The following is a 115,343-nucleotide window of genomic DNA, read 5'->3' on the forward strand; positions in this document are numbered from 1 at the left end:
CCCGACATCGCCTTGACGCGTGCGGTGCGGGCGGCAACAATCACGCGGCGGGGAAGGAGGGAGAACCCACCCCACCCCGCCAGGCCACCAGCAGGGCCCCGACCCGAGGCGCCCCACCCCACACCCCACCCCGCCCAACCACCCCAAAGAGCCAGAAACCCTAGGCGCCCCACCAATCCACCCGAGCACCCCCACCAACCCCAAGAACCAAAAACCTGAGGCACCCCACGCCCCATCCCCACCACACCCACCCACCCCCGGGCAGCACGAAACCGGCGAAACCAGCGGCTCCCCCAAGATCGATGGGATCACGCCCACCGACCCCACCACCACCCCGAACTCCCCTGCCTGTGGATAACTCGCCTTCCTTGCGGAAAATCCGATCTCTAGCCTCCGATCCCCCACCCCCCTTTCCGACCGTCTTCCGTCCTCACCTCCCACTCCCCGTGGCCCACGTCCCCGCCGCGTCCCGCCACATCCCGCGACGTCCCGCCACGCACACGAACGCGCGGGTGCCCCGGTACACCGGGACACCCGCGCGTTCGCGTTCGCTCAGCTCGCGCCGTGCACGACCCGATCGGCCCGTTCCTCGCTGGGCTGGATCTCACCGGACAGGATCTGCTCGGCGTAGTGGCAGGCCACCCGGTGGGTACCGCTCTTCAACGGGCGCAGTTCGGGCCGCTCGGTGTCGCACAGCTCCTCCTGGCGCCAGGGGCACCGGGTGTGGAACCGGCAGCCGGTCGGCGGGTTCGCCGGCGAGGGCAGGTCACCGGCGAGCAGGATCCGCTCACGGGAATCCTCGACCGTGGGGTCGGGAACCGGCACCGCCGACATCAGCGAACGGGTGTAGGGGTGCATCGGGGTCTCGTACATCTCGTCGCTGGTGGCCTCTTCCACCAGTGAACCCAGGTACATCACCCCTACGACGTCGCTGACGTGCCGCACGACCGCGAGGTCGTGGGCGATCACCAGGTACGTCAGCCCCATCTCCTCCTGGAGTTCCTCCAAGAGGTTGAGCACCTGCGCCTGGATGGACACGTCCAGGGCGGACACCGGTTCGTCGCAGATGATGAGGTCCGGTTGCAGGACCAGCGCGCGGGCGATGCCGATGCGCTGGCGCTGGCCGCCGGAGAACTCGTGCGGGTAGCGCTTGAGCGCCTTGGCGGACAGGCCCACCCGTTCCAGGGCGTCGACGATGCGGGTCTCCCGATCCTTCTGGATCAGTCGACGGCGGTCCTTGGCGGTGGTGCCTTCGGGGATCTCCTCGGGCCCGCCGATGCCGTGGGTCTCCAGCCCTTCCATGAGGATGGCGCCGATGGTCTGCCTCGGGTTGAGGCTGCCCAGCGGGTCCTGGAAGACCATTTGGAGGTTGGCGCGTTCGCGACGCATGGACTCGGGGTCGAGTCCGGCGAGGTCGCGCCCACCGAACCACACTTCGCCGTCGGTGATCTGGTTCAGGCGCAGGACGGCTCGCCCCAGGGTGGTCTTGCCGCATCCGGATTCGCCGACGAGGCCGTAGGTCTGGCCCTTCTCGATACTCAGCGAAACGCCGTCGACGGCTTGGACGTGCCCGATGGTGCGGTCGATGAGCACGCCGCGCTTGATCGGGAAGTGGACCTTGAGGTCCTTGATCTCCAGCAGGCTCATCCCCGCTCCTCCTCGTCTTCGCCGTCTCTGCCGTCTCCCACGTCTTCGCCGGCAACGGTCGCGGTGTCCAGGACGGCCCGGTCCACCACTTCCGCGTGCTCGATGGGATTGACGCAGCGGTGGACGTGCTCGCCACCGCCACCACCCCCGGCGCCGTCGGCCATGGTCACGAGAGGGGGCGGCCCCTGGAGGCACTCCATCGTGTAGTGGTCGCAGCGGGGCGCGAACGCGCAGCCGTCCGTCCAGGCGATGTTGTCGTTGACGGAACCGCGCACCGGGGTGAGCGGCTCCCCTCGTGGCGCGTCGAGCCTCGGGATGGACCCGAGCAGTCCCACGGTGTACGGGTGCGTGGGGTCGGCGAACAACGGTTCGCGTGGCGCGGTCTCCACCGCCCTCCCGGCGTACAGGACGTTGATGTCGTCGCACAGGCCGGCCACCACGCCCAGGTCGTGGGTGATCATGAGCAGGGCGGTGCCCTCCTCGGTGACCAGGTCCTTGAGCAACTCCAGGATCTGCGCCTGGATGGTGACGTCCAGGGCGGTGGTGGGTTCGTCGGCGATCATCAGGCGGGGCTTGCAGGCCACCGCCATGGCGATGAGCGCGCGCTGGCGCATTCCACCGGACAGTTGGTGCGGGTACTCGTTGAGCCGTCGAGTGGGATCGGGGATGCCCACCCGGTACAGCAGGTCGGCGGCCTCCTTGCGGGCGACGGCCCCGCGTATCCCCCGGTGTCGCTTGAGGATCTCGGTGACCTGCAGGCCGATGGGAACCACCGGGTTGAGCGAGCTGAGCGGGTCCTGGAAGATCATCGCCATCTGGGATCCGCGCAGGTCCCGCAGGCGGCGTTGGGAGAGGCGGAGCAGATCCACCTCACCGTCGGGCAGCTGCATGACGGCGCTGCCACCGACCTTGACCCCGCGGTCCGGGAGGAGCCCCATCAGGGCCAGGGAGGTGACGCTCTTGCCGCAACCGGACTCGCCGACCAGACCCGTGACTCGACCTTCCTCCAGGCTGAAGGAGACCCCGTCGACGGCGCGCGTTTCACCGGACCCGCGCCGGTGGAACACCACGGACAGCTCGTCCACCGCCAACAGCGGCGTGCTGGAACTCATGGTCACTTCCTCAACTTCGGGTCGAGCGCCTCACGCAGGGACTCTCCCAGGAGGGTGAAGCCGAGCGCGGTGATGATGATGCCCAGGGCCGGGTAGACGGCCAGGGCCGGAGCGCTGGACAGGAACCGTTGGGCCTCGGAGAGCATCGTGCCCCACTCCGGGAAGTTCGCGTCGGGGTTGCCCAGACCCAGGTAGGACAGGGCGGCCGCGTCGATGATGGCGGTCGCCAGGGTGAGCGTGGACTGGACGAGCACCGGCCCCATGGAGTTGGGCAGGATGTGCGTCAGGGCGATCTTGTGGCTGCGCACGCCCATGGCCTGCGCGGCCAGTACGTACTCGCGGTTGCCCTGGGAGATCATCGCGCCGCGCAGCAGCCGGGCGAAGATCGGGATTTGGGCGATACCGACCGCGAGCATGACGGTGGTCAGGCTGGGTCCGACGAGCGCGGCGACGGTGACGGCCAGCAGCAGGGACGGCAGCGCGAGCATCATGTCGATGACGCGCATGATGACGTTGTCGACCTGACGCCCCCACCGGCCACCGAGGACCGTGCAGCCGCCGGCGACGCCGCCGAGCAGGGCACCGAACAGGAAGCCGACGAAGGTGGCGACCACACCGACCATGAGGGTCTGGCGGGCTCCGATCACCATGCGGGAGAACATGTCGCGGCCGAGGTGGTCCAGGCCCAACCAGTTCTCGGCGCGTGGTCCGACGAACTCGTTGCGGTTGGGGAAGACCTCGCTGCCCCAGGCCTGTGAGGTCGGGCTGTAGGGGGCGATGAGCGGTGAGAACAGCGCCACCAGCAAGAACACGACGACGATGATCGCGCCACTGATCGCCATGGGGCTGCGCCGCATGCGTCCGAAGGCCTCGCGCCAGACCCCGGCACCGTGGCCGTCGTCGCCCCGGTCGCCCATGAGTTCGGCGAGCCGGTCGACCTTGGCGGCCTTGCGCTTGTGGAGGGGCGTCTTCTCTTCGGTCTCGGAAGGGCTTTGGGAGCTCGGTGTCGTAGGCATCACTGGGCCCGCACTCTCGGGTCGAGGAGGCTGTACGAGATGTCGACCAGGAGGTTGATGAACACGTACATGGTGGCGATGAGCAGGATGAACCCGGTCAGGACCGGATAGTCGCGTTCCTGGGTGGCGATGTACACGAACGAACCGATGCCCGGGAAGGCGAACACGCTCTCGGTGAGGACGGCGCCCGCGAAGAGGCTGCCGGTGAGCAGACCGACGGCGGTGACCACCGGCAGCAGGGCGTTGCGCAGCACGTGGCGGGTGCGGACCGTGGTCCGGTGCAGACCCTTGGCGTTGGCCGTGCGCACGTAGTCCTCTTCCATCACCTCCAGGACGCTCGCCCTGGTCATACGGGTGATGACGGCCAACGGGATGGACGCCAGCGCCAGCCCCGGCAGGGCCAGGTGGGCGAGCGCGTCCCAGACCACGTCCCATTCACGGGTCATGACACCGTCCAGGACGACGAATCCGGTGATGTCGGTGCGGGTGAGCCCCGGGGAGAGCCGGAAGGCCGAGGGGAACCACCCCATGCCCTCGGCGAAGACCACCTTGAGGATGAACGCGAGGAAGAAGACCGGGGTGCAGATGCCCAGGAGGGAACCGCCGACGGCGGCGAAGTCCAGGATGGTGCCGCGGCGGCGCGCGGCGAGGTAACCGAGCGGAAGTCCGATGGTGACGGCGATGAGGATCGCGGTCACGCCCAGCTCGAACGTCGCCGGGAACCTGAGGAAGAACTCGTCCAGGACCGGACGTGAGGTCTGGAGCGATGTCCCGAGGTCGCCTTGGGCGATTCTGCGCAGGAAGGCCAGGTACTGAACCATGAGTGGTTCGTCCAGGCCGAGCGACCGCCGCAGCATCGCACGCTGTTCAGGGGTCGCGTCGTCGGGGAGGAGGGCGTACTCCGGCCCGCCCGGCAGCCGTTGGAGCCAGACGAACAGCAGGATCGACAGGCCACCCAGTGTCGGGATGAGCTGTAGGAGTCGCCTGACGATGAATCGCAGCACCTTCGCCGCCTTTCGCCAGTGGTGGAAGGTTCGGATGATCGGGGGATCGCCCCAGGGGAGGTGCGGCGACGGGGGGACACCGCCATGGGGCACCCGTGGTGCCGGGCCCGACCGGCGTGGCGGTCGGGCCCGGCGGAGGTACTACTTCCAGGAGGCTTCGCCGAAGTTCTCCTGCGTCAGCGGGCTGACGTTGGGCGGCTCGACGTCGGGCGAGAAGGCGATCGAGGGCGGGGAACTGGAGATGGGCAGCCCCGGCAGGGCGTCCATGACCATCTCGTTGAGCTCCTGGTAACCGGCGACGCGCTCTTCCTCGTCGGGGTTGGTGCTCACCTCGGTCATCTTGTCGAAGAGCTCTTCCTCGTCCATGCCCCACGCGTCGTTGTGGGTGGAGAACCAGGTGCCGATGAAGTTGTAGGCGTCGTTGTAGTCACCGGTCCAGCCGAGCAGGTACATCGGGCAGTTGCCGCTGTCGACCTGGCCGGAGTAGACGGACCACTCGTAGGGGGTGGCCTCCACGGTGACACCGACCTCCTGGAGGTCTTCGGTGATGACGTCGAAGATGTCCTTGGGGGCGGGCATGTACGGGCGGGTGACCTCGGTCGGGTAGCAGAACTCGACGTCGAAGCCGTCTTCGTACCCGGCGTCGGCGAGCATCTCGCGAGCCTTGTCCGGGTCGTAGTCGAAGGTCCGCACGTCCTCGGACCAACCGTCGAGGGTGTCCGGGTGGAACTGCGTGGCGACCTCGCCACCCTCGGGGAGGATGGTGTCGACGATGCGCTGGCGGTCCACCGCGTGGGAGAGGGCCTCACGGACCTCCATCTCGGCGAGCGCCTCGTGGCTCTCCTGCTGGTAGGCCATGTACAGGACGTTGAACACGTCACGGGTGGGCACCTGGAAACCGGCGTCCTCCAGCGGCGCGACGTCGGCCGGGGCGACCAGGTCGTAGCCCTGGATGTCACCGGCCTCCAGCGCCTGGCGGCGGGCGGTCTCGTCGGGGATGCTCCGCAGGATCATGGTCTCGAAGCCCGCCGGGTCGCCCCAGTAGTCGTCGTACCGGTTGAGGGTGACCTCGGCCTGGTCCTGGTTCCATTCCTCGACGGTGAACGGACCGGTGCCGGCGAGTGAGCCGGCGCTCTGGGCGAAGTCGGGGAGGCTCAGGTTGCCCTCTTCACCGGTGACCTCCTGGCCCTCCATGGTCTCCAGGGTGGTGGGGCTCATGATGCCGAAGGCGGCGAGGCTGAATCCACCGGGGAAGATCGAGGAGTACTCGGAGATCTCGATGACGGCGGTGAGCTCGTCCTCGGCGTCACAGGAGACGTAACGGGATTCTCCGGTGCTGTAGTCCTCGTCGGGCTCGGCGAATCCACCGAAGATCGACTGCCAGTAGTAGGACAGGTTGGAGCTCTGGTAGGCACCGGTCAGATTGTTCCAGCGATCGAAATTGGCGCAGACGACCTCGGCGTTGAATTCGTCGCCGTCGTGGAAGGTGACGTTGTCGCGGAGGTTGAAGGTCCAGACGGTGCCGTCCTCGGACTGATCCCAGGTCTCGGCGAGACCGCCGACGATTTCCGAACCACCGGATTCGTGGTCGAGAAGGGTTTCGAAGACCTGCCGGCTGTAACGGTAGGTCTCGCCGTCGTTGGTGAGGAAGGGATCCAGTGACGTGATGTCACCGGCGGCCCCGAAGACGAACGGCTGCTCGCCGTCGCCGGAGCCGCGGTCACTCTCCGCACAGGCTGTCGCCACCAGGGTGAGCGACGCCGCGACGGCCACGAGACCGAGCGGCTTTCGGGAAGACTTCGTGAACATGTGGTCCACCTCAGGGGGACGTGGGGTTGAGGCCCAGAACGATTGCTGTGGACCCTAAACCGGTTCACGAGCCCCTGGGAAGATAGACGGCTGGGTATTAATACAACCGTTTCAGATCTGTGCCGTGATCCATAGCTCGGTTTTTCGCGTCCAGGTGTTCAACTGTTCGGGATCTTAAAGGGTGCAACGGAAACCCGAATCCCATGACCCTGAGTACTCGCTTCAGTACATTCCCTCAAAGTTATCCGGTCATAGGATGATTTAACTTTTCCGACATGGTGTCCGTTTCGGACCAAGGACCCTTCGAGCGTCCTATGATCTGCGAATGGACACACCCCTGGACGACGCGTCCCTCACCGCGTTCCTCGAAGGTCAGGACAGCGCCTGGCTCACCGAACAGCTCATGCTGATCGCCGACGAGGACCCCATCACCCGCATCCGCCTGAGCGGTGCCGCCGGCGCGGAGAGCGCGGTCGAGGAGGCACGCGCCGTCGTGCTGTCCCTGGTCAACGCGCACCTGCCCGCCAAGAGCGAGGATGACGACGAGGAGGATGATCCCCTCCATCGCGCACTCGATCTCCTGGACGACCTCATCGACTACGGCTTCGAGGACGAGATCGGCGACGTCGCGGACGAGGCCCGGGAGGTGTACGTCGCCCGTCACGGCGAGGACGACGGCGAGCACTTGGCCCGACTGCACGTCCTGGCCGATGGCGAAGAGGACGACTGACCGGACATGGGGAAGGCCCGGCGGGGAACGGTTCGTTCAAAACCCGCCGGGCCCTTTGTCGAAGTGGAGTGGCCTGGTGCTACTCGTGGCACCAGCGACGCACGTTGGTGCTCCACAGCGCGATGTTGAGGACGATCGCGGAGAGCGCCGCCACGGTCCCCGCCAGCATCAGCGGGGTGTCGGCGAGCCAAGCCGCCAGGAACAGCGTGAACAGCGCGGTACCGAAGGCGAACAGTGAACCGATCTGGGAGGCCCGCCAGAGCACGTGACCGGCTCGACGGACCGGCAGTGCCAGCGCGACCAGGCCGAGGCCGACCAGGGCCGCCATCACGAGCAGCAGCCACAATTCGGTCGTCACGCTCGCGTGGACGCCTTCGGAAAGCATGCTCCCGACCAGGTAGGCGAGCAGGCCGTACAGGGCCGCGGCGACGAACATCAGGACACAGGTCTGACGCACGTCCAGCGGGGGACGCACTCCCGGGTGGGCCGGGGCCAGAAGGCTCTTCCGGGGCGGGGGCACCACGCTGAAGGGGCGGGACGCGGTGGCGGTGGGGGACGGTTGGGAGTCTTGCATGACGAACAGGGTCGCGTGCCGCGCCCCACTGCACAAGTGGAGTAATGCCACACAACGGACCGTGGCCGTGGCATGACGTAACGGAGCGGGACGGATCAGACCCCCGTGGCCCCCATCCGCTCCCCCACGTACTCCAGGGCCTGCGATGTCAGCGTGTCCAGGTCCTCGCGCACGTCGAGTTCCCGGCCGGCCTCGTCCGGGCCGAGCCGTTCCAGGGTCTGCATCTGGGAGAGCAGCAGCCCCGACGGCATGAAGTGGTCCTCTCGGGCGTCGAGCCTCTCCCAGATCACCTCCTGTGTTCCGTGCAGGTGGAGGAAGTGCACATCCGAGGCCCCGGCCCTCAGCAGGTCCCTGTAGTCGCGTTTGAGCGCCGAACAGGCCATCACGGTGGACTCGCCCAGGGCGTCGTTCGCACCGATCCAGCGGGCCAGTTCACGCAGCCATGGCCCACGGTCCTCGTCGGTCAGGGGCACCCCCGACTCCATCTTGCGGATGTTGGCCTCGGGGTGGAAGTCGTCGGCCTCGGCGAAGGGCAGCCCGAGACGGACCGCGACCCGCTGGGCCACACTCGTCTTGCCGCTACCGGACACACCCATGAAGACAAAGTGCATGGTCTCTCCGTCTCGTGGCCCGCCACTCGGCGGCACCACCAATAGTGTTATCAATCGTTCCCGTTAGGCTTCAGGCTGACCCCCGGCCCATAGCGGCCGAAGCAGCAGAACCGGGAAGTACGAGGAACCGCCGATGGGCACGACGCACCGCACGTTGCACAACCGGGTGCTGGCGGTGCTCGGCCCGGCGATCGCCGCGGGCGAGTACGCCTGCGGTCACACCTTCACGCTGAGCGGGTTGGAAGATGGATTCGGGGTCTCTCGGACGGTCGCCCGCGAGGCGGTGCGGGTCCTGGAGTCCATGGGCCTGGTGATCAGTCGCCCCCGCACCGGCATCCGGGTCCGGCCCCGGCGCGACTGGAGCGTGTTCGACCCGCAGCTGATCCGCTGGCGCCTGGCCGGAGACGCCCGCATGGACCAGCTGCGATCCCTGAACGAACTGCGAGCGGCCGTGGAACCGGGCGCCGCGGCCCTGGCCGCCGAACGCGGCCCCGCCGACGAGCGGGCCCGGCTGGTGGTGCTGGCCGAACAGATGACACTGACCGGTCGGGCCGGCAAGCTCGACACGTTCATGGACCTGGACGTCACGTTCCACCGGCGCATCCTGGAACTGTCCGGCAACGAGATGCTGGCCGGGCTCTCGGACGTGGTGACCGAGGTCCTGGTCGGCCGCACCTCCTACGACCTGATGCCGCACCAGCCGCGCCCGGAGGCGTTGCGCCTGCACACGGCGGTGGCGCAGGCCATCCGGGACGGGCTGCCGGACGTGGCGGAGGCGGCGATGCGGGCCATCGTCACCGAGGTCTCCGACGCGTTGAAGGACACCCGCCCCCCGCAGGGGTGAGCCGCGTTCGGGTCGCCCGGCGACCATGGCCCGTTCCACCTACAGGACCAGGGACAGACCGAAGGCGAGCCCGAAGCCGATGAAGCCGATCAGGGTCTCCATCACGGTCCAGGTCTTGAGCGTGGTCTTGACGTCCATGCCCAGGAAGCGGCCGACCAGCCAGAAGCCGGAGTCGTTGACGTGCGACAGGGCCGTGGCTCCGGAGGCGATGGCGATCACGATCAGGGCCAGGTCGATGGAGCTCAGCCCCGAGGTGGCCTGCACCGCCGGGGCGATGAGGCCCGCGGCGGTGGTGATGGCGACGGTGGCCGAGCCCTGGGCGACGCGCAGGGCCAGGGCGATGATGAACGCCGCGAGGATGACCGGCATGCCCGTGGAATCCAGGCTGTCGGCGAGGGCGTCACCGATACCGCTGGTGCGCAGGACCCCGCCGAACATGCCGCCGGCGCCGGTGATGAGGATGATCGCGCAGACCGGGCCGAGCGCCCCGCCCACGATCTCCTCCACCCTGGTACGCGTGAAGCGGCCCTTGCTGAGCACGACCATCGCGTAGACGACGGTGATGAGCAGGGCGATGGGGGTCTCACCGACCAGGCGCATGACCTGCACCCACGTGGCTTCCTCGGGCACCGCGCCGGTGGCGGCGACGGTGGTGATACCGGTGTTGGCGAAGATCAGCAGCATCGGCAGGAGGAGGACGCTGATGACGGTCATCAGGTGCGGCGGGTTCTCGTGCTTGACCTCACCGTCGGACATGATGTCGTCCGGGACGGGGAGCTCCCAGCGCTTGCCCGCCCACAGGCCGAACAGGTAGCTGGCCAGGTACCAGGTGGGGATGGCCAGAAGGGCACCGATGAGCAGGGTCAGCCCCATGTCGGCGCCGATCTCGACGGCGGCGGTGACCGGACCGGGGTGCGGCGGGACGAACGCGTGCATCACCGCGAAGGCGCCGGCGGTGGGCAGGGCGTAGAGCAGCACGGAGCCGCCCACGCGACGGGCGACGCTGAAGACGATCGGCAGCATCACGACGAGGCCGACGTCGAAGAAGATCGGGAAGCCGAACAGCAGTGAGGCCACGCCCAGCGCCAGCGGGGCCCGCTTCTCGCCGAACAGCTTGATGAGGGCACCGGCCAGGACGGCCGCGCCACCGGTGATCTCCAGCAGGCGGCCGATCATCACACCGAGGCCGACCAGGAGGGCGACGCTCGCGAGTGTTCCGCCGAAGCCGTCCAGGAGGGTGGGCACCACCCCGGCGACCGGGATGCCGGCGGCGAGCGCGGTGATCACGCTGACCAGCACGAGCGCGATGAAGGCGTGCAGTTTGAATCTGATGATCAGGAACAGCAGGAGCGCGATGGCGCCCGCCGCGATCCCGAGGAGGGGACCCGTGCCGTACACGGGTTCGAAGTTCTCCACGACGGAGCCTTCCACTGGGCGGGGTGGGACGTGGCGGACACCGAGTACCGCCTTGACCTGCTCTTGGACCAGGCTCCGAGAATGGTAATACCATTTGTGAGGTCCTGTGAACACACAGGTGAGGTTCTGTGACGGAGACGCAGGTCACAGGCCTGAAATCGGTGCTCGCGGGACGCGCCGGCCGGAACCGGCCCTGCTCACGGCAATGAAACGACACGCTCCGCCCGTAGGGTGATCGCGTGCCTGCGACCACAGAACCTCAGCTCCTGGACGACCGGATCCGACGCCAGGGGATCATCATCCTCAGCGTCTTCGCCTTCATCTGGGCTGTGGCGGGATGGGGGAACCTGAGTCAGGCCCCGCTCCTGGCCATGATCGTGTCCGCGTTGGTGTCCCTCCTGGTGATCCTCCAGGGGATTCGCTACGCGAGCCAGGGTCATCGACGACGCGAGCGCGTCCTTCCACGTTCGTGGAACCGCTGGGTGGGCGTGGTCAACATCACCCAGATCGTTCTGATCGCGGCGGCGGTGTTCGCCCTGGTGCGCACCGACCAGCTGATCTTCCTGCCGCCCACGATCGCGCTGATCGTGGGACTGCACTTCTTCCCCCTCGCCCCACTCTTCGATCAGAGGCAGTACCTCTGGACGGCGGCGGCCCTGTGCCTGCTGGCGATCGCCGGTTTCGTCGCCGTCCTCACCGGCGCGGCCCTGGAAATGGTCATCGCGGGCGTCTGCGTGAGCGCCGCCGTCGCCCTGTGGACGAGCGCGATCCTCATCGCCATCCGCAACTGACCCCTCAGCCGGCCACGCGCTCCCGCGACAGCGGGACACCCTCGCCCTCCAGGATTCGTCATTGATCCTGCTTTCTTAGTAATCGCAGCTTGGAATTCAGGGCGTGTGGGGCTCAGGAGACATTGCAGCGTCTGCTGAGCCCTTTTTCGTGTGCGCGACCGGAAAGGTCAGAGACTCGCCCATGGGTTGTCGTTCAAATCGGCGGCCAGGAAGAACCAGAAGAGCCCCGACATCCGCCGAAGCACGCATGCACCACGCGCTCACGGCCGGGCGTTTCCCCTACCGGCCTCCACCTCATCCCTACTTCCTCACCCTCCGTCATCTGGACAAGTTCCCACCCGAACCACCAGACCGGTATTTTCACGGCACCCACGAATAAAACCGAAAGCGAGCGCAGCCGCCACCAGAACCCTGGTATCCGTAAATTGACACCCCGCCCTTCCAGACTTCAACCTCTTGCCATGAACGCAGAGCTCCGCACCTCCCTCCACCTCGCTGTTTACGACCAGATGGCCGACTGGCAGTACGGCCACGCGGTCGCGCACGTGCGTTCGGGGTTGGGTCCACTCGGGCTCGGGAGCCGCGAAATCGTCACCGTGGGCCTGACCGGAGCGCCCGTGACCACCGCCGGCGGCCTCACCCTCCTCCCCGACATCACGTTGCCGCAGCTCATCCCCTCCGCGAGCGCGATGCTGGTGCTCCCCGGATCGGAAGCGTGGGACCACTCCCCCGAGGTCATGGCCCCCTTGGCCTCCGCCGCGGGCATCTTCCTGGACGCCGGGGTTCCGGTCGGGGCGATCGGATCGGCCACGGTCGGCCTCGCACGCGAGGGCCTCCTGGACTACCGGGACCACACCGGGGTGTGCCGACAGGATCTGGTCACGACCACCGGCTACGCGGGCGGTCACCGCTATCTGGCCCGGCTGGCCGTCACCGACGGTGACCTGGTCACCGCCGCCGCGACGGCACCGGTCGAGTTCGCCCGCGAGGTCATGGCCCGACTGGACGGCCACGGCCCCCGAACCTTGGACTCCTGGTATCGCCGCTACGCCCTGCACGACGGCGACACCTCCCTGAGCCTGGCGGATGAGGGCTGATCCACACCGGGCGGGTAGGCCACCGCGAAGGGTCGCCCAGTATCGTCATGGCCGTACCCGCCTCTTCCGCGTCGCCGCGGCCGCCTCAGCCACCCCGGGGGACCCTCATGATCGACCTGCGCTCGGACACCTTCACCCGACCCACGAAGGAAATGCGCCTGGCCATGGCCGAGGCGAAGGTCGGCGACGACGTGTGGGGCGAGGACCCCACCGTCCGCGAACTGGAGGAGGAGACGGCCGCCCTGCTCGGCAAGGAGGCCGCCCTCTACGTCACCTCCGGCCACATGGCCAACCAGCTGGGCCTGTGGGTGGCGGCCCGCAGCGGCGAGGAGGTGTGGGCGCACGAGAACCACCACCTCATCGGTGACGAACAGGGCGCGGCGGTCGTGTTGTCCCGGGTCCTGCCGAGGCTGTACTCGGGCGACCCGTTCCCCGCCCAAGAGCTCCTCGACGGGTGGATCACCGGGCTGGGCGACGTGCATCGCGCGGATCCCGCCCTGTTGTGGTTGGAGAACACCTTCTCCGGTCGGGTCGTCCCATTGGCCGAGCAGCGGCGCGTGACCGACTTCGCGCACGCCCACGGGTTGAGGGCGCACCTGGACGGCGCCCGGCTGTGGAACGCCGCCGCCCACCTGGAGGTGGGGCCGGCCGTGGTGGCCGAGGGCTTCGACACGGTTTCGGTGTGCTTCTCCAAGGGCCTGGGCGCACCGGTGGGTTCGGCGGTGGCCGGTGACGCGGACACGATTCGGCGGGCCCGGCGCGGTCGAAAGCTGCTCGGCGGCGGTATGCGTCAGGCGGGCGTCATCGCCGCGGGTGCCCTGTACGCGCTGCGCCATCACCGTGAACGCATGGTGGAGGACCACGAGCGGGCCGCTCGCCTGGCCGAACTCCTGAACGAGCTTCCCGGCCTGGACGCGGTGGCGCGAACCAACATGGTGCTGGTGACCACCCCCGAGGGCGAGGCCGGTCGGTACGTGGAGGCGTTCGCCGCGCAGGGGGTGCTCGCGACGGGCGGCGGTGACCGTATCCGGATGGTCGTGAGCCTGGAGATCACCGACAGCGACGTCGAGGACGCGGCGAAGGCGACCGCGAAGGCCGTCGCCCAACTCTGATCGGGCCCGGCCGCAGGTCAGCGGGGTGGAGCCTCGGTACACTTGCCCGGCTCCGCCGTGAACCCGGGGCCGGCAGGTGTCGAGCGTCACATCGCGTAGTAGCATCTGGCGTATGACATTGTCGTACTAGAGAGTGGTAGCACCGCAATGCCGGGAAGAATCCAGTCCATCGAACGCGCCGCCGCTATCCTGCGGCTGCTGGCCAGTGGCGCCCGGGGACTGAGCCTGGCCGAGATCTCCCGATCCCTCCAACTGCCCAAGGGCACGGCCCTGGGCATCCTTCGCACCTTGCAACACGTGGGGTTCGTGGAGCAGGACCCCGAGTCGAGTCGCTACCGCCTGGGCGGGGGCATGCTCAGCCTGGGCACCCGCTACCTGGACGGCAACGAACTGCGGACCCGGGCCCTGAACTGGGCCGACACCCTGGCCTCCCGAAGCGGGGAGAGCGTGCGCATCGGCACCCTGCACAAGCACCAGGTGCTCGTGGTGCACCACGTCTTCCGCCCCGACTCCTCCAGTCAGACCCTGGACGTGGGCACGTTGCTGCCGTTGCACGCGACGGCCCTGGGCAAGGTCCTGATGGCCTTCGACCCCTTGGCGGTCCCCGAGGACGTGGCCGCGGTGGAGACCGACTCCCCCGTGGAACTCACCGCCTTCACCCGCCATACGGTCACCACCATGGCCGACCTGGAAGCGGGTCTGGACGAGATCCGCGAACAGGGCTGGGGCTGGGAAGTGGAGGAACTCGTCGACGGCGAGGTGTCCATAGCCGCGCCCATCCGCGACCGGCGTGGAGTGACCGTCGGCGCGATCGGGGTGCGCGGCGCGGTCGAGCGCCTGCGCGACGAGGCCGGCCGCCCCGACATGGAGCAGGTCTCCTACATCCGCGACGCGGCTCGCGCGATCTCCCGCGACCTGGGCGTGACCCCGTACTGAGGCCCGCCACGAGCGCGCTTGCGACCCCGTCGGACGAACCCCGCTCACCGTGGTTTCCGGAGTGGGGTTCTTCTGATGTCCGCCTTCGCCTGAGATGGTGGGGGTCTAGGGCTTGTGACTCACGCGACACGATTGCGTCACGCGCTCTTGACATGGGAAGGAAACACAGTCGAAACTAACGCCTAATCATACGTCATTGTCGTACGCCATGCGGGGATGACCGCTGTAATGCATGTTCCGACCCCCCGTCCCCATCCACGTCCATCTGAAGGCGAGACCGATGAGCCAGCAGTACATCGCCGCGATCGACCAGGGCACCACGTCGAGCCGCTGCATCCTCTTCGACCAGGACGGGCGCATCGTCTCGGTCGATCAACGTGAGCACCGCCAGATCTTCCCCAAGCCGGGTTGGGTGGAACACGACGCCCTGGAGATCTGGACCAACGTCGAGTCCGTCGTCCAGAAGTCGCTGCAAAAGAGCGACATCACCCCCGACCAGATCGCCGCCATCGGTATCACCAACCAGCGCGAGACCACGCTGATCTGGGACAAGGAGACCGGTGAGCCGGTCTACAACGCGATCGTCTGGCAGGACACCCGCACCGACGAGATCGCCCGTGAACTCGGCGGTGAGGAGGGCCAGGACCGCTTCCGTCCCAAGTGCGGTCTGCCGCTGGCCACCTACTTCTCCGGCCCCAAGATCCGCTGGCTCCTCGACAACGTCGAGGGGGTCCGCGAGCGCGCCGACCGCGGTGAGCTGCTGTTCGGCACCATGGACACCTGGCTGATCTGGAAGCTGACCGGCAAGCACGTCACCGACGTCACCAACGCCAGCCGCACCATGCTGATGAACCTGGAGACCCTGGCCTGGGACGACGAGATCCTGGCGGCCATGGACATCCCGGCGAGCCTCCTGCCGGAGATCCGGTCCTCCTCCGAGGTCTACGGCGAGTCCACCGGCTACCTGGCCGGCACCCCGGTCGCCTCCTCACTGGGCGACCAGCACGCCGCGCTGTTCGGTCAGACCTGCTTCGACCCGGGCGACGTCAAGGGCACCTACGGCACCGGCACGTTCCTGGTCATGAACACCGGCACCAAGCCCATCAAGTCCGAGAACGGGCTGCTCACCACCCTCGGCTACAAGATCGGGGACACCCCGGCGGTGTACGCGCTGGAGGGCTCCATCGCGGTCACCGGCTCCCTGGTGCAGTGGCTGCGCGACAGCCTCGGCCTGATCTCCTCCGCTCCGGAGATCGAGACCCTGGCCCGCACCGTGGACGACAACGGCGGTTGCTACATCGTTCCGGCCTTCTCCGGCCTGTTCGCCCCGCACTGGCGCAGCGACGCCCGCGGCGTCATCGCCGGCCTGACCGGTTACGTGAACAAGGGTCACATCGCGCGCGCCGTCCTGGAGGCCTCGGCCTGGCAGACCCGCGAGGTCGTCGACGCCATGAACGCCGACTCGCAGATCGATCTGACCACCCTGAAGGTCGACGGCGGCATGACCGCGGACAACCTGCTCATGCAGATCCTGTCCGACGTGCTCGACGCCGAGGTGGTGCGTCCGATGGTCGCCGAGACCACGTGTCTGGGCGCGGCCTACGCGGCCGGTCTGGCCGTGGGTTACTGGCCCGACATCGAGACGCTGCGCGCCAACTGGCACAAGGCCGCCGAATGGAACCCGAAGATGGATTCGTCGGTTCGTGAACGCGAGTACCACAACTGGAACAAGGCCGTCGAGCGCACCCTGGGCTGGGTCGAGCACGAGAACGCCTGAAGCGTACGGGCGGACGTCAGCCGTCCCGCACCACACGCGTGACCGCGCCCCAAGGGGACAGAGCGAACTGGAACCCTTGGGGCGCGGATCCAGGGCACCGACCAGGTGCCCACTCCCCATTCAAATGTGACGGGTGTGTCCGATTATGCCCGTGTCGGCGCGAATCCGCTGCGGTTCATGCCACACGGGCCAGGTGACACCCGTGACCCGGCTGCCCCCGCCAAGGGGGCGGAGATCCCCATGGTCTATCTCGCAGAATTCATCGGAACCGCGATCCTCACCCTGCTCGGCTGTGGTGTCGTCGCGGGTGTCTCCCTAGCCCGGTCCAAGGCCCTCAACGCGGGCTGGATCGTCGTGACGTTCGGCTGGGGGATGGCGGTCACGATGGCCATCTACGTCGTCGGCACCACCAGCGGCGCCCACATCAACCCGGCGGTCACGCTGGGCATGGCCAGCATCGGCGACTTCGAGTGGGCGCTGGTGCCCGGTTACATCGCCGCCCAGATCGCGGGTGCCTTCGTCGGTGCCGTCCTGGTGTACCTGGCCTACCTCCCGCACTGGGAGCACACCGAGGACCAGGGCGCCAAGTTGGGCGTCTTCTCCACCGCTCCGGCGGTGCGCAAGCCGCTCCTCAACCTGGTCACGGAGATCATCGGTACCGCGCTGCTGCTGCTGGGCATCCTCGGCATCGGTGCCAACGCCGACGCGGTGTCCTCGGAGGGCGGTGTCATGCTGTCCGACCTGTTCGCCAACGGTCTGGCCCCGCTGATGGTGGGTCTGCTGGTGTTCGCGATCGGTATGTCCCTCGGTGGTCCCACCGGGTACGCCATCAACCCGGCCCGTGACCTGGGCCCGCGTATCGCGCACGCCCTGCTGCCCATTCCCGGCAAGGGCTCCTCGGACTGGGGGTACTCCTGGGTCCCGATCGTCGGTCCCATCATCGGTGCCGTGATCGGTTCCTGGATCTGGAAGCTGACCGGCTTCGGCGGCTGATCCCCACCGAGAACCCCGTACGAAACTCCATGGGGGGCGTCCGACGTCGATCGGGCGCCCCCGTCCTCATGGGTCCAGGTGCACCTCTTGGAGGTACTCCAGGGTCTCCGCCGGACGAAGGGCCATCAGCCGTAGGTGGTCCACCAGGTTCTGGTAGCGGACCACCTCGTCCGGCTCCTCCAGGTAGATGCCGTCGGTGGTGGTCTCCAGGAAGACGACCGTGGGGTCGATGGGGTCGGGGAACTCCAACACCACGCACGAGCCACCGCTTCCGGGGTTGAGCCGGTCCGCGCGGGTCAGCTGCACGGTGATGTTGGGGCGCCGCGCCATCTCCAGGAGGTGCTCGACCTGGACGCGTTTGGTCCGCGGGTGGTCCTTCAACCGCAGGAGGGAACCCTCGTCGAAGATCGCCCACAGCCGGGGAGGATCCTGGTCCTCCAGGATGCGCTGACGGGTCATGCGGGCGTCGATGGCCCGCCGGATCTCCTGGGGGCCGGCCAGGCAGGCCTGGGCGTTGACCTTCATGTACTCGGGCACCTGGAGGAGCCCGGGGATCATGAGGGGCTGCCAGGTGGTGATCGCACTCGCCTCGGTCTCGAAGCCGACGAAGCGCGCGGCCAGGACGTCGCGGTAGCGGGTCCACCAGCCGCGTTCCAGGGACTGGCGGCACAGGTCGAGGATCTCGTCGAACTCACGCCCGGGAGCGACCTCACAGACTTCCAGGACCGCCTTGACCTCGGCGACCGTGGGCCTCTTCTTCACCCCCGACTCGATGTTGGAGTAGGTGGACTTGGACAGACCGGCGTCGGCGGCGACCTCTTCGCCGGTCTTGCGCGCGGCGAGCCGAATCCGGCGGAGTTCGGCGGACAGGCGGCGTCGCCGGATGGTGGGAGAGTACCTAGTGGCCATGATGGGGCTCATCGTAGAACCGGGAACACCCGCCCTGTGGGGCAATCCGTGGAACCCGGAATCCAGGTCGTGATTCCGTCCCCGAAACCGGGATGTCGTCTTACGAGAGGTTGGATTCCAGAACCCGAACCCTCGAAGGCCTGACAGACGTCTAATGTGCGACAATGTCGCATACCGTGCACCACTGGCGACACTTCCACTCCACCGTGTCACATCAGCCTCTGGCGCAGCATCCCCCAGCACCGCCGAGATGGCGGACTTCAGAACAAGGGGCGGTCAACCTTGGGCATCGTTCGGCATTGTCGTATCATGCAGTCGACACCAGCCTGAATCGCGGAGTCCGTTCAGGTACGTGCACCAGCCACCCCTCCCCAACGGACGGAGCACCAGCCATGAAGGCCGACACCCACCGCGCCACACCCCTATACCGGACCCACACCCGTGAGGAACTCACCCGCGGCACCTTCGACCTCCTGGTCATCGGCGGCGGCATCCTCGGGACCTCCGTGGCGTGGACCGCCACCCAGGCCGGACTGCGTGTGGCCATGGTCGACGCCGGCGACTTCGCCGGCGCCACCTCCAGTGCCTCCTCCAAGCTCGTGCACGGCGGACTGCGCTACCTTCAGACCGGCAACGTGCGCCTGGTCGCCGAGAACCACCGCGAACGCCGCTCGCTGGCCTCCGACGTCGCCCCGCACCTGGTCAACCACCGCCCCTTCCTCGTGCCCATCTACAACGACGGCCCGCACGGCGCCGCGAAGATGGGTGCGGGCGTCTTCCTGTACTCGGCGCTGTCGGCCTTCGGCGACGGCATGGGCCGGCTGCTCTCCCCCAAGCAGGCCAAGCGCCTGGCCCCGGGTCTGCGCACCGACGGGCTCAAATCGGTGGCCGCCTACAGCGACCACCAGATGAACGACAGCCGCATGGCCGTCATGTCGGTGCGCGCGGCCGTGGACGCCGGTGCCGTGGTGCTCAACCACGCCGAGGTTCGGGGACTGCGCACCACCAGCGGTCGTGTCACCGGCGCCGAACTGCGCGATGGGGTCTCCGGCGAGGAGTTCGGCGTGGACGCGCGACTGGTGCTCAACGCCACCGGCCCGTGGGTGGACCACCTGCGTCGTATGGAGGACCCGAACGCGGCGCCCAGCGTGCGTCTGTCCAAGGGTGCCCACCTGGTGCTGAACACCCCGGACCCGTGGCGCGCGGCGCTGACCATCCCCGTGGACAAGTACCGGGTGTCCTTCGCGATCCCGTGGGAGGGCCACCTGCTGCTCGGGACCACGGACGAGGCCTACGAGGGCGACCCGGCCGACGTGGGCGTGGTCCCCTCCGATGTGGACCAGATCCTGAGCGAGGCGTCGATGGGCATCGACCCCTCCTACCTGGACCGTGATCGGATGACGTACTCGTTCGCCGGCCTGCGCGTGCTGCCGGGCGGCCCCGGAGACACCAGTTCCGCCAAGCGGGAGACCGTGGTCTCCCAGGGTCGTGGAGGGATGTTGTCGGTGGCCGGCGGCAAGTGGACCACCTACCGGCACATCGGTCGGACCGTGGTGGAGGCGCTGCGCAAGGTGTCGTCCGTGCCGCTGGGCGAGGGCATGGCCGACCCGCTGCGGACCGTTCCGCTGCCCGGTCTGGCCAGCCCCGACGCGGTCACCCAGCGGCTCATCATCGACCGTGAGCCGGGGGCACGCGTGGACCCGCTGGTCGCCCGACACCTGGCCACCCACTACGGGAGCCTGGCCATGGACATCGCGGCCCTGGTCCGCGACCGGCCGGAGCTGGGCGAGCGCATCCACCCGGACGGCCCGGACGTGTGGGCGCAGGTCGTCTTCGCCCGTGACCACGAGTGGGCGGTGACCGTCGACGACGCGCTGCGTCGCCGCACCACCGTGACCGTGCGCGGCCTGGACACCCCCGAGGTGCGCGAGCACACGGAGCGCCTCCTGGCCGGTTGATCCGAACGTCGAACGCCCCGACCGTCTTCCCCACGGCCGGGGCGTTCGTGTGTCCGGCGCCGTGCGCACGGCACGCGGACCCCGCGGACACAAAAAGAACACCCCCGGCGGGTGGTACCCGTCCGGGGGTGTTCGGCGACGTTCACGCCCCTGCTGAGCGGGGCGACGACGCTACGTCTGTGCGATCGTTAGATGGCGACGACGTTCTCGGCCTGCGGGCCACGGGTGCCCTCGACGATCTCGAACTCCACGCGCTGGTTCTCCTCCAGGTTACGGAAGCCCGAACCCTGGATGGCGCTGTAGTGAACGAAGGCGTCGGGGCCGCCGCCGTCGGGGGAGATGAAGCCGAAGCCCTTCTCGCCGTTGAACCACTTCACAGTTCCCTGAGCCATGTTCTCTCCTTCAGCTCGGTGTAACACGGACGCATACTCACGCCCGATAATTGCCGCGAGCCGACTCCATGAGAAACCGCCCGCCGGTCACAAACTCCGCGGGCAAGACACCAACTGCGAAATTCAACGACTAACAATCACCTTGAACGTACCACAGCCGGCGCCCCGAGTGAGGGTTTCGAGTGTGGCAACACACACGGCCCGCCGAGGAATACCGGCGGGCCGCATGGGGGTCCCGTGTTATTCAGGTGGCGATCACCGGAACGTCACATGATGCTCACAAAGAGGCCACAAGGGTGTCGTTGACGCACCTCAGGACAGGTGACGCCGACACCTTCCCCGGATCGAGGTCGGCGCCGCCGTGAACGGTGAACGTGTGCTCCTCCCCCGGCAACAAGGTCACCAGGGCGCTGTCCACGACGGCGTCCGGGGCGATCCTGTCGACGTTCAGGACCAGGTCCCGCAAGAGCACTCCGGCCCGCACCTTCACCCGCAAATCGGAACCAATGACCCGGGTTTCCACTTCGAATTCCGGTTTTCTGTACGCGATCTCGTGGTCTCGGGCGAAGAACCACCACGCGCGCTCCTCCGCCCCGTCGACGGTGATCACCTCACCGCCCGGCTCGCCGGACCGGGACACCTCCTCGGGCACCGGGACCCGCAGCGCGCCGCGCGGCGCCACCCGGACCGGGTGCGAGGAGGCCGCCAGTTCCGACCCCGTGGCGATGTCACGGCGCGTCACCGTCAGCTCCGTCACCCACTCGGTGTCGGTGTCGTTGCCCAGCACCACGGTCAGCCCGTCGTCGACGGGTTGGACCGTGGCGACCCGGTCGGCGTACACGCGGCGCAGCGCGTACCACAGGGGTTTGCGCCTGCCCGCGCCGTCCACCGCCGCCCATGAGGTGACCGGCCAGCAGTCGTTGATCTGCCAGACCACCGTGCCGGTGCAATACGGCCAGGTGGAACGGAAGTGCTCGATGCCCACGGTCAGCGCCCTGGCCTGGTTCACCTGGGTGAGGTAGTGCCAGTCGTCGTAGGACCACTCACGGTCGCCGAAGTGCAGAGCGAGCCCGCGAGCGAGCTTGCCATTGCCATCGATCGCCTTCTGGTGGTGCAGCACACCCGGTGAGGTGGGGGTGAGCGGGTCGTCCGACACGGCCGCGCGCAGGGTCGAGTGGTTCGCCGGCGCCTGGTATCCGAACTCGGCGGCGAACCGCGGCCTGCGGTCCCGGTACACCGTGTAGTCCAGCTCGTTCCACACGTCCCACAGGTGCATGGTGCCGTGGGCGGGGTCGTTGGGGTGCACATCCTCGCCTTCGGAGTACGGGCTGCCCGGCCAGTAGGGACGGGTGGGGTCGAGTTCGGCCACCACCCGAGGCAACAGGTCCAGGTAGTACCCGGCCCCCCAGGACCGCCCCGCCAACTTCTCCTTCCAGCCCCAGTCCTCGTGGCCCCAGATGTTCTCGTTGTTTCCGCACCACACCGCGAGCGAGGCGTGCGGGGACAGGCGGACGACCGCGTCTCGGGCCTCCGCCTCCACCTCCGACCGCAGGGGCTCGTCCTCCGGGTAGGCGGCGCAGGCGAACAGGAAGTCCTGCCAGACCAGGACGCCGCGCTCGGAGCACACGTCGTAGAAGTCGTCCGCCTCGTAGATCCCACCGCCCCACACCCGCAGCAGGTTCATCCCGGCCGCGCAGGCCTGGTCGATCGCCTCCGTGTAGCGGGCCCGGTCCAGCCGGGAGGGGAAAGTGTCGTCGGGGATCCAGTTGGCGCCCCTGACCAGGATGTCGCGACCGTTGACACGGACCGCGAAGGCCGCCCCGTGCTCGTCGGGGGCGCTGTGCACCGCCACGTCGCGAAACCCGATCCGACGTTCCCAGGTGTCCAGGACGCCACCGGGCGCGGACAGTTCCACCGACAGGTCGTACAGGGGTTGGCCGCCGTGGCCGCGTGGCCACCACAGGTCGGGGTCGTTCACCTCCAGGTCGAGGGCGACCTCGTCCTCCCCTGCCGGGATCGTGACGGTCCCGGTGACCCCGGCGACCGACGCGTTCACCGTCAACACGGTGTCGTGCCCCGCCTCGGTGCGCTCCACGTTCAACCGCAGGGAGACCCTTCCCCGGGAGCCGTCCGCGGAGACCGACACCAGCGGCCGCACCGACGCCAGACGCGCCGTCGACCAGGCGTGCAGGCGGATCGGCCGCCAGATCCCGGAGGTGACCACGGTCGGCCCCCAGTCCCAGCCGAAGTTGCAGGCCATCTTGCGGACGTACTGGTAGGGCTCGTCGTAGGCGGCGGGCAGCGGGCCCAAGCGGTCACGCTCGGCCTCGGCGCGCCGGTAGGGGGCGTCGAAACGCACCTCCAGCCCGGGGCTCGCCCCGGCCTCGCCCAGCGCCTCGGTGACGTCGAACCGGTACGACCGGTGCATGTTCGCGGTGCGCCCCACCTCGCGGTCGCCGACTCGGACGGTGGCGAAGGTGTCCAGTCCCTCGCACACCAGGTCGACGCGTTCGGCCGGCGTATCACCGGCCAGGGCGGCGACCTCCGCCGACAGGGAGCGGGTGTAGCTCCAGTCGGTGCGCCCGATCCAACCCAGACGGGTCTCGTTGTCGTCGAGGTAGGGGTCCTCGATCAGACCGTGGTCGAGCAGGTCGGTGTGGACGCAGCCCGGCACGGTCGCGGTGAGCCCCCCGGCCCCATGAAGCGTGGCGGCCGGTTCGGCGAGCGCGCCCTCATGGGGCGTCGCGGCCAGTGTCCAGCCATCGTGCAGGTCGAACCACGCGGTCATGCGTGCTCCTCTTCCCTCTGTGTGCCACCGTCCCCCGAAAGAGGGGAGGGTCAGCGCTGATCGATTCCGACGAAGTGCCCCTGCTCCGCCTCCACCAGTGGGGCGGAGTCGTCGCCCTCGGCGACCACGGGCAGTTCGACGTCCTCGGGTGGGTCCGCGGCCAGTTCGGCGTCCACCTCGGCCCAGGTGCGGTGCAGTTGGGGCACGCACGAGAGCAGGTGACGGCTGTAGGGGTGCAGTGGGTTGTCGAACACCCTCTTGGTCGGGCCCATCTCCGCGATGGCGCCCTTGTGCAGGATCACCGACCGGTCGCTGACGTAGTTGCCCAGCGACAGGTCGTGGGTGACGAAGAGGATCCCCAGGCCGCGTTCCTTGAGGTCGGCGAGCAGGTTCAGCACGTCGATGCGGGTGGAGGCGTCCAACATGCTGATGATCTCGTCGGCCACCAGCAGACGGATGTCCAACAGCAGCGCCCGCGCGATGAGCAGTCGCTGCAACTGCCCGCCGCTGAGCTGGTGCGGGTACTTGTTCAGGACGTTGTCGGGGTCCAGGCGGACCGTCCCGATCACGTCCAGGACCTTCGCGCGCCAGTCGGCGTCCGACACCCCGGGAAAGTAGGAGGAGCGGATCATCTCGAAGACCCGGTCCGCCTTGAAGATGGGGTTGAAGGAGCTGAAGGGGTCCTGGAAGACGCCCTGCACGTGGCGGTAGTACTCCTTCTTCTCGGCGAACCCCCTCAGGCGGGTCACGTCCTTGCCCTCGAAGGTGATGGTGCCCTGGCTGGGCTTGGTCAGGCCGAGCACCATCTTGCCGAGGGTGCTCTTGCCGCTGCCGGACTCACCGATCAGCGACACCACCTCACCGGGTTTCACCACCAGGTCGACGTCGCGCACCGCGCGCAGTGTCGAGCCGCCGAACGCGCCCACCCGGTACACCTTGTGCACATGGCTCAGTTCCAGCACGGCGCTACCTCCCCGTCTTCCAGCAGGCGGCCCAGTGGCCGGGTTCGATCTCCACCAGCGGCGGCACCTCGGAGCACTCCTCCGAGGCGATGGGACACCGGTCCTTGAACCGGCAACCGGTGGGCGGGTTCAGCAGACCGGGCGGGGTACCCGGGATACCCTCCAGACGGGTGTCCTCGGTGGTCGAACCCACCTCCGGCAGCGCGCCGATGAGCATCTTGGTGTACGGGTGCTGTGGGTCGTTGATGATGGTGGAGGCCGGGGCCTTCTCCGCGACGCGACCCGCGTACATCACCATGACCGTGTCGGCCATCTGGTAGACGAGCGAGATGTCGTGGGTCACGAAGATCATGCTCTTGATGAAGCCCCGGTCGCGGAACTCCACCATGGACTCCACCACCGAACGCTGGGTGGACACGTCCAGGGCCGAGGTGGCCTCGTCGGCGATGAGCAGGGACGGGTCGAGCAGGGTGGACATCACCATGACCACGCGCTGCTTCATGCCGCCGGAGAGCTCGATGGGGAACCGGTCGAGGACCTGGGGGTCCAGACCCACCAGTTCGAGGCGGCGGCGCAGCTCGTCGGCGACGGTGTCCGGTTTCACCCCTCGGGCCTTCAGGAGCTCGTTGATCATCCGCCCGATCTTGCGGGTGGGGTTGAGGGCGCTCATCGCGTACTGCGGGATGAGCGAGATCTCGTGGTAGCGGTAGGGGTTCATGGCGTCGTCGTCGGAGATGGGCAGCTTCTGGCCGTCCAGCTCGACGGTGCCGTCGACGTGCCGCATCCGGTTGTCCAACCGGATCAGGCTCTTGCCGAGGGTGGTCTTACCACAGCCGGACTCACCGGCCAGGCCCATGATCTCCCCGTCGGCGAGGTCGAAGCTCACCCCGTCGAGGGCGTGGACGTCCCCGCGCAGGGTTTGGTAGTAGACCTTCAGGTCGTTGACGCGGAGTGTCATCACAGCTCCCGCAGCTTGGGGTTGAAGACCTCGTCCAACCCGACGTTGAGGATGTACATCGAACCGACGATCGCGGTGATCCCGGCACCCGGTGGAATGAACCACCACCACATGCCGAGCTGCAGGGCGCTCCACTGCATGGCGCTCTCCAGCATCATGCCGAGGGAGACCCCGTTGGAGGGACCAAGGCCGATGAAGTCGAGTCCGGCGGCGATGAGGACGGCCCCACCGAACATGAGGATGAACGACATCACCAGGTAGGAGCTCATGTTGGGCGCCATCTCGGAGGTGATGATCCGCCAGGTGCGCCGTCCACTGAGCCGGGCCAGGTCCACGTAGTCGCGGTTGGCCAGGGTCAGCGCCTGGGAGCGGACCGCTCGCGCGGCCCAGGGCCAAGAGGTCAGGCCGATGAACAGGCCCTGCACGAAGAGACCCTTGACGTCCAGGTAGGCCACGGCCACGATCAGCACGACCAGGGCGGGCAGCACCAGCACGACGTTGGTGATCATGTTCAGGATCTCGTCGATGATCCCGCCCTTGTACCCGGCGATGAACCCGATCGTGGTGCCCAGGACGAAGGCGATGCCGCCGCCGAGGAAACCGATGACGAAGGTCGAACGCACGCCGTAGACGAACTGGGCCCACACGTCCTGACCGAACGTGGTGGTGCCGAACCAGTACTCGCCGTTGGGCGACTGCGTCTGCGGACCGACGTACTCGTTGGGACCGTGGTCGACGAACAAGGGCCCGACGAGGCCGAGCAGCAGGAAGCCGAGCACGATGCTCAGCCCGATGAGGAGCTTGGGGTTGCGCCGGGCGAAGTGCAGGGTCTCGGAGACCTTGCGCTCGGCGACCGGTTCGGGGGCGGTGCCGGAATCGGCCGACCCCGGCGCTCCGGGAACGTTGGTCATGACGCGCCTCCCGTCATCTGCACGCGCGTACGCGGGTCGACCAGGACGTAGATGATGTCGATGATGAAGTTGGCGATCAGCACGCCCACGACCACGAACAGGAAGACCCCCTGGAGCAGGAAGAAGTCGCGGCTGTTCAGGGAATCGAGGATCAGGCTGCCGAGGCCGGGGTAGTTGAAGACGATCTCGGTGAGCAGGGCGCCGGCGATGACCGTGCCCAGCTGCACGGCCAGACCGGTGATCTGCGGGAGCATCGCGTTGCGGAACGCGTAGCGGCGGATCAGTTTCCGGGGCGCGCCCAGGGACTTGAGGTAGTTGGAGTAGTCCGCTTCCAGCTCGTAGATGATGAGGTTGCGCATGCCGATGGCCCAGCCGCCCAACGCCACGACGAACATGGACAGGAACGGCAGCACCCAGTGGGTGATCAGGCTGGAGATGAACAGCCAGCTGAACTCCGGGCGCAGGGAGAAGCTGTAGCCGCCGGAGGTGGGGAAGACCCCGGCGACGATGCCCAGACTCCAGGCGAGCAACAGCGCGAGCCACATGTACGGGGTCGCGGTCAGGACGTAACCGACCGGCAGGAGCGTGTTGTCCAGGATCTTGCTACGGGCGGCGAAGGCCCCGAAGCGGTTGCCGATGATCCAGCTGAGGAGGATGGCGGGCAGCAGCAGCGCGAGTGTGTAGGGCACCGCGCGCATGATGACGTCGGTGACCTCCTGGGGGTACAGCATCACGCTGATGCCGAGGTCACCCCGGAACAGTCCGGCCCAGAAGGCGAAGTACTGCTCGTACAGGGGCTTGTCGAGGCCGAAGACCCCGTTGTAGTAATCGGTCATGCGGGCGAGCGCGTCGGGGTCGTCGACCGCCGCGCGGGTGAGCATGCTCCGGACGGGGTCGCCGGGCATGAAGCGGGGGATCATCCAGTTGATGGTGACCGCGACGATGAACGTCAGCAGGTAGACGAAGGACTTACGTCCGATGTAGCGCCACACACGTTCCTCCTGGTGATGGCGATGGGCGGTCGAGTACCCCCGTCGAGGTGCCGGGGCACCGCGACGGGGGCGGGTTCACGGAGCGCTCCCAGGGCGGAAGCGCTCCCAGGGGCCTACTCGGCGGCGGGTTCGATCGCCGCGAGGGTCTCGATGAAGCCCAGCTCGTACCAGCCCTCCCAGAGGACCGCGGGGGTGGCCAGGTCGCCGTCCTCACTGGGCCAGTTGGTCCAGTTCGCGTTGCTGACCTGCGCCCACTGGCCGTTGTACCAAAGCGGGATGGTGGGGAGTTCCTCCAGGTAGATCTCCTGGATCTGCGAGCTCACCTCGGCCATGCCCTCGGTGTCGTCCGCGGGGACGGCGGCGAGCTGCTGGGTGAGGTCCCACGCCTCCTCGTTCTCGTAACGGTGGAAGTTCACCGTCGTCTGCTCATCGCGGATGGGCATCTGGAAGAGGTATTCGTAGTAGGTCCACGGCGTGTTGCTCAGCTGCCGGGCGTTGTTGATGACCAGGTCGTACTCACCGCTGTTACGGTTCTGGTTCAGCAGGTCCTCGTCGGGGAACTCGGCCTCGATGTTGATGCCGACCTCCTGGGCGTCCTGGGCGATGAGGCGCGCGGCCTCCATCCAGTCGGTCCAGCCGGAGGGGACCGCCAGGGTCAGGGAGATGGGCTCACCGTCAGGGGTCTCGACGAAGCCGTCACCGTCCTCGTCCAGGTAGCCGGCGTCCTCCAGGAAGGCCACGGACTCGTCCTTGTCGTGGCTGAAGCCCGCCTCCTCGACCAGTTCGTGGTCGATGTAGTCGTCCCACTCGGGGAGCAGACCGGTGGGGCTGGCGGCCTCGACCAGGTTGGAGTAGGGACCCTCGATGATCTGATCGATGTTGATCGCGTGGGCCAGCGCCTGGCGGAAGGCCGCGTCGTCCAGCGGGGCGACGTCGTGGTTGGGGATCAGCCACGCGGTGTTGGCGCTGCGCATGTAGGGCGGGCCGTCGTAGTAGCTGGTGATCAGCTCGTTGCTCTCCAACACCTGGTCGATGCCGGGCAGGAAGTTGTTGGACAGGTCGACCTCGCCCTGGGTGAGCATGCCCAGGGTGACGTCGTTGGAGGCGTTGACGATGTCGACGACGTAGCGGGCGTCCATGGTGAGGTCGAGCGCGTCGGTGCCCCACCAGTCGTCGTTGCGCTCCCAGATCATGCGCTCGTCGTCGTGCGACTCGTAGCCGTAGGGGCCGGTGCCGACAGGGTTCTCGTTGGCGCCCTCGACGATCTGGGTCTCCTCCATGTCGGCCCAGATGTGGTCCGGGACGATCGGGTTGGAGTAGGCCCAGTTCATCCACTCCTGGGCACGGGGCTCGGAGAAGTTCACCGTGACGGTCTGCTCGTCGGTGGCCTCGACGGACTCGACGTAGTCCCAGACCGTGCTGTAGGGAACGCCGTCCACCTTGCCCAGTTCGAGGGTGGTGACGACGTCCTGGGCGACCAGGGGCTCACCGTCGTTCCAGGTGATCCCCTCGCGCAGGTTGATGACGTGGGTCTGCTCGTCGGGCCACTCGTCGCCCTCGGCGAGCCAGGGGACGTACTCCCCGGACTCGGGGTCGTAGTGGAAGAGCGACTCGTAGACCATGCCGATCGTGCCGACGGCGAAGTTGCCGCGCATCATGGGGTTCCAGCTGGTCGGCGGACTCCAGGCGGTACCCGTGGTGTACAGGGTCTCCTCCCGGGGATAGCTGCCACCGTTGGCGGACCCGCCTTCGTCCGAACAGCCGGTGGCGATGAGCGCCACCGCCGCAAGGGCGGCGGGAAGTCTCAGAGATTTCATCTCGACTCCTCCTTCGACCCGGTCGGCCCTTTTCAGGGGGGAAGCCGATTCCTGAGAGGAAGGCTGGGAGCGCTCCCAGTAGTGAGCGCGAAGGGCCGTTACTGAACCGGGTAAGTGAGGTCCACAACAGCATGCCCGGACGAAGCCCGTCAATCCCCGTCACTTCGGTGTTATCCGCTTGTAACAGGCATGTCGACCCGAAGACACACCGAGAAGACCGGCACTGAACCGGTTCCGTGCACGCCGTCGGGCCACCATCCTCGTTCAAGGGGTCAAGGGGCCCGTGCTCCCCCGGGGTTGGAGCTCGCCCAACGGGGTCTCCCGATCCTCGACGCGCTCCCCCGCCAGGAGTCGGTTGAGCATCTCGGCCACTATGCGACCGTGACCGAACACGTCACGGCTTATAGCGGTGAGCGAGGGGCGCACCAGACGACACAGCGCGGAGTCGTCCCAGGCCACGATGGACAGCTGCGAGGGCACCTTCACGCCCATCTCCGAGGCCACGCCCAGGCCCGCCAACGCCATCAGGTCGTTGTCGTAGACCAGCGCGGTGGGCGGCTCGGCGGCGGCGAGCAGTCGCCGCGTGGTGCGCCCGCCGGCCTCCCCGGTGTAGTCGGCGTGCACCGTGCGCGCCTCCTCCAGGCCCGCTCGGCGAGCGGCCTCCTGGAAGGCGAGGGTGCGGTCGCCCGTGTGCACGAAGTCCTCGGGGCCGGCCACCCGAACGATCCGGCGATGGCCCAGCGCGGCCAGGTAGTGCACGACCTCGCGCACCGAGGCGCCGTCGTCGGTGTACAGGCACGGCAGCCCGCCGGTGCCGCCCGGCCCGCCCAGGACGACCGCGGGCAGCGGCAGGACGCCCATGGCCTCGGGACGGGGATCATCCACCCGCAGGTCCACTATGACGACGCCGTCGACACGGCGTTCGGCGGCCCAGCGGCGGTAGACAGCGAGCTCGGAGCCGATGTCCTCGGCCACCTGGAGCATCAGGTCTATGCCGGCGGCCGCGAGCTCGGTCTCCACTCCCGAGACCAGTTGCATGAAGAACGGTTCGATCCCGAGGGATCGGGCGGGTCGGTCCACCACCATGCCGATCGCGCCGACCCGCCCTCCCGGGGCGAGTGCTCGGGCGGGGTTGCTGGGAGCCCAACCGAGGTCGCTGGCGATCGAGAGGATCCGTTCCCGCGTGGTCTCGGACACTCCTGGGCGGCCGTTGAGGGCGTAGGAAACCGCCCCTTTGGACACGCCCGCCGCCTTGGCGATGTCCATGATCGTCGGGCGCCTCATCACAGACCCCAAGCCGCCTCCCCATTACTTCACGTACTGAACCGGTTCAGTCACCGAGAGGGGATTGTAACCCACGCGCATACGGCGTGGTCCAGGGAGTTTCCCGACTGTGACGGATGTGACGGGTGGGACGGAGGGTTCGGGAGAGGCTCAGGGCTGGCATCCGGGGCACCAGTACAGGGTGCGTCCGGCCAGTTCCGAGGAGGCGATCGGCGAGGAGCACACCCGGCAGGGCTCACCGGTCCGGTAGCACACGTAGAGGGTGTCGGGCCGGGGCACGGGGTGGGCGTCGGGATCGGGACGGTCCTCGGGTCGGGTGGTGATGATGTAGCCGTCCCGCACCCCGTCACGCAGCAGGACGGACAGGTCCTCCCACAGGGTGTCCCACCGTTCCCGGCCCAGTTCCCTACCGGGGGTCAGGGGGTCGATCCCGGCACGGAACAGGGACTCGGCGCGGTAGATGTTGCCGACGCCCGCGATGACGTCCTGGCGCATCAGCAGCGCGGCGATGGTCGTACGCGAGCGCGAGATCATCCCCCAGGCCCGGTCGGGGTCGGCGTCGGGGCGCAGGGGGTCCGGACCCAGCCGGTTCTGGACGGCGTGCTTGTCGTCGGTGGTGATGACCTCGCAGGCCGAGGGGCCACGCAGGTCGGCCCAGCCACCGGTGTTGACCAGGCGGGCGCGGACGGCCCCCACCGGAGCGGGCGGAACGACGAAGCCGTCGGGGTCGCGCTCCAGTTCGAGCCGATCCGCGCCTGGGGCCCGTGGTGCGCCCAGGTGACGTTCACCGTCGACGTCCCCGAAGGTCCAGGCGCCGTAGAGGCCCAGGTGGACGCGGAGCCACTCGCCCGAGTCGAAGCCCAGGAAGAGGTGCTTTCCGTGGGCCTCGCTCTCGACCAGGACCCGCCCGTCGACGCGCGCGGCCCCGTCGGAGAACCTGCCCTGGGGGCTGGTGGCGCGCACGGCGCCGCCGCCGAAGACCTTGTCGAAGTGTGTGGCCAGCCGGTGCAGTGTGTGTCCCTCGGGCACCCGAGTCTCCCCTTCTTCGCCCGCGGCATCGCCTGGCCTGTCGGGCGAACCAGGGTGATTCGGGCATGTGCGCGTGGCCTCCCAGGATAGGTGGGGCACGGGCCGGGGCGGACCGGGATCCGGGCGGCGGGGGCCGGGGTCAGCAGGCGGAGAGGATCTCCTCGACCAGGGCGCGCGGGTCGGCCAGGCAACGCCAGGCGGGGACGACCACGACGAGGTCGTCGGTGGCCCCGTTGAGGGCCTCGCCGCGGGCCAGGAGCCGGCGTAGCGCGGGACCGTCGGGCTCGCGGTCGAGCAGGAGCACCACCCTGCGGGCTCCGTAGCGAACGAGCAGGTCGGCGGCATGACCGTGCAGTCGTGGCGCGACGGTGACGTCGGTGCCGGCGGCGCGCAGGGCGTCGACCAGGGCGGCGCCGGCCGGATCGACGGGTGTGGCCACGGTGCCGGTGGTCGTGGCCCCGGCGATCAGGTCGGCGAGGGGCCCGTCGCCCTGGGCCCAGTGGGATCGATCCCCCACCACCACGAGCCGACGTCGGGTCCGGGTGAGGATCGACGCCCACAGGTGGCTCATCCGGCGCACCCGGCGTTCGGCGATGGCGGACCCGCCGGTGGTGAGCATCGGGGACAGCAGGGTGACGTCGTTGGTACCGCCGCCCTCCGTCAGCAGGTCCGGGCCACCGACCCGGACGGGTCGGCGCAGGACGCGTTGGCGCAGCAGCCGGCGGACCAACGCCACCTGGGGTTGCAGGGGTGCGACCACGGCCAGGGTGTGCCCTTCGGGGAGTTCCCGATCGAGCTCGTCGACCACCACGGCGACCCGATAGGCCTCGTCACGGTTGATGTAGGAGGACCCCGGCGCGGCCTCGCACTCGCCGGTGACGTCACGCCAGTCGAAGACGGGACCTCGGGCGGGTTCGGGTTCGGTGATCACCGAGACCCGTCCCCCGTAGCAGTGGCGTGCGGCGACGGTGGCCAGGGCTTCGGGGGCACCCCGGTGCTCGTCCAGCCACAGCATGGGCGGAGCGGCCTTGTAGGCGGCGCGCAGGGCCGAGCCGGCACCGTAGCGCAGGGCTCGGTCGTCGAGAAGGTCGGGAACGAGCCCGGCGGTGGCCAGGGCCCGGCGTTCCTCCTCGGGTTCCAGGGCGGTGAGCGGCCCGGGGTGCGCGGGGTCGCCGAGGACGACGGCGCGGTCGGCCCGGTAGAGGACGGGCAGGAGTTCACCGACCCGGGTTCGTTCGGCTCCCGCCACGATCACCAGGTCGAACAGGCCAGCCTGCGGAGGCAGGGCACGGACCTGGTCGGTGCGGCAGACCCAGGCCGGTAGGGCTCCGAGGAGTCCGGTGAGTCCGGTGAGTCCGGTTCGGCCGCCGCCGTGGTGCCAGTTGAGGGTCTCCAGGCGGTTCTCGATGACGGCGCGACCGCGCCAGAGCCGGAGTTCGGTGTTCGCGGTGAGACGCTGCGCCCCGGCGCGCCGGTGGTCGTGGAGGGCGCGGGCGAGATCGTCGGTGAGTTCGGCCAGGGGCGCGCTGCGGGTACGGCGGTCCACGGCCTCGCGCCAGTCGCTTTCCAGGCGGGCCACGGCGCACAGTTGGGCCAGACTGTCGGGATCGGTGGTCACGCCGAGTTCGCGGCGGATCGCGGAGCGGTGGGACAGGCCGCCCAACCCGCCGGCGGCCGCGCGTTCGGCGCGGTGCAGCCAGTACTCGGGGCCGCCTCGTTCGGGGGTGAAGAAGGTGTCGGGGTCCCAGCCGCGGGCAATGCTGCGGCCTCGTTCCTCGGCCAGGTGGGCGAGGGCGTGGCCACCGGAGGCCATGGTGTCCATGGCCTCCCACACCTGGCGGACCCGGTTCCAGGCGTCGGTGAGGTCGTCGGAGCGGTCCGGGTCCTCGTCGTCGGGGGTCATCGTGACGGGGACGGCCCCCGTGTGCCGGCCCAGGACCCTGGTGAGCAGGCGTGCCTCGGCGGCGCGTCGTCCGTGGTCACCGGCCCGGATGACGGGGTGGCCGGGGTCGGTGTCGGCCCGGCGCAGGACCGCCTCGACATCGGCTTCGGTACACGCGCACACCAGGACGCGCTGCCCGGCGGTGACGGCGGTGCGAACCATGGCGTCCACGAGGTCGTAGGCACCGGACCCGGGCGGGGCGGCGACCACGGTGAGCTGCTCGCGCATGGCCGAACCCAGTGCCCGATATCGGGGCTGGGACAGGGCGGTGGCCGAGACCGGGACGGGCACGGTGGAAGCGGTGGCCTCGGCGGTGCCCTGGGCTCGCCGACCGGTGGCGCGACGCCGTCGACCCCGGGCCGGTCGGTCCCCGTCCGTTCCCTGGTCACGGGCGAGCTTGCCACCGAAGGGGCGTGCTCCGAGGAGGGACTCCAGGGCGGTGCCACCGATGGCGTCGGGGTCCAGACCGTCCCGGTCGGTGGGGTCGAGGTCGGCCAACAGACCCTCGACACTGCCGGGTTCGGGTTCCTCGATCTCGGGTCGGCCGCCCGGACCGGCGCGGAGGAGCACCGCGGTGTTGTGCGCGCCGACGTTCAACGTGCGGGGCAGACCGCGGGTGCCGAGCGGGGCGATGTCGTCGACGCGCTCGATCTCCAGGCGGGTGAGCAGGGTGCGCACCTTCGCGGCGAGGTCGGCGACGGCGGCCGGCCGGTGGACCGTGTCGGGCGCCCCGGCGCGCAACCTGGTGCGCAGTTCGAAGAGGTCCTCGGGGTCGGTGATGCCCAGGCGGGCCAGCAGGGCGATGTTGACGTCGGGTGGGCCGATGGCCCGGACCAGGGGCACGTCACCGGCCCCGAGCCGCTCGCCGCCCCCCCTGGTGTCGTACTCGTCGACGACCCGGACGTCCACGGTGAGCAGTGGCAACGTCACCCGCGCGTCGATCTCGTCCGCCGGTTCACCGGGCAGGACGACGAGGGGGTAGCCGTAGCGCAGGGCCTGACCATGGCGACCGGCGAGTCGTGTGACACGGGCGCTCTCGTGGTGCAAAGGCAGGGTGTCCCTGGCCCCGCTGAAGAGCAGTTCCGGACCGGCCGGCAAACAGGAGCAGGTGTCGGACTCCAGGTGTTCGGCGCGCACCACGTGGCCGTGGACCGCCTCCCGGTGCAGACAGGAGCGCAGGTAGGCCAGGAACGAGCGGACCTCGCCCTGGTCGACGGGGGGCTTCCAGCGCAGCGAGGCCGTTCCCACCCCGACGCCCTGGGCGCCCGTGTCGCCGACCGTTCCGCCCACGGTGGTGTGGGTACCGGCCGGTCCGCTCCGTGCCTCGTCTCGCAGTGACCTCACAGCGTCCCCCTGAGCATCCGACCCTCTTGTGATCAGATGATTACTCCCCGCCATCAGGTCCCATTGTGGTGCATTCCGCGCGCGTCCACCCTCGGAATGATCGAACCCGCGACGACTATCACTCAGGGTGACGCACCCGCTCGTTCAGGGCCGGGCTCGCCCTTCGCGGACACGGAGGGAGATCCACAGTTCCGTGCGGTGATCGGGGTCGTCGAGGTCGCCCGGGAGCAGCTCCCGGATGCGTTTCATCCGATAACGCAGGGTGTGCCGATGCACCCCCAGTCGTTCGGCCGCGGCGTCCCAGCGGCCCGAAGCGGCGAGGTAGGCACGGAGCGAGGCGAGCAGTTCGGCGGCGTTGCGCTGACGGTCGAGGGGGGCGAGGAGATCATCGGCCAGCCGGGTCCCGGCGGGGGTCTCCAGCAACCCGAGCAGACCGCCGGGCAGGTCGCCGGAGCGCACCGGACCGCGTCCCTCGTCCACCGACACGGCCAAGGCCCGTTCGGCCTGGGCGCGGGCCACGGCCAGTTCGGCGTAGGACACCGGCTCGCTCAGTCCCACGCCCCCGTCGAAGAGTTCGTCGAACACCTCGGGAAGCCGGTCGAGGATTTCGGCCGAGGCCAGCAGCAGTGTGCCGGTGGCCGGGCCGGCGGAGGGGACGTCCGCGGCGTCGGTGGTCAGGAGCCCGTCCGGGAGCGGCCCCTCCGGTGGCGGACCCTGCACGGCGACCGCCACCACCGGTTCGTCGGGCAGGGCGCGACGCAGGGCCGCCGCACCCGTGTGCGCGGGGTCCAGGGCCCCGTCGAACAGCGCGGCCACCACCCCCGGCGCGATCCCGGACCCGCCCTCCGTGGTCGGGCGTTCCAGTTCCAGGGACAGCAGCGACACCGCGGCGTTGACCAGGGTGCGGTCGTGCGAGCCGAACCCCCTGCGGGAGCCCACCGCGAGGAAGCCGCGCACCCGACGACCGATGGCCAGGGACTGCAGGGCCACGTGCTCGTCGTCGGAGACCACCGAGACTCCGGCGCGGGGACCCGCCCCGCGCAGCCGGGGCAGTTCGGCGGCCGACCGGCGAGCGTGCTCGGCGGCCCGGGCGGGGGCGGCGTGTCGAACCGAACCGTCGGGTTCCAACAGCAGCACCCACCCGTCGAGCTCGCGGGCCAACCGTTCGACGACGGCGCCCGCTCCGCGCAACGCGGCCCGGGCAAGTTCCCGCTGAGCACCGAAGGCCCTGGTCAGACCCTCATACTCCTCTTGGGTCAGCAGCCGCGATACCTCCTTGCCGACCGCGATGAAGGGTGTCTCCCGCGCCACCTCCACCAGGGTCACCCCGAACTCCTCGGCGGCCATGCGCAGCTCGTCGGGGGTGTGCTCGAAGACGACGTCGGCGCCGAACCCCAACCCGGCGATGTCGCGCTCGGCCAGGCGGCGCACGTAGTCGCGCAGGTCCCGTGGATCCTCCACCCAGCCCACCCCGGTGGTGAGCACCAACTCTCCCCCGGCCAGGTACGGGGTGGGGTCGGTGAGTTCGCTGACCGCGACCCACTCCACCCTGCGGTGCAGCCCTTCCTGCCCGGTGAGCAGGCGCAACCGCAGCTTGGGCGTGCGCAGCAGGGCTCCCAGTGTCGGTGGCATCGCGCCTCCCCCTCGTTCGACCACCCCGTCGATCCGCACCCCGCCGCAATGGCACAGGGCACCGCTTCGATTATCCACTGTGTCCATGTGTGTCGGGTTCCACCCGGCCTATGGTCTGTTCCATGGACCACCGGGGGTCGCCCGTTCGGGCGCCGTCAGGGTTCTGCCCCCAGGCGTCCGGACACGCCGAATCGAAGCGCAGGCGCGAAACCGACACCACTCGCTGTCAGGCGAGTCACCGGCGTCCACCCCGTAGAACCGACCCCCGCAAGGAGGCAGCCGTATGGCCACGACCGAGGTCGTCCAGTCCCGTCGGATCGTCACCGAGATCCCCGGCCCTGGATCCAGGGCCATCCAGGAGCGTCGCAGCGCCGCCGTCGCCCAGGGTGTGGGCAGCACCCTGCCCGTCTACGTCGAGCGCGCGGGCGGTGGGATCATCGAGGACGTGGACGGCAACGCGCTCATCGACTTCGGGTCGGGCATCGCCGTGACCAACGTCGGCAACGCGGACCCGCGCGTGGTCGAGCGGGCCGCCGAACAGATGGGCCGGTTCACCCACACCTGCTTCATGGTCAACCCGTACGAGGCCTACGTCGACGTGTGCGAGGCCCTCAACCGGGTCACCCCGGGTGACCACGAGAAGCGGTCCATCCTGCTGAACTCGGGCGCCGAGGCGGTGGAGAACGCCGTGAAGATCGCGCGCAGCGCCACCGGACGCCAGGCCGTCGTGGTGTTCGACCACGCCTACCACGGCCGCACCAACCTCACCATGGGCCTGACCGCCAAGAACATGCCGTACAAGCACGGGTTCGGTCCGTTCGCCGGCGAGATCCACCGGATGCCCATGGCCTACGCCTACCGTTGGCCGACCGGACCGGAGAACTGCGGTCCCGAGGCGGCCGCCGCCGCGATCGACCAGATCACCAAGCAGGTCGGCGCCGAGAACGTGGCCGCGATGGTCATCGAGCCCATCCAGGGCGAGGGCGGGTTCATCGAGCCGGCGCCCGGTTTCCTGCCCGCGCTTGTGGAGTACTGCCGCGCCAACGGGATCGTGTTCGTGGCCGACGAGGTGCAGACCGGTTTCGCCCGCACCGGGGACATGTTCGCCTGTGACCAGGAGGGGATCGTCCCGGACCTGATCACGACGGCCAAGGGCATCGCGGGCGGGCTGCCGCTGGCCGCGGTGACCGGTCGCGCCGAGCTGATGGACGCCGTGCACGGCGGTGGCCTGGGCGGCACCTACGGCGGCAACCCCGCGGCGTGCGCGGCCGCCCTGGCCTCACTGGAGGCGATCGAGTCGGGTGACCTGGTGGGGCGCGCCCGGGAGATCGGCGAGCTGATGCTGGGTCGGTTGAACACCCTGGCGCGCAAGTTCGACGTGGTGGGCGACGTGCGCGGTCGCGGCGCCATGATCGCGATCGAGCTGGTCAAGGACCGTAAGGAGCCGAACCCGGAGGCGGTGGCGAAGGTGCTGAAGCACTGCCACGCCCGCGGCCTGGTGCTGCTGAGCGCGGGCACCTACGGCAACGTGATCCGGATGCTGCCGCCCCTGGTGATCGGTGACGACCTGCTCCATGAGGGCCTGGACCTGCTGGAGGAGGCCCTGGCCGACCTGTAGGGATCGGCCGGGTCAGCCCTGGTCGCGGACCGAGTCCAGCGACAGCAGGGCGACGTGCAACGACAGGCACGTCTCCACCGATTCCAGGTCGACGTCCAGCACCGAGGAGATCCGCCGCAGCCGCTCGTAGAAGGCGGGCCGGGACAAATGCGCCCGGCTCGCCGCCAACGCCTTGTTGCGGCCCGCGCCGAGGTAGTGGCGGAGCATGTCGGTCAGGTCGTCGCCGCGACGGGCGTCGTGGTCCAACAGCGACCCCAGCTCGCGTTCCACGTAGGTCTGCAGACGCTCGTCGTCGCGGAACAGGTGCAGTAGCCCGCGCAGGTGCAGGTCGGGAAGTCGGTAGAAGGGGCGCCGCTCGCCCTGTTTGAGGGCCACGTCCCCCACCTGCCGAGCCTCCAGGAAGGATCGGCGCACCGTGCGGATGTCGTCGGTCTCCGATCCCACGGCCAACACCACGGCGTCGCCCAGTCTGGCGTGCACCCGGTCGGCCAGTCGGCTCAGGGTGGTGTCCAGCCGTTGGCCGGCGGGCAGGGCCAGCAGGATCCCCACCCGTAGGTCGTCCAGGGAGCCCACCAGCGCGGGCAACCGCAGCTCCCGACAGGCCCGGGCGGCGCCCTCGGCGGTCTCGGACAAGCGGGCCTGCGCGGCCAGCCCGGTCCCGCCCTCCCGCAGGCGCAGCACCAGCCCCACGAGTTCACGTCCGTTGAGCGGCACCCCCACGGCGCGGGCGCGTACCAGGGCCTCCTGCGGGTCGGAGTAGGAACGATCGATGATGCCGGCGATGATCGTGCGGTGGGTCTGGCGTTCCAGGCTCTCCTGGTGGCGTTCCAGTAGACGGCCCAGGGCCAGGGTGGTGGCGGCGCGTTCGATGAGCATGGTCTGGCGGGCCGTGGGGGTGGCGCCGACGATGAGGATCAATCGCCCCCAGTCCTGTCCGCGCGCGCCCACGGTGGTGACCAACCAACCGGTGGTGGGCGCGTGCACGGTGCGGTCGCCCGAACGGACCGACCGTGAGCGGCTCTCCCAGGAGGTGAGCAGGGTTCCGGGTTCCTCGCCGTTGAGGTCGCAGGCCAGGACCTGATGGGTGAGGTTCTCCAGGACGACCGGGCAACCGGAGAGCCGGCCGACCTCCCGCAGGATCTGGACGGCGTCGGCGCCCTCGACGGACAGCCGGGTGAAGACCGAGTGGAGCTTCTCGGACTCGCGCAGTTCCTCCACCTGTTCGTTTACCACCCGGATGTGCACGGCCTCGGTGATCTCGACGAACCGCGCCTCGCGGTCGAGCAGGACGACCGGGACACGGGCGTCCTCGGCCGCGTCGAGGAAGGCCTTGGGGAGTTCGGCGTGGTACTTGCGGCCGAGCTCGACGGCGAGGCCGCTCACCCCGGCGTCGGCGAGGTCCTCGATGTAGCGGCGCAGCGCGGCGGGGTCGTCGGGCATGGCGATGCCCGTGCTGAGGACGAGTTCACCACCGCGCAACAGGTGGGCCAGATCGGTGACCTCGGCGACGTGGACCCAGCGCACCGGAACGTCCAGGTACTCGGAGCCGGCGACCACTCGGGGGCGTGCGCGCTGTAAGGCCGGGAGCCTCAGTACTTCGGCGAGGGTGGGGAGCACCTCGTCAGTGTAGAACGTGGGCCACACCCAGGGCGGTTTACACTATGTAAAGCCGACCAGCATGATGTCAACATGCTGAGCCTGGTCAATTCCGTGGGCGCTGGGAAGACTGAGGGCATGTCGGAACTCCTTGCGCGCCACCGCGCGGTCATGCCCTCCTGGATGCCCCTGTACTACGAGAACCCGATGGAGATCGTCGGAGGTAAGGGCGCCCGTGTCACGGACGCCGAAGGCCGTACCTACCTGGACTTCTTCACCGGCATCGTGACGAACATGCTCGGCTACGACGTCCCCGAGGTCCGTGAGGCGGTCGAACGTCAGATCGCCAAGGGCGTCGTGCACACGTCCACGCTGTACCTCATCCGCTCCCAGGTGGAGCTGGCCGAGAAGATCTCCCGACTGTCCGGCATCCCCGACGCCAAGGTGTTCTTCACCAACTCCGGCACCGAGGCCAACGAGACCGCGTTGCTGCTGGCCACCCACGCACGCGGCAGCGACGAGGTGCTGGCCCTGCGCGGCAGCTACCACGGCCGGTCCTTCGGCACCGTGGCGGTCACCGGGAACAAGGCGTGGAAGAACTCCTCACTGTCCCCACTGAACGTGCACTACCTGCACGGCACCGACCACGCCTCCCCCGCCTTCCGACACCTGACGGAGCAGGAGTACATCGACGTGTGCGTGGCGGACCTGCGCGACGTCCTCGACACCACGGCGCCCAACGTGGCCTGCCTCATCGCCGAACCGATACAGGGGGTGGGCGGCTTCGCGATGCCACCGGACGGCCTGTACGCGGCGTACAAGGAGGTCCTGGACGAGCACGGCATCCTGTTCGTCTCCGACGAGGTACAGACCGGGTGGGGGCGCACCGGCACGAGCTTCTTCGGGATCGGGAACCACGGGGTGACCCCGGACGCGATGACGTTCGCCAAGGGCCTGGGCAACGGGTTCGCGGTGGGCGGCGTGGTGGCGCGCGGCGACCTCATGGACGGGCTCCCGGCACTGGGGGTGGCGACCTTCGGCGGCAACCCGGTGTCCATGGCCGCGGCCGGCGCCACCCTCGACCACGTGCTCGAACACGACCTGCAGGGCAACGCGCTGCGGCAGGGCGGCACCATCATCGACGGGCTGCGGGCCCTGCGCGAACTCGCCTGCGTGAAGGACGTGCGCGGCAAGGGGCTGATGTTCGCCATCGAGATGGTCGACCCGGCCACCGACGCGCCCTCCTCCGCCCTGGCCGGGCGGGTGCTGGAGGCCGCCCGCGAGCGCGGGCTACTGGTGGGCAAGGGCGGCGTGCACGGCAACGTACTGCGGATGGCCCCTCCGATGAACCTGTCCACCGAGGAGGCCGCCGAGGGACGCGACATCCTGCTGGACACCGTCCGCGCGGTAGCCGACCAGGCCTGACACGACCCCCGGGAGGAAGAGGAAGCATGAGCGAACACGTCACGCACTGGATCGGCGGGACCGCCCACGAGGGCCCCGCGAAGCGGACCGGGGACATCTACGACCCGGCGTCCGGACGGGTCCGCGGCACCGTGGACCTCGCCGGCCCCGAGGAGGTCGACGCCGCGGTGGCCGCCGCCAAGAAGGCGTTCCCCGGCTGGCGGGACACCTCGCTGTCCAAGCGCGTCCAGATCCTGTTCCGGTTCCGCGAGCTGCTGCGCGCCGGCTCCGACGAGCTGGCCCGGCTGGTGAGCGCCGAGCACGGCAAGGTCTTCTCCGACGCCCGGGGCGAGGTGGCCCGCGGACTGGAGGTCGTGGACTTCGCCTGTGGCATCCCCCACCTGCTCAAGGGCGGCTACTCCGAGAACGTGTCCACGGGTGTGGACTCCTACTCGATCCTGCAGCCCCTGGGCGTGGTCAGCGGCATCACCCCGTTCAACTTCCCCGCCATGGTGCCGATGTGGATGTTCCCGGTGGCGATCGCCTGTGGCAACACCTTCGTGCTCAAGCCCAGTGAGAAGGACCCGTCGGCGGGTTCCTTCCTGGCCCGGCTGTGGCGGGAGGCCGGGTTGCCCGACGGCGTGTTCAACGTGGTGCACGGCGACAAGGTCGCGGTGGACGCGATCCTGGAGCACCCGGACGTCGCCGCGGTCAGCTTCGTGGGCTCCACCCCGATCGCGCGGTACGTCTACCGAACCGCGGCCGAACACGGCAAGCGTGTGCAGGCGCTGGGCGGAGCGAAGAACCACATGGTGGTGCTGCCCGACGCCGACCTGGACCTGGCCGCGGACTCGGCGGTCTCCGCCGGGTTCGGTTCGGCGGGCGAACGGTGCATGGCCATCTCCGCGGTGGCGGTGGTGGACTCGGTCGCCGACGATCTGCTGGAGCGGATCAAGGAGCGTGTGGCCCGGCTACGGGTGGGGCCCGGCGACGACGAGCGCAGCGAGATGGGGCCGTTGGTGACCCGCGAACACCGGGACAAGGTCGCCTCGTACCTGGAGTCGGGGGTGCGCGAGGGCGCGACCCTGGCGATCGACGGTCGGGCGCACCCGGTCCCGGACGGTGACGAGGACGGCTTCTGGTTGGGTCCCTCCGTGCTGGACCACGTGGGGCCGCGGATGGCCTGCTATCGGGAGGAGATCTTCGGTCCGGTCCTGAGCGTCGTGCGCGTGGCCGACTACAACGAGGCCGTCGAGTTGGTCAACGACAACCCGTACGGCAACGGAACGGCGATCTTCACCAACGACGGCGGTGCCGCGCGGCGCTTCCAGAACGAGATCGAGGTCGGCATGGTGGGCATCAACGTGCCCATCCCGGTGCCCATGGCGTACTACTCGTTCGGGGGTTGGAAGCAGTCGCTCTTCGGTGACTCGCACGCCCATGGCACGGAGGGTGTTCACTTCTACACGCGAACGAAGGCCGTCACCGCCCGTTGGACCGATCCGAGCCGACGCCCCGAAGGAGGCGTCGACCTGGGCTTTCCCACCAATGGCTGACGAACTTCACCGAAATACGGCATGGATGTCTCTCACTGACCGTCGATGATGGGCCACACGGAGTATCGTTGACACCGACGCCCTACGGGGACGTGGCCGTCGGGCCACGTGTGTCACGAGAACCATCCTGGAGAAGGCGCGCTCAATTCCCCTCCTCCCCATGGAAGCGGGCGCGTCGACGGACGCGCTCCGGGTCCTACTTCTCCCCCTGGACCCGGGGCGCGACCGTCCGCTGACCACCCGAAGGCGGCACACCGATCAGTGTGCGGCGAACAACGGCTCGGGGACGGGCTGGTGCCCGATGATCCCCGCGCATTCGTCGCACCCGAACACCCGGGTCCCATCCGGCAGCTCACCGAGCTCCCGACGAGGCCGGGGCCACTTGACGTGGCAGACGACGCAGGCATCCCCCATGCACTGCGCCAGGCTCAGCCAGGTCGGGTCGTAGACGTAGCTGTCGGGTGCGGCGGCAGCCTGCATGACTGGTTCACACATCGTGCTCGTTCCGCGCAATGTCCCTGCTCCCCCCGTGGTTTAGGACAGTCTGGCGGGCCGATAGTTACCGGCTCTTAATTGAATCAGAAGCTCGCGGTGTCCGGAAGGGCCCGGACCGATCTAAATCACTCCGTGCAGGTAAATCATAACCCTAAGTGATCAACCCTGTGAAGCCCCAGGGCGAGGGCTGGACATTCATACGTTCTGCCCGAAATGTACGCCCGATCCCGTGGGGGACTCAGGCCTCCGCGCCCGGGGGACACCGAGAATCGGCGCGTCGCGCGGGCCGGATTGGTGACACGGGCCGCTTCCACACGCTCGGCCGAAACCCCGGCGGTGGCGACCTCGAACACCCGCCCCCCATGGGCACGGACCACCCCGAAAGTGCCCCGAGCGCACGCCCGGGAGGGAGAACCCCCTTGCCGGCAGACTGAACAACCGTTTAATGTATTGAACATGAGTTCAGCCCCGCGAGACGACCTCACCGCCCGAGCCCGCATCCGCGACGCGGCCCTGGCCCGCTTCGGCCGGGACGGCTTCGGTGTCTCCGTACGCGCCATCGCGGAGGAGGCCGGGGTCTCCCCCGGCCTGGTCATCCACCACTTCGGCAGCAAGGAGAAACTGCGCGCGGCCTGCGACGAGCACGTCCTGCGGCTCACGGCGGACACCAAGGGCGAGGTCGTCACACGGATGTCGGCGACCCACTTCCTCCAGCAGTTGGCCGAGGTGGACGGCCACGGAGACGTCTTCGCCTACCTGATGCGCTCGCTCCAGTCGGGAGGGCACGTCGCGTCGGCCCTGTTCGAGCGCATGGTCCAGGACGTGGAGATCTACCTGGCGGAGGGCGAGCGCGCGGGCACGATCAGGCCCAGTCGCGACCCGGCGGCCCGGGCGCGCTACGCCGCGTCCATGTCGCTGGGATCCCTGATGCTGCACACGACCATGCGCCCCCAGGACGCCGACCGGAACCCGTCCACCGTTCTGCGCGAGTGGATCGACGCCTACATGCTCCCGGCCCTGGAGCTGTACACCGAAGGACTGCTGCTGGACAGCACCTTCCTGGACGCCTTCGTCGCCCACCGCGACGACCCTCCCGCCAACGACCACTGAGCACCGAACCGAACCGGAGCAGCCCATGTCACCACGGAACGCGATCGAGGTCGGCGGCCTCGACAAATCCTTCGGCCGATTCAAGGCCCTCGACGAACTGGACCTGACGGTCCGCACCGGAGAGGTCGCCGGGTTCCTGGGACCGAACGGATCCGGCAAGTCCACCACCATCCGGGTCCTGCTGGGGCTGCTGCGCGCCGACTCCGGCAGTGTGCGCCTACTCGGCGGAGACCCCTGGAAGGAGGCCGTCCACCTGCACCGGCGGCTGGCCTACGTCCCCGGTGACGTGTCGCTGTGGCCCAACCTGACCGGCGGCCAGGCCATCGACCTGTTGGGGCGACTGCGCGGCGGTCTCGACGCCCGACGCAAGCGGGAGTTCCTGGAACGCTTCGAACTGGACCCGACGAAGAAGGCGCGCACCTACTCCAAGGGCAACCGGCAGAAGGTGGCCCTGGTGGCGGCGCTGGCGTCCACCGCGGAACTGCTGGTCCTGGACGAGCCCACCTCGGGCCTGGACCCGCTCATGGAGGCGGTGTTCACCGAGTGCGTGCGGGAGGTCAAGGAGACCGGTCGCACGGTCCTGCTGTCCAGCCACATCCTCTCCGAGGTGGAGAAGCTCTGCGACACGGTCACCATCATCCGTGCCGGTCGCACCGTGGAGTCGGGGACCCTGTCCGAGCTGCGTCACCTGACCCGATCGACGGTGCGGGCCGAGGTGGACGGCGACGCGACCGCGCTCAAGGACCTGACCGGCGTGCACGACCTGGCCGTCGACGGCGCCGCGGTCTCCTTCGCGGTGGAGCACGCCCACATGAGTACGGTGCTCCACGAACTCACGGCACTGGGCGTGCGCTCCCTGGTGAGCAACCCGCCGTCACTGGAGGAACTGTTCCTGCGCCACTACGGCACCGGCGCCGAGGGGAAACGGTCATGAGCGCGTTCACCGGAACCGGCACGCTGATCCGGTTCACCCTGCTCCGTGACCGCCTGCGCATGGCGATCTGGGTCGTGGCCCTGGCCGGACTGACCGCCGCCAGTGTCCCCGCCCTCGACGACATCTTCTCCGACCAGGCCGAACGTCAGGCGCGGGCCGCCCTGATGGACTCGCCCACCGGGATCGTGTTCGGCGGCCCCGGGTACGGCCTCGACGACTACACGCTCGGCCCGATGCTGGTCAACGAGCTGACCATGAGCCTGCTCATCGCGTTGGCGGTGATGAGCGTGCTGCACGTGGTCCGACACACCCGGGCCGAGGAGGAGAGCGGGCGCGCGGAACTGTTGCGCGCCGGGGTCCTGGGGGCGAGCGCGCAGACCGCGGCGGCCCTGATCACCCTGGCCCTGACCAACCTGCTCATCGGCGGGCTGATCACGGCCACCATGGTGGTCTTCGACCTGCCCGCCGCGGACTCGACCGTCTACGGGCTGGGGTTGGCGCTGGCCGGGATCTCGTTCGGGGCGATCGCGGCGGTGTGCGCCCAGGTGTCCGAACACGGTCGTTCCGCCTCGGGGCTCGCCTTCCTGATCATCGGGGTGCTCTTCCTGTTCCGTGCGGTGGGCGACATGGCCGAGGAGGGCGGCAACGCCCTGTCCTGGCTGTCACCGTTCGCGTGGGTGCAACAGACCCGGCCCTTCGACGAACCGCGCTGGGAACCACTGGCCCTGTACGGGGCGTTCGTCCTGGTGCTGTTCGTGGTGACCTACGCGCTGGCCCGCCGCCGTGACGTGGGCGCCGGGCTGGTCGCCGCCCGACCCGGACCACCCGACGCCGGAAGACTGCTGCGCGGGGTACTCACACTGCACGCGAACCAACAGCGCGGGGCGATCGTCGCCTGGGTGGTGGCGGTGCTCGCCTTCGGATACGCGTTCGGAAGCCTGGTCACCGAGGTCGAGGGCATGCTGGACTCCGCGCCCGACCTAGCGGCCATCCTGGGTGGCGACACCGACGACCTGGTCGACGGGTTCCTCGGGATGATCGCCGCCTACGTGATCATGGCGGCCGCCGCGTACGGGGTGCTGTCGGTCTCGCGAGCCCGGACCGAGGAGAACGCCGGCCGCGCGGAACTGCTGTTGTCGACCGCGGTGGGCCGGGTGCACTGGTGCGGCGCGGCACTGGTCGTCGCGGTCGTGTCCACCGTGTTGATCACGCTGTCCGGTGGGCTGGGTCTGGGCCTGGGCGCGGCGGTGGCGTTGGAGGACGCCCAGTGGACGTGGCGGATGGTGGAGTCGATGCTCGCCCAACTGCCCGCCGCGCTGGTGTTCGGGGCGATCGCGGCCTTGCTGCTGGGAGTCGCTCCACGGTTGCTGCCGCTGGTCTGGCTGTGGTTCGGGTACAGCCTGGTGGCCACGATGCTGGGCGCACTGTTCGAGTTCCCGGAGGAGGCCATGAAGCTGAGCGCGTTCGAGATCCTGGCCAGGCCTCCGATGGAGGGGTTCGAGACGGCGCCGTACCTGCTCTACCTGGGCGCGGTGCTGGTGGCCGGGGCGGTGTCCCTGGCCGGGTTCCGCGACCGCGACCTGGTCACCGCCTGACGGGCCCCGGACCGGACCGCCTTCGGGGTTCACTCCCCGGGGGCGGTCCACTCGCGCGCGGCGTCGCGCAGGCGGGTCAGCCGTTCCCAGTGCTGGGCGACGGTGTCCCGCCCCATGGGGGTGAGACCGATGGTGGTGCGGGGGCGGCCACCGGTGCTCTTGGTGACGGTCACGATGCCGCCCTTCTCCAGCTTGGACAGATGGCTGGAGAGGTTGCCCTTGGACAGCCCGGTGATGCGTTGAAGGAAGAGGAAGTCCGCGCTCTCACAGGACAGCAGCGCGCTGGTGATCGCCAGCCGCGAGGGTTCGTGCACCAGGCGGTCGATCTCCGCCATGTCCTCGAAGGGCGTGCCCATGGTCAGTCCGTCCCGTTCTCGCTCACCGGGGTGAGGGTCCGCACCAGCGTACGGTGATCCAGCAGCCCGTTCACCACGAAGACGAGCCCCGCCACCAACGGAACCATCACCGGGTACTCCCATTCGACCGGGTGGACGCCCGAAGGCGCGAGCGCACCCAGCGGAAGCAGGGTGAACACCAGGATGGCCCCGGCTCCGACCAGGTAGTGCCACCGGGCGCGCGGATCGGAGCAACCGACCGCGACCAGGCAGACGCCGATGAAGACGCCGAACACCCACCCGCCCTGGACACCCAGCACGTTGGTCACGCTCATCAGGGCGACGTACCCGAGGAGCAACCCGAACGGCAACAGTAGGAGCCACAGGACGCGCTTCGTGGTCCAGAGGGCACGCACCTTCCCGTACCGGCGCCGGTAATAGCGCTGGACGACGATGAACAGGCCGGCGAGCAGGAGTATCCCGACCGGGAACAGCACCGACCACGGGCCGCCCCGAGAGAGCGGAACGAAGGCCATCCAGAGCCCGAACAGGCCCAGCAGGACCGTGTACAGCCCTTGGTAACCGCTGAAGTCGGAGGTGACCGCGCGGATCCTCTCCAGGCGATCGATGTCGTGAGGGGTGTTCATTCGAACCTCCGGTTTGTACCGCAAACCTTTCTTCGACCATACGCGCACAGGGTTCGGTTTGCAATGCAAACCTCAGGGATGTTCCGTCTGGCAACGGGTATCCCGCATGGCGAGGACCCCGTACTTCCCCGGAAGGAACCGCCGTGACCGGCACCGACGCCCCATCTCCCACACCTCGAAGGAGGCGCCTCTTGATCGTGGTCGCGGTGGTGGCCCTGGTACTCGTGGTCCTGGTGGGGCTCATGTGGGTGATGCAGCGCTCGGTGATCTACGTGCCCCTGATCGGCGAACCCCCCACCGCCTCGGAGGTGATCGAGGGCGCCGAGGACGTGCGGCTCGACACCGAGGCCGGCCTCGAACTCGGCGGCTGGTTCGTCCCGCCCCAAGGCGAGGATCGCGAGGCCGCCGTGTTGGTGACCAACGGCAACGCGGGCAACCGCGAGAGCCGGGCGCCCCTGGCCCGAGCGCTGTCGGCGGAAGGGTTCTCGGTACTGCTGTTCGACTACCGCGGCTACGGCGGCAACGAGGGCTCCCCCTCCGAGAAGGGACTGATCGCCGACGCCCGGGCCGCCGCCGACCACTTGGCCGAACGAGGATTCGCCGCCGAGCGCACTCTCTACTTCGGCGAGAGCCTGGGCGCGGCCGTGGCCACCGGCCTGGCCGTGGAACGCCCGCCCGCGGCGCTGTTCCTACGCTCGCCGTTCAGTTCCCTGGCCGACCTGGGCGCCCACCACTACCCGTTCCTGCCGGTGCGGCTGATGCTGTGGGACCGCTACCCGGTGGCGGAGCAGGTAGCGCGGGTGGAGGTCCCCACGAGCGTGGTGATCGGCGACGTCGACGCGATCGTCCCGGCCGAACAGAGCCACGCGGTCGCGGGGGCGAGCGCGAACCTGTTCGAGGAGAGGGTCCTGTCCGGGGCCGGCCACAACGACGCCGAGCTGATCCACGGCCCCGAGGTGATCGAGACGTTCGTCCGCCTCGCCGACCACGCGCTCTGAGCGGCCTCGGACCCGCGCATCAGCCCGGCAGGTGGCTCAGGGCCCAGGCGGGGGCCAGGACCACGATGAGGAAGCGGGCCAGGCGGGTGACGAAGGTGACCACGCAGAACAGGACGAGGTTCATTCGGACCACCCCGGCGAGCACCGAGACCACCATGAACGGCGGGACGCTCGCGAAGGAGCTCAGGGCCAGCAGTCCGGCGCCCCAGATCGGGCGGTCCTCGGCCTTGGTCCGCCAGCCGGCCATCCGCGTCGCCCATTTGCCCGGGGTCGCGGCCTTGCGTTTGAGCCAGGGCGCGGTGATCGTCCCCTTGCCCACGTAGTAGTAGGGGATCTTGCCGAGGGTCTGCCCCACCGCGGCGGCCACCGCCATCGCCACGAGGGCGCCGTCGTCCAAGGTGGCGACGGCGCCCAGCAGGTACACCTCGATGTTGAGGATCGGGACCAACCCGCCCGCCGTGGCGACCACGAAGGCCAGGAGGGTCTCGCCCATGTCGGCGTTACTTCTCGGCGGCGGCGAGCTGTCCGCAGGCGCCGTCGATCTCCTGGCCACGGGTGTCACGGACGGTGACGGACACCCCGTGCGATTCCAGGCGCCGCACGAACTCGCGCTCGTCCTCGGGGCGCGAGGCGGTCCACTTCGATCCCGGGGTGGGGTTGAGCGGGATGAGGTTGACGTGCACCAGGTGCCCCTTGAGGAGCTTGCCGAGCAGATCGGCCCGCCAGGCCTGGTCGTTGATGTCCTTGATCAGGGCGTACTCGATGGACACGCGACGGCCGGTGGTGCCGGCGTAGCGCCAGGCCGCGTCGAGGACCTCGCCGACCTTCCAGCGGGTGTTGATCGGCACGAGCTCGTCGCGCAGCTCGTCGTCGGGGGCGTGCAGGGAGATCGCGAGGCGCACCTGCATCTTCTCGTCGATGAGCTTGTTGATCGCCGGGACCAGGCCCACCGTGGAGACGGTCACGCCGCGCTGGGAGATACCCATGCCGTTCGGGACCGGGTCCGTGATCTGACGGACGGACTGGAGCACCCGCTTGTAGTTGGCCATGGGCTCGCCCATCCCCATGAACACGATGTTGCTGATCCGCCCCGGACCGCCGGCGACCTCACCGCGGGCCAGGTCACGGCCGCTCGCGATCACCTGCTCGACGATCTCGCCGGTGGACAGGTTGCGGGTCAGGCCCGCCTGTCCGGTGGCGCAGAAGGGGCAGTTCATGCCGCATCCGGCCTGGGAGGAGATGCACAGGGTGACACGGTCCGGGTAGCGCATCATGACCGACTCGAACATGACCCCGTCGAAGGCCTTCCACAGGGTCTTGCGGGTCATCCCCTTGTCCGCGGACAAGTGTCGGACCGGAGTGAGCAGCGTGGGCAGCAGCGCCTCGCCGAGCTTCTCTCTGGAGGCCTCGGGCAGGTCGGTCATGTTGGCGGTGTCCGACTCCAGGGCGCCGTAGTAGTGCTTGGCGATCTGCTTGGCCCGGAAGGGCTTCTCGCCCAGCTCCTTGACGACGTCCTGGCGCTCCTCCAGGGACAGGTCGGCCAGGTGCCGGGGCGGCTTGGCGCGGCGGGGTGCGACGAAAGTGAGCTCGGCGGGCATAAGTATCCGTAACGAGTGGAGTCGGTGGACTGCGCCCGGCGCGGAAAAGGTGTGGCGCCGCGGGTCGTTATACGACTTATACGCGGCTGCGGCATTGCTCCGCCTGTCAGGGCACTACCGTCGAGTCTACGCGCAGTGTGGACAGCCCGGACGGGTGCAGGCCCCTTCGGTGACCACGACAACACGACTACCCCCTGGGTCGACACACACGTGGGAGAGCCGGTGACCGAGATCGACGTCCTGCTCGACGAGATCAGCCCGTACCAGAGCCGCCGCGTCGTCGTCGAATGCGACTCCCACACCACCGCCGCGTACCTGCTGGACGCTCGCGAGCGCATCCGTGTCCCGGTGTGGCTGGCCAACCACGAGAGCGCGCCGACCGAGGCGCAGCCCGGTGACCTGTACCAGGGGCGGGCCCCGCTGATGCCGGAGGCCTACACCAAGCACCCCCAGGGCCGCCCCCGTTTCGACCCGGACTCCTTGCGAGCGGTCTGGTTCGAGGAGGGCGACGGCGTGGCCCTGCTCGACGAGGAGGGGCTGCTGGCGGTCATCCCCGGTTGGGCGGACGCCGACAGCGGACTGCCCGGGTACGCGCGTGAGGCCATCGGGCGCAGCGCGTACGCGTGGGAGCTCGACTCGGTCAAGCGCCGGCTGTGGCCGCGGGTAGTGCACGCCGAGGCCTACTGGGACTGGCGTCGGGCCTCCGGTGCCTGGCGGAGCGTGCAGCGCACGGTGCTCGGCCATCTGAACCGACGGGTGGGCGAGGCCGGCCACTACTGGGACGTCTCCGACGGGCACCCGCCGTTGCTGCGGCTGTCGGAGCGACCGCCGACGAAGGAACGGCCGTTCACGGTCCTGTCGACGGTCGGCATGTGCGGTCAGCGGATGCCGACCCTGGACCGGTACATGGCCGACACCTCCCACCACGCCCGGGTGGAGCTGGCGCTGGCCACGACGTTGCCGGCGCACCACGCGGCACGTGTCTTCCGGTGGATCGGGGCGTTCCCCTGGCGGGCGGTCACCTGGTTCGGCACCGGCCACACGGTCAAGTGGTTGGACAACCCCGAGGACCAGGCGATGCGTCGGGGCGCGGGCGCCGTGCTGCTGTTGGAGGACCCGACCCCCTTGGTCACCGACCCCGACCGCCGGCCACCGGACACCTCGGGGCTGAACTTCCAGGGTGACCCGGTGAAGTGGCTGTGGATCGTGCCGATCACCCGCCCCGAGCACCTGTTCGCCAAGGAACACGACAGCGCCACCCTGGTGGAGAAGCTCGCGGCCGAGGGTCGCAGCTGGGTCCTGGGCTGAGGGACCTCGCCCACGCGCGCTAAAACCGGTTGACCGGTTCTGCCCGTTCCACGAGCATTCCCCGGTCGGGACGGTTCGAGGCGGGAACGGGTACGAGGCATGGACCAGACGCGGAACACCGGTACGGGGCCTCGGGCGGGGATCACGGCGCCGCTGCGGCACCCGAACTTCCGCGCGCTGGCGTTGGGCCGGGTCCTGATGATGTTCGGCAACGGCATGGCGAACGTGGCGTTGGCCTTCGCCGTGCTGGACGTGACCGGATCGCTCGCCCAGGTGGGTCTGGTGGTGGGCGCCCGGTCGGTGGCGAACGTGTCCCTGCTGCTGTTGGGCGGGGTCATCGCCGACCGGCTGCCGCGCGCCCTGGTGCTGCGAGGGGCCTGTGTGCTCGCGGCGCTCTCCCAGGGACTCCTCGCACTGGCCTTGCTCACCGGGTCCGCGACGTTACCGCTGATGATCGTGTTGAGCCTGGTGAACGGGGCCGCGGCCGCCGCCAACCTACCCGCGGCCGCGGCGCTCACCCCGCAGACCGTGCCGCACACACTGCTGCGTCAGGCCAACGCGCTGGTCGGGATCGCCAAACAGCTGGGCATGTTCGCGGGGATGTCGGTGGGCGGCGTCGCCGTGGGTCTGCTGGGTCCGGGGTGGGCGATCGGTGTGGACGCCGTGATGTTCGCCGCGGCCGGGGTGGCCTTCCTGTTCCTGCGAGTGCCGTCGACGACGCCGGCGGAGCGCGGCAACGTGCTCCGCGACCTGCTGGAGGGCTGGAGCGAGTTCGTGACCAGGCCCTGGGTGTGGATCATCGTGTTGCAGTTCATGGTGGTCAACGCCGGTTGGTCGGCGACCACCTCGGTGCTGGGCCCGGGGATCGCCGACGAGACGTTCGGGCGGACCACGTGGGGGCTGGTGATGGCGGCCAACAGCGTGGGGCTGTTGGTGGGCGGCGTCCTGGCCGCGCGTTGGCAGCCGCGAAGAGCGCTGTTCTACGGAACCGCTCTGGTCACCGTGCAGACCCTGCCGTTCTTCGTGCTGGCCGATCCGTCACCGATCGTGCCGTTACTGTTCGCGGCGATGTTCGTGGGCGGGGTCGCCGTCGAGCAGTTCAGCGTGGCCTGGGAGGTGTCGGTACAGGAGAACATCCCGCCGGACCGGCTCTCGCGGGTGTACTCCTATGACGCGTTGGGGTCGTTCGTGGCCATGCCGGTGGGGCAGATCGCCATCGGGCCGCTCGCCGAGTCGATCGGCGCGGACCGGTCCCTGCTGATCGTCGCCGTGCTGACGATCATGGCGACGTCGGCGGCGGTCGCCGCGCCGAGTGTGCGTTCACTGCGCCGCCGGTGACCTGTAGGGCGAGGCGGAACCGGTGCGATGGTCGCGGACCTGCCGGAACGCGTGGTACAGCCGGGCCATGTCCTCGTCGCTGAAGCGTTCGACGAAGCGGAGCAGGGTGACACCGGAGTCGGGGCCGGTACTGAGGACCTCGCCCATGACGCGCGCCGTGTACTCGGCGTGGGTCTCCCTGGGCCGGTAGGTCCAGGCCCGCCCCGTCTTCTCCCGTTCCAGCAATCCCTTCTGGTGCAGGATGTTGGCGACGGTCATGACGGTCGTGTAGGCGAGGTCGCGGTCGTAGACCATGCTCGACCGGATGTCGCGGACCGGCAGTGGCCCCTCCGCGCGCCACAGGGCGGACATGATCGCCGCCTCCAGTTCCCCCAGGCCCCTCATGGGTTCCCCCTCGCCCCCGTTGTTCCCGTTGTACGTAGGCGCATCGTAGGCAGGGTGATGGCGACACCGAGGAGGAATCGGGGAGAGCGCGTAGATCCGTGCATCCAGGGCCGCCGGCACCTGCGTTTCACGGTCGGGAGCACCGCTTCCACCGTCGGCTCGCGGGTCCCCTCGGACGAGCCCATGGAAACGTGTGTCGTGTCACATTCCCATCGGCCAGAGGCGGTCATGGCGTCACGAACCGAAAACCCCCACGGACATGGACAAACAGGACACTGTGATCACACAAGGCAAGGCCACGACCACGGAAAGCCAAGGTTCGTGTGAAAGATTGTTAGCTATCTCCCAGTTTCAACAACCACAGTGTTCCCGGCCGGGAGGTCGGTACAAGTAGCCTTGTACGCGACGAGTGCCGGCCTGGTCAGACACTCCGCATGGGGGCGACCCCATGTTTCTTCGAGCCCGCCTTGCCGGCAGCCACCCGTCTTTCCTGAACATTCACAAGCGAGCAGCGGAAGTGGGCGATCTCCGCCGTGTCGTCTGAGGCGTCTCAACCCCTGACAGATTTCGGCCCGAACGAGTGGCTGGTCGAGGAGCTTTACCAGAAGTACCTCACCGACCCGAATTCGGTTGACAAGGCTTGGTGGAACTTCTTCGCGGACTACAAGCCCGCGGACTCGGGCGGCGGGAAGGGTGGGGCCACTGCGACCGCTAAGGCGCAGACCGAGAAGGCCCCCGCAGCCCCCGCTCCGAAGAAGAAGCCCACTCCGGCCGCACCCAAGAACACCGACAGCGACGATGGGCTCCAGGTCAAGGAGGAGCGGCTGCGTGGCGCGGCCGCCCGTACCGCGACCAACATGGACTCCAGCCTGACCATGCCCACCGCGACGAGTGTGCGCGCGGTGCCGGTCAAGCTGCTGTTCGACAACCGCATCGTCATCAACAACCATCTCCGACGCAGCCGCGGTGGGAAGATCTCCTTCACCCACCTCATCGGCTACGCCATGGTCAAGGCGCTTGAGTCGATGCCGGAGATGAACCACTCCTACACGGAGGTCGACGGTAAGCCCGGCGTCGCCAAGCCCGAACACGTGAACTTCGGTCTGGCGATCGACCTCCCCAAGCCCGACGGCTCACGTCAGCTGGTCGTGCCCTCCGTCAAGAAGTCCGAAGAGATGGACTTCGCCGAGTTCTGGAGCGGCTACGAGGACCTGGTCCGCAAGGCCCGCAACAACAAGCTGGCCGTCCCGGACTTCCAGGGCACCACGATCAGCCTGACCAACCCGGGCGGCATCGGCACCGTGCACTCCGTGCCGCGCCTGATGCCCGGTCAGGGCACCATCCTCGCGGTGGGTGCCATGGAGTACCCGGCCGAGTTCCAGGGCGCCTCCCAGGACACCCTGAGCGAGCTGGGCATCAGCAAGGTCATGACGATCACGTCGACCTACGACCACCGGATCATCCAGGGTGCCCAGTCGGGTGAGTTCCTGCGTCGGATCCACCAGCTACTGCTGGGCGAGAACGGTTTCTACGACGAGATCTTCAACGCCCTGCGGATCCCCTACGAGCCGGTCCGCTGGGTCCAGGACATCCACGTCAACCCGGCCACCCAGCTCGACAAGACCACCCGGGTCCAGGAGCTGATCCACGCCTACCGTGTGCGCGGCCACCTCATGGCCGACACCAACCCGCTCACCCACGAGCAGCGCAAGCACCCGGACCTGGACGTGCTCGAACACGGCCTGACGCTCTGGGACCTGGACCGCGAGTTCCCCACCGGGGGCTTCGGCGGCAAGCAGGTCATGAAGCTTCGCGACGTCCTGGGCGTGCTGCGCGACACCTACTGCCGCACGGTGGGTATCGAGTACATGCACATCCAGAGCCCGGAGGAGCGGGAGTGGATCCAGTCGCACGTCGAGCGCGAGCACGAGAAGCTCGACCGTGACGAGCAGCTGCACATCCTGCACAGGCTCAACAGCGCGGAGGCCTTCGAGACCTTCCTCCAGACCAAGTACGTGGGTCAGAAGCGCTTCTCCCTCGAAGGTGGAGAGTCGCTGATCCCGCTGCTGGACGGTGTGATCTCCAAGGCCGCCAAGGCCGAGCTGGACGAGGCCGTCATCGGTATGGCCCACCGCGGTCGCCTGAACGTGCTGGCCAACATCTGTGGCAAGTCCTACGGGCAGATCTTCGGTGAGTTCGAGGGCAACCTCGACCCGCGCAGCGCGCACGGCTCCGGTGACGTCAAGTACCACCTGGGCACCGAGGGGGTCTTCGAGACCCGCGAGGGCGACAAGATCCAGATCACGCTGGCCGCCAACCCGTCCCACCTGGAGACGGTCGACCCGGTCGCCGAGGGCATCGTCCGCGCCAAGCAGGACGTGCTCGACAAGGGCCCGCACGGCTTCACCGTGCTGCCCATCCTCATCCACGGTGACGCGGCGTTCGCCGGGCAGGGCGTGGTCGCCGAGACCCTCAACCTGTCCCAGCTGCGCGGTTACCGGACCGGCGGCACGGTGCACGTCATCGTGAACAACCAGGTGGGCTTCACCACCTCGCCGTCCGACAGCCGCTCCAGCGTGTACGCCACCGACGTCGCGCGCATGGTGCAGGCGCCGATCTTCCACGTCAACGGGGACGACCCCGAGGCCGTGGTCCGGGTCGCGAACCTGGCCTTCGCCTACCGTCAGGCGTTCAACAAGGACGTCGTGATCGACCTGGTCTGCTACCGGCGTCGTGGGCACAACGAGGGCGACAACCCCGCGTTCACCCAGCCGCTGATGTACGACGTCATCGACGCCAAGCGTTCCACCCGCAAGCTGTTCACCGAGTCCCTGATCGGTCGCGGTGACATCACGGTGGAAGAGGCGGAGTCGGCGCTTCGCGACTACCAGAGCGAACTCGAACGCGCCTTCACCGAGACCCGTGAGGTCGAGAAGAGGCCGATCGAGCCGGGCTCCGTGGTCAAGCCCGAGGTGTTCACCGAGTCCCGTCTGGACCACTCCAAGGTGGAGACGGCGATCTCCTCGGAGACCGTCAAGCGGGTCATCGACACCCAGGTGAACCTGCCCGAGGACTTCAAGCCGCACCCGCGTCTGGCCCCGCAGCTGTCCCGTCGCGCGACCATGGTCGAGAACGACGCGATCGACTGGGCCACCGGTGAGCTGCTGGCCTTCGGGTCGCTGCTGCTGGACGACCACCCGGTCCGTCTGGTCGGTCAGGACAGTCGCCGCGGCACCTTCGGTCAGCGTCACGCCACGTTGATGGACCGCGACACCGGCGAGACCCACACGCCGCTGAAGAGCTTCGACAACGGCACCACGAAGTTCCTCGCCTACGACTCGCTGCTGAGCGAGTACGCGGCGCTGGGCTTCGAGTACGGCTACTCGCTGACCCGTCCGGGCTCCCTGGTGATGTGGGAGGCGCAGTTCGGTGACTTCGTCAACGGCGCGCAGACCATCATCGACGAGTACATCAGCGCGGGCGAGCAGAAGTGGGGCCAGCGCTCCAGCGTCACCATGCTGCTGCCGCACGGCTACGAGGGCCAGGGCCCGGACCACTCCTCGGCCCGCATCGAGCGGTTCCTCCAGTCGTGCGCGCAGGAGAACATGACCGTCGCGATGCCGAGCACCCCGGCGAGCTACTTCCACCTGCTGCGTTGGCAGGCCAAGTCGCCGCTGGAGCGCCCGCTCGTGGTGTTCACGCCCAAGTCGCTGCTGCGTCTGAAGACCGCGACCTCGGCCGCCCAGGACTTCACCTCGGGCTCCTTCCAGCCGCTGATCGGGGACGACTCGATCGCGCCGGAGAAGGTCCGTCGTGTGGTCATCTGCTCCGGCAAGATCTACTACGACCTGGACGCGGCTCGCCGCAAGAGCGGGGACAAGCACACCGCGATCATCCGCGCGGAGCGGCTGTACCCGCTGCCGATCGAGGAGATCCGCGAGCAGCTCAAGGCCTACCCGAACTCGGGCGAGGTCCTGTGGGTCCAGGAGGAGCCGGCGAACATGGGCCCGTGGCCCTTCGTCGCGCTGGTCTTCTCCGAGCAGCTCGACCGCCCGTTCACCCGGATCTCGCGTCCGGCCTCCTCCGCGCCCGCGGCCGGTTCGGCCAAGCGTCACGAGGCCGAGCAGCGTGCCCTGGTGGACACGGTCTTCCCACCCGCGGAATAGCGACGGAAGAACCATGTACTTCACCGATCGAGGAATCGAGGAGTTGGAGAACCGCCGCGGCGACGAGGAGGTCAGCTTCGCCTGGCTCGCCGAGCAGCTGCGGGTGTTCACCGACGTCAACCCCGAGTTCGAGACGCCCGTCGAACGGCTGGCCACCTGGTTGGCCCGGCTGGACGACGAGGAGGAGTAGCGACGAGGCATCGCGCTGAGCGATGTACCGGCCGAGGGGCCCGGGTCCACGTGGACCCGGGCCCCTCGCTTGTGTCCGGGGTCGATCCGGTGGGTGGGCCCGCGCACGCCGGGCTCGGGGTCGTCCCCGAGGTTCCCCCGATTCGACCCCCGAAATCCACGACATATCTTGAGTTCGCCGAAGACGCGACATATCGTGAAGACATCGAGAGCGAACGGAAGGGTTCACGATGGCAAGTTGGACCATCGACAGTCCGATGACGCACACCTTGGACGGCATCGTCGCCCTGAAGGTGCGAATCGTCGGCGGACAGGTCAACATCATTCCCACCGACGACCCGGTGACCTTCGAGATCACCGACATCGAGGGCGAGCCCCTGGAGGTCACCCAGGAAGCCGGGATCCTCACCATCCACTACCGGGACCTGACCGGTCAGGGGTTCCTCGACCGGCTCAAGCCCCTCCAGCTGACCGGCTACAAGAACATGCACTCGCGTCGGGTCACCGTGAACCTGAGGGTCCCCCGGGACTGCCCGGTGGAGGTGTCCACGGCCACCGCGCCCGTGGTGGCGGCCGGGCTCAGCGCCCGCACCAAGATCAGGACCGCCACCGGCGAGATCACCCTGGACGAGGTCTCGGGTGAGACCGACCTGAACACCGCCGACGGCAGCGCCTCGGTACGCGGGCCGGGCGGCACCCTGGGCTTCAACAGCGCCACCGGGCAGTTGGCCGTGGCCGGCGGCCGCCTCTCCGGGCTGCGGGCCAAGACCGTCTCCGGATCGGTCCTGGTCGACACCGACCTCTCGGCCTCGGCTCGTGTGCGGGTGACGACCGTGTCCGGCGAGGTGGCCCTGCGGGTCCCCGCGGAGAGCTCCGCCAACGTCGAGTTGCGCACCATGACCGGTGGGGTCGACTCCGACTTCGGATTGGACCGCAACACCGCGCCGGCCCGCAACACCCTGAGCGGGAAGATCGGCATGGGTGTGGACCCCGCCGCCATCAGTGTCAACACCGTGTCCGGTCGAACCGCGCTGCTGCGTCGTGCGCCCGAGGCTCCGGCCGCGATCCCAGAGGGGGCCTCATGAGCACCATCTTCGGCCACGGCAGACTGCGCCTGTACCTGCTCAAGCTGCTCGACGAGAGCCCGCGCCACGGCTACGAGATCATCAGCCTGCTGCGCGACCGTTTCCTTGGCGTGTACTCGCCCTCTCCCGGCACCATCTACCCTCGGCTCGCCCGGTTGGAGGAGGAGGGTCTGGTCACCCACACCGAGGAGGGCGGCCGCAAGGTGTACAGCCTCACCGACAAGGGACGTGAGGAGCTGCGCGCCCGCGAGAGCGACCTGGACGACCTGGAGCGGGAGATCACCGACTCGGTGCGCGACATCGCCCGCGCGGTCAAGCAGGACGTGCGCGCCACCATCAGCTCCCTGCGCGACGAACTGAAGTTCACCGCGGGCGGCACCCGCCGTGAGGGGGCCGAACGCGCCGAGGGGACCAAGGCCCCCGAGGACGAGGAGGACCAGGACCGTCGCGAGCGGGACCGCGCCCGGGACTGTGGGGACGGCGGAATGTGGGCCCGTGAGTGGGATCGGTTCGCCCAGGGCTTCGGCGGGGCGTTCGGTGCCGCCTGGGGTCGCACCGACTCCGAACGTCGTGGTGAGGGCTCGGGGGAAGGGTCCGAACACGACGACGCCCGGCGTGACGAGGCGGGGCGTAAGGAGACCGGGCACGAGGGGTCCGAGTTCGAACACGCCCTGAAGGACTTCTCCGTGCGCGTTCGGGACATGCTCCGGGGCGCCGGTCAGGTCGGCGGGTCCGCCGCGAACGACCTGCGACGCATCCTCGACGACACGGTCGAGGTGATCCGCCGCGACCTGGGCCGGTGGGGGCCGGCCGAGGGGGAACGCGAGGGGTCCGAACCGACGTCGGACAAGGGTGGGGAGTCCACCGAGGGACCCACCGGCCAAGGGTCCGAACCGGGGGACGCGGGCCCCTCGGAGGAGCCGAAGGCTCGACCGATGCCGCCCTCGGGCGGTGATTCCTGGTCCACCGCCACCGGCGAGGACCAGGAACGGCGCGACTGAGTCGACGCCGGAGGAGGCCCGGGAGACCACACGGGGGCGTGGTCTCCCGGGCCCCTCGTCGAATCATCCGATCCAGAAGGAAGAAGCGGTGCTGGTTCCGTACACGATCGAGCAGGACGCGGACGGCGTGTGGAGTGCCCACGCTCGTCTGCCTTCGGGGGCGGCCACTCGTGGCGAGGGTGACACCCCGGACGCCGCCCTGGCCGACCTGCGCCGGGCGTTCGACCTCCTGAAGGAGGAGTTCGACTCACCCGCGGAGCTGATGTGATCGTCCCGACGGCGCACGGTGTCAGAGCGTGGCCAGACCCACCAGGAGCGCCAGGCCGGCGAAGGCGACGAGGCCGGTCAGCGCCCATCTGGGCCAGGGCAGGCCACCCCTGGTGGTGGGCAGGTCCGACCATCTTCGGGCCCCGACCACGGCCGCGGCCACGGTCAGGAACACCCCGGCCGCCCACGCCCACGGGGAGACCAGGTGCCAGAAACCGGCGAGGTGGACGTACCCGAGCAGCGCGACCGTGAGCGTCCCGTAGGCGACCAGGCCCACCCGGTCCGTGGGTCGACGCGTCATCCGCCAGGGGCGGCGCCGGGCGGCGAAGCCCAGGAACAGGGCCCCGGGCAGCAGTGCCAGGATCGCCGTCACGGTGGCGTACAACCGCTCCCCCGCCACGTTGTCCGGACTGGGTTCGTCGACCCCGAGCAGTCGGATGCCGATGTCCTCGCTGTACCGGTGCGTGTTCGACAGGACCACGGCTCCCCGGTCACCGGAGTAGCCGATCCAGGCGGTGTGGCCGTTGGTGGTGGCGTTCCCTCCGTGCGCGGTGATCTCCCGACCGCCGAGGGTCTCCACGTACCAGCCCAGTCCCTGTTCCCGGCGGGCCACGTCGCCCGCGGCCACGGGTTCGGCCGCGCCGGCTCCCGGCGCCGAGTCGTCCATCATCGCCGCGAGGAGCAGCCCGAGGTCACCCGCCGTCGTGGTCACCCCACCCGAGGGACCGGACGCGACCGTGCGGTCCAGTTCGATGGGCCACCCACGGTCGGCGTCGTGCACGACGGGGTCGGAACCGGCCTGGTCGGACCACACTCGGGTGTGCTCCATGCCCAGGGGTTCCAGGAGGCGTTCGCGGACCAGGGCGGCGTAGTCGATCCCGGCGCGGGCCGCCAGCGCGTGCCCCAATAGACCGAAGCCGGTGTTGGAGTAGACGTTGCTTCCCCGTAGTTCGGGGTCGACGCGGGCCTGCGCGGCCACCTCCGCGAGGAAGTCGTCGACCGAACCCGCCGGGTCGGGGTGGCGTTTGGCGACGAACTGCCAGAGGGTCTGGGGCAGGGTCGTCTCCTCACGTGACAGCCCCGAGGTGTGGGTGGCCAGTTCCTCGACGGTGATGTCGGCGATGGCGGGATCGGCCGGGTCCAGTTCCGGCAGCAGTTCCCCCACCCTGGTGTCCAGATCGAGTTCGCCCTGGTCGATCATGTCGGCGAGCAGCATCCCGGGCAGCACCTTGGCCACCGACGCGGACCCGAAGGGGGTGTCCTCGTCCACCTGTTCTCCCTCGTCGCCGACCGAGCCCAGCCCCGCCGAGCGGACGTGGTACCCGCCCTCGGGGTCGGGTTCGACGAGGGCCACGGACAGCCCGTGGTAGCCGGTGGTGTCGCCGATCCCCTCCCGGACCGACGCCGCGACCTCACGGTCGCCCTCGACCCGGTCGTCGAGTTCGTAGGGCCGCGGGATCAGGGTCACCGCTCCAACGGCGGCGATCACCACGGCCAGGGCCATCGCGATCCGTCCACCGGTTCTTCGGGGCTCGCGCGTGGTCGGGGAGGTCGGTTCCATGAGGGGTGTCCCAGGGGTCTGAGGCCGTTCGAACGGCGTGGTTCCAGTCCTCGAAAACCTACGAGTGCGCCCCGTCACGGCGCACTACGCCGGTCCCCCCGAACCGGGGTGTCCGTACTCCCCCCTGGGTGGTGGCCTCGACCCCACCCCGGCACGAAAAAGGGCCCGAGCGATCGAGACGATCGCACGGGCCCTGGAACTCCATCAACGGCGGGCGACGCCGTCCGCACGGGCCTGAGCGGCGACCGCGGCGGAGACCGCCGGGACCACGCGCTCGTCGAACGTGCTGGGGATGACGTAGTCGGCGCTCAGGTCGTCACCGACGAGGTCGGCGATGGCCTTGGCGGCGGCCAGCTTCATGTTCTCGGTGATGTCGCGGGCCTGGACGTCGAGGGCGCCCCGGAACACGCCGGGGAAGGCCAGGACGTTGTTGATCTGGTTCGGGAAGTCGCTGCGCCCGGTGGCGACGACGCTCGCGTGCTTGCGGGCCACGTCCGGGTGGATCTCCGGGTTGGGGTTGGCCATGGCGAAGACGATGGCGTCGTCGGCCATGGTGGCCACGACCGACTCGGGGACCTCACCGGCGGACAGGCCGACGAACACGTCGGCGCCCTCCAGCGCGCTCTCGATGGAGCCCTTCAGACCGGCCTTGTTGCTGATGGCGGCCAGTTCCCGCTTGACCGAGGTCAGGCTCTCCCGGCCTTCGTGGATCATGCCCTTGGAGTCGGCGACGGCGATGTCGCCGATGCCTCCGTCGACGAGCATCTTGGTGACGGCGACGCCGGCGGCGCCCGCACCGGAGACGACGACCCGCAGGTCGGCCAGGGTACGGCCGGTGAGGCGGGCCGCGTTGTGCAGCGCGGCGACGGTCACGATGGCGGTACCGTGCTGGTCGTCGTGGAAGACCGGGATGTCCAGGCGCTCACGCAGCTTGTCCTCGATCTCGAAGCAGCGCGGAGCGGAGATGTCCTCCAGGTTGACGCCACCGAAGGACGGTGACATGCGCACGACGGTCTCGACGATCTCGTCGACGCCGGTGCAGTTGAGGGCGATCGGCACGGAGTCGACGTCGCCGAACTGCTTGAACAGCAGCGACTTGCCCTCCATGACCGGCAGCGAGGCCTCCGGCCCGATGTTGCCCAGGCCCAGGACCGCGGTGCCGTCGGTGACGACGGCGACCAGGTTGCTCTTCCAGGTGTAGGTCTCGACCAACTCGGCGTTCTCGGCGATCGCGTCGCAGACGCGGGCGACACCCGGTGTGTAGGCCAGGGAGAGTCCCTCGTGGTCGCTGACGTCCACGGAGGAGGTGACATGGAGCTTGCCACCGCGATGCATGGCGAAGGCCGGATCCTTGTCCAGCTCGGACGTGTCCTGGGTACGCGAAGTAAAGGTGGTCACTACTCAAACCCCTCGGTCTGCTTCTACGTCCGCGTCGGCCATGACGAGGACGATGGTCGACGGATCGCGCGCGAAGACGTAAGGGTGCTAGGGGAACCCTCCACGGCGCCGGTCGGCCATGACCGGTGGTGTTCGCCGGAAGGGACAGTCTTCGCCGGACTCTTATACGAGTACAGCGCGTCCGCATCTCACGGGGATGACCCGTTACGCAATCCTCTCACAACGGTGACCGCGGGAAAATCGCGGGGCGTCAGGATGGAGTGCTACCGACTTAAAGCACTATGCAGCATAATGTCCGTGTTGTCGTTCCAGGCCTGCGGAACGGATCCGCGAACAGGCCTCCGAGCAGGCATGATTCGTGCCCTTGAAGGAGACCTCACATGCCCCTGCGCAAGTCCCTCCCCTACTTCACCGCCCTCGCCGCAGTGGGTGTCCTGACCCTTTCCGCGTGTGGCGATGGTGACGGCGCCGAGGACGAAGCCGCCCCCGAAGCGCCGGAGGTCTCCGTCGACGAGGAACTCGCCGCGTTGCTCCCCGACGACATCGCCGAGGCCGGCGTCGTCAGCATCGGTGTCGAAGCCGAGTACGCGCCCGGCGAGTACCTGGACGAGGACGGCGAGACCGTCCTCGGCTTCAACGTGGACCTGGTGACGGCCGCCCTGAACAAGCTCGGCCTCGAAGTCGAGTGGGTCCCCGCCAACTTCGACTCCATCATCATCGGCGTCGACAGCGGCAACTACGACCTCGGCGCCTCCTCCTTCACCATCACGGAGGAGCGCATGGAGGCCGTCAACATGGTGAGCTACTTCTCCTCCGGGACGCAGTGGTTCGGCCTCGCCGGGAACCCCGAAGGGGTCGACCCCGACAACGCCTGCGGTATGCGCATCGCCGTGCAGACCGGCACCACGCACGACACCGACATCGAGGCCCGTAGCGACGCCTGCGTCGAGGCGGGCGAAGAGGCCATCACCATCGAGAAGTTCCAGAACCAGCCGCTGGCGACCTCCAGCGTGGTCTCCGGACTCAACGACGCGTCCCTGGCCGACCTGCCCACCTCCCTGTTCGCCCTGCAGGAGACCGGCGACCAGCTCGAATTCATCGACGAGCAGTACTCGGCCGCGCCCTACGGCGTCATCACCCCCAAGGACGACACCGAGATGGCCGATGCCCTGGCCGCCGGGTTCAACTCCATCATCGAGGACGGCACCTACGGGAACGTCCTGGAGGAGTGGGGCATCGAGGTCGGTGCCGTCGAGACCTCCGAGGTCAACCCCTCCGTCGACGAATAGCCCCACCGGGTCCCCCAGCGTCGCACCACCGCACGCCGAGCTCACCAGGGCCGGCGTGCGGCCGTTTCATCAGAACGTGTCCGGGCGCCCGTTCCGGTCACGACGACCGCCCGCCCTGTTCGCCCGCCACTAGCGAAAGTCTGATCCGTGACGTCACCGAGTGCATCGGCGGACGATCCGGGGTCGAAGGAACCGACCCCGGGCCGACCGGCCGACCCGATCTCCGCAGTCCCCGTCCGCTACCCGGAACGTTGGGTCGCCGCCGGGGTCGTGCTGGTCCTCGCCGCGATGTTCGTGAACATGCTGATCACGAACCCCGCGTTCAACTGGCCGTTCATGTTCGAGCACATGTTCTCGGACCCGGTCGTGAACGGTGTCTGGGTGACCCTCAGCGCCACCATCCTGTCCATGGTCATCGGCATCCTGCTGGGCGTCGTGCTGGCGGTGATGCGTCTGTCCGGGAACCCGGTCCTGGTGTCGGTCGCCTGGCTGTACACCTGGTTCTTCCGCGGTGTGCCCCGGTTGGTCCTGGCCGTGCTCTTCGGCAACATCGCCATCCTGTACTCGACCATCCACGTCGGGCTCCCCTTCGACAACTACTGGATGCCCATGCTGGGCCTGGAGGGCGACGCCCGGTTCTTCGAGATCGACGTCCGCACCCTCCTGAGCGGCTACATGGCCGGTCTGCTCGCCCTGGCGCTGTCCGAGGGCGCCTACATGGCCGAGATCATCCGCGCCGGCCTGCAGTCGGTGAACAAGGGCCAGACCGAGGCCGCCCAGGCCCTCGGTATGGGCCGAAGCAAGATCATGCGGCGCATCACGCTGCCGCAGGCGATGCGGGTGGTCATCCCGCCCACGGGCAACGAGACCATCGCCATGCTCAAGGACACCGCCCTGTTGGCGTACGTGCCGGTGACCATCGAGCTCTTCTACCAGCTCCAGGCCATCGGAACCCGCACCTACCAGATCTTCCCGATGCTGGTGGCGGCCTGCCTGTGGTACCTGGCGATCACCAGCGTCCTCATGGTCGGCCAGTACTTCATCGAGCGCAGGTTCAGCCGCAGTGAGCGCGGCGTCGAGAACCACATCGTCGGAGGGAGGCACTGATGGCCGAGGAGAACCGCATGCCCGCTGACGACGTGGCCGTAGAGACCGCCGACGCACCACCCTCCGACGCGCTCGTCGTCGCCGAGGACGTGCGCAAGAGCTTCGGTCGCCTGGAGGTCCTCAAGGGCATCGACCTGGAGGTCCGACGTGGCGAGGTGATGTGCGTGGTCGGCCCCTCGGGGTCGGGCAAGTCCACCTTCCTGCGCTGCGTCAACCACCTGGAGAAGCTCACCGCCGGCCGTCTGTGGGTCAATGGTGAGCTGATGGGATACCGGCAAAGGCGCGGGCGCCTCTACGAGCTGCGGGACAGCGAGATCGCGGCCCAGCGCAGCGACATCGGGATGGTCTTCCAGCGGTTCAACCTGTTCCCGCACCTGACCGTGCTCGGCAACGTCATCGAGGCGCCGACGCAGGTCAAGCGCACCCCGAAGGCCCAGGCCACCGAGCGGGCCATGGAACTGTTGGAGCGGGTGGGTCTGCCGGACAAGGCCAACGCCTACCCCGAACAGCTCTCCGGTGGCCAGCAGCAGCGTGTGGCGATCGCCCGCGCGCTGGCCATGGAACCGTCGTTGATGCTCTTCGACGAGCCCACCAGCGCGCTGGACCCGGAGCTGGTCGGCGAGGTCCTGGACGTCATGCGCGACCTGGCCAGGGGTGGCATGACCATGGTGGTCGTCACGCACGAGATGGGCTTCGCCCGCGAGGTGGGCGACTCGCTGGTCTTCATGGACGACGGCGCCGTGGTGGAGACGGGGACGCCCGCCGAGGTGCTCTCGAACCCACAACACGAACGCACCCGCGCGTTCCTGTCCAAGGTGATCCAGTAATCCACCCGCGGGGTCCGTACACCAGTGGTGTGCGGGCCCCGCGGCCCTTACCTCATCGAATCGGTTCCACACGCCCACGGCCGGAACCGGACCGTATCCACCCGAAACCGCACGTGGGTTCGGGGTGATCGGGAAACACCCCGCCTCACCCCTTGACCGGCCGGCCTCCCGGTCCCAGAGTCTTTTCCCAGGGGCACCCCGAACCTGTCCCGGGGAGAGGCATGGACTCGCGTACGGAAAAGACACGTCGGCTCTGGGAGCACCGCGCGGGCCGATACGACCTCGGAGGCCACTGCGAACACGTGGCCATCCGCGACACCAGGGAGCTCTTGTGCACCGGCGCGCGCGGGCGCACCCTGGAGGTGGCCGTGGGGACCGGGCGGAACCTGCGGTACTACCCGCCCCAGGTGGAACTCACCGGGTTGGACCTGAGCCCCGCGATGCTCGCCAAGGCCCGGGAGAAGGCCGATGGCCTGGAACGATCCATCACCCTGGTGGAGGGCGACGCGCAGGACATGACCTTCGCCGACCGTTCCTTCGAGACCGTGGTGTGCACGCTCTCCCTGTGCACCATCCCCGACCAGGAACGGGCCCTACGGGAGATGCACCGCGTCCTGGTACCCGGCGGCCGGCTGCTCCTGGTCGACCACATCGAGTACACGCGGATGCCATTGCTGCTGCGGGAGCGCCGACGCGAACACCCGCGCAGGCTCCCCCGGGAGGTCGCCGGGGAGGTCGGTTTCGAGGTGGGCCACCACGACCGGCTGTTCTTCGGACTGGTGGAACGCGTGGTGGCGCACCGACCGCACTGAGCGGTACGCGGGCACCTCAATCACCACGCGCCGATCATCGGCCCCACATTCCCCTTACGTCGGACGCATACCCTGGGAACATCCGCCGTCCCCGACTCGCCCGAGGTGGTCCGATGATCCGTCCCGCCCGCCCCGAAGACGTTCCCGTCATCAACCGGATGATCGGTGAACTCGCCGAATACGAAAAGGAACCCGAGGCGGCGGTGGCGACGGAGGACGACCTCCACCGGGCGCTGTTCGGCCCGGACGCGGCGGTGTACGCGCACCTCGTGGAGCACGAGAACGCCGACGGCACCGTCGTGTCGGCGGGGTTCGCCCTGTGGTTCCTCAACTACTCCACCTGGACCGGCAGGCACGGGATCTACCTGGAGGACCTGTACGTACGACCCGAGATGCGCGGCCACGGGTACGGCGGTGCCCTGTTGCGCAACCTCGCGAGGATCTGCGTGGAACGTGGTTACACACGCCTGGAGTGGTCGGTGTTGGACTGGAACACCCCCGCGATCGGGTTCTACGAGTCGTTGGGCTCCACACCCATGGACGAGTGGACGGTCCGTCGTCTGGACGGCGACGCGCTGGTCGCTGTGGGTTCCGCGCGGACCTGAGTCCGACCATTCGTCTCGGGTTCGGCCATCACCCGCCGGACACGATCTCACTTCCCTGCGTCAGTGGCAGGGTGAAACGAGATACATTGCATTCAAGCGGCAACCTCGCCCCCCGAAGGAGGGACGTGACCGAAGAAACCGCCGTGCCCACGGCCGACGCCACCGGTGTACGCGACGCCGTCACCGTCAACATGCCAGCCGACAGTGCCTATCTGTCGGTGCTGCGGACGGCCACGGCCGGCTTGGCCGCGCGACTCGACTTCACCCTCGACGAGATCGAGGACCTGAGGATCGGTGTCGACGAGGCCTGCGCGATGCTCCTCTCCCAGGCGCTGCCCGGCACGGAACTGACCACGGAATTCGAACTCACCCCGGATGGGATGCGCATCTCCGTCTCGGTGCTGACCGCGGACGGGCGCCTTCCGGCCCGCGACACCTTCGCGTGGACCGTCCTGTCCGCGTTGGCGGGGGACGTGGACGCGGGGGTCGGACCGGACGATCGCGTCTACATCGTCCTGTACAAACGTCGCGGCACGCTGGAGCCGGCGTGAGCGAAAGGGGGCCCGCTCTGACAGCGAAGACCGAGCACGCGGTGCCCGACCGGGCGCGCGCGAGAGCGTTGTTCGAGCGCCTTAACGAACTCGACGCGGACTCGCCCGAGCGGCGCTCCATACGTGACGAACTGGTGGAGCTCCACCTGCCGTTGGTGGAGTACCTGGCCCGCCGGTTCCGTAACCGTGGTGAGTGGTTGGACGACCTCACCCAGGTGGCCACGATCGGACTCATCAAGTCCATCGACAGATTCGATCTGGAGCGCGGGGTGGAGTTCTCCACCTACGCCACCCCGACGATCGTCGGTGAGATCAAGCGCCACTTCCGGGACAAGGGCTGGGCGGTCCGGGTTCCCCGTCGCCTCCAGGAGCTGAAGCTCTCGCTGACCAAGGCGGTCAGCGACCTCTCCCAGCGGGAGGGGCGCTCTCCCACCGTCGCGGAGTTGGCCCAGCACCTGCAGATGACCGAGGAGGAGGTGCTGGAGGGCCTGGAGTCCGCCAACGCCTACTCGACGGTGTCGCTCGACGCCCCCGACAGCGGTGACGAGGACGCACCCGCCGTCGCGGACTCGCTCGGCATCGTGGACGAGTCGCTGGAGGGCGTGGAGTACCGGGAGTCGTTGAAGCCGCTCTTGGAGCAGCTCCCGCCCAGGGAGAAGCGGATCCTGCTGCTGCGCTTCTTCGGCAACATGACCCAGTCACAGATCGCCCAGGAACTGGGGATCTCGCAGATGCACGTGTCCCGTCTGTTGGCGCGGACCCTGGCCCAGCTGCGCCAGGCACTCACCACCGACGATTAACGGTCGTTCGGGCGCCGGCGGGTTCCACCCGCCTCAGGCGCCCGAACACCACCTCGCCACTACTTGCGCCCGGTACGACCGGGCGGTGTCTGGTCGGGGTACAACGCGGCGGTCGTGGGCGGTGCCAGGACGGCGGCGGCCGCGATGACGGCCGTGCCGAGCATGACCCCGCCGATCACGTACTGCTCGCCGGTGAACATGTAGTACGCCACCACCGCCAGGAACAGCTGGGTGACCACCACCGGGGTGCGCGACCACTCGCGCAGCCGCAGCAGTCCGCGGGCGACGAAGATCAACAGACCACCGACGCCCAGGCCGATGACGGTGAGCGGGATCGCGGAGGAGGTCACGTCGGTGGCCTCACCGGCGATCGCCGTGTACAGGCTGTAGAGGCCGCCGACGGCCGCGACCAGCCCGATCAGGGCCTCCAGCGCGGCGGCGATGATGAGAGTGATGGGACGCGAAGACACGCGTCAAACCTATACGGGTCCACCGCCCTCCCCGGCCTCGCCCCTGGCACGGCCCTCCGTATCCTCGACCCCCTACACTGGCCGGGTGCGTGCCCTCTTCATCGTGAACCCCAAAGCGACCACGACCACCGATCGCACCCGCGAGGTGATCCTGGGCGCGTTGAGGTCGGAACTGGACGTCACCGTCGTGGAGACCTCCTACCGCGACCATGCCCAGAAGTTGGCGCGAGACGCCGCCGATGGCGGTTTCGGGCTGGTGCTGAGCCTGGGCGGCGACGGGACCGTCAACGAGGTCGTCAATGGGCTCCTGGCCGTACCCGAGCGGAAGCGCCCCAGTTACGCGGTCATCCCCGGGGGTAGCGCCAACGTGTTCATCCGCGCCTTGGGGGTCTCCGGAGACCCGGTGGAGGCGACCGGGCAGATCCTCGCCGCGATCCGTTCCGGCCGTGAGCGCGAGGTCAACCTGGGCCGGATCACCAGCCACCTGGACGACCGCTACTTCACGTTCTGTGCCGGTTTCGGGTGGGACGCCGACGTGGTGCAGCAGGTGGAGCACGAGCGAGAGAACGGCCGGAAGGCCACTCCCGCCTTGTACGCGGAGGTCGCGGTAAAGCTGTTCTTCGGTGGGGATATACGCGACCCGTCACTTACCGTGTCGACCGACGGAAGGTCGCTGGGGGACGTCTATTTCGCCCTGGTCACCAACACCACACCATGGACGTACGCGGGTTCCCTACCGCTTCAACCGACCCCGTCCTCCCGTTTCGAGCTGGGTCTGGACGCTTTCGCGCTGACCCGCTCCTCGTACTGGTTGACCGGCTGGGTGCTTTCGCAAATGTTCCTGCCCAAAGGTCTTCCCGGACGGGGCGAAGGCTACGTGACCTGGCACGACCAGGGTTCACTGCGGATCACGTCGAACCACCCGAGGGCCTTCCAAATCGACGGTGAATACCTGGGAGAGCGTGAAGAGGTCAACTTCCAGTCGGTACCGAAGGCATTACGAATCTTCTGTTAATTCCGGCGAATGAAGCCATTCCGACCGACTGTGACGCACCCGACACGTCGATCAGGACCTTTGACCTCGGGAACTCTTGCGTGCCTGTCGTGATCCTGTCACGCTCAAGATATCGCCGCGAGTTACGGGCGAGTTAATACGAGCCCTTCCCACATGACCGTGGGATGAAGGCCCGACCCTCCCGGCCGGAGACCCGTTTCCGCTGAGCCTCTCGCCGGGTGCCCTTGCACAGCGATCGTGAAAAGCTTCACAATCTGTGAGGAGTGGACCGCATGGACTGGCGCCATGACGCAGCCTGCCGTGACGAAGACCCCGAACTCTTCTTCCCCATCGGCGACTTCGGGCCCGCACTGATCCAGATCGAGGAGGCCAAATCCGTCTGTCAACGCTGTCCGGTGAGCTCCGCCTGCCTCAAGTGGGCACTGGAGAGCGGCCAGGACGGCGGGGTCTGGGGTGGCACCTCCGAGGAGGAACGCCGCCGGATGCGCAAGCGCAGTGGCTCCACGCAGCGCACCATGGCCCGTAGCCACTGAATCGCGTCCCTTCCCGGGACCTCCCCTTCGAACGACGAACGACGCCGAACGATCCCCCGCCGGCGCGGGCGGGGACCGGCGCGCCTCCGACGGGACCACACCCCCTGAGCCCGTACGGGAGCAGAACCCCACTCGCCTGCCCCGCCCCATCTCCCCCTGACCTCTAGGGGAGCGCGCCCTCGGGATGTTCCAGCGGCAGGCTGATCGCGATCTCAGTGCCGCCGCTCTCCTTCGGCTTGATCGCCAAGGTGCCACCGAGTTCGCCCACGATCAGGGTGCGCACGATCTGCAGACCCAGACTCGTGGCGCCCTCCAGGTCGAAGTCCTCCGGCAGGCCCCCACCGTCATCGGAGACGGCCAGCTCCAGGCTGCTCGGCCCGGGGAACCCGGGTCCGGTGTCGAAGCGCTGTACCCGCACCTCGATCTTGCCCGGCCCCTGCCCCAACCCGTGTTCCACCGCGTTCTGCACCAGTTCGGCCAGCACCATCGACAGTGGCGTCGCCACCAGTGCGTTCAACAGGCCGAACCCACCGATCCGGCGCGGGACCACCACCTCGCCGGTGGAGGACACCTCCGCCGCCATCTGCATGACCCGGTCGGCGATGTCGTCGAAGTCCACGACCTCGTCGGGTGTGTGCGAGAGCATCTCGTGCACGATCGCGATCGAGCCCACCCTGCCCACGGCCTCGTCCAGCGCGGCCCGCGCCTCCGGCACGTCCAGGCGCCTGGACTGCAGACGCAGCAGCGCCGCCACGGTCTGCAGGTTGTTCTTCACCCGGTGGTGGATCTCCCGGATGGTGGCGTCCTTGGTCATGAGCTCGCGCTCGCGCCGACGCAGCTCGGTGACGTCTCGGATCATCACCAGGGCCCCTATGCGCACCCCGTCGATGATCAGCGGAATGGCCCGCAGTTGGACGGTGACGCCGCGTGCCTCCACCTCTGCCTCCTGCGGCGCGCGTCCGCTGGCGGTGTAGGTGAGGTTCTCGTCGCGGGCCTCGCCCTGCGCGGCCAGTTCCAGGGTGGTGCGGTCCAGGCGGGCTCCGACCAGGTCGGCGGTCAGGCCCAGGCGTCGGTAGGCGGACAGCGCGTTGGGGCTGGCGTAGACCACCTCCCCGTTCTGGTCCAGTCGTAGCAGACCGTCGCCGACCCTCGGGGAGCGCACCATGAGCGGTCCCTGGTCGCTGAACGGAAAGGCTCCCTCGGCGATCATCTGTGCCAGGTCGCCGGCGCTCTGCAGGTAGGTGAGCTCCAGCCGGCTGGGCGTGCGCGCCGAACTGAGGTTGGTGCTGCGTTGGATGACGGCGATGAGGTTGCCCTGGCGACGGACCGGGATGGTCTCCTCGCGCACCGGTACCCCGCCGGACCAGTCGGGGTCGCCGTCCCGGCAGATCCTTCCCTCGCTCCAGGCCCGGTCGATGAGGGCGCGGCGGCCGACCACCCTGAGCCCGGAACGGGAGGTGACATCGGTCATATCGTCCCGCAGCACGGTCTCGACCAGGTCGTCTTGGAAGGCGGTCGGGCCGGTGGTGGGTCGCATCTGGGCGATCGCCACCCAGCCGTCGTCCTCGCGCAGACGCACCCACAGCACGAGGTCCGCGAAGGAGAGGTCGGCCAGGAGTTGCCAGTCCGAGACCAGGGAGTGGATCCACTCCAGGTCCGCCTGTTTGAGTGACGTGTGACGGCGAATGAGGTCGCTGAGGTGAGGCACTCACAAATCATCCCATGAAGCCGTGCATACTCAAGGGATACGCACTCGACCAATGGTCCACACCAATCGGCGGCCGGAAGGGTCGGCCACCGGCCATCACGGCACGGGATGTGCGTGGCGAACACTGGACGCGGCGGAGGAGACTGATGACGGTTCAGCGGGCATTGGAAGGCAACCCCCGGGTGCCCAAGTACTACCAGGTCAAGAAGCAGTTGCTGGAGCTGATCGAGGCGATGCCGGCGGGCAACCCCGTCCCTCCGGAGCGTGCCTTGGCCACCCAGTTCGGCACCTCTCGCACCACCGTGCGACAGGCCCTGACCGAGATGGTGGTCGAGGGTCGCCTGCTGCGCATCCAGGGCAAGGGCACATTCGTCGCCAAGCCGAAGGTCGCCCAGATCCTCCAGTTGACCAGCTACACCCAGGAGATGCGCGCCCACGGCCTGCACCCGGCCACCCGCATCCTGGACGTCAGCTACATCAACGCCGACGACCAGCTCGCCGAGCTCCTGGCGATCCGCTCCGGCGGTCGTGTGCTGCGGATCGAGCGGCTCCGTTTGGCCAACGGCGAACCCATGGCCGTGGAGACCGCCCATCTGGCCGCGCGGCGCTTCCCCGGACTGCGCAGGCAGCTCGACCGCTACGCCTCGCTCTACGAGGCTCTGGCGAGCGCGTACGAGGTGTCCCTCGCGGAAGCGGAGGCGTCCATCGAGACCGTGCTGGCGACGCCGAACGAGGCCCGGCTGCTCGGTGTGGACGTGGGCCTGCCACTGGTCCTGCACTGCCAGCACAGTTTCGACGGTGACGGCCACCCGGTGGAGTGGGTGCGCTCGCTCTACCGCGGTGACCGGTACAAGTTCGTCACACGCCTGCGTCCCCCGACGGACTGACCGCCCCCGGGCGGGCGCCGGAAGGGTCGCTGCCGCCCCGGAGCATGGTGGTGCCCTCACCCTGGTGCCCGGAAGGTCCGCCGCCTAGGTTCGTTCCAGGACCGGAAGCGACGGAGGGGAGTTCGATGGTGGGCGCTTACACGGGCAGGAGTGTCCTGGTCACCGGCGGAGCCGGCGGTATCGGCGCGGCATTGGTGCGTCGTGCCGCGTCCGACGGCGCCCGGGTCGTGATCGCCGACGTGGACACCGAAGCGGGAGCGGCGCTGGCGGAGGAGGTGGGGGCCCGTTTCCAACGCACCGACGTCCGCGACTTCGAGCAGGTCCGTACCGTGGTCGATCTCGCCACGAACGAACACGGCGGCCTGGACGTACTGCACCTGAACGCGGGGATCACCGGGCCGAGTGAGAGCTTCACCGACATGGGCGTCCCCTATTCGCTGGAGCACTACCGACAGGCCGTCGGGGTGAACCTGGACGGGGTCGTCCACGGGGTGCACGCGGCGCTGCCCTCGATGCGGCATCGGACCGGCGCCTCGATCATCGTCACCGTCAGTTTCGCCGGGTTGTCCCACTCACCTCACACCGAGGTCTACTCGGCGACCAAACACGCGGCCCTGGCCCTGGTCCGCTCCCTGTCGATGACCTTCGCCGACGACCCGGTCACCTTCAACGCCCTCTGCCCCGGGTTCGTCGACACCCCGCTCCTGGACCCGGTACGGGAACACCTGCCGAACATGGACATGGGCGCGCTGGGCAACCGGGTGTCGTCGGCCGAGAGCATCGCGGACCTGGCCGAACGGATCATCGCCGAGGGCGGGGACGGGGACGCTTGGATCGTCTCCGCCGACGTCGTGCCCACCCGTTACCCCTTCGAGGCCGAGCGGGAGCTCCTGGAAGGGACGCTGCGGGCCGCCGCCCGCCGCTGACGGGTCAGCCGCGGGCGAGCACTCGGCCCAGGGCGTCGACCACGCGGGGGTCGTACTCGCTTCCGGTGTCCATCCGCAGCCGTTCGATCACCGCGGTGCGGCGTTCGTCCTCGCGCGTGTCACCGACGAGGTCGTCGAAGGCGTTGGCGACCTTGATGATGCGGCTGCCCAGTGGGGGCACGCCCTCGTCGCCGTCACCGGCCAGCGGCTCGCACTGGCGGCGGACCAGTTCGGCGACGTTGTCCAGCACACCGGTCTCCCGGATGATCGCCGAACCCAACTCGGCGATGCGACGCTGCTCGCGTGGCGAGGACAGCACGGTGGCCCCTCCCGCGATGGGTTCGCGCAACGACAGCTGGCCGATGTCGTGCATCAGCGCCGCGTACTCCAACTCCAGCAGTTCGTGCTCGGCCAGACCGAGCTCGCAGGCGATGCCGTGGGCGAGTCGGCTCACCCTGCGGGAGTGTCCGTTCTCGACGTAGCCGCCCACCTCGGTGACCCGGGACAGCGCCCGCACGGTCTCCAGGTAGGTGCGGCGCACCTCGGCGTGCCTACGGAAGGCCACCTGGGAGACCAGCAGCGGGGCGCTGAACACCAGCAGGCCGACCAGGCCGGTGATGGTGCAGGCCAACGCTATGAGCACACCGCTGGAGGCGATCGCGACACCGGTGGCGACCTGGGCCCTGGCCTCGTCCTCGGCCGCGACCCACAGGCGGGTGCGCAGTCGTTCCGCCCGTAGCAGCGCGGAGATCGCCACGTCCACCAGCCAGGCCGCCAGGATCAGCCCGATCATGATCAGGGCGAGCAGGATCGACGGTTCGGTCAAGGACAGGTGGTCGGCCAACGGCCGGAAGGCCGCGGCCAGCAGCAGGGCGGTGAACACCCGGCGGGCGACCCCCTCCACCCGGGGACTGCGCCCGACGGCCACGTGCGGGAGTTCACCCAGGGCCACGCCCAAGGCCACCACCGCCACGACCTGACCGACGCCGTGGTGGACCGGCTCACCGCCCAGACTGATCAGGTACGCGTAGGCGATCGCGCCGGACAGCGCGATCGGCGCGGACTCCCGCTGCCCGGGCAGGTTGATCCTGGCCAGCTCGCCCGCGGCGATCACCAGGCAGAACGCCAGGGCGACCTCCGGGTCGACGACCCCGTTGACCGCGGTACCGACCAACGCGGTCAGGGACGCGGCGCCCACCCCCGCCACGAGCATGGCCCGTAGGGGGCGTGAGGTGCGCCAGAGCGGTTCGCGCCGACGCTGGTGCTCCAGGGCTCCGCCCTCGGGCCCACCGCCCTCCGGTCCCGCGGGTGCGGGTCCGTCCGACTGCTGTTGTGTCATCACCGGTCCTGACCACCCGTCACGGCTCCGGCCGAGGTGGACTCGGCGACCGTGGCCGTGCCACCACCCTTCTTCGCCGGGGCCGGTACGGGTGCGCCGGTGGCGGAAGTGGAGTCGGCCTTCTCGGTGGAACCGTAGCGGCCGCCCGGAGGTTCGGTGATGTCCGGGGTCTGCCAACCCTCGCGGCTGACCGCGCGGACCATGGCCTCGACCATCCGGGGGTCGAACTGGGTGCCCGCGCACCGACGGAGTTCGACGATGGCCTCCTCCACCGACCAGGCCTTGCGGTAGGACCGCGTGGAGGTCAGGCAGTCGAAGACGTCGGCGACGCTGATGATGCGGGCTGACTCGGGGATCTCCATCCCGACCAGACCCATCGGGTACCCGCGCCCGTCCAACCGTTCGTGGTGGTGGCGGATACCGGCGAGGGCCTCGTCGAGGAAGCTGATCTCCCGGACGATCTCGTAGCCGCGGGTCGGGTGCAGCTTGATCGCGGCGTACTCGTCGTCGGTGAGCTTGCCGGTCTTTTGGATCACCTTGGTCGGGACCCCGAGCTTGCCGATGTCGTGGAGCATCCCGGCGTACCGGATCTTCTGCACCCGCTCGGCGGACATGCCCAGTTCGGCGGCGATCATGGCCGACCCCTCGGCCACACGCATGCAGTGCCCGCGGGTGTAGTAGTCCTTGGTCTCCACCGCCTGGCACAGGGTGGCCAGGGTGGCCTCGTGCGCACGCGCCTCCGCGGTCTGCTGCCCGAAGGTCCATCGCGCGATGAACAGCGGCAACAGGATCAGCAGCGTCGCGACGACACCGACCGCGCCCCAGACCGCGGCGATCGCCAGGCCCAGCATCTGGTAACCGATGGAGGAGAGCTCCAGGGCGACCAGGGGGCGCCAGCGTTGGGGCCGACGACCCGAGACCTGTCGGGTGGCGCCCAGGCACCACATGAGGATGGCGATGAGCGCCGAGTTGAGCACGGTGTAGGTCAGGACCGCCGCGACGTACGGAAGCACGATCCCGGGGAAGTGCGACTGGGTCGGTATCCCGACGATCCCGCCGAGCAGAAGGTAGACGTGTCCGGTCGCGTAGCCCGCGATCGCGTACTGGGCTCCGTTGAAGGCCCGTTTGACCACGGCCTGTCGGCGAAGGGCCAGGGCGCACGAGAACCCGACGACGGCCGCGCCGACCGGACCGACCAGGACGACCGCGGCCAGTGCCACGGCCGAACTGGGCGAGATGCCGGCCTCTTTGACGTCGACGAGGACGTGTGTACTGATCGACTCCGCGACCACGAAGAGAACCACCATGAGCGCCAGAGTCCCCGTGTCGATCCCTTGATAGGGACCGATGAGCACAATGGCCACGGCGCAGACAACGATGATCCCTACGTAGACACGCGCGCCCCCTGGAAGAGCCCGCACCCCCGTTCACCCCCCACCGACGACGACCGGACTGTCATGGTTTCACCGGTTCTGTTCTACCACCAGGTCCATCCGGTAAAAGCGGAAGCCATGAAAATTCCGTACATCGCAGCCACGTACATGCCAGCGAACATCGCTGTCCCCTCTCCCCATGGCGACGCCCCGCTCATCCCCGAGCACGCCGCGCAAATTACCCTATTCGTTGGATAAGGCCTTCAGTTTAACGGGCCCCGAGACCCACATGATTACCCACAGCCCGAACTGGTCAGCCCGAAAGACCCTTTCGGAAGATCGACTTCCGAAGCGTGGAATTACTAATTCAATTAGCAATACAAGAAGACTACCCAGCGTAACCGTGTGCTTTTGTCCGGACACGGACGATCCACGTAGGGTTCGACCATCCGTGGACAGCCCACCCCAGACCCCATCAGTAATGACTACTCCCCGTAACCACTCGAAGTGCACTGATTCGGACCTCAGGAAAATCATTCCGACTCGATCACGACCGAAATAACCTCGAACCGATCGGGCGTGTCGACCACGCCTTGGGCCATCCGACAAGGCACCCGGTGACCAAAACCCCCACACCCAGGAGAGACAAGATGACACAACGGCACAAATGTATATGAACAGAACAAAATAGAGCAGAGATCATCGTTCTTCATCCGGGCATAAAAAATGGCGAAGGCTGGAATTCCAGCCTTCGCCGAGTAGCGGACCAGCCCTCAGGCGGGTGGGGTACCCGCGGCCCCCGCCTCCCGGGCCAACTGCTCCTCACGAGCGCGCGCCAACCGACCCAGCACCTTGTCCCTCAGGTCCAGCGGGACCGGATCGCAGCCGCAGTGCTTGGCCACGAGCTTCTTCACGGCATCTTCCAGGCCGTACTCGTCCAGGCACGGGTTGCATCCGCTCAAGTGCTCACGGACCTGTTCGCAGTCACCCTCGCCGAGCTCACCGTCGATGTAGACGTAGATCTGCTCCAGCATCTCACTGCACGGGGTGTCCTTCTCAGGTTTGTCGTGGCCGCCGCTCATCGTCGATCTCCTCGATCCGACCCGCTCTGTGTCCGCCCGCCGGCGGAAGAACCATTGGCGCCCACTCCGGCGGCCTCGGCCGCCCGCGTCGCCGGGAGGAACCCGCGGTCCACCGCGTACTCCTCAAGGTGGCCGCGCAGCTGGCGCCGCCCCCTGTGCAGACGCGACATGACCGTTCCGATGGGGGTCCCCATGATCTCGGCGACCTCCTTGTACGCGAACCCCTCGACGTCGGCGAGGTAGACCGCGATACGGAAGTCCTCCGGAAGGTCCTGCAGCGCGCGCTTGACGTCACTGTCGGGAAGGTGTTCGAGCGCCTCGGCCTCGGCGGACTTCAGCCCCGCGGCGGTGTGGGTCGCGGCCCGCGCGAGCTGCCAGTCCTCGACGTCCTCGGTACCGGCCTGCTTCGGCTCCCGCTGCTTCTTCCGATACGAGTTGATGAAGGTGTTCGTGAGGATGCGGTACAGCCACGCCTTGAGGTTGGTCCCCTCCTTGAACTGGTGGAAGGAACCGAACGCCTTCGCGAAGGTCTCCTGAACCAGATCCTCCGCGTCCGCCGGGTTACGGGTCATGCGCAGTGCCGCCGAGTAGAGCTGGTCGAGGAAGGGGAGCACGTCCCTCTCGAACCGCTCGTCCCGTTCCTCGGCTGTCTCCTGGCTCTGTTCCAAGCCCTTCGGCCTCCTCGCGCTGGTCCCTGGTGGGGTGTCCATATCCAAACGATACGGTCCCACACCCGGGTCCCTCGCATCGACGTGGCCTGACGTCGACACCACTTCCTCGCGCTCCAAGCACGCGCCGGCAGTCGGCATGGTTCTCGTGTTCCTCCCTCGCGAGTGACGAATACGGCGAACACCCCCGGGCACCCGCACTTTCCGGTCAGGTCTCGTTGACAACAACGGGCTCCGTCCACTGATTCCGCCGGGCCGACGACCGACGGCCCTCGAAAGTTCGACGATTGGCCCCGTCGGTAAAGGTGAGGCATGGCAGAGTGCGGGTAGGACACTTGAAGGATTGGGAGAGGAGTGCACGTGCGACCGTCCCCGACTCCGGCCTCCGATCGTCCCCGATCGCCCGCGGCGCAGTTCGCCACCACCGATCGACTGTCGGACTACTGGCGTTTCTACTGGGCCGTCGCCGAGGCGCAGATCAGCCGCTGGTTACCGGCTACGCCCTCCCGCCTGCTCGACCTTTCCGGTCCGGACTTCCAAGGCACCTCACGCGCCGTGGCCGCGGGGCACGACGTGGTCACCCTCCTGCCCTCCGTGGACGCGGCGATACGGTGGCCGCTCACCCTGGTCAACGGCCGGGCCGCGGTGGTGCCTCGGCCGGCCCGCCGGGGTCGGCTGCGCCACGTGGTCGGCGACTCCGCGTTCCTGCGTTCCTTCGCGGAGGGTTCCTTCGACGGGGTGATCGCCGACAACCGGGTCCTCTCCCGGCACCTGGCCACGGAGGGCTCCGTGGCCGAGGTCGCCCGGGTCCTACGACCAGGCGGGCGGGCCCTGCTGTGCGTGGACTCTGTGGTGCTGGGCATGGCCCTGCTGGCCGAACAGGACTACTGGCCCGAGCTCAGTCACGCGCCCAGCGCCGACGTGCTGTTGGTGCCCTGGCCGGACGGTTCCATCACCCGCTGCTTCACCGCCGAGCAGCTCACCGAACTGGTCACCGACTCCGGGATGGAACTGGAGTGGATCCGGCCGCGAACCGTGCTGTCCGCCTCCACCGTGGAGATGATGCTGGCCCGCGACCCCCGGTCCATGGGCCGTCTGGTGGAGATGGAGATGCACGCGGCCGAGTCCGACGACTACGTGGGCGTGCACCTGATCGCGAGTGTCGTCAAGCCTTCCTGAGCACCGGCCGCCTATACGCCGATGAGGGTGAGGGCGAGCACGACGTCGAAGAACAACAGACAGACACCCGCGCCGACGCCGGTGGCGAAGCTGATCGACACGTCATGGCGGCGTGCCCCGCGCACGGCGAGGAACGGCCAGGCGCAGAGCAGTACGCCGACCAGGTGGAGGATGGGCTGGTTCAACAGTGGAGCCAGCGGGAAGAAGTGCGCCCCCACCACCAGGCAGATCCAGGCGGAGGTGTACTCGGAACGGTCGACGAACCGTAGGACGATGGCGCCCACCAACGCGAGGGCGAACTCCAGTCCCACCACGATGAGGTACGTCCTCAGGTTGTCGCCGGCTGCGATGACGCCCTCGCTCCGGGAGTCCAGGACGCGCGTCACGCCGTACACCGTCAGGCCGAGCGCCAGGAGTGAACCCGCGCCCAGCGCCCAACGGACCCGGTCACCGGGCGGCCGTTCCTGCGCCCACCCGAACCACGCGAAGGAGAAGAGCCCGAAGACGGCCGTGGTCACCGCCAGGTCGAAATCGACGATCTCCAAGAGGACCTCCTGTGCAGCGGGGCTCTTGCGATCACCCTGTCACAGGGGCCGGTGGGCCGCCATAAACGGCGACCCACCGGCGCTTCCGTGTCAGTCAGTCGGCCAGGGGCAGGTAGACGCGGTTACCGCCCTCGGCGAACTCTTCGGACTTGTCGGCCATGCCCTTCTCGATGGCCTCGACGGTGTCCAGCCCGTTCTCCTCGGCGTACCTGCGCACGTCCTGGGAGATCTTCATCGAGCAGAACTTCGGACCGCACATGGAGCAGAAGTGCGCGGTCTTGGCGGGTTCGGCGGGCAGGGTCTGGTCGTGGAAGGACTGGGCGGTCTCGGGGTCCAGGGACAGATTGAACTGGTCCCGCCAACGGAACTCGAAGCGCGCCTTGGACAGTTCGTCGTCCCACTCCTGTGCCCCGGGGTGTCCCTTGGCGACGTCGGCGGCGTGCGCGGCGAGCTTGTAGGTGATGACCCCGGTCTTGACGTCGTCCCGGTCGGGCAACCCCAGGTGTTCCTTGGGGGTGACGTAGCAGAGCATCGCGGTGCCGTGCCATCCGATCTGCGCGGCGCCGATAGCGGAGGTGATGTGGTCGTATCCGGGAGCGACGTCGGTGGCCAGGGGGCCGAGCGTGTAGAACGGCGCCTCGCCGCACAGCTCCTCCTCCAGACGGACGTTCTCCGCGATCTTGTCCATGGGTACGTGCCCGGGTCCCTCGATCATCACCTGCACGTCGTGGGAGCGGGCGATGTGGGTGAGCTCGCCGAGGGTGCGCAGTTCGGCGAACTGGGCCTCGTCGTTGGCGTCGGCGATGGACCCGGGGCGCAGCCCGTCACCGAGGGAGAAGGTGATGTCGTACCGGCGGAAGATCTCACAGAGTTCCTCGTAGTGGGTGTAGAGGAAGCTCTCCTTGTGGTGGGCCAGGCACCAGGCGGCCATGATGGAGCCACCGCGCGAGACGATGCCGGTGACGCGGCGGGCGGCCAGGGGCACGTAGCGGAGCAGGACGCCCGCGTGGACGGTCATGTAGTCCACGCCCTGTTCGGCCTGTTCGATGATGGTGTCCCTGTAGATCTCCCAGCCGAGCCTGGTGGGATCCCCGTCGACCTTCTCCAGCGCCTGGTAGATGGGGACGGTGCCGATGGGCACCGGAGAGTTGCGGATGATGCGTTCGCGGGTCTGGTGGATGCGCTTGCCGGTGGACAGGTCCATCACGGTGTCGGCGCCCCAGCGGGTGGCCCACACCATCTTCTCCACCTCCTCCGGGACGGAGGAGGTGACGGCGGAGTTGCCGATGTTGGCGTTGATCTTGACCAGGAACCTCTTGCCGATGATGGTCGGCTCGGATTCGGGGTGGTTGCGGTTGACCGGGATGACGGCCCGGCCGATGGCGACCTCGTCGCGGACGAACTCGGGGGCGACCCCCTCCCGTGCGGCGACGAAGCGCATCTCGGGGGTGATGGTCCCGGCCTTGGCGTAGGTCATCTGGGTGACCGATCCGTCGATCGGATCCAGGGCCCAGTCGGCACGGGTGCGGGGCAGACCCCGGTGGACGTCGATGTCGGCGGTGTCGTCGGTGTAGGGGCCGGAGGTGTCGTACAGATCGAAGTGGCTGCCGTTGGTGAGTTCCACCCGACGTCGCGGAACGCGGAGCGTGGGACCCTCGGGGGTCTCGGTCTCGCGGTACACCTTGCGAGATCCCATGATGGGACCGGTCGTCACGCGGTGCGCGTCGTCGGTGGAGAGATCACGGCTGTCCATAGCCGTCATGGCAGGCCTCCCTACGTCGGAATTACCCGAACAGGTTCTGCGGTCGGCGACACCGATGAGTCGCCCTCTCAGCCCGCCATGGCGCGAGCTCCCGCGTTGCGTATTCACATGTCGGCACGGCGAACGTGCCCAGGGACGCGTCGATCACGTCGTCCCGGCCGGGGGGGGAAGGTACTCCCCCTGTGGCCCCGGACACCATACACAGGGCCGCCCCCGGCCTGTCCACCCTCGCCGAGGTCAGAAGAGTGTGTCCGCCTGTTCTTCGCCATCGTCCGGAAGGGGTTCCAGCAGGTCGGGGCGGTTGTTCTTGATGCTGTTGACGTCGGTGGAGACCTCGTCGACGGAGAACCGGTCCACCGGGGTCGCGTTCAGCAGGTGGGACAGGTCGTCGGGGCCGGAGGTCGGGTCGAGCCAGGTCGTCCAGTCGTCGGCGGGCATGATCACGGGCATGCGTTCGTGGATGTGCGCGAGTTCGGGGGCGGCCTCGGTGGTGATCACCGCGCACGACCACACCCAGGCGGCGGGGTCGTCCTCGGCGACCTCGGGGTCGCGCCAACGCTCGAAGATCCCGGCCATGGCCAGCGGTTCGTCGCCCTGGTAGTGGATGGAGAAGGGCTTCTTGGCCGCCTTGGCCTTGCGCTTGCGGTGCCCGGGGTCCGTGGCCGGCGAGGTACTGGCCTCGGCGGTGCCGTCCTTGTTGAGCAGTTGCCACTCGTAGTAGGCGTCGGCGGGCAACAGGCAGCGACGGTGGCGGAAGGCCGACCGGAACGCGGGTTTGTCGGCGACGGTCTCACCCCGGGCGTTGATCATCCGGTAGCCGATGTTGCGGTCCTTGGCCCAGGAGGGGACCAGGCCCCAGCGCAGGGTGTGCAGCGAACGCGGTCCCGGAGCGCCGGAGGCTCCGCCCTGCGGGGGTGGACCGAAGACCGCCTGGACGGGGCGGCCGGGTGAGATGTTGTAGTCGGGGTCGAGTTCCTCCAGTGGTGGCCACGCCCGTGGGTCGGGCTCCTCCCCCAGCGCCTGCTCCGGCAGGTCGAAGGCGAGTTGCAGCTGGTGCACGTTCCGTGACTGGGCATATCGACCGCACATGTGTCCGATTCTACGCCGCCGTCCCCCTCGCGTCCCCGTACCCGCCCCTGTTCCCGTCGGCCCCCACCGCGTCGGGGACGATATCGGCGCGGGTGAGGTGGACCAGGAGGGCACCGACCAGGCCGGCCGTCAGCGCCACCGTTCCGGCCACCGCGAGCAGCTCGCGCGGGTGGTCGGCGGCGAACAGCCCGGCGAGCAGGAACCCCACGACGAAGGAACCGTTGACCACCGTCCCCATGAGCGCGTGGGCGCGCCCCAGCAGGGGTTCGGGCGTACGTTGGTGGACCACCGAGCGGAGCAGGATGTTGTGCGCGGAGTTGCCCACGCCCGCCAGGACCACGCACATCAGTGCCACCGCCAGGAACGGGAGCCAGGCCCACAGGGCCAGCGCGGCGCCCACGACGGCGGCGGCCAGGGCGACCGTCCGCCCTGAGGGGGCCGGACGCAGCAGCGCCACGGCCAGTGCCCCCAGCAGCAGCCCCACGCCCCAACCGGCGGTGACCAGGCCGAACACCTGAGCCCCGTGGCCCATGACCTCGCGGACCACGAACACCATGCCGACGTTGATGGTGGAGGTGGCCACCACGGCCAGGACGAGCACCGGCAACAGGACCCGGAAGAGTCGGACCCCGAACAGGTGACGGGCTCCTTCCACCGCGCCGGACCACAACGGCCCCGACGGTTCGGTCACCGGTCTACGGATCCGCAGCGTCAGGTAGACCAGGGTCGCGAGCAGGAATCCCGCCGACGCGGTGAGCAGCGTGGCGGAGAATCCCGCGAACCCGACGAGCACCCCTCCCACCAGTGGCCCGAGGACCGTGGCGGAGGCGCGAGAACCCTCGAACAGGGCGTTGGCGTGTACCGGGGAGAGCTCCCCGGTCGCCCGGGGCAGGAGGGTGAGGATCGCCGGGTTGACGAAGGCCGCCATGGAGCTCACCACGAGCACGCACAGCACCAGCACCACGGGGTGGTCGTCGAAGCGGACCGCGGGCAGCAGGGCGACCGCTTGGACCAGGCAGGCCACGACCAGCACCCGCCCCGTGTCATGGCGATCGAGCACCGCGCCGGCCAAGGGGCCGAGGAGGATGAGCGGGGCGAGCTGGGCGGTCACCAGGGCGCTCACCCACAGGGCGTCACCGGTCTCCGACAGCCGGAAGACCGCGGCGACCAGCAGGACCTCGTCGCCCATCGACGCGGCCAGGATGGCGAGGAGCAGGACGAGGGCGCGCAGGCGGTGGATCTTCGGGGCCATCGGCATGGGGCCTTCCGAACGGGGACGGTGACCGGATCCTCGCCCGTGTCCGAGGCCGAAGTCCACCGGTTTTCCTCGCGGACCCGCCCCATGTCCCCGCCCGCGTGGCTCAGGCCCTCCCGGTCGGGTCGGGCGCGGCCACGCTCTCGATCACCGTGCCCTCTCCGGGATCGTTCGGCTCGTCCTCGGGTCGGGAGCGCAGCGCCTGGACCAGACCGGCGAGGATCGCGACCACGCCGAGCGGTCCCAGGGTCCAGGGGACCCACACGTCCAGCCCGCGCAGGATCAGCGAGCGGACCCGGGCCTGTTCGGCCAACGAGGACACCTGTCCCTCGGCGAGGACGAACTCGGCCTCCAACAACGAGACCTCCCCCGAACCGTTCTGCGGGCGCAGGGTCTCGGTACGTTCCTCGGTCATGTGGACGACCTTGCCGGTGATCGGCTCCACCCAGAAGGTCCGTTCGAACTCCAGCCAACGGGTGGCCGTCACAGTCCCCGCCGAGTCCCCGAACAGGGCCGCGGGCACGTCGCGGGCCGATTCGGGCACCTGGGTCTCGGACAGTTCCTGGACGTAGCGACGCACCGCCAGGCCGGCGACCTCGTCGTTCTCCTCGAAGACGACCGCGGGGGCGGCCCGCACCTCGGCGTCGTAGAAGGAGTGGTCGCCCTCGGGCACCCCGGCGGGCCAGTCCAGGATCAACCCGGCCTGGCGGACGGCACGATCTCCATCGACGTGCTCACCGCAACAGTTCACCGCGCGCCCGGTCTCCCGGTCCACGATGACGCGACGGCTCCAGTGGTCGATGACCTGGTCGGAGTCGGTCGTGTCGACGGTCATCTCCCAGGCCGACCAGTCCGACCCGTGGGCGGTGCCCTCGATCCGGGTGGTCCGGTCCAGGTCGGCGCCCTCCTGCCGAGTCCAGGTGGCGGTGTCCAGGTAGGTGGCGCCGGGGGCGTCCATCCGCAGCTGCCGGGTGACGTCCCCGGGCATGAGGGCGACCCGGTCCTGCACGTAGAACGGCAGCAGCAGCGCCATGGTCACCAGGAAGGCCCCCACCGCCACCAAGAGGGTGCCCTTGGGCAGGCGTCGGCCGGGTTCGGGGAGCAGTGGGGCGGGGCGCACTTGCGGCGCACGCCCCATCTGGGAGAACACGCTCACCTGTGGGCCTCCTCGACGTCGTGCGCGGGCCTGGCCCCGTCGGGTCCGGACCCATCACCGCCGGGGGCGCCCCGACCATCGCCGGATCCACCGCCCGGTCCGCCGTCCTCGTCCGGAGCCGTGGGCCCCTCGAAGGGTGGTGCGTCCGTAGGCCCGGACACGGCGTCCTCCGCCGACGGGGTGTCGGCGGGCGGCGGTTCCGTCGCCTCCCCGCGCTGGCCCAACGCCAGGACCAGACGGGCCATCGCGGGCAGACACAGAGCCTGCGGCACCCAGCCGCGCAGCGCGGTACCGAACGTCTCGGTGATGTCGTGGAAGGGCATGTACACGGACAGGTAGGTCCCGACCGCGGTCGTCAGGCCGGCCAGGGCCAGCGACACCGTGACCACCCAGGGTCCGGCCAGGTGCGGCAGCGCCCGGCCGCCCATCGAGGGCCTTCCGGGTTTGGCGTGGCGCAGGCGTTTGGGCGCCCGCCTGGCCAGCCACCAGATGACCAGCAGGATGGCGCCGACCACGGCCGCGCCGGCCCAACCGGCGATCCACACCCCGTAGGCCAACCCGAGCGGCAGGACCACCGGACGCGGCAGCCAACCGGGGCCGGCGGTGGGCAGGGCACGGCCGCCACGCGGCGGTTCGGTGGCCGAGCGCCGGCCACCGGGCAGCAGGCGGCGCGGCCACAGGGCCAACAGCACCAACAGTCCGGCGAGCGCGCCGCCGATGGCCAGGACCCGGTGGTAGACGGCGTCGGGGGTGTATTCGAGCGTGACCGTGCCCGCGGTGCCCTCGGGCAGCACCCAGGCCTGCTTCCACCCCTCCAGGCGCACCGGTTCCAGCGGCCCGTCGACGCCCTCGACCCGGGCCTCCCAGCCCTCGTTGAAGTTCTCGTTGACCACCAGCAGGCTGTCCTCGTCGACCGACACGTCGAAGCTGCGCTCGCCGGGTCCCCAGGAGTGCAGGGTGTCGACCTCCGCCGTGGTGACCTCGGGTGCGGGCGCGTCGGCCAGGTCGGCGGTCTCCACCAGGGCCGAACGGACCTGGTAGCGGTTGCCGGGATCGACCACGACCCGGTTCTCGCCCTCGATGAGGTCGAGGTCGGTGCAGGTCTCGTAGCTCAGCGGACGTCCGGTGAGCTGGTCGCCGAGGGTGCCCTCGCTGATCCGGGTCTCCACGCGCCGATCGTTGACCCTCAGGTTCGGGCCCAGGCCGCAGGTGGTGGAGGCGTCGATGTCGGCGTCGGGGATCGGCTCGACCGGTGCCACGCCGGGCAGGTCGATGGTGCCGATCTCCAGGGCCTGACCCTCGGGGCGTTCGAAGGTGACCTTCAGCGAGGAAGCCGTGAGTTCGGCGAAGTCCACGCGCCCACTGCCGTCCAGCCAACCCTCTCGGACGGTGTCGCCACCCTCGACGGTGACCTTGATCGGACGCATCACGGTGTCGGCCCGGGGGAACTCGACCTTCATGTGGTCCAGGGTGGTCCGACTGCCGAGGTCGATGTCGAGCGAGGGCCGCTTCTCCTCGGGGTCCGGATACCAGACGGTGCTCTCGTCGTCGTCCAGCGCTCCCCTGCCCATGGCGGCGGGGTGCTGTACCGCGGTGGAGGAGCCGGTGACGCGGGGGTATCCGCCGGCCCGGTTGGCGGCGTTCTCCGCCTCCCGGGGGTCGGTGAGGACCACTTCGCCGGAGATGCGGTGCGGGGAACCCGCCGACTCCTCCGCCAGGGTGAACGTGCGGTCCAGCCGGTCGGCGTCCTCTCCGCTCACCTCCAGGTCGGGGTTGCACACCCACGTGTGCGAACCCTCCATGCAGCCCGGAGCGGTACCGGTGGAGCCGGTGAAGAGCAGCGTCCCCGCCTCGGACGGACCGGGAACGTCCAGGGTGCGCGAGGTCTCCAGACCCGGGATCGAGATGGAACTGATCCCCACCCGGGTGCCGAAACGGTACTCGGGTTCCCAGGCGAGTTCGTCGATCCGGATCCGCAGGCTGGTGGTCTCCCCCGGCGGGGCGTTGAGCTCCTGGGGTTCGTCCGTCTCCGCGACGGCCACCTCGGACTCCCCGTTGTCGGTGATGAGGCCGACCCGGGAGGGCGGCGGTTCGCCGGGCAGTTGTTCGAAGGCGACGTTCAGCCCGTCGAGGTTGCGGGGCTCGGTGAACTCGACCTCCAACCACTGGCCCAGGGAACCCTCGAAGGCGCTGGAACGCCAGGCGGTGCCGAGGTCGTCGTCGAGGGCGGCGTGCGGCGCGTGGCCCGGGTCGCGGTCACCGGGGCGGGCCTCGACCCCCGCCTCGGAGGTGGACGCGGTGACCTCGGCGATGCCGATGTCGCGGGCGTGGGCGACGTACTCCTCCCAGGCCGGTTCCATGACGTCCGGGGCCGGTACGTCGCGCTCGTACTCCTGGTCCTCGGTCATGGTGGCCGAGAAGTTGCGGCGCACGTCGGAGTAGACGACCTCACGGCGGCGCACCGTGTCGGTGACGATCGTGTTCTCACCGTCGATGGCGTCGGCGCCGGGGTCGTCGCCGAGCAGGATCGGGCGGTCGTCGTCGACCAGACCCTGTTCGGCCAGGTGCAGGACGGACTCGGGACCACCGGTGACGCGCAGCGTGTCGGCGGAGGGCACGGTCCCGACCCGGGGAGCGGCGTCCTCCACCTCGTAGACGGTCAGCGACGGGTAGGGCTGGTCGAACCACTGGGACGCGGAACGGTGGTCGAGGGAACCGATGACCGGGCCGAACTCGGCGGCCTCGGTGATGCCGGGCGAGTTCTGGAGGGTCTGGTGGACGCGGGCCGGCCAGCCGCCGTTGTTGCCCACGCGCTGAAGGTCGTTCCGGACGAGGAGGTGGGTGACCCCGAGCCGGGCGAAGGTGTCGGACAGTCCCTGGGATCCCCGCCCGGAGGAGACCCTCTGGTCGATCTCGTGGGTGATGCGGGAGGCCCCGGACGAACCCCACGGGATGATCTGGTGGTTGGTCCACGCCCCCGACAGCAACGGCTGCATGGGTTCGTCGAGGGGACGCCCCCACTCGTACTCGCCGCGGGCGGAGCCGGGCAGCGCCATGGTCATGCCGCGTTCGTCGGAGCGCTCCTCCAGCCAGTCGACCGCCTCGTACCAGTAGTCGGGGATCTCCTCGAAGCCGCCCTTGGGCGCGATGCCGACCGTGGCGATGGGCACGAGCGTGACCAGGAAGACCGCGGCGGAGCCGCCCGCGACGGCACGGCGCACCTTCGCCGAGACCACCACGCCCGAGCGGTCGGCCCGGTCCCGGGCGACCACGACGGGCAGGTGGGCCAGCCCCAGGACGATGGGCAGCCGGATGAGCGCGTCGAACTTGTGGACGTTGCGGAACGGGGAGAGCGCGCCGTCGAACAGTTCCCGCATGGACGCGGCGAAGGGGCCGGTGAGGTCACCCGTGTAGCCGGCGACCACGATGGCCGTGCCGACCAGGAGGCTGCTGATGAGGAAGAGGCGCTCGGGGGTACGCCGGTTGATGAGTCCGGCCAGACCGAGCCCGGCGACCAGCGCGGTGACCGCCACCAGCCATGGGGTGAGCGAGAGCTCCGCCCCCGAGGGCAGGGCCGTGTTGCCCATGTCGGGCAGGAAACCCATCCAGTTCGAGGTGCCGCGCAGAGCGTTGAACAGCGAGGTGATGCCGGTGGTAACGCCGGCGTCCTCGGTGTAGGGCATGAACGAGTACACGTACCGCGACATGATGAGCAGCGGCACGATGTACCAGAACGAGGCCAGGACCAGGCCGAACGCCCACCACAGGATCAGCCGCCACTTGCGCCGGCCGTTGGCGCGGGTCAACAGGTACAGGCCTGGAACGACGAGGACGGCCAGTTCGGAGGCGGCGTTGGTACCGCCGCACATGAGGAACGCCAGCCCCGACAGCAACGCCATGCGCGCCGGTGGGTATCGGCGTTCGGCCCCCAGGATGAGCGGCAACAGGATCCACGGCATGAGCAGCATGGGCTGCAGCTCGGCCGAGTTGTACGACAACAGCGTGAGCACCCGCGGCGCCAGCGCGTAGGCGATGCCGGCGATGATGCGGGTGTTGACGGTCCCGAGCCCCAAGGCCTCGGCGACCTTGTAGGTGCCGAGGAACGCCGCGATGAGCAGCACCGCCATCCACGAGCGCTGGATGAGCCACTCGGGCATGCCGAGCACCTCGAACAGCAGGTGGAAGGGGCCGTTGGGGAAGAAGTACCCGAAGGCCTGGTTCTGGAGCTGCCCGAAGTAGGAGGCGTCCCACAGGTGCAGGGCGCGCTCCATGAACCCCAAGGGGTTGATCGTCAGGTCGATCTTGGTGTCGCTGACGATCCGGCCGGGGTCGATGCTCGCCGCCAGCGCGCCCAGGAGCACACACACCGCGAGGACCTTGAGGCGCGCCAGCAGCCTCTGGTCCAACCCGCCGGGGGCGGACGGTGTCGTGGAATCCTCCGGTTCGCGCCTGGCGGTGGATTCCGCCGAAGTCACATCTTCGCTTTCTTGCCTGCTGCCGGGTCAGGGGGTGTCAAGGGGGAATCGATACCGAGTTCCGCGGCGACGAGGCGGGTCATCCGCGCGCCGCTCGCGTCCCAGGTGAACCGGGACGCCCAGGCGCGACAGGCGCGGCGGACCTCCTCGGCGCGCCGGGGGTCGGACAGTTCCTTCAGGGCCCGTGAGACGACGTCCTCCAGGGTCTCGCCCTCTCGGACGAGCCATCCGGTTTCTCCGTCACGGACCGAATCGCGCAATCCGTCCACATCGTAGGCCACCGTGGGCACTCCGAGCCGTGCTGCCTCGACGACCGTCAGGCCCCATCCCTCGAACTCGGAGGCGGTGACGTGCAGGTGGCAGGACGACAGGACGGCTTCCTTGTCCTCTTCGGAGAGGAATCCGTGCAGGTCGACCCGGTCCCGCAGATCGTCGCGCCCGATCTGTTCGGCGAGGTGTTCCCCCTCGGGGCCGCGGCCGATGATGTGCACGCTCAACCCGGGGTGGTCGTCGGCCAGCGAGCGGGCCAGGTCGACCACGCGGGACACCCGCTTTTGCACCACCAGGCGACCGAGGCTGACCAGGGCGGGAGCGGTGCCGGGCTCGGGCGCGGGGGGCAGGGGGGCCGGGGCGGGCCCGCCGTTGTGGACGACCTCGATGGGCGCACGCCAGGTGAGCTTGTCGCGCATGGCGGCCCGGGAGGACTCCGAGACGGTGACGGTGGTGCAGTTCCGGTAGACCCGGGAGGCGACGGTGGACTCCACGAAGCGCCCGAACCAGGCCAGTGGCGCCGAGAAGTAGGCGTTGAACTGCAGGTCGTGGACGTGGTGCACGACGCTGACGACCTTCGTGCTCCGGCGCAGGACCAGCCGGGACAGGAAGGGGATGCCGTTCATGCAGTCGAAGGCCAGGTGGTACTCGCGCCGCCACAGGGCGAGCCAGGCCATCACGCGCGGGTAGACGGTGAACTTGCCGCCCATGCGGCGGATGACGATGCCGTCCTTGGTCTCGACCCGGGCCTGGTGGGGTTCGCGGCTGGTCAGGAAGGTGACGATGGCGCCACGTTCGGCCAGGTGGCGGCTGATCCGCCAGGCGTACTCCTCGGCGCCACCGGCGGTGGACTGCCAGGGGTCGCGCCAGTTGATCATGACGATCCGGACACCGTCGAGACGGGGACCGAGGTCGATGGGGGTCGGGGGGCCGTCGGTCGCGACCGGTTCGGCGGTCGCGGACCCTTCGGCCTCCGCCGGTGCGGGGGCGGGGATGGTGGTCGGACCCGTGGTGACCGTGACGACTCCGGGCTCCACCCGGCGGGGGACCTTCTGGAAGACCACACGCTCTCCTTCCGCGCGGTGCCCGACCCGGGCCTGCCTACGCCGAGCGAGCGAGATATCGCTCTGAGCGAACACTCGGGGGCGGGGAGTGCTGCTGAACAGGCCCAAGGACCGGACGTCAGTGGGGTGGGGCGACCATCGTGATCGCGAGGGGACGGCGGTGTGTCGGGTTCGGATCACCGGGGACCGGGGGCGTGGGGCGCCCCGCAGGTTGCGAGGCGCCCGCCGGACCTCGCGAACCCGAAGACCTAGCGGTCGCCGTAGTTGTAGAGGGTTTCGTTCACCGGTTCAGCGGTCGCGGTCGACTCGGTGGCGAGGTTGGTGGCCACCACGGTGGCACCTCCCGCCAGAGCCGCGCCGATCACGCAGGCGGCGATTACCTTGATCACTTGAGGATCTCCTTCCGCACGCTCCGAACCGTTCTGGCCCGGGGCGCTGGAAACCGAGACTAGAACCTGATCTAGCTACAGACCAGATGGTTGCCCCAACTGTAACTAACCCTCCGGTAACTTCCAACCCCGAAATGTGCACTTTGCACGCATCCATATGCTGGTCAGGGGCGGCCGAGTGGCCTGGATCACCTGGTGAGAACGGGATCGACGATGAAACCAGAACCCGTTTCAAAGTGACCGAAAAAGCGGCCCCGGCCCTCGCGGGACGGTCAGGCCCCGACCGCGGCCCCCTCGACCGGATCACCATGGCGGGGTTCTCTCCGGGCGACCGTGAACACCGCCCAGACGATGGTTCCCAGGCTGGTCAGAGCGCCGGCGACGACCGGAACGGACACACTCTCCGGTGTCGCCTCGACGTACTCGTCGTCGACCTCGAACAGGGCCATGTCGCCCCCCTCCACCACGGGGGACAGCCCATCGGTGTCGGAGAGGTCGTGGTCGACCGGAGCGGACACCGCCACGTACCGAACGCCCATCGACCCCAGGAGTTCGGGGAGTTCGGCGGGTTCGATCCGCGGCATAGCGGTCTCGGGGTCGAGGTCGAGTGATTCGGCGGCCTGCCGCGCCCGCAGGTCCTCCCCCGTCACCACCACGGTCCCACCGTCCGGAGTTCCGACCCTCAGGTCGTCGTTCCAGAGCGTGCGCCGATCGAACAGTCTGGTGGCCGGGTCCAACACCACCACCGGTTCCCCGGACCAGTCCGGTCCCCGGTAGGCGCTCCAGGGCAGCACCAGGACCGCGCCGGGGCTTTCGTCGGCGGCCACCGCGGCCTGTGCCCCACGCCAGGCCGGTGGGTACTCCACGGGCGCGAGCCCGCCGCCGGCACCCCACAACAGCCCGGGGAGCACCACCACCGGCGACAACCCCAGGACCACCACGGTCACCATCCGACCCATGCCGGGCACCGGCGGCCCTTCGACCGGTGTCGTCTCGGGCAGGGCTCGGAGCACCCACAGGACGATCGCGCCCAGCCCCAGGGACTGCAACAGGGCCAGCGGCGCGACGTACAGCTGCCCGTCGCGCAGCGGCCCGAAGCCGGGCCACAGGTCGATCAGCGCGGCCAGGGGCCCCGGGGCGAGCACACCCGCCAGGGCGATCAACAGGCCCAACGCCGCCGACACCGACAACCCCACCGCCACGACCGGACGCGCCCGTCGCCACCACCAGACCCAGCCGATGAGCGCGACCGTCACCACCAGGACCCTGAGAGCGGCCGTGACGGGCTCTCCGTATCCGGGAGGCACCGCCCCCGCGTTCCACACCCCGCCGAGCAGCAGGAGCGAACCGAACGCGCCGAACGGGGTGTCGGAGCGGGCCGCGAAGGCCGCCACTCCGGCCGGGTCGGTGGCGGCGCCGCTGAGGAGCGAGGGCACCAGCCAGGGCGACGACAGCAGGATCAGCGCCAGGATCAGCAGGCCCGCGTCCCGCCACCGGCGCAGCGAGGTCGGACCGGCGGTCAACGCGCTCAGCAGCACCGAGGAGAACCCACCGATCGCGGCGGGCACCAGGGCGCACACCATCCCGGCGAGACCTCGGGTGGGCCCAAGCGAGGTCATACGGACCACCCCCGCCAGGACCCAGGGCAACCCCGCGTATCCCAGCAGGACCGCCCACTGCCCCAACAGCAGACGCTCGGCCACGAACGGGTTCCACACGTAGGCGATTCCGGCGACCGCACCCGCGGCCAGGCCGGCCATGGGGACCGCCCCCTTCCCGTACACCAGGCCGGTGAGCAGCCGGAACGCGCCGGCCACTCCCAGGACGAACACCGCGGCCAGCACCAGGCTCTGCACCACATGGCCCGGCAGGACCGTGGACAGTGCCGCGACCACCGCGTCACTCGGGATCGCCCGGGGGAACCCGTCCGCGCCGGTGAGCACGGCCCGCAGGGACAGATCGGGCACGAAGACCATGTCGTATCGCAGGACATGGCCGGGCCCCAGCGCGGGCCCCAGGGCCAGGAACGCCACCAGCGCCCCCAGGCCCCAGTGCGCCCGGCGAAGGGCCATCAGTGGTCCACCAACGGAAGGCTCGCGGAGTAACCGCCCTCCACGTAGTCACGATAGGAACGCACCACGACCTCGTAGGGGCCCGACACCGTGACCCGCCACCGAGCCCGGTCCCCCGTCGAACCGAGCGTGCGCCAGCCCTCGCCGTCCCGCGGCCCGCGGTCGTCTCGCGGCGAACAGGTGGAACCCGGCGCGGGCGGCGGGCTCGACGGCGGCGGCGTGGGCGCGGGGGCCGGTTCCGGCTCGGGGCGCGGGGTGGGCGGTGGTTCGGAGGGGCTGGGCCGCGGTGGGTCCGGTTCCCCTCCCCCGACGTTCTGGTCGTCGTCGATGGTCGTGGTGGTGTCCCCGGCCACGGGCGGGGTGTCGCGGGAACGCCGGAAGGAGTCCCCCGGGGTGCACTCCAGGAGACGGACCCACACCTCGTAGTGGCTCGCGTCCTCGACCTCGTCCCAGACGAGCAGTGCCCCGTCGTCCCGCAGTCCCAGTCCGCTCGGGCCCGGCGGCGGGTCGTCGTCCCAGACCAGCCGGAGCGGTTCGGACTCCACTCCCTCGTCGCGGCCCTTGACGGGTCGCACGACGAACTCGTAGCGGGCACCGCTCAACAGCGACTCGACGGTGACGGAGCCTCGCTCGTCGTCGACGTCCACGTCGAAGGGGAGCACGAAGGGGTCGTCCGGGGCGGGTTCGATCCGGCGCTGCACCACGCGGTAGTCGGTGGCTCCGGGAACGTTCTCCCAGGACAGCAGGAGACCGTCGTCGGTTTCCTCGTACTCGGGTTCGGGCGCGGTCAGCGGCCCGGTGGACAGGTCCGGGAAGGGCCGGGGGAACTCGCCGCCCACACCCAGGGGCCTGGCCAGCGCGTCGGCGAAGGCCGCCGCGATCTTGAGTTCACCGCGAACGTTGGGGTGGGTGGCGTCCCAGTTGTCGAAGGCGGGGGTGTAGTCCCGGGCGGTCTGGGCGACCACCACGGGCGACTCGGCCGAGGTCAGCTGTTGGGCGAGGTCGACCAGGCCCATGTTGAACCGTTCGATCTCCCGGTTGACCCGGCCGTCGTCGTCGGTGCCCTCCACCTCGGGCAGTTCGCCGACCACGAAGCGGGCTTCACCGAGCACCACCCGCACGGTGGAGACGATCTCGGCGATGCCGTCCAGCGCGTGATCGGCCTCCCCTCCGTTGAGGATGTCCTCGGTCCCGGCCAGGAGAAGCAGGTAGTGGGGGTCGTACTCCGCGGCGACGCCGGCGACGTCGGTGGCGAGTTCCTGGGCTGTGGCGTCCCAACGGGCGGCGTGGTCGGTGTCGAAGTCGGGGTCGGCGTAGTCGTGGGCGCCGAAGTCCTCGTCGGCGAGGGAGTAGAGGTCGTCGTCGGGTCCGACCAGGTCGAAGTCGATCTCCTGGTCGGACAGGTGGGACCACAGGTGATAGCGCCAGGTGTGGTCCCCGCTGCTGCCCTGGGTCGCGGAGTCGCCGATCGGCATGATCCGCAGCTCCCCGTCGGGCGGGCCGGGCACGGCGACCGGTTCCTCGGCCCGCTCGTCGCCCTCCGCTCCGAGGCCGCCCGAACCGGTCTGCAGGAGCAACATGGTGACGGCCATGGCGGCGAGCATGACGCCGAGCAGCCCCAACGGGCCGGGTTCGAAGCGCGAACCTCCGCGCTCCCACAGGCCGCGGAATCGGCTCGTCGACGGGCCGGGGCGCAGGAGGTCTCGCCAGGTGGATCCACGCCAATACTCGCGGCTCGTCCACGTGGGAAGCCGGTCTCGCCAAGCGCTCGGGCGAGAACTCTCCGTCTCGCTCCCGGATGCCCGGCCCCGGGGGGTCCCGGGTGTCTCGGTCACGTCCTCTTCCTGGGGGGTGTCGTCGTCGCCCGGGTCCTGCACCGTGCCCCATCTCTCGCCGCGGCGCTTAGCGGTAGTTACAGGTTCCTATTCGACCCACGAGTGACATCCACCCTGCTGAGACAGGACCTCAGGCGTCACTCGCCAGACAAGACTAGAACTGGTTATATGGAGGCCGTCAACCTTCGGGCCCGTCTGGGTCACGGAGCGCCGAGCCGAAAGGCCTCCTCCTCGTGATCGGACTCCTGGTCGCGCTGTTCTCAGCGGTGGTCTACACGATCGGACTGACCGTGGAGCAGCGTGCGTTGCACGGCTCCGAGTCGATCTCGATCAACCGTCCGCTTCACCTCGCCAGGGTACTGCTGGGTAATCCGAAATGGGTTCTCGGTTGTGTGTTCGCCGCCCTGGGGAGCGTCGGCCTGATCGTCTCCCTCGGTCTGGCTCCGGTGTCGGTCTCCCAGCCCGCCTTCGCCGCCGGTGTGGCCACGACGCTGCTGGTCATCACACTGGTGCGCGGTGAGCGGATCACCCGAGGCGAGTACGTCGCGCTCGGCGTGATGCCGGTGGCCCTGGGCCTGCTGAGCCTGTCCACGGTGGACGGCGCGGAGACCGGGACGACCGCGGACACGCCCCTGTTGGTCGTGGTCAGCGTGGGCACCGTGTTGGCCTGCGTGGCCGTCATGAGCGTGGTCGGGGGACGAGGGAAGTACATCTCGGCCGCCGCCATGGGCGCCGCGGCCGGCCTCGCCCAGGGCAGCGCGGGGCTCCAGGGGAAGGGCCTCGGCGGCCTCCTCGCCGACCACGGGCTGTGGGCCGCGATCGGCCCCGCCCTGTTGTCGCCCTACCCGTACCTGTACGCGCTGGGCTGGGCCGTGGGCATCGTGCTCTTCCAGACCTCCCTGCAGCGCTCCCGGGCCTCCATCACCGCCCCGGTCGCCAACGTGGTGGGCAACGTGTTCACCGTGGTGGCGGGCACGCTCCTGTTCGGGGAGAGCCTGCCCGAGGACCCGCTCACCATGGCCCTGCGGGTGGGCGGGTTCGCCCTGACCCTGGTCGTGGTGGTGTTGGTGCGCGGCAACGTCGCCCAGGCGGAGGCCGACACCAGCCGGTTGCGCGGCGAGTCCACCCCCAACGCGTGAGGACGGTCGCCCCTACCACCCCCGGCCGGTGACCGGAGCCGGTGACCGGACGGCCGAGGACCCCGCCACGGACGGCGGGGCCCTCATCGCTTCGTCGCTCAGGCGGCGACGGAGACGGCCTGACGCAGACCGGGCGCGGCCACGTCGGCCCAGGCCCGAACGACGCTCTCCGGCTCGCCGGTCTCGTCGCTGGACAGGATCAGACCGGGCTCGGCGACCCAGGCGCCGAGGTCGGCCAGGAGGACGCGAAGGTCCTCCTCGATGCCGTGGCTGTTGCGCAGGTCCTCGACGACGGCGAGCGGGATGGCGACGGTGTGGCCCAGACCCAGCTCGGGCAGGCGGTCCAGGAAGACCTTGAGCAGGCCGGTGTAGGTGCCGTGCACCTGCGGCGAGGCGACGAGTAGCACGTCACCGGCACCGACCTTCTCCAGCGCCTCGGAGACCGCGGCGGAGGAGTCGTCGAGCAGGTCGGCACCGAGGTCGGCCAGGTCGATGACATCGGGCGTGGTGGTCACGCCGGCGCGGACGGCGACCTCGGTGGCGGCGCGCAGCGCGGCGGAGCGGACGGAGGAATGGGAACGGGGTGCGGCGACGAGCACGGTGAAGCGAGTCATGCGGAGAACTCCTGGGTTCGGTCTGAGCGAGCCGGGATCGACCGGAAGGGAACGCGGGGGGCGGTGATCGGAAGCGGGACACCGGAGTAGAACCGTGTTCCTCGCGAGTCGGCGCGCGGCGCGGGACCTGGTGGTCCGGCGTCGGGGTTCGCGTCCGCATCGCGTGGGAGTGCTCATTCGGACCGTGAAGATCCGTGGACCCATGGAGTGGGAGCCGAGCGTCCGGTGTCTGCGTAGGGGCACGAGGGCACGGGATACACCCGTGGCGCGGGGCACGGGCCCCGCAAGGCGCTAGCTACGACAGAGCGCGCTCGCCTGCTGTCGAAGGTCGACGTGCAGGCGCTGGACAAGCAGCTCACCGGCGGACATGTCTCCATCATGAGGCGAGTCGGCCACTATCGTCAATGCGTGCCGGTGCCTCTCCCGAGGGGACGCCGGGCCCCACTGGTACCGGTCCACCTCTCGGACGCTCGTCCCAGAATGCGGGATCACCCTGCGTTCCCTGGGAAGACGTCGCCTGGAGAAGGTGCGCACGACCCCCTGAAAACCTCGCGGTCACACGAATGTAATTTACGACACACAGCGCCCGTCGCACCCGTCGCGGCGGGACCCGCAGCAGGAGGAGAAGCCCCACCCATGGCCCACGTACCCCTGACCCTCACCGGCGCGCGCGTAGTGACGGCCCACGGCACCCACGACGGCTGGGTCCGGATCGAGAACGGTCGGGTGGCCGAGCTCGGCACCGGCGACCCCGGTCCGGGCGAGCACCACGACCTCGGTGGGCGACTGGTCGCCCCGGGACTGGTCGACACCCACATCCACGGCGGAGCGGGACACGCCTTCCCCGAGGCCGACCCGGAGGGCGCGCGCGAGATCGTCGCCTTCAACCGACGGTCGGGGGTGACCTCCGTGGTGGGCGGGTTGGTCGCGGCCTCGCCCGAGGAGACACTCCGTCAGGTCTCGGCGTTGGCCGAGTCGTGTGAGGAGGGCACACTGGCCGGGATCTACCTGGAGGGGCCGTTCATCGCGAAGTCGCGGTGCGGCGCCCACGACCCGGACCTGCTGCGCGACCCGGACACCGCGGAGCTCGACGCCTGGGTCAAGGCGGGGCGTGGGCACGTCCGGATGATCACGGTGGCCCCGGAACTGCCGGGCGCCCTGGAGTTGATCCGCGCCGCGGTGTCATCGGGCGTGGTGGCGGCCGTGGGGCACACCGAGGCCACCTACGAGCAGACCCTCGCCGCGATCGACGCGGGGGCGACCGTGGCCACGCACGTCTACAACGCGATGCGGCCGCTCAACCACCGTGACCCGGGGCCGATCGCGGCGGTGCTCGGCGACGAGCGGGTGACGGTGGAGCTGATCCTGGACAACGTGCACGTCCACCCGGGGGCGGCGCGTCTGGTCTTCGACGCCGCCGGGCCGGAACGGGTGTCGCTGGTGACCGACGCGATGTCGGCGACCGGCCTGGGCGACGGCGAGTACACCCTGGGCGATCTTCGGGTCCGGGTTCAGGACGGCGAGGCACGCCTCGTCGAGAACGGGGCGATCGCCTCCAGCACCATCGTGCTGCCGCAGGCGGTGCGCAACACGGTCGCGGTGGGGGTGCCGGTCGAGGAGGCGGTGCGTTCGGCCTCCTCGGTGCCGGCGGCCGCCTTGGGCCTGGGCGAGGTCGGGCGGGTCGAGATCGGCGGCCACGCCGACCTGCTGGTGCTCAATGAGGACCTTTCGGTCGCGGACGTGATGTATCGGGGCAGGTGGGTCGGCTAACGGCGTGTCGTGAGCACGGTACGGATGAGTAACTTGTCTCTGAGCGACAATTGTCAACAGGGCATCGAGGAATGCGCCGTGCTCGTCACGAAAGGATCCGTCATGGCCCAGTCGAGACAGGTGAACGACCAGGAGCCGACCCAAGCGCCCTCCGAAGAGCGAGAGCACCTCGGCAAGCTCGCCGGTGAACTGTCCCGTTACGAAGTCCGTGCGGAAGTGGTGGAGGAGTCGGGGTTGTGCCTACGCGTCGACAACCCGGAGTCCGTCCACGCGGTCGAGGACGTGATCTGTGAGCGCCGGGAACACGACTACGCGTTCATCGCATCGTTCGGGGTCCACCTGGGCAACAGCGGCAGCCTGTCGCTCACGGCCCACAAGATCGCGTGGCTGGTGGGGGCCACCAAGGAGTGATGGACCCGGATCCGACGGGGGCGTTACCGAGCGGTGGCGCCCCCGTCGGATCCACCCGAGGAACTTCCGGCGGAGCTCCCCACCCAAGGGAGTTGGTACCTTCGCCCAAGGAACCCCGGACGAAGAGGATGCCCCGTGAGCGCCTTCCGCTACGAGCTCGAACCCGTCGACGAGAGCTACTTCGAATCCGCCCCGATGCGCTGGCGGGTCGGGCTGGAACTGGCCGCCGGGCCCGACGAGGTCTGGGCCGAGCTCACCTCACCCCGGCCACTGTCCTGGTGCCGGGCGCTGGGAGACGTGCACCACACCACCGAGCCGCCCTATGGTGTGGGCACCATCCGCGAGGCCCGGGTCCTCGGCGCCTACCGGATGCGCGAGCACTTCTTCCGCTGGGACGAGGCCGAACGCCGCAAGTCCTTCTACGCCACCGAGGGCACGCTCCCGCTGTTCGGCTCGTTCGCCGAGGACTACCACGTGCTGCCGTTCGCCGGCGGCAGCAAGCTCGTGTGGTCCTTCGCGTTCACCCCGTGGCAGGGACTGGACAGCGCCCTGCAGTTGGGGCGTCCCCTGACCGAGAGCATGCTCGCCTCCCTGGTCAAGGACACCCGCGCCCACTTCGGCCCCCTCACCGAGGTGCGCTGACCCGAGGAGAGCGCTCACCCCCGGCCCTTCCTACCCCGGACCAGGACCCCGGCGGTCACGGCGAGAGGGTCGCCGACCGGTGACTCCAACATCGAAGCCCTTGCCGGTCACACGGATCGTTATCGTCTACGGGTCCGCGGCGTTGACACGCCACGGGTGGTCACGGTCAGCGGTTACGCAGTCTGGCGAACAGCCAGAACACACCCAGTACCGCTCCCATGCCGACGAGCGCACCGACCCCGGCTCCGGCCAACGTGGCGATCCGGTCGGCGGTGTCCCCCTCCCACAGGGTTCCGCCCAGATCGAACAGGGAGATCGCCAGGACCACCAGGGCGACCGCGATCAGCAGCAGGCCGGGCGGGCTCCAGAAGAACCGCTTACGGCTGGGCTCGGGGCGTTCGTCCAGCTCGGCGGCGGGCCCGACCAGTGCGGCCCGGGACCGTTTGAAGTAGGCGAAGGTGAAGTAGTGTCCGGCGATCTCCCAGCCCTCCGGAGCCAGGTTCTCGGTCAGGCGCTTCCGTTCACGGCGTCCGGGGGCGATCTCCTGGCGATATTCCCAGACCTGCGGGTCCTCACCACGGTGGCTGACGAACCGGCCGTACCGATCCACCCGTTCGACCTCCCAACCCTGGGCGCCCATCTCGTTGAGCCGCTCGGTGGCCGCGAAGGAGTCCGCCGCCCACACCAGGCTCTCGGGATCGGGCTCGGGGCCCTCCTCGCCCACCAGGTCGTCGGCGAACGCTCTCACCGGACCGAACTCCCGCGCCGGGTCCAGGTCGCCGTCGGCCAGGAACGCGGCGAGGTCGTCGATGGTGCTCTTGAGACGTTGCTCGGGGACCCCACGGGCCCGTAGCAGTGTCGCCAACTCGTCGAGGTAGCTCATCGGACCCCGCCCTTCCTCAGAACCTCGCGTACCGATGCGTCGAACTCCAACCAGGCGGCGCCCTGATCCGCCAGGACCTCACGGCCCTGGTCCGTCAGGTGGTAGTAGCGCCGTCCGGGTCCCTTCTCCGCCGCGCGGAACTCCGCGTCGACCAGCCCCGCCTCCTCCAACCGGTTGAGCACCGGGTAGAGGGTGCCTCCCTTGATCCGGCCGAAGCCGGCGTCGTCCAAGCTCGCGGCCAAGGCGTAGCCGTAGCTCTCGCCGTCGGTCAGTGCGGCCAGCACGAGGAGGTCGAGCACCCCCTTCAGCCAGCTCGATCGTCGATCCATTCATCACCCTTGGAACTAGGTCCGGTATCTACCTAGACGGTAAAGCAACCTAGTTAGGATCGCAACCTAGATAGCCGTACGGACTTCCCTGGAGCGAAAGAACCGGCGGCCGAACAACGCCACCGACAGCACGCCGCCCGCCCCCGCCATGGCCACCACCAGGTGCGTCGGTAGGAACTCCGCGACCGCCCCGGCCAGCGCGAACCCCACCCCCTGGGTGATCATCAGCCCGGCCGAACCCAGCGCGAACACGCGCCCGCGCAGCTCCTGTGGGGTCTCCGCCAACAGCAGCGCGTCCAGCGCCAACGTGTAACCCCAGCCCAAAGCGCCCAGCCCCAGAACGGCCACCGCGAACGCCGGACCCGGGTCCAAGACGAAGAACATCATCGGCAGGAAGGACACGAAGGCCAACGGCAGCATCCACCTGCGGCGCGCCTCGGCCGTGAGCAACGACCCGGCGGCGAGCTCACCCACGACCGTCCCCACCGGCCCCGCGGTCAACAACAGCGCCACCAACATCGGGCCGCCGCCCATGCCCGCCGCCAACGGCGCCGCCAACGCCTCCGGCCACACGAACAGCGCCGCCGGCACCCAGCTCAACAGGAAGACCGCGCGCAGCCGCGGCAACCGCAACGCGTCGCGCACCCCTCCCAGCGAGGAGGCGACCAACCCACCCGAACCCCCGCGCCCGGGGCGGTATTCGGTGCCGACCGCCACCAACAGGGCGGACCCGATCATCAACCCCGCCGCGACCAACAGCGCGGTCGTGGGCGAGGCGACCAACATCAGGGCGCCACCGAACGAGAACCCGCTGATCTGAGCGGTCTGCGCCGCGATCCGCAGCAGTGAACGCCCCAGGGGAAACCCCTCCCCGCCCAGCACGTCCGCCAGGGCGGCCGAACGCGCCCCCGAGTACACCGGGGCGATCGTCCCGCTCACCACCAACAACGCCAACATCACCGGCACCGGCGTCCCGGGGACCGCCATGCACGCCATCACCGCGCCGCTGATCAGCTGCGTCCCCACCATCACCCGCCTGAGCGGAAACCGGTCGGCCACCGACGACAACAACGAGGCGCCCAACAAATGCGGCAGGAATCCCAACGCGAACGCCAACGAGGACAGCAGCGGCGATCCCGTCCGGTCGAAGATCAGGACGGACAGGGTGATCTGCACCGCGACCAGCGCGAGGATCGACAGGATCTCCGCGACGAACAGGGCGCGGAACTCGGGCACGGCGAGCACCCGACGGAAAGAGGTCTGCGACATGCGCCCAGCCTCCGCCCGATGAACGGGCCCCTCAACGGATTCGGGTATGTTCGAATCCATGCCGGGACAGGTGGTCTTCGAACACGAGGACCTGCTGCGTTGCAGGTTCGCCGTCTCTCCGCTCTGGGAGACCCTGGCCGCCCTGCACACCCTCTTCGAACCCCACCGTCAGAGCTTCCACCTGCCGTGGGTCCGCGCCGCCCGGCTCCCCGACCACGTCGACCTGTCCCCGGCACGTCTGCTCTTCCCTCGCCCCGGTTACGTGCCGGACTTCCTGAGTCCTCCCCCGGCCGGTCCGCTCACCTCCTTCGAGGATGGACTCATCCAGGTCAGGTCCACCCCGACCGACCGGGTGGCGAGCGAACTGCGCGCCTGCCTGTTGGACCCCCGCCGCGGGCTGCCCGCGAGCATGACCGACCCGCTGTTGGCCGACCCCGGGGCCACCCGGGACACGCTGGCCGATCTCTTGGCCACCTGTTGGGAGCACCTGGTCCGGCCCTACTGGCCACGTCTGCGCGCCCTCTTGGACGCGGACCTGTCCCTGCGGGCCCACACTCTGGCCCGGAACGGATTGGCCGCCCTCATGACCGACCTGGACGGGCGGCTCACCTGGGACGGCCACACTCTCCACGTGGCGGGGCCGTCCGCCGCCGAACGGCTGCGTCTGGGCAACCGCGGGCTGCTGCTGATGCCGAGCGCCTTCGTTTGGCCCGAGCTGATCCTCATCAGTGAGGAGCCGTGGCAGCCCACCCTGATCTACCCGGTGCGGGGAGTGGGTGAGCTGTGGTCACCCGGAGAACGTTCCTCCGAGGCGTTGTCGGCGGTCCTGGGACGCACCCGCGCTCGGATCCTGACCCACCTGATCGTCCCCGAGACCACCCGGAACCTGGCCGCGCGCCTGGGGTTGGCTCCGGCCACGGTGTCGGTCAACCTTTCCGCCCTACGCGACGCGGGCCTGTTGGAGTCCTGGCGCGCCGGCCGCGAGGTGTTCTACGCCAGGTCTCCCCTGGGCATCGCCCTCGCCGCTCAGGACCCCTGAACGCGAAAAAGCCCCCGGACCACGCCGAAGCGCGGCCCAAGGGCCGGAAGGTCCCGAAAACGACGAAGGACGACCCGGCGAGCGCGTTCACGCGCGAGCACGATCGTCCCACCTTCTCGTCACAACAGAACCCCCCACCCACCACACCGATCAAAACGACCCAGGCCATCAGGGGGTACCTCGGGGGGCCGGGGGGTCTCCCCCCGAAAACGACGAAGGACGACCCGGCGAGCGCGTTCACGCGCGAGCAGGGTCGTCCTGAGTCCGTGGAGGTGGCGGGAATCGAACCCGCGTCCTTCAGCAACGAGCCAGGGCTTCTCCGGGTGCAGTCTGTGGTGTCGTTCTACTCGGCCCCAGCGCTTGCACAGACACATCGCTGACAGGCCCAGCCACGTGAGTGTCCCGCTCAGGCCCCGTGGCCTGATCTGAGCGGTGAGTCATCTAAATGGTGCCGGATCCCGAGCCGATGACGAGCCCGGACCGACAGAGTCACAATCGCTTAGGCAGCGAGAGCGAACTCAGTGCGCTTAGAATTGGCACTTGAATTTATGCGAATGCAGGATTAACGAGGTCACAAACACAACCCTCGACCCGCTTCCCCTGGAACGACTACCGAAGTCGAAACCGATCACCCCCTGTGAAGTTGTCAAAGCCGACGTGGATCCCGTCTGCACGGGTTCGGTGTCGACCGACATGCGAGCGGCGAACCACTCGCGTGTTCGTCACTCTACCGGGTCAACGTTCGGGGGGCCAAGCTGATTCCCGGCTCGGGGACCTACTCAGGAAGAAACCCCCGTGAGGCGGACTCAAGATCTGGTCGACGCGACTCACGGGGGCGGTCGGCAGGGTCTGGCCGACCTTTGGAACCGGCAGGGTCTCCCCCGAGACGAGATCCTGCCTCATCGAACTGGTCCGCTACCCCCTGATGCGGTCCCAGTTACCCATGAAGACGCCGCCGGAGCGCCCGTGGGTTGCTCCGGCGGCGGCCTCTTTTTTTCCGTGCTACTCGGTCGGACCGGTGTCGGACTCCGGCATGACCTCGGCGAGCGGCTGGTCGTCGGTCAGCGGCTGCTGCTGGCCTTCGGCGGCGTTGCCCGCGAGGAAACTCGTGGCGGCGGTGACGGCGTACTGCTGCCACATCGTCATCTCCGGTTCGACCTCGGCGAGAACGGCGAAGGCGACGTCGCCCCGATAGCCGACGAACCAGTGCAGGGCGGTGTCGTCCTGTTCGGCCCGGGCGGCCTGCCCGTACACGGGCTCCTCACCCACGCCGACCTCGGGGAAGCGGTTGACGACGGCGTCGCGCATGCCTTCGCGGATCACTTCGAGGTGGGCCTCGTTCAGCTCACCGGCGCCGGCCGGGGCCGGCCCCTCCTCGGGGACGAGGGTCGGGGAGTTCCAAGTGCCGTCGGCGATCGCGCCGGCGGCCAGGGCCATGGCGAGCGGACTCACCTGGACCCCGTGCTCACCGACCATGGCGGCGGCCACATCGGCCTCGTCATCGTTGATGTCCACGACCCCGGAGTCGGCCGGCAGGGACAGCTGCCAGTCGGCACCCAGTCCCAGGGCGGCGGCGGACTCGGTGATCTGGTCGCCGCCCACATCCGAGGCGATGTCGACGAAGCCGACGTTGCACAGGAAGGACAGGTTGCGGCTCAGGTCGGGCTCCCCGGCGAGGAAACCGCTGCTGGGGTTGGTGAAGGTCCGGTCACCGATTTCGGACTGGTAGCCGCAGGGCATCGGGCTGCCCGGGCTGACGGCACCGGAGTCCAGGGCCGCCAGCGAGGACACCAGGGTGAAGGCTCCCCCGGGCGGGTAGCTCCCGGTGAACGCTCCATCGTCGGCGGCCTGGCCGGAGGCGTTGGCCGCGGCGAGCACGTCTCCGGTGCCGGTGTCGACGGCCACGAGGTAGCCGTCTCCCGGCAGGTTCTCCAGGGCGCCTTCCGCGGCGTTCTGGAGTTCGAGGTCCAGGGTGGTCTGCACCCCGCTGCTGCGCACACCGTCCCATGATTCCAGGACGGCGGTCTGTCGTCCGTCCTCGCCGAGGGTGACCACCTGCGTGGTGGCGGTCCCGGCGAGTTCGTGCTGGAAGATGTTCTGCAGGCCGCTCAGACCGACGGTGTCCCCGGCCTGGTAGGCGCCGGCGACACGGGAGGACACCCGGTGCTCGGCGGTTCCCGCGACATCGCCGAGGAGGAACGGCGCCACCCGCGGCGACAGGTTGATCTCGACCTCTTCGGTCTGCACCCCGGAGATCTTCCCCGCCTCCTCCAACAAGGTGCCATCGACGCTGCCGCCACGCATCAGCACCAGCGGCTGGAACTGCTCGGGCGGGGCGGAGCGCACCCGGTTGAGCAGCGGGTCCGGGTCCTCGTCGAGGAGTTCGGCGAGTTCGGTGACCCCGGCCTCCTTGTCGTCCATCTCCGCGGGGAGGACGCCGAAGGCGGTGACGCTGTCGGATGAGACGAGGGGTTCACCCTCCCGGTCCAGGATCTGGCCGCGATCCTCGATCTCGTAGCTGACGGCGAGTCGCTCGCCGTCCTGGAGTTCGGGGTGGATGACGCCGGGCGACCAGTCGATCCGCCAGCCCTCGGGACCGTCCGTCAACGGCATGCTGCCGGTGTAGGTCCACACCGGGTCGCCGATGCCGAGGTCGGCGGAGGCCTCGAACTCCGCTACGGCCTGGTCACCGTCCTGGGTGATGCCGCCCAGGTTGAACCGGACCGAGGCCAGGTCGAGTTGGTCGTGTACGTCGGCGAGCGCCGCCTCCACCTCGGCCGGGTCACCGGTGGTGAACCTCGCGGCGTCGGCGTGGTTCCCGTCCTGCCAGGAGAGCAGGAAGGACCTGACGGCCACCTCCGGGCTGGGGTGGGTCGTGCAGGCCGCGAGGGTCAGGGCGACGACCAGGCCGCTGCTTGCGGCCGCGATCTTGCGGCCGAGGGGACGGGGGGACACCTTGTGTGTTCCTTTCAGGCGCCTCAACGAAGAATCCGCTACCGCCGACGGCGAAGCGCGCGTTCCATGTCGCGCTTGGCCTCACGTTCGGCGAGGGCGTGGCGCTTGTCGTATTCACGCTTACCGCGGGCCAGAGCGATCTCGACCTTGGCCCTACCGTCACTGAAGTACAGGGACAGCGGAACCAGGGTGCGCCCGGGCTCCCGGGTCTTACCGATCAGCCGGGAGATCTGCTCGCGGTGCAGGAGTAGTTTACGTGATCTGCGGGCGGAGTGGTTGGTCCAGGTCCCTTGGGAGTACTCCGGGATGTGCACGCCCTCCAGCCACACCTCACCATCGTGGATGTGCGCGAAGCCGTCCACCAACGAGGCCCGTCCCTCTCTGAGGGACTTGACCTCGGTCCCGGTGAGGACAAGGCCCGCCTCGTAGGTGTCGTCGATGTGGTAGTCGTGCCGCGCCCTACGGTTCTGGGCGATCATCTTGTGCCCGGTTTCCTTGGCCACGGATGGATCCCTTCATCAGTCCGGGGGGCCAGTGGCCCCCCGGTGTTCCGCGCCCGCCGGTCCCTTCCGACGGTGGTGCCGTCAGACCTTCAGGTAGCGGCGCAGGGTGAGGAACGAGGTCACGGTGCACAGGAGCACACCGAGGACCATCGAAACGCCGATGACGGACAGCAGCGATGTCGTGCCCAAGGCCACATCGAACTGGAACCACTCCTCGATCTGGGTGAGCAGCGTGAACCTGGTGGTCACGATGAACCCGGACGCGATCACACCACCGATGAAACCGGCGATGGCTCCTTCGAGGAGGAAGGGCAGCTGGATGTAGAAGTTCGACGCACCGACCAGACGCATGATGCCGGTCTCCCGACGACGACTGTAGGCCGACAGCCGGATGGTGTTGCCGATCAGCAGCGCGGCGGCGGCCAACTGCACGCCCGCGACCACCAGGGCGGCCCACTTGAGACCGTCGAGCAGACCGAAGAACTGCTCCAGGACGCGCTGGTCGTTGGAGACGGAGTCGACGCCGTCGGCCCCGTCCACGGCCGCGCGCACCGCGTCGTAGTGGTTCGGGTCGGTGAGCTGCACCCGGTAGTTGTCCGGGATGTCACCTTCCTGGGCGGCCTCGGCGAGGGCCTCGTTGGAGGAGCCGATGCGCTCCTGGAAGTCCTGCCAGGCCTCGGCCTCGGTCAGGTACCGAAAGCTTTCGACCTCGTTGAGCGATTCAAGCTGCTGCTCAAGGGCCTCACGGTCGCCCTCGCCCGCGGCGCCGTTCTCCTGACAGGTCGAGGTCGGCGAGATGTCGTTGCACATGTAGATGGTCAGCGTGATCCGCTGGTCCCAGTAGTTGCGCATCTCGGCGACCTGTTGGTTGACCAGCAGACCGGCACCGAACAAGGTGAGAGAGATGGCCACCGTCGTGATGACGGCGATGGTCATCGTCAGGTTGCGACGCAGGCCGATCCACGTCTCGGAGAGAACGAATTGTGCTCGCATGATCTGTTAAAGGTCCATCCTTCGGGGCTTCGCCATGCCGGTGGTCTCGGGGTCGCCGACCGAGGCCCGGCGACGAACGTACCAGGGCTCAGTACGCCTGGCCGTAGACGCCACTCATCTGGTCGCGCACTACCAAGCCCTCTTCAAGCTCGATCACACGCTTGCGCATGGAGTCGACGATGGCGGCGTCGTGCGTCGCCATGACGACGGTCGTTCCCGTGCGGTTGATTCGGTCCAGCACCTTCATGATGCCGATGGAGGTCGCCGGGTCGATGTTTCCGGTGGGCTCGTCGGCCAGCAGGATCTGCGGGCGGTTGACGAACGCGCGGGCGATGGCCACACGCTGCTGCTCACCACCGGAGAGCTCACCCGGCATGCGACCGGCCTTGCCTTCGAGGCCGACGAGTTCGACGACCTCCGGCACGACCTTCTTGATGAACCGCCGTGGCTTACCGATGACCTCCAGGGCGAAGGCGACGTTCTCGAAGACGTTCTTGTTCGGCAGCAGGCGGAAATCCTGGAAGACACAGCCGATACGGCGGCGCAGGTGCGGGACCTTCCAGTTGGACAGTCGCGCCAGGTCCTTGCCCGCGACGTGCACGCGGCCCTTGTCGGGCCTCTCTTCCTTCAGCACCAAGCGCAGGAAGGTCGACTTACCCGAGCCGGATGGTCCGACCAGGAAGACGAACTCGCCCTTGTCCACGTCGATGGAAACACCGTCGAGCGCGGGACGCTTCTGAGTCGGGTACTGCTTGGTGACGTTATCGAAGTGGATCACAGGCGCATCACAAGGCTCTCGAAGGTATGGGCACCCGGCGGAGGTGCTCCGCGCGGGATCGTACCGGCCGCATGGCCACCGACAGTTTAGAGGGGACAGGGGCCCGGATTGTCCAGGTCCCGTCTCGCCCAAGCGATCTGTGGAGATCAGCGCACTATCGGACAACAGCCACGAGCATATCGGAGGTGTCAACCGATGATAACGTTCACATATAGCAGTTTCGGTAAAACTGCGGCGTCGTGGTCATCACCTTTGGGACACGTCACCCCGGACCCGCCGAATTCGGCGACCCGGGGTGATCGACCAACGACCGTGCGCGTCCCCGCCCTGGTGGCGGAGGAACACCGGTCGGTGTTCGGGGCTCGTCTCGCCCCTACTCCTGCTTCTCCTGGTTGCGCATCCAGCGGATCTCCGCGTCGATGAAGGCGTCGATCTCGCCGTCGAGCACCGCCGACGGGTTGCCGGTCTCCATACCGGTGCGCACGTCCTTGACGTTCTGGTACGGGTGCAGGACGTAGTTGCGCATCTGGGTGCCCCAGCTGCTCACCGAGTCACCGCGGATCTCGTCCAGGGCCGCCTGCTCCTCCTGGCGCTTGCGGGCCAAGAGCTTGGCCTGGAGCATCGTCATCGCGGTCGCCTTGTTCTGGAGCTGGGAACGCTCGTTCTGACAGGAGACCACGATGCCGGTCGGCTGGTGGGTGATGCGCACCGCCGAGTCGGTCGTGTTGACGCCCTGACCACCGGGACCGCTGGAACGGTACACGTCCACGCGCAGCTCGGTCTCGTCGATCTCGATGTGGTCGCTCTTCTCCACCATCGGAACCACGTCCACACCCGCGAACGAGGTCTGGCGCCGGTTCTGGTTGTCGAAGGGCGAGATCCGCACCAGGCGGTGGGTTCCGTGCTCCCCGCGCAACGTGCCATAGGCGAAGGAGGCCTTGACCGCGAACGAGGTGGACTTGATGCCCGCCTCCTCCGCGTAGGAGGTCTCGTAGACCTCCGTGGGATAGCCGTGACGCTCCGCCCAACGCAGGTACATGCGCTGGAGCATCTGCGCCCAGTCGGCCGCGTCGACACCACCCGCTTGGGAGTTGATGGTGACGATGGCCTCGCTCTCGTCGTGCGGGCCGTTGAGGAGCGTACGCACCTCTAGTTCGCCGATCTCCTTACGGAGTTGCTCTAGTTCGCGGTCCGCCTCGGCGCGGGTGTCGGGGTCGTCCTCGGCCTCGGCGAGCTCGTAGAGCACTCCGAGGTCCTCCAGACGCTGCCCGATGCCGTTGACCTTGTTGACCATGGACTCCAGTGTCGAGAGTCGACGCGTCACCTTCTGCGCGTTGTCCTGGTCCGACCACAGTTCGGGGTCGGCGGACTGCTCGCGCAGTTCGGCGATCTGCGTCTGCATCGCCTCCAGGTCCAACACGGCGGTCACACTCGCCAGGGTCGCCGCGAGTTCCTTGATCTTCTCTGCCGGGTCCAGTTCTGCCACGCACCCAGTGTAGGACCCAACAAAGGGGCGGGCCCCACACCTGACGGTGCGGGGCCCGCTCGGGACACTCCATGTGCCCCCACTCCGGTTGCCCTAGACCACCAGGGAACGGATGGAGCGCAGGGCCACGGACAGGGTGGCCAGGTCGAAGCGCTCGTTCTCCTGGATCTCGGACAGGGTGATCCCGGACCGCTGCACGGCGCCCTCGTTGGCCTTCGTCCAGTCGGCGATGAGCTCACCGGCGGACGTGGAGTCGCCGGACTCCAGGACCCGCGCGGTCAGGTCGGCGTGCGCGGCGTACAGGTCGTCGCGCAGGGCGCCTCGGGCCATGGTCGCCCAGCGGTCGTCGCGCGGCAGGTCGATGATCCGCTCACGCCACCAGCTGAGGTTGAACCGGTCGGCCAGCTCGAAGTAGAGCGCGGCCACCTCGCCCACCGGACGTCCGGTGCGGTGCGCGATCTCCACCAGGTCCAGCGTGGAGTAGGCGGGCACCATGACCGCGATGCGCTCGGCGAGCCCGGTGGGCACCCCCCGGGCGACGTACCGGTCGCGACGTTCCTCGAACGCCTCCCGGTCACGGCCCCGCAGCAGGTCGACCAGCTGCGGCAGCACCTCGCCCACACCATCGGCGAAGAAGCCGATCTCGGTGCTGATGTCGAACGGGAAACTGCGGTTGCGCAGCAGCCACCGGGTGGAACGCTCGGCGAGCTTGCGGGCCTCCAGCAACAGGACGAGCTGGTTGTCCACGGCGATCTCGTGGTCGAGGTCCTCCAGCTCACCCCACAGCTTCCGCAGTCCCAGGACCTCCTGGGTCACCAGGTAGGCCCTGGCGATGTCGGCGGCGCTGGAACCCAGCTCCTCGTTGAGACGGAACGCGTAGGTGATACCGGACCGGTTGACCAACTGGTTGGTCACCTGGTTGACGATGATCTCCTTGCGCAGCGGGTGCGCGGCCACCTCGTCGGCGAAGGCCCGCACGCGCAGCGGCTTCGGGAAGTAGTCCGTCAGGGTCGGCGCCAGGTAGGGGTCGTCGGCCAGGTCCGACAGCGCGATCTGCTCCTTGAGGCTCATCTTGGTGTAGGAGAGCAGCGTGGCGAACTCGGGACTGGTCAGCCCCTTGCCGGCGGCGCGGCGCTCGGCGATGGCCTTGTCGGAGGGCAGGTCCTCCAGCTTGCGCTTGAGGACCTTGGTGCGCTCCAGGTGACGCATGTAGCGACCGTGGACGTGCAGCATCTCGTAGCTCTGCTTGCGCGCGGCGGCCAGCACCGTGTTCTGGGCGTAGTTGTTGTCCAGGACCAGCGAGGCGACCTCGTCGGTCATGTCGATGAACAGCCGGTCGCGTTCGTCCTTGTCCAGCTCGCCCGCCCGCACCTCGCGGTCGAGCATGATCTTGATGTTGACCTCGTGGTCCGAGGTGTCCACACCGGCGGAGTTGTCGATGAAGTCGGCGTTGAGTCGGCCGCCGTTGCGGGCGTACTCGATCCGGGCCGGCTGGGTCATGCCCAGGTTGCCGCCCTCGCCGACCACCTTCACCCGAAGGTCGGCCCCGTTCACGCGCACGGGGTCGTTGGCCTTGTCACCGACCTCCGCGTGGCTCTGGGAGCTCGCCTTGACGTAGGTGCCGATGCCGCCGTTCCACAGCAGGTCCACCGGTGAGGTCAGGACGCGCTGGATGAGCTCGTCCGGGGTGAGTTCGGTGACGTCCTCGTCGATGCCCAGGACCTCGCGGACCTGCGGGGTGATCGGCACGGACTTGGCCGAGCGCGGGTGCACGCCGCCGCCCTCGGAGATCAGGTCCGTGGAGTAGTCCGCCCAGGTGCTGCGCGGCAGCTCGTACAGGCGCTCCCGCTCCACCCAGGAGGTGTGCGGGTCGGGGGCGGGGTCCAGGAAGACGTGCCGGTGGTCGAAGGCCGCCACGAGCTTGGTCCGCTTCGACAACAGCATGCCGTTGCCGAACACGTCACCGGACATGTCCCCGATGCCGACGGCGGTGAAGGGCTGTTCCTGGACGTTCACGCCCAGCTCACGGAAGTGGTACTTGACCGATTCCCAGCCACCGCGGGCGGTGATGCCCATGCCCTTGTGGTCGTAGCCCACCGAGCCGCCGCTGGCGAAGGCGTCGCCGAGCCAGAAGCCGCGCTCGGCGGAGATGCCGTTGGCGATGTCGGAGAAGGACGCGGTGCCCTTGTCGGCGGCCACCACCAGGTAGGAGTCCTCACCGTCGTGCCGGACGGTGCGGTCGGGGTGGACGAGCCGACCGTCGACGAGGTTGTCGGTGATGTCCAGCAGGGCGCTGATGAACTGCTTGTAGCAGGAGACGACCTCGGCCATCACCGCTTCACGACCGCCGCCCGAGGGCAGGCGCTTGCAGACGAACCCGCCCTTGGCGCCGGCGGGCACGATGATGGAGTTCTTCACCATCTGGGCCTTGACCAGGCCCAGGACCTCGGTGCGGAAGTCCTCGAAGCGGTCGGACCAGCGCAGGCCGCCGCGTGCGACGGTGCCGAAGCGCAGGTGGACGCCCTCCACGCGCGGCGAGTAGACGTACATCTCCAGCCGGGGCCGCGGCTGGGGCAGGTCCGGGATCTGCTGCGGGTTGAGCTTGAACACCAGCCGTTCCTCGGAACCGTGCTGGTAGTGGTTGGTGCGCAGGGTGGCCCGCATGACGGCGAGGAACGAACGCAGGATGCGGTCGTGGTCCAGGCTTGCCACACCCTCCAGTTCGGACTCGATCTTGGCGACCAACGTGCCGGCGCGTTCCTCGCGCCCCTCGTCGGGCAGGTCCGGGTCGAAGCGGGCCTCGAAGAGCTCCATCAGGAGGTTGGTGACCCCGGCGTTGGCGACGAGGACGTCGGCCAGGTAGTCGGGGGTGAAGGTGGATCCGGTCTGACGCAGGTACTTGCCGTAGGCCCGCAGGACTGTGAGCTGACGCCAGTCCAACCCGGCCCGGACGACCAGGGCGTTGATGCGGTCGGACTCGGCCCGGTCGCGCCAGGAGGCGTCGAACGCCTCCTCGAAGAGGACCCTCATCCGCTCGGGCGGCAGGTCCGACGCGGGGAACTCCCCGAGTCCGAAGTCGTAGATCCAGATCCTGCCCACGCCCTCCACTTCGAGGGAGTAGGGACGTTCGTCCACCACCTCGACGCCGAGGTGTTCCAGGACCGGAAGGACGCGGGAGAGCGAGAGGGGCTCGTCCAGGCGGACCAGACGGAACCGCCAGGCGGTGTCGTTCGTCTCGTCGTCCCGGTAGAGCGCGACGGAGAACTCACCGCTGCGCTCATCGGAGGGGAAGCGTTTCAGGAGGTCTTCGACGCGCTCGATGTCCTTGGCCGCGGTGACCGGGGTGTTGTCGACCTTGTAGGCCTCGGTGAGGCCGGCGCCGTAACGCTCCTTGAAGCCGGTGGCGCGGGTGGGACCGAACTCGTCCACGAGTGCGTCGTCGAAGTCGACGTCCCAGGACCTGGCGGCCTCGCGGACCTTCTCCTCCAGGGCGACCTGGTCGATGTCTGCGAGGGTGCGCCCGTGTTCGGCTCGGGCCACCAGGTACAGGCGCGCCAGTGGCGCGGCACCGATCATCACGTGGTGGTCCATCGTGGCGCCTTGGAAGGCCTCGGTGAGCACTTCCTGGATGTCCAGACGCACGCGGGTGCTGTACTGGTCGCGCGGCATGTACACGAAGCAGGACATGTAGCGGCCACCGTAGGGGTCGCGGCGCATGAACAGCTTGGTGCCGCGGCGCTCGCGCAGGCGCAGGACGCCCCGGACGATGCTGTAGAGCTCGCCGACCGGAATCTGCAGGAGTTCCTCGCGGGGGAAGGTCTCCAACAGCTCGATGAGGTCCTTGCCGTTGTAGCTCTCGGCGTCGAACCCGGCCTGGGACAGCACCTCGGCCCGCTTGCGACGCAGGATGGGGATCTCCCCGATGCCCGTGTTGTCGGCCTGGGAGGTGAACAGTCCGAGGAAGCGGCGCTCACCGACGATGTTGCCCTGGGCGTCGAACTTCTTGACGCCGATGTAGTCGAGGTACTTGGGGCGGTGGACGGTGGCGCGCGAGTTGGCCTTGGTCAGGACCAGGACGTAGGGCTCGCGGGCCTTGGCCCGGATCTCCGGCGGCAGGGCCGCGAATCCGGTGGAGGCCGGCGGGTCCATGCGCAGGATGCCCAGGCCGGTGCCGGGTTCCGGACGCAGGGAGTCGTCCCCGTTCTCGTCGGTGACCAGGGCGTACTCGCGGTACCCCATGAAGGTGAAGTGACGGCTTTCGAGCCAACGCAGGAAGTCGACGCTCTCGCCGACCTCGCGCGGGTCGACGCCTCCAGCGACCAAGGGGTCGGGGTCGGCGGAGATCTCGTCCGCGATCCGGCGGATCCGGTCACTCATCTTGTCGGCGTCCTCGTCCACTTGGCGGACGTCGCCGAGGACGGTCTCCAGGCGGGAGGTGATCTCCTTGACCCGCTCGGGATCGCTCTGCCGATCGATCTC

At 69.0% G+C, this 115,343-nt stretch carries 95 protein-coding genes and 1 other RNA gene (1 of these 96 running past the window's edge); 40 read left to right on the forward strand and 56 right to left on the reverse strand.

Annotated elements, in window-relative coordinates; translation table 11 throughout:
* Positions 1-552: 552 nt before the first annotated feature.
* From ACWGKS_RS09660 to ACWGKS_RS09680, 5 genes are all read right to left on the reverse strand, one after another.
* Positions 553-1,647, reverse strand: coding sequence for an ABC transporter ATP-binding protein (locus ACWGKS_RS09660; protein WP_358503034.1), 1,095 nt, complete (start codon positions 1,645-1,647; stop codon positions 553-555).
* On the reverse strand, positions 1,644-2,759 hold the full coding sequence (locus tag ACWGKS_RS09665) for an ABC transporter ATP-binding protein (protein WP_358503037.1): 1,116 nt from the start codon (positions 2,757-2,759) through the stop codon (positions 1,644-1,646). The genes ACWGKS_RS09660 and ACWGKS_RS09665 overlap by 4 nt, the downstream gene beginning before the upstream one ends.
* Positions 2,760-2,761: 2 nt before the next feature.
* Positions 2,762-3,775 carry an ABC transporter permease gene (locus tag ACWGKS_RS09670; protein WP_358503039.1) on the reverse strand — a complete coding sequence of 338 codons (1,014 nt, stop codon included), beginning with the start codon at positions 3,773-3,775 and terminating at the stop codon, positions 2,762-2,764.
* The gene (locus ACWGKS_RS09675; protein WP_452522319.1) at positions 3,775-4,779 is read right to left on the reverse strand and encodes an ABC transporter permease; all 1,005 of its coding nucleotides are present in this window, start codon (positions 4,777-4,779) and stop codon (positions 3,775-3,777) included. Before ACWGKS_RS09675 ends, ACWGKS_RS09670 begins: the two co-directional genes overlap by 1 nt.
* A gap of 141 nt (positions 4,780-4,920) precedes the next feature.
* Positions 4,921-6,588: an ABC transporter substrate-binding protein gene (locus tag ACWGKS_RS09680; protein WP_067601603.1), complete on the reverse strand. Its 1,668-nt coding sequence runs from the start codon at positions 6,586-6,588 to the stop codon at positions 4,921-4,923.
* A 325-nt stretch (positions 6,589-6,913) separates the two neighbouring features.
* Between ACWGKS_RS09680 and ACWGKS_RS09685 the strand changes: the two genes are divergently transcribed.
* Positions 6,914-7,318, forward strand: coding sequence for a hypothetical protein (locus ACWGKS_RS09685; RefSeq protein WP_067601600.1), 405 nt, complete (start codon positions 6,914-6,916; stop codon positions 7,316-7,318).
* A 79-nt stretch (positions 7,319-7,397) separates the two neighbouring features.
* Here ACWGKS_RS09685 and ACWGKS_RS09690 read toward each other — a convergent pair whose 3' ends face one another.
* Both ACWGKS_RS09690 and ACWGKS_RS09695 read right to left on the reverse strand, forming a co-directional pair.
* A complete protein-coding gene (locus tag ACWGKS_RS09690) occupies positions 7,398-7,892 on the reverse strand; it encodes a hypothetical protein (RefSeq protein ID WP_223809158.1) in 495 nt (164 codons plus the stop codon).
* Between the two features lie 95 nt (positions 7,893-7,987).
* The gene (locus ACWGKS_RS09695; protein ID WP_067601597.1) at positions 7,988-8,503 is read right to left on the reverse strand and encodes a gluconokinase; all 516 of its coding nucleotides are present in this window, start codon (positions 8,501-8,503) and stop codon (positions 7,988-7,990) included.
* A 133-nt stretch (positions 8,504-8,636) separates the two neighbouring features.
* Between ACWGKS_RS09695 and ACWGKS_RS09700 the strand changes: the two genes are divergently transcribed.
* On the forward strand, positions 8,637-9,347 hold the full coding sequence (locus ACWGKS_RS09700) for a FadR/GntR family transcriptional regulator (protein ID WP_358503046.1): 711 nt from the start codon (positions 8,637-8,639) through the stop codon (positions 9,345-9,347).
* A gap of 39 nt (positions 9,348-9,386) precedes the next feature.
* Here ACWGKS_RS09700 and ACWGKS_RS09705 read toward each other — a convergent pair whose 3' ends face one another.
* Positions 9,387-10,763 (reverse strand): GntP family permease, encoded by a 1,377-nt coding sequence (locus ACWGKS_RS09705; RefSeq protein WP_067601591.1) that lies wholly within the window; start codon positions 10,761-10,763, stop codon positions 9,387-9,389.
* A gap of 239 nt (positions 10,764-11,002) precedes the next feature.
* Here ACWGKS_RS09705 and ACWGKS_RS09710 point away from each other — a divergent pair, with 239 nt between their 5' ends.
* The 6 genes from ACWGKS_RS09710 (at position 11,003) to ACWGKS_RS09735 (ending at position 17,469) form a co-directional block, all read left to right on the forward strand.
* The gene (locus tag ACWGKS_RS09710; protein ID WP_067601588.1) at positions 11,003-11,554 is read left to right on the forward strand and encodes a DUF7010 family protein; all 552 of its coding nucleotides are present in this window, start codon (positions 11,003-11,005) and stop codon (positions 11,552-11,554) included.
* Between the two features lie 461 nt (positions 11,555-12,015).
* Positions 12,016-12,651, forward strand: coding sequence for a DJ-1/PfpI family protein (locus ACWGKS_RS09715; protein WP_452455293.1), 636 nt, complete (start codon positions 12,016-12,018; stop codon positions 12,649-12,651).
* Between the two features lie 107 nt (positions 12,652-12,758).
* Positions 12,759-13,763, forward strand: a complete 1,005-nt coding sequence (locus ACWGKS_RS09720; RefSeq protein WP_358503055.1) for a threonine aldolase family protein — start codon at positions 12,759-12,761, stop codon at positions 13,761-13,763.
* 147 nt (positions 13,764-13,910) lie between these two features.
* On the forward strand, positions 13,911-14,699 hold the full coding sequence (locus ACWGKS_RS09725; protein WP_358503058.1) for an IclR family transcriptional regulator: 789 nt from the start codon (positions 13,911-13,913) through the stop codon (positions 14,697-14,699).
* A gap of 280 nt (positions 14,700-14,979) precedes the next feature.
* The gene (gene glpK / locus ACWGKS_RS09730; RefSeq protein ID WP_358503061.1) at positions 14,980-16,476 is read left to right on the forward strand and encodes a glycerol kinase GlpK; all 1,497 of its coding nucleotides are present in this window, start codon (positions 14,980-14,982) and stop codon (positions 16,474-16,476) included.
* A 240-nt stretch (positions 16,477-16,716) separates the two neighbouring features.
* Positions 16,717-17,469 (forward strand): MIP/aquaporin family protein, encoded by a 753-nt coding sequence (locus tag ACWGKS_RS09735; RefSeq protein ID WP_358503064.1) that lies wholly within the window; start codon positions 16,717-16,719, stop codon positions 17,467-17,469.
* 66 nt (positions 17,470-17,535) lie between these two features.
* Here the strand turns inward: ACWGKS_RS09735 and ACWGKS_RS09740 are convergent, their stop codons facing one another.
* Positions 17,536-18,390 carry a helix-turn-helix domain-containing protein gene (locus ACWGKS_RS09740; RefSeq protein WP_452522325.1) on the reverse strand — a complete coding sequence of 285 codons (855 nt, stop codon included), beginning with the start codon at positions 18,388-18,390 and terminating at the stop codon, positions 17,536-17,538.
* 380 nt (positions 18,391-18,770) lie between these two features.
* Here ACWGKS_RS09740 and ACWGKS_RS09745 point away from each other — a divergent pair, with 380 nt between their 5' ends.
* A complete protein-coding gene (locus ACWGKS_RS09745; RefSeq protein WP_452522327.1) occupies positions 18,771-20,336 on the forward strand; it encodes an FAD-dependent oxidoreductase in 1,566 nt (521 codons plus the stop codon).
* Positions 20,337-20,524: 188 nt separating this feature from the next.
* Here the strand turns inward: ACWGKS_RS09745 and ACWGKS_RS09750 are convergent, their stop codons facing one another.
* The 11 genes from ACWGKS_RS09750 to ACWGKS_RS09800 form a co-directional block, all read right to left on the reverse strand.
* The gene (locus ACWGKS_RS09750) at positions 20,525-20,728 is read right to left on the reverse strand and encodes a cold-shock protein (RefSeq protein ID WP_067601566.1); all 204 of its coding nucleotides are present in this window, start codon (positions 20,726-20,728) and stop codon (positions 20,525-20,527) included.
* A 277-nt stretch (positions 20,729-21,005) separates the two neighbouring features.
* Positions 21,006-23,516, reverse strand: coding sequence for a glycoside hydrolase family 2 protein (locus ACWGKS_RS09755; RefSeq protein WP_452522329.1), 2,511 nt, complete (start codon positions 23,514-23,516; stop codon positions 21,006-21,008).
* A gap of 50 nt (positions 23,517-23,566) precedes the next feature.
* Positions 23,567-24,478 carry an ATP-binding cassette domain-containing protein gene (locus tag ACWGKS_RS09760; RefSeq protein ID WP_452522331.1) on the reverse strand — a complete coding sequence of 304 codons (912 nt, stop codon included), beginning with the start codon at positions 24,476-24,478 and terminating at the stop codon, positions 23,567-23,569.
* A gap of 4 nt (positions 24,479-24,482) precedes the next feature.
* The gene (locus tag ACWGKS_RS09765; RefSeq protein WP_452522333.1) at positions 24,483-25,436 is read right to left on the reverse strand and encodes an ABC transporter ATP-binding protein; all 954 of its coding nucleotides are present in this window, start codon (positions 25,434-25,436) and stop codon (positions 24,483-24,485) included.
* Positions 25,436-26,347 (reverse strand): ABC transporter permease, encoded by a 912-nt coding sequence (locus tag ACWGKS_RS09770; RefSeq protein WP_452522334.1) that lies wholly within the window; start codon positions 26,345-26,347, stop codon positions 25,436-25,438. Before ACWGKS_RS09770 ends, ACWGKS_RS09765 begins: the two co-directional genes overlap by 1 nt.
* Complete coding sequence (locus ACWGKS_RS09775) at positions 26,344-27,339, reverse strand: ABC transporter permease (RefSeq protein ID WP_358503085.1); 996 nt, start codon at positions 27,337-27,339, stop codon at positions 26,344-26,346. The genes ACWGKS_RS09770 and ACWGKS_RS09775 overlap by 4 nt, the downstream gene beginning before the upstream one ends.
* A gap of 113 nt (positions 27,340-27,452) precedes the next feature.
* Positions 27,453-29,156: an ABC transporter substrate-binding protein gene (locus ACWGKS_RS09780; RefSeq protein WP_358503088.1), complete on the reverse strand. Its 1,704-nt coding sequence runs from the start codon at positions 29,154-29,156 to the stop codon at positions 27,453-27,455.
* A gap of 264 nt (positions 29,157-29,420) precedes the next feature.
* Positions 29,421-30,440: a LacI family DNA-binding transcriptional regulator gene (locus tag ACWGKS_RS09785; protein ID WP_358503091.1), complete on the reverse strand. Its 1,020-nt coding sequence runs from the start codon at positions 30,438-30,440 to the stop codon at positions 29,421-29,423.
* Between the two features lie 150 nt (positions 30,441-30,590).
* Positions 30,591-31,469, reverse strand: a complete 879-nt coding sequence (locus tag ACWGKS_RS09790) for an Fpg/Nei family DNA glycosylase (protein ID WP_358503093.1) — start codon at positions 31,467-31,469, stop codon at positions 30,591-30,593.
* Between the two features lie 139 nt (positions 31,470-31,608).
* Positions 31,609-34,755, reverse strand: coding sequence for a DNA helicase (locus tag ACWGKS_RS09795; RefSeq protein ID WP_452455290.1), 3,147 nt, complete (start codon positions 34,753-34,755; stop codon positions 31,609-31,611).
* A 144-nt stretch (positions 34,756-34,899) separates the two neighbouring features.
* Entirely contained in the window at positions 34,900-36,387 is a 1,488-nt protein-coding gene (locus tag ACWGKS_RS09800) for a PucR family transcriptional regulator (RefSeq protein ID WP_452522338.1), read from the reverse strand.
* A gap of 283 nt (positions 36,388-36,670) precedes the next feature.
* Here ACWGKS_RS09800 and gabT point away from each other — a divergent pair, with 283 nt between their 5' ends.
* Positions 36,671-38,005, forward strand: a complete 1,335-nt coding sequence (gabT, locus tag ACWGKS_RS09805; RefSeq protein ID WP_452455289.1) for a 4-aminobutyrate--2-oxoglutarate transaminase — start codon at positions 36,671-36,673, stop codon at positions 38,003-38,005.
* Between the two features lie 12 nt (positions 38,006-38,017).
* On the opposite strand, the gene ACWGKS_RS09810 is transcribed toward gabT, so the two are convergent.
* On the reverse strand, positions 38,018-39,622 hold the full coding sequence (locus tag ACWGKS_RS09810; RefSeq protein WP_358503105.1) for a PucR family transcriptional regulator: 1,605 nt from the start codon (positions 39,620-39,622) through the stop codon (positions 38,018-38,020).
* Between the two features lie 117 nt (positions 39,623-39,739).
* Here ACWGKS_RS09810 and ACWGKS_RS09815 point away from each other — a divergent pair, with 117 nt between their 5' ends.
* Complete coding sequence (locus ACWGKS_RS09815; protein ID WP_452522340.1) at positions 39,740-41,026, forward strand: aspartate aminotransferase family protein; 1,287 nt, start codon at positions 39,740-39,742, stop codon at positions 41,024-41,026.
* A 26-nt stretch (positions 41,027-41,052) separates the two neighbouring features.
* A complete protein-coding gene (locus ACWGKS_RS09820; RefSeq protein WP_452522342.1) occupies positions 41,053-42,561 on the forward strand; it encodes a CoA-acylating methylmalonate-semialdehyde dehydrogenase in 1,509 nt (502 codons plus the stop codon).
* Positions 42,562-42,819: 258 nt separating this feature from the next.
* Here ACWGKS_RS09820 and ACWGKS_RS09825 read toward each other — a convergent pair whose 3' ends face one another.
* Positions 42,820-43,056, reverse strand: a complete 237-nt coding sequence (locus ACWGKS_RS09825; RefSeq protein WP_358503114.1) for a hypothetical protein — start codon at positions 43,054-43,056, stop codon at positions 42,820-42,822.
* Positions 43,057-43,512: 456 nt separating this feature from the next.
* Here ACWGKS_RS09825 and ACWGKS_RS09830 point away from each other — a divergent pair, with 456 nt between their 5' ends.
* Genes ACWGKS_RS09830 through ACWGKS_RS09840 form a run of 3 tightly spaced genes read left to right on the forward strand, consistent with a single transcriptional unit; the run spans position 43,513 to position 46,695 of the window.
* The gene (locus tag ACWGKS_RS09830) at positions 43,513-44,166 is read left to right on the forward strand and encodes a TetR/AcrR family transcriptional regulator (RefSeq protein ID WP_358503116.1); all 654 of its coding nucleotides are present in this window, start codon (positions 43,513-43,515) and stop codon (positions 44,164-44,166) included.
* 25 nt (positions 44,167-44,191) lie between these two features.
* Positions 44,192-45,100: an ABC transporter ATP-binding protein gene (locus ACWGKS_RS09835; RefSeq protein ID WP_358503119.1), complete on the forward strand. Its 909-nt coding sequence runs from the start codon at positions 44,192-44,194 to the stop codon at positions 45,098-45,100.
* A complete protein-coding gene (locus ACWGKS_RS09840; RefSeq protein WP_358503121.1) occupies positions 45,097-46,695 on the forward strand; it encodes an ABC transporter permease in 1,599 nt (532 codons plus the stop codon). The genes ACWGKS_RS09835 and ACWGKS_RS09840 overlap by 4 nt, the downstream gene beginning before the upstream one ends.
* Positions 46,696-46,724: 29 nt before the next feature.
* Here the strand turns inward: ACWGKS_RS09840 and ACWGKS_RS09845 are convergent, their stop codons facing one another.
* Together ACWGKS_RS09845 and ACWGKS_RS09850 are read right to left on the reverse strand one after the other, a co-directional pair.
* Positions 46,725-47,051, reverse strand: coding sequence for a transcriptional regulator (locus ACWGKS_RS09845; protein WP_358503124.1), 327 nt, complete (start codon positions 47,049-47,051; stop codon positions 46,725-46,727).
* Positions 47,052-47,053: 2 nt separating this feature from the next.
* Complete coding sequence (locus ACWGKS_RS09850) at positions 47,054-47,677, reverse strand: hypothetical protein (protein WP_358503127.1); 624 nt, start codon at positions 47,675-47,677, stop codon at positions 47,054-47,056.
* A gap of 197 nt (positions 47,678-47,874) precedes the next feature.
* Here ACWGKS_RS09850 and ACWGKS_RS09855 point away from each other — a divergent pair, with 197 nt between their 5' ends.
* Complete coding sequence (locus ACWGKS_RS09855) at positions 47,875-48,675, forward strand: alpha/beta hydrolase (protein ID WP_452455362.1); 801 nt, start codon at positions 47,875-47,877, stop codon at positions 48,673-48,675.
* A 19-nt stretch (positions 48,676-48,694) separates the two neighbouring features.
* On the opposite strand, the gene ACWGKS_RS09860 is transcribed toward ACWGKS_RS09855, so the two are convergent.
* Entirely contained in the window at positions 48,695-49,168 is a 474-nt protein-coding gene (locus ACWGKS_RS09860) for a hypothetical protein (protein WP_358503129.1), read from the reverse strand.
* Positions 49,169-49,175: 7 nt separating this feature from the next.
* The gene (rlmN, locus tag ACWGKS_RS09865; RefSeq protein ID WP_358503132.1) at positions 49,176-50,273 is read right to left on the reverse strand and encodes a 23S rRNA (adenine(2503)-C(2))-methyltransferase RlmN; all 1,098 of its coding nucleotides are present in this window, start codon (positions 50,271-50,273) and stop codon (positions 49,176-49,178) included.
* A gap of 222 nt (positions 50,274-50,495) precedes the next feature.
* Between rlmN and ACWGKS_RS09870 the strand changes: the two genes are divergently transcribed.
* Both ACWGKS_RS09870 and ACWGKS_RS09875 read left to right on the forward strand, forming a co-directional pair.
* Complete coding sequence (locus ACWGKS_RS09870; protein ID WP_358503135.1) at positions 50,496-51,581, forward strand: suppressor of fused domain protein; 1,086 nt, start codon at positions 50,496-50,498, stop codon at positions 51,579-51,581.
* A gap of 99 nt (positions 51,582-51,680) precedes the next feature.
* Positions 51,681-52,919, forward strand: coding sequence for an MFS transporter (locus ACWGKS_RS09875; RefSeq protein ID WP_358503138.1), 1,239 nt, complete (start codon positions 51,681-51,683; stop codon positions 52,917-52,919).
* Here ACWGKS_RS09875 and ACWGKS_RS09880 read toward each other — a convergent pair.
* A complete protein-coding gene (locus ACWGKS_RS09880; protein WP_358503141.1) occupies positions 52,902-53,303 on the reverse strand; it encodes a BlaI/MecI/CopY family transcriptional regulator in 402 nt (133 codons plus the stop codon). The genes ACWGKS_RS09875 and ACWGKS_RS09880 overlap by 18 nt on opposite strands.
* A 533-nt stretch (positions 53,304-53,836) precedes the next feature.
* Between ACWGKS_RS09880 and ACWGKS_RS09885 the strand changes: the two genes are divergently transcribed.
* The 5 genes from ACWGKS_RS09885 (at position 53,837) to ACWGKS_RS09905 (ending at position 60,012) form a co-directional block, all read left to right on the forward strand.
* Complete coding sequence (locus ACWGKS_RS09885; protein ID WP_358503144.1) at positions 53,837-57,469, forward strand: multifunctional oxoglutarate decarboxylase/oxoglutarate dehydrogenase thiamine pyrophosphate-binding subunit/dihydrolipoyllysine-residue succinyltransferase subunit; 3,633 nt, start codon at positions 53,837-53,839, stop codon at positions 57,467-57,469.
* A gap of 13 nt (positions 57,470-57,482) precedes the next feature.
* Complete coding sequence (locus ACWGKS_RS09890; protein WP_190318387.1) at positions 57,483-57,659, forward strand: DUF6104 family protein; 177 nt, start codon at positions 57,483-57,485, stop codon at positions 57,657-57,659.
* A 229-nt stretch (positions 57,660-57,888) separates the two neighbouring features.
* Positions 57,889-58,743 carry a DUF4097 family beta strand repeat-containing protein gene (locus tag ACWGKS_RS09895; protein WP_358503147.1) on the forward strand — a complete coding sequence of 285 codons (855 nt, stop codon included), beginning with the start codon at positions 57,889-57,891 and terminating at the stop codon, positions 58,741-58,743.
* Positions 58,740-59,744: a PadR family transcriptional regulator gene (locus tag ACWGKS_RS09900; protein ID WP_358503150.1), complete on the forward strand. Its 1,005-nt coding sequence runs from the start codon at positions 58,740-58,742 to the stop codon at positions 59,742-59,744. The genes ACWGKS_RS09895 and ACWGKS_RS09900 overlap by 4 nt, the downstream gene beginning before the upstream one ends.
* Before the next feature lie 88 nt (positions 59,745-59,832).
* On the forward strand, positions 59,833-60,012 hold the full coding sequence (locus tag ACWGKS_RS09905; RefSeq protein WP_358503153.1) for a hypothetical protein: 180 nt from the start codon (positions 59,833-59,835) through the stop codon (positions 60,010-60,012).
* A 21-nt stretch (positions 60,013-60,033) separates the two neighbouring features.
* Here the strand turns inward: ACWGKS_RS09905 and ACWGKS_RS09910 are convergent, their stop codons facing one another.
* Positions 60,034-61,572, reverse strand: coding sequence for a serine hydrolase domain-containing protein (locus ACWGKS_RS09910; protein ID WP_358503156.1), 1,539 nt, complete (start codon positions 61,570-61,572; stop codon positions 60,034-60,036).
* Between the two features lie 204 nt (positions 61,573-61,776).
* A complete protein-coding gene (locus ACWGKS_RS09915; RefSeq protein ID WP_358503159.1) occupies positions 61,777-62,970 on the reverse strand; it encodes an NAD(P)-dependent malic enzyme in 1,194 nt (397 codons plus the stop codon).
* Between the two features lie 380 nt (positions 62,971-63,350).
* Between ACWGKS_RS09915 and ACWGKS_RS09920 the strand changes: the two genes are divergently transcribed.
* The 7 genes from ACWGKS_RS09920 to ACWGKS_RS09950 all read left to right on the forward strand — a co-directional run bounded on the left by ACWGKS_RS09920 (position 63,351) and on the right by ACWGKS_RS09950 (position 68,961).
* A complete protein-coding gene (locus ACWGKS_RS09920) occupies positions 63,351-64,259 on the forward strand; it encodes an ABC transporter substrate-binding protein (RefSeq protein WP_358503161.1) in 909 nt (302 codons plus the stop codon).
* 147 nt (positions 64,260-64,406) lie between these two features.
* Positions 64,407-65,366 (forward strand): amino acid ABC transporter permease, encoded by a 960-nt coding sequence (locus tag ACWGKS_RS09925; protein WP_358503164.1) that lies wholly within the window; start codon positions 64,407-64,409, stop codon positions 65,364-65,366.
* The gene (locus tag ACWGKS_RS09930) at positions 65,366-66,193 is read left to right on the forward strand and encodes an amino acid ABC transporter ATP-binding protein (RefSeq protein WP_358503167.1); all 828 of its coding nucleotides are present in this window, start codon (positions 65,366-65,368) and stop codon (positions 66,191-66,193) included. Before ACWGKS_RS09925 ends, ACWGKS_RS09930 begins: the two co-directional genes overlap by 1 nt.
* A 221-nt stretch (positions 66,194-66,414) precedes the next feature.
* On the forward strand, positions 66,415-67,005 hold the full coding sequence (locus ACWGKS_RS09935; protein WP_358503170.1) for a class I SAM-dependent methyltransferase: 591 nt from the start codon (positions 66,415-66,417) through the stop codon (positions 67,003-67,005).
* Positions 67,006-67,118: 113 nt separating this feature from the next.
* Positions 67,119-67,610, forward strand: a complete 492-nt coding sequence (locus ACWGKS_RS09940) for a GNAT family N-acetyltransferase (protein ID WP_358503173.1) — start codon at positions 67,119-67,121, stop codon at positions 67,608-67,610.
* Positions 67,611-67,735: 125 nt separating this feature from the next.
* Positions 67,736-68,161, forward strand: a complete 426-nt coding sequence (locus ACWGKS_RS09945) for an ATP-binding protein (RefSeq protein ID WP_067601466.1) — start codon at positions 67,736-67,738, stop codon at positions 68,159-68,161.
* A gap of 41 nt (positions 68,162-68,202) precedes the next feature.
* A complete protein-coding gene (locus tag ACWGKS_RS09950; protein WP_358503507.1) occupies positions 68,203-68,961 on the forward strand; it encodes an RNA polymerase sigma factor SigF in 759 nt (252 codons plus the stop codon).
* 59 nt (positions 68,962-69,020) lie between these two features.
* Here the strand turns inward: ACWGKS_RS09950 and ACWGKS_RS09955 are convergent, their stop codons facing one another.
* Positions 69,021-69,431, reverse strand: a complete 411-nt coding sequence (locus ACWGKS_RS09955; protein ID WP_358503176.1) for a hypothetical protein — start codon at positions 69,429-69,431, stop codon at positions 69,021-69,023.
* A gap of 85 nt (positions 69,432-69,516) precedes the next feature.
* Here ACWGKS_RS09955 and ACWGKS_RS09960 point away from each other — a divergent pair, with 85 nt between their 5' ends.
* Both ACWGKS_RS09960 and ACWGKS_RS09965 read left to right on the forward strand, forming a co-directional pair.
* Positions 69,517-70,446: a diacylglycerol/lipid kinase family protein gene (locus tag ACWGKS_RS09960; RefSeq protein ID WP_358503179.1), complete on the forward strand. Its 930-nt coding sequence runs from the start codon at positions 69,517-69,519 to the stop codon at positions 70,444-70,446.
* 272 nt (positions 70,447-70,718) lie between these two features.
* Positions 70,719-70,979: a WhiB family transcriptional regulator gene (locus tag ACWGKS_RS09965; protein WP_067601456.1), complete on the forward strand. Its 261-nt coding sequence runs from the start codon at positions 70,719-70,721 to the stop codon at positions 70,977-70,979.
* A gap of 163 nt (positions 70,980-71,142) precedes the next feature.
* Here ACWGKS_RS09965 and ACWGKS_RS09970 read toward each other — a convergent pair whose 3' ends face one another.
* Entirely contained in the window at positions 71,143-72,687 is a 1,545-nt protein-coding gene (locus ACWGKS_RS09970) for a sensor histidine kinase (RefSeq protein WP_358503182.1), read from the reverse strand.
* Between the two features lie 146 nt (positions 72,688-72,833).
* Between ACWGKS_RS09970 and ACWGKS_RS09975 the strand changes: the two genes are divergently transcribed.
* Both ACWGKS_RS09975 and ACWGKS_RS09980 read left to right on the forward strand, forming a co-directional pair.
* A complete protein-coding gene (locus ACWGKS_RS09975; RefSeq protein WP_358503185.1) occupies positions 72,834-73,574 on the forward strand; it encodes a GntR family transcriptional regulator in 741 nt (246 codons plus the stop codon).
* 125 nt (positions 73,575-73,699) lie between these two features.
* The gene (locus tag ACWGKS_RS09980; RefSeq protein WP_358503188.1) at positions 73,700-74,500 is read left to right on the forward strand and encodes an SDR family oxidoreductase; all 801 of its coding nucleotides are present in this window, start codon (positions 73,700-73,702) and stop codon (positions 74,498-74,500) included.
* A 4-nt stretch (positions 74,501-74,504) separates the two neighbouring features.
* On the opposite strand, the gene ACWGKS_RS09985 is transcribed toward ACWGKS_RS09980, so the two are convergent.
* The 4 genes from ACWGKS_RS09985 to ACWGKS_RS10000 all read right to left on the reverse strand — a co-directional run bounded on the left by ACWGKS_RS09985 (position 74,505) and on the right by ACWGKS_RS10000 (position 78,962).
* Complete coding sequence (locus ACWGKS_RS09985; protein ID WP_358503191.1) at positions 74,505-75,839, reverse strand: HD-GYP domain-containing protein; 1,335 nt, start codon at positions 75,837-75,839, stop codon at positions 74,505-74,507.
* The gene (locus ACWGKS_RS09990; RefSeq protein WP_358503510.1) at positions 75,839-77,194 is read right to left on the reverse strand and encodes an HD-GYP domain-containing protein; all 1,356 of its coding nucleotides are present in this window, start codon (positions 77,192-77,194) and stop codon (positions 75,839-75,841) included. Before ACWGKS_RS09990 ends, ACWGKS_RS09985 begins: the two co-directional genes overlap by 1 nt.
* Positions 77,195-77,985: 791 nt before the next feature.
* Positions 77,986-78,294 carry a mycothiol system anti-sigma-R factor gene (gene rsrA, locus ACWGKS_RS09995; protein ID WP_358503194.1) on the reverse strand — a complete coding sequence of 103 codons (309 nt, stop codon included), beginning with the start codon at positions 78,292-78,294 and terminating at the stop codon, positions 77,986-77,988.
* A complete protein-coding gene (locus ACWGKS_RS10000) occupies positions 78,291-78,962 on the reverse strand; it encodes a sigma-70 family RNA polymerase sigma factor (RefSeq protein ID WP_358503197.1) in 672 nt (223 codons plus the stop codon). Before ACWGKS_RS10000 ends, rsrA begins: the two co-directional genes overlap by 4 nt.
* A gap of 354 nt (positions 78,963-79,316) precedes the next feature.
* Between ACWGKS_RS10000 and ACWGKS_RS10005 the strand changes: the two genes are divergently transcribed.
* A complete protein-coding gene (locus ACWGKS_RS10005; RefSeq protein WP_358503200.1) occupies positions 79,317-80,141 on the forward strand; it encodes a methyltransferase domain-containing protein in 825 nt (274 codons plus the stop codon).
* 11 nt (positions 80,142-80,152) lie between these two features.
* Here the strand turns inward: ACWGKS_RS10005 and ACWGKS_RS10010 are convergent, their stop codons facing one another.
* The 10 genes from ACWGKS_RS10010 to ACWGKS_RS10055 all read right to left on the reverse strand — a co-directional run bounded on the left by ACWGKS_RS10010 (position 80,153) and on the right by ACWGKS_RS10055 (position 96,053).
* Positions 80,153-80,686, reverse strand: coding sequence for a hypothetical protein (locus tag ACWGKS_RS10010; protein ID WP_358503203.1), 534 nt, complete (start codon positions 80,684-80,686; stop codon positions 80,153-80,155).
* 94 nt (positions 80,687-80,780) lie between these two features.
* Positions 80,781-82,448 carry a phosphomethylpyrimidine synthase ThiC gene (gene thiC / locus ACWGKS_RS10015; RefSeq protein WP_358503206.1) on the reverse strand — a complete coding sequence of 556 codons (1,668 nt, stop codon included), beginning with the start codon at positions 82,446-82,448 and terminating at the stop codon, positions 80,781-80,783.
* A 237-nt stretch (positions 82,449-82,685) separates the two neighbouring features.
* Positions 82,686-83,537 (reverse strand): SOS response-associated peptidase, encoded by an 852-nt coding sequence (locus ACWGKS_RS10020; protein WP_358503209.1) that lies wholly within the window; start codon positions 83,535-83,537, stop codon positions 82,686-82,688.
* 10 nt (positions 83,538-83,547) lie between these two features.
* Positions 83,548-84,795, reverse strand: coding sequence for an MFS transporter (locus ACWGKS_RS10025; RefSeq protein ID WP_452522355.1), 1,248 nt, complete (start codon positions 84,793-84,795; stop codon positions 83,548-83,550).
* 103 nt (positions 84,796-84,898) lie between these two features.
* Positions 84,899-85,948, reverse strand: coding sequence for a DUF3068 domain-containing protein (locus tag ACWGKS_RS10030; protein ID WP_358503214.1), 1,050 nt, complete (start codon positions 85,946-85,948; stop codon positions 84,899-84,901).
* Entirely contained in the window at positions 85,945-90,423 is a 4,479-nt protein-coding gene (locus ACWGKS_RS10035) for an alpha-(1->3)-arabinofuranosyltransferase (protein ID WP_452522357.1), read from the reverse strand. Before ACWGKS_RS10035 ends, ACWGKS_RS10030 begins: the two co-directional genes overlap by 4 nt.
* On the reverse strand, positions 90,420-91,757 hold the full coding sequence (locus tag ACWGKS_RS10040) for a glycosyltransferase family 4 protein (RefSeq protein WP_452522359.1): 1,338 nt from the start codon (positions 91,755-91,757) through the stop codon (positions 90,420-90,422). Before ACWGKS_RS10040 ends, ACWGKS_RS10035 begins: the two co-directional genes overlap by 4 nt.
* Positions 91,758-92,005: 248 nt before the next feature.
* Positions 92,006-92,146 carry a hypothetical protein gene (locus tag ACWGKS_RS10045; RefSeq protein WP_017542507.1) on the reverse strand — a complete coding sequence of 47 codons (141 nt, stop codon included), beginning with the start codon at positions 92,144-92,146 and terminating at the stop codon, positions 92,006-92,008.
* A 272-nt stretch (positions 92,147-92,418) separates the two neighbouring features.
* Positions 92,419-94,218 carry a hypothetical protein gene (locus ACWGKS_RS10050; protein ID WP_358503223.1) on the reverse strand — a complete coding sequence of 600 codons (1,800 nt, stop codon included), beginning with the start codon at positions 94,216-94,218 and terminating at the stop codon, positions 92,419-92,421.
* Entirely contained in the window at positions 94,218-96,053 is a 1,836-nt protein-coding gene (locus tag ACWGKS_RS10055) for an SGNH/GDSL hydrolase family protein (protein WP_452522362.1), read from the reverse strand. Before ACWGKS_RS10055 ends, ACWGKS_RS10050 begins: the two co-directional genes overlap by 1 nt.
* Before the next feature lie 233 nt (positions 96,054-96,286).
* Between ACWGKS_RS10055 and ACWGKS_RS10060 the strand changes: the two genes are divergently transcribed.
* A complete protein-coding gene (locus ACWGKS_RS10060; protein ID WP_358503229.1) occupies positions 96,287-97,192 on the forward strand; it encodes a hypothetical protein in 906 nt (301 codons plus the stop codon).
* 98 nt (positions 97,193-97,290) lie between these two features.
* On the opposite strand, the gene ACWGKS_RS10065 is transcribed toward ACWGKS_RS10060, so the two are convergent.
* On the reverse strand, positions 97,291-97,806 hold the full coding sequence (locus ACWGKS_RS10065; RefSeq protein WP_358503232.1) for an NADPH-dependent FMN reductase: 516 nt from the start codon (positions 97,804-97,806) through the stop codon (positions 97,291-97,293).
* Positions 97,807-98,442: 636 nt separating this feature from the next.
* On the opposite strand from ACWGKS_RS10065, the gene nagA reads away from it, so the two are divergent.
* The 3 genes from nagA (at position 98,443) to ACWGKS_RS10080 (ending at position 100,629) form a co-directional block, all read left to right on the forward strand.
* Entirely contained in the window at positions 98,443-99,576 is a 1,134-nt protein-coding gene (gene nagA, locus ACWGKS_RS10070) for an N-acetylglucosamine-6-phosphate deacetylase (protein WP_358503234.1), read from the forward strand.
* A 102-nt stretch (positions 99,577-99,678) separates the two neighbouring features.
* Positions 99,679-99,987 carry a hypothetical protein gene (locus tag ACWGKS_RS10075; protein ID WP_358503237.1) on the forward strand — a complete coding sequence of 103 codons (309 nt, stop codon included), beginning with the start codon at positions 99,679-99,681 and terminating at the stop codon, positions 99,985-99,987.
* A gap of 135 nt (positions 99,988-100,122) precedes the next feature.
* On the forward strand, positions 100,123-100,629 hold the full coding sequence (locus ACWGKS_RS10080; protein ID WP_358503239.1) for an SRPBCC family protein: 507 nt from the start codon (positions 100,123-100,125) through the stop codon (positions 100,627-100,629).
* A gap of 166 nt (positions 100,630-100,795) precedes the next feature.
* Here ACWGKS_RS10080 and ACWGKS_RS10085 read toward each other — a convergent pair whose 3' ends face one another.
* From ACWGKS_RS10085 to ACWGKS_RS10095, 3 genes are all read right to left on the reverse strand, one after another.
* A complete protein-coding gene (locus tag ACWGKS_RS10085) occupies positions 100,796-101,512 on the reverse strand; it encodes a DUF2812 domain-containing protein (protein WP_358503242.1) in 717 nt (238 codons plus the stop codon).
* Positions 101,509-101,841, reverse strand: a complete 333-nt coding sequence (locus ACWGKS_RS10090) for a PadR family transcriptional regulator (protein ID WP_452455267.1) — start codon at positions 101,839-101,841, stop codon at positions 101,509-101,511. The genes ACWGKS_RS10085 and ACWGKS_RS10090 overlap by 4 nt, the downstream gene beginning before the upstream one ends.
* A 66-nt stretch (positions 101,842-101,907) precedes the next feature.
* Positions 101,908-103,110 carry an MFS transporter gene (locus ACWGKS_RS10095; protein WP_358503248.1) on the reverse strand — a complete coding sequence of 401 codons (1,203 nt, stop codon included), beginning with the start codon at positions 103,108-103,110 and terminating at the stop codon, positions 101,908-101,910.
* 46 nt (positions 103,111-103,156) lie between these two features.
* On the opposite strand from ACWGKS_RS10095, the gene ACWGKS_RS10100 reads away from it, so the two are divergent.
* Complete coding sequence (locus tag ACWGKS_RS10100) at positions 103,157-104,149, forward strand: ArsR/SmtB family transcription factor (protein ID WP_358503252.1); 993 nt, start codon at positions 103,157-103,159, stop codon at positions 104,147-104,149.
* Positions 104,150-104,413: 264 nt separating this feature from the next.
* On the opposite strand, the gene ssrA is transcribed toward ACWGKS_RS10100, so the two are convergent.
* From ssrA to ACWGKS_RS10135, 7 genes are all read right to left on the reverse strand, one after another.
* Positions 104,414-104,785: a transfer-messenger RNA gene (ssrA, locus tag ACWGKS_RS10105) on the reverse strand.
* Between the two features lie 366 nt (positions 104,786-105,151).
* Complete coding sequence (locus tag ACWGKS_RS10110; RefSeq protein WP_358503255.1) at positions 105,152-107,104, reverse strand: penicillin-binding transpeptidase domain-containing protein; 1,953 nt, start codon at positions 107,102-107,104, stop codon at positions 105,152-105,154.
* A gap of 38 nt (positions 107,105-107,142) precedes the next feature.
* Entirely contained in the window at positions 107,143-107,607 is a 465-nt protein-coding gene (gene smpB / locus ACWGKS_RS10115; protein ID WP_067601371.1) for an SsrA-binding protein SmpB, read from the reverse strand.
* A gap of 81 nt (positions 107,608-107,688) precedes the next feature.
* A complete protein-coding gene (gene ftsX / locus ACWGKS_RS10120; RefSeq protein WP_358503258.1) occupies positions 107,689-108,600 on the reverse strand; it encodes a permease-like cell division protein FtsX in 912 nt (303 codons plus the stop codon).
* An 88-nt stretch (positions 108,601-108,688) separates the two neighbouring features.
* Positions 108,689-109,378, reverse strand: a complete 690-nt coding sequence (ftsE, locus tag ACWGKS_RS10125) for a cell division ATP-binding protein FtsE (RefSeq protein ID WP_067601365.1) — start codon at positions 109,376-109,378, stop codon at positions 108,689-108,691.
* 373 nt (positions 109,379-109,751) lie between these two features.
* Entirely contained in the window at positions 109,752-110,864 is a 1,113-nt protein-coding gene (gene prfB / locus ACWGKS_RS10130) for a peptide chain release factor 2 (protein WP_358503261.1), read from the reverse strand.
* Between the two features lie 93 nt (positions 110,865-110,957).
* Positions 110,958-115,343 carry the 3' portion of an NAD-glutamate dehydrogenase gene (locus ACWGKS_RS10135; protein WP_358503263.1) on the reverse strand. Its footprint extends 489 nt past the window's final position, so 4,386 of the gene's 4,875 nt are visible here — the last part of the coding sequence; the start codon falls outside the window, past its right edge; the stop codon is at positions 110,958-110,960.

The organism is Nocardiopsis sp. NPDC055879, assembly GCF_053615935.1.

What these genes read in the sequence shown, in the direction of transcription:
- ACWGKS_RS09660 (WP_358503034.1), bottom strand. Translation starts at nt 1,647, where the DNA reads ATGAGCCTGCTGGAGATCAAGGACCTCAAGGTCCACTTCCCGATCAAG.
- ACWGKS_RS09665 (WP_358503037.1), bottom strand. Translation starts at nt 2,759, where the DNA reads ATGAGTTCCAGCACGCCGCTGTTGGCGGTGGACGAGCTGTCCGTGGTG.
- ACWGKS_RS09670 (WP_358503039.1), bottom strand. Translation starts at nt 3,775, where the DNA reads ATGCCTACGACACCGAGCTCCCAAAGCCCTTCCGAGACCGAAGAGAAG.
- ACWGKS_RS09680 (WP_067601603.1), bottom strand. Translation starts at nt 6,588, where the DNA reads ATGTTCACGAAGTCTTCCCGAAAGCCGCTCGGTCTCGTGGCCGTCGCG.
- ACWGKS_RS09685 (WP_067601600.1), top strand. Translation starts at nt 6,914, where the DNA reads ATGGACACACCCCTGGACGACGCGTCCCTCACCGCGTTCCTCGAAGGT.
- ACWGKS_RS09690 (WP_223809158.1), bottom strand. Translation starts at nt 7,892, where the DNA reads ATGCAAGACTCCCAACCGTCCCCCACCGCCACCGCGTCCCGCCCCTTC.
- ACWGKS_RS09695 (WP_067601597.1), bottom strand. Translation starts at nt 8,503, where the DNA reads ATGCACTTTGTCTTCATGGGTGTGTCCGGTAGCGGCAAGACGAGTGTG.
- ACWGKS_RS09700 (WP_358503046.1), top strand. Translation starts at nt 8,637, where the DNA reads ATGGGCACGACGCACCGCACGTTGCACAACCGGGTGCTGGCGGTGCTC.
- ACWGKS_RS09715 (WP_452455293.1), top strand. Translation starts at nt 12,016, where the DNA reads ATGAACGCAGAGCTCCGCACCTCCCTCCACCTCGCTGTTTACGACCAG.
- ACWGKS_RS09720 (WP_358503055.1), top strand. Translation starts at nt 12,759, where the DNA reads ATGATCGACCTGCGCTCGGACACCTTCACCCGACCCACGAAGGAAATG.
- ACWGKS_RS09725 (WP_358503058.1), top strand. Translation starts at nt 13,911, where the DNA reads ATGCCGGGAAGAATCCAGTCCATCGAACGCGCCGCCGCTATCCTGCGG.
- glpK (WP_358503061.1), top strand. Translation starts at nt 14,980, where the DNA reads ATGAGCCAGCAGTACATCGCCGCGATCGACCAGGGCACCACGTCGAGC.
- ACWGKS_RS09735 (WP_358503064.1), top strand. Translation starts at nt 16,717, where the DNA reads ATGGTCTATCTCGCAGAATTCATCGGAACCGCGATCCTCACCCTGCTC.
- ACWGKS_RS09740 (WP_452522325.1), bottom strand. Translation starts at nt 18,390, where the DNA reads ATGAGCCCCATCATGGCCACTAGGTACTCTCCCACCATCCGGCGACGC.
- ACWGKS_RS09745 (WP_452522327.1), top strand. Translation starts at nt 18,771, where the DNA reads ATGAAGGCCGACACCCACCGCGCCACACCCCTATACCGGACCCACACC.
- ACWGKS_RS09750 (WP_067601566.1), bottom strand. Translation starts at nt 20,728, where the DNA reads ATGGCTCAGGGAACTGTGAAGTGGTTCAACGGCGAGAAGGGCTTCGGC.
- ACWGKS_RS09755 (WP_452522329.1), bottom strand. Translation starts at nt 23,516, where the DNA reads ATGACCGCGTGGTTCGACCTGCACGATGGCTGGACACTGGCCGCGACG.
- ACWGKS_RS09765 (WP_452522333.1), bottom strand. Translation starts at nt 25,436, where the DNA reads ATGACACTCCGCGTCAACGACCTGAAGGTCTACTACCAAACCCTGCGC.
- ACWGKS_RS09770 (WP_452522334.1), bottom strand. Translation starts at nt 26,347, where the DNA reads ATGACCAACGTTCCCGGAGCGCCGGGGTCGGCCGATTCCGGCACCGCC.
- ACWGKS_RS09780 (WP_358503088.1), bottom strand. Translation starts at nt 29,156, where the DNA reads ATGAAATCTCTGAGACTTCCCGCCGCCCTTGCGGCGGTGGCGCTCATC.
- ACWGKS_RS09785 (WP_358503091.1), bottom strand. Translation starts at nt 30,440, where the DNA reads ATGAGGCGCCCGACGATCATGGACATCGCCAAGGCGGCGGGCGTGTCC.
- ACWGKS_RS09800 (WP_452522338.1), bottom strand. Translation starts at nt 36,387, where the DNA reads ATGCCACCGACACTGGGAGCCCTGCTGCGCACGCCCAAGCTGCGGTTG.
- gabT (WP_452455289.1), top strand. Translation starts at nt 36,671, where the DNA reads ATGGCCACGACCGAGGTCGTCCAGTCCCGTCGGATCGTCACCGAGATC.
- ACWGKS_RS09815 (WP_452522340.1), top strand. Translation starts at nt 39,740, where the DNA reads ATGTCGGAACTCCTTGCGCGCCACCGCGCGGTCATGCCCTCCTGGATG.
- ACWGKS_RS09820 (WP_452522342.1), top strand. Translation starts at nt 41,053, where the DNA reads ATGAGCGAACACGTCACGCACTGGATCGGCGGGACCGCCCACGAGGGC.
- ACWGKS_RS09825 (WP_358503114.1), bottom strand. Translation starts at nt 43,056, where the DNA reads ATGTGTGAACCAGTCATGCAGGCTGCCGCCGCACCCGACAGCTACGTC.
- ACWGKS_RS09830 (WP_358503116.1), top strand. Translation starts at nt 43,513, where the DNA reads ATGAGTTCAGCCCCGCGAGACGACCTCACCGCCCGAGCCCGCATCCGC.
- ACWGKS_RS09835 (WP_358503119.1), top strand. Translation starts at nt 44,192, where the DNA reads ATGTCACCACGGAACGCGATCGAGGTCGGCGGCCTCGACAAATCCTTC.
- ACWGKS_RS09840 (WP_358503121.1), top strand. Translation starts at nt 45,097, where the DNA reads ATGAGCGCGTTCACCGGAACCGGCACGCTGATCCGGTTCACCCTGCTC.
- ACWGKS_RS09845 (WP_358503124.1), bottom strand. Translation starts at nt 47,051, where the DNA reads ATGGGCACGCCCTTCGAGGACATGGCGGAGATCGACCGCCTGGTGCAC.
- ACWGKS_RS09850 (WP_358503127.1), bottom strand. Translation starts at nt 47,677, where the DNA reads ATGAACACCCCTCACGACATCGATCGCCTGGAGAGGATCCGCGCGGTC.
- ACWGKS_RS09860 (WP_358503129.1), bottom strand. Translation starts at nt 49,168, where the DNA reads ATGGGCGAGACCCTCCTGGCCTTCGTGGTCGCCACGGCGGGCGGGTTG.
- rlmN (WP_358503132.1), bottom strand. Translation starts at nt 50,273, where the DNA reads ATGCCCGCCGAGCTCACTTTCGTCGCACCCCGCCGCGCCAAGCCGCCC.
- ACWGKS_RS09875 (WP_358503138.1), top strand. Translation starts at nt 51,681, where the DNA reads ATGGACCAGACGCGGAACACCGGTACGGGGCCTCGGGCGGGGATCACG.
- ACWGKS_RS09880 (WP_358503141.1), bottom strand. Translation starts at nt 53,303, where the DNA reads ATGAGGGGCCTGGGGGAACTGGAGGCGGCGATCATGTCCGCCCTGTGG.
- ACWGKS_RS09890 (WP_190318387.1), top strand. Translation starts at nt 57,483, where the DNA reads ATGTACTTCACCGATCGAGGAATCGAGGAGTTGGAGAACCGCCGCGGC.
- ACWGKS_RS09895 (WP_358503147.1), top strand. Translation starts at nt 57,889, where the DNA reads ATGGCAAGTTGGACCATCGACAGTCCGATGACGCACACCTTGGACGGC.
- ACWGKS_RS09900 (WP_358503150.1), top strand. Translation starts at nt 58,740, where the DNA reads ATGAGCACCATCTTCGGCCACGGCAGACTGCGCCTGTACCTGCTCAAG.
- ACWGKS_RS09910 (WP_358503156.1), bottom strand. Translation starts at nt 61,572, where the DNA reads ATGGAACCGACCTCCCCGACCACGCGCGAGCCCCGAAGAACCGGTGGA.
- ACWGKS_RS09920 (WP_358503161.1), top strand. Translation starts at nt 63,351, where the DNA reads ATGCCCCTGCGCAAGTCCCTCCCCTACTTCACCGCCCTCGCCGCAGTG.
- ACWGKS_RS09930 (WP_358503167.1), top strand. Translation starts at nt 65,366, where the DNA reads ATGGCCGAGGAGAACCGCATGCCCGCTGACGACGTGGCCGTAGAGACC.
- ACWGKS_RS09935 (WP_358503170.1), top strand. Translation starts at nt 66,415, where the DNA reads ATGGACTCGCGTACGGAAAAGACACGTCGGCTCTGGGAGCACCGCGCG.
- ACWGKS_RS09940 (WP_358503173.1), top strand. Translation starts at nt 67,119, where the DNA reads ATGATCCGTCCCGCCCGCCCCGAAGACGTTCCCGTCATCAACCGGATG.
- ACWGKS_RS09965 (WP_067601456.1), top strand. Translation starts at nt 70,719, where the DNA reads ATGGACTGGCGCCATGACGCAGCCTGCCGTGACGAAGACCCCGAACTC.
- ACWGKS_RS09975 (WP_358503185.1), top strand. Translation starts at nt 72,834, where the DNA reads ATGACGGTTCAGCGGGCATTGGAAGGCAACCCCCGGGTGCCCAAGTAC.
- ACWGKS_RS09980 (WP_358503188.1), top strand. Translation starts at nt 73,700, where the DNA reads ATGGTGGGCGCTTACACGGGCAGGAGTGTCCTGGTCACCGGCGGAGCC.
- ACWGKS_RS09985 (WP_358503191.1), bottom strand. Translation starts at nt 75,839, where the DNA reads ATGACACAACAGCAGTCGGACGGACCCGCACCCGCGGGACCGGAGGGC.
- rsrA (WP_358503194.1), bottom strand. Translation starts at nt 78,294, where the DNA reads ATGAGCGGCGGCCACGACAAACCTGAGAAGGACACCCCGTGCAGTGAG.
- thiC (WP_358503206.1), bottom strand. Translation starts at nt 82,448, where the DNA reads ATGACGGCTATGGACAGCCGTGATCTCTCCACCGACGACGCGCACCGC.
- ACWGKS_RS10020 (WP_358503209.1), bottom strand. Translation starts at nt 83,537, where the DNA reads ATGTGCGGTCGATATGCCCAGTCACGGAACGTGCACCAGCTGCAACTC.
- ACWGKS_RS10025 (WP_452522355.1), bottom strand. Translation starts at nt 84,795, where the DNA reads ATGCCGATGGCCCCGAAGATCCACCGCCTGCGCGCCCTCGTCCTGCTC.
- ACWGKS_RS10050 (WP_358503223.1), bottom strand. Translation starts at nt 94,218, where the DNA reads ATGGCCCTTCGCCGGGCGCACTGGGGCCTGGGGGCGCTGGTGGCGTTC.
- ACWGKS_RS10065 (WP_358503232.1), bottom strand. Translation starts at nt 97,806, where the DNA reads ATGACTCGCTTCACCGTGCTCGTCGCCGCACCCCGTTCCCATTCCTCC.
- nagA (WP_358503234.1), top strand. Translation starts at nt 98,443, where the DNA reads ATGGCCCACGTACCCCTGACCCTCACCGGCGCGCGCGTAGTGACGGCC.
- ACWGKS_RS10075 (WP_358503237.1), top strand. Translation starts at nt 99,679, where the DNA reads ATGGCCCAGTCGAGACAGGTGAACGACCAGGAGCCGACCCAAGCGCCC.
- ACWGKS_RS10085 (WP_358503242.1), bottom strand. Translation starts at nt 101,512, where the DNA reads ATGAGCTACCTCGACGAGTTGGCGACACTGCTACGGGCCCGTGGGGTC.
- ACWGKS_RS10090 (WP_452455267.1), bottom strand. Translation starts at nt 101,841, where the DNA reads ATGGATCGACGATCGAGCTGGCTGAAGGGGGTGCTCGACCTCCTCGTG.
- ACWGKS_RS10095 (WP_358503248.1), bottom strand. Translation starts at nt 103,110, where the DNA reads ATGTCGCAGACCTCTTTCCGTCGGGTGCTCGCCGTGCCCGAGTTCCGC.
- ACWGKS_RS10100 (WP_358503252.1), top strand. Translation starts at nt 103,157, where the DNA reads ATGTTCGAATCCATGCCGGGACAGGTGGTCTTCGAACACGAGGACCTG.
- ftsX (WP_358503258.1), bottom strand. Translation starts at nt 108,600, where the DNA reads ATGCGAGCACAATTCGTTCTCTCCGAGACGTGGATCGGCCTGCGTCGC.